Annotated in this window: 76 protein-coding genes, 1 pseudogene and 1 riboswitch; of the genes and pseudogenes, 33 read left to right on the top strand and 44 right to left on the bottom strand. The window is 57.0% G+C overall.

The window, feature by feature from the left end; genetic code table 11:
- Window positions 1-349: 349 nt before the first annotated feature.
- On the bottom strand, window positions 350-709 hold the full coding sequence (locus SPL01S_RS19390; RefSeq protein ID WP_063202318.1) for a hypothetical protein: 360 nt from the start codon (window positions 707-709) through the stop codon (window positions 350-352).
- Between the two features lie 189 nt (window positions 710-898).
- Window positions 899-1183 (bottom strand): DUF3892 domain-containing protein, encoded by a 285-nt coding sequence (locus tag SPL01S_RS19385; RefSeq protein ID WP_063202317.1) that lies wholly within the window; start codon window positions 1181-1183, stop codon window positions 899-901.
- A 297-nt stretch (window positions 1184-1480) separates the two neighbouring features.
- Here SPL01S_RS19385 and SPL01S_RS19380 point away from each other — a divergent pair, with 297 nt between their 5' ends.
- Entirely contained in the window at window positions 1481-1981 is a 501-nt protein-coding gene (locus SPL01S_RS19380; RefSeq protein WP_063202315.1) for a hypothetical protein, read from the top strand.
- Between the two features lie 98 nt (window positions 1982-2079).
- Here SPL01S_RS19380 and SPL01S_RS19375 read toward each other — a convergent pair whose 3' ends face one another.
- Window positions 2080-3222: a Fic family protein gene (locus tag SPL01S_RS19375; RefSeq protein ID WP_063202313.1), complete on the bottom strand. Its 1143-nt coding sequence runs from the start codon at window positions 3220-3222 to the stop codon at window positions 2080-2082.
- A 541-nt stretch (window positions 3223-3763) separates the two neighbouring features.
- On the opposite strand from SPL01S_RS19375, the gene lpxP reads away from it, so the two are divergent.
- The 3 genes from lpxP (at window position 3764) to SPL01S_RS19360 (ending at window position 10105) form a co-directional block, all read left to right on the top strand.
- The gene (gene lpxP / locus SPL01S_RS19370) at window positions 3764-4684 is read left to right on the top strand and encodes a kdo(2)-lipid IV(A) palmitoleoyltransferase (RefSeq protein WP_063202311.1); all 921 of its coding nucleotides are present in this window, start codon (window positions 3764-3766) and stop codon (window positions 4682-4684) included.
- A gap of 127 nt (window positions 4685-4811) precedes the next feature.
- The gene (locus tag SPL01S_RS19365) at window positions 4812-5507 is read left to right on the top strand and encodes a CTP synthase C-terminal region-related (seleno)protein (RefSeq protein ID WP_063202309.1); all 696 of its coding nucleotides are present in this window, start codon (window positions 4812-4814) and stop codon (window positions 5505-5507) included.
- A gap of 656 nt (window positions 5508-6163) precedes the next feature.
- Window positions 6164-10105 carry a non-ribosomal peptide synthetase gene (locus SPL01S_RS19360; protein ID WP_063202307.1) on the top strand — a complete coding sequence of 1314 codons (3942 nt, stop codon included), beginning with the start codon at window positions 6164-6166 and terminating at the stop codon, window positions 10103-10105.
- A gap of 47 nt (window positions 10106-10152) precedes the next feature.
- On the opposite strand, the gene SPL01S_RS19355 is transcribed toward SPL01S_RS19360, so the two are convergent.
- A complete protein-coding gene (locus SPL01S_RS19355) occupies window positions 10153-10842 on the bottom strand; it encodes an LrgB family protein (RefSeq protein ID WP_004948704.1) in 690 nt (229 codons plus the stop codon).
- Window positions 10835-11257, bottom strand: coding sequence for a CidA/LrgA family protein (locus tag SPL01S_RS19350; protein ID WP_063202305.1), 423 nt, complete (start codon window positions 11255-11257; stop codon window positions 10835-10837). Before SPL01S_RS19350 ends, SPL01S_RS19355 begins: the two co-directional genes overlap by 8 nt.
- 135 nt (window positions 11258-11392) lie before the next feature.
- On the opposite strand from SPL01S_RS19350, the gene SPL01S_RS19345 reads away from it, so the two are divergent.
- Window positions 11393-12280 carry a LysR family transcriptional regulator gene (locus SPL01S_RS19345; protein ID WP_062791602.1) on the top strand — a complete coding sequence of 296 codons (888 nt, stop codon included), beginning with the start codon at window positions 11393-11395 and terminating at the stop codon, window positions 12278-12280.
- Between the two features lie 29 nt (window positions 12281-12309).
- Here SPL01S_RS19345 and SPL01S_RS19340 read toward each other — a convergent pair whose 3' ends face one another.
- The 4 genes from SPL01S_RS19340 to SPL01S_RS19325 all read right to left on the bottom strand — a co-directional run bounded on the left by SPL01S_RS19340 (window position 12310) and on the right by SPL01S_RS19325 (window position 16984).
- On the bottom strand, window positions 12310-13959 hold the full coding sequence (locus SPL01S_RS19340; RefSeq protein WP_063202303.1) for a Na+/H+ antiporter: 1650 nt from the start codon (window positions 13957-13959) through the stop codon (window positions 12310-12312).
- A 184-nt stretch (window positions 13960-14143) separates the two neighbouring features.
- A complete protein-coding gene (locus SPL01S_RS19335) occupies window positions 14144-15505 on the bottom strand; it encodes an NCS2 family permease (RefSeq protein ID WP_004948711.1) in 1362 nt (453 codons plus the stop codon).
- 355 nt (window positions 15506-15860) lie between these two features.
- The gene (locus SPL01S_RS19330) at window positions 15861-16268 is read right to left on the bottom strand and encodes a VOC family protein (RefSeq protein WP_063202301.1); all 408 of its coding nucleotides are present in this window, start codon (window positions 16266-16268) and stop codon (window positions 15861-15863) included.
- A 47-nt stretch (window positions 16269-16315) separates the two neighbouring features.
- Window positions 16316-16984: a glutathione S-transferase family protein gene (locus SPL01S_RS19325; protein ID WP_004948715.1), complete on the bottom strand. Its 669-nt coding sequence runs from the start codon at window positions 16982-16984 to the stop codon at window positions 16316-16318.
- 316 nt (window positions 16985-17300) lie between these two features.
- Between SPL01S_RS19325 and bhsA the strand changes: the two genes are divergently transcribed.
- Window positions 17301-17561, top strand: a complete 261-nt coding sequence (bhsA, locus tag SPL01S_RS19320) for a multiple stress resistance protein BhsA (protein WP_062868861.1) — start codon at window positions 17301-17303, stop codon at window positions 17559-17561.
- 56 nt (window positions 17562-17617) lie between these two features.
- On the opposite strand, the gene SPL01S_RS19315 is transcribed toward bhsA, so the two are convergent.
- The gene (locus SPL01S_RS19315; protein WP_063202299.1) at window positions 17618-18535 is read right to left on the bottom strand and encodes a LysR family transcriptional regulator; all 918 of its coding nucleotides are present in this window, start codon (window positions 18533-18535) and stop codon (window positions 17618-17620) included.
- Between the two features lie 129 nt (window positions 18536-18664).
- On the opposite strand from SPL01S_RS19315, the gene SPL01S_RS19310 reads away from it, so the two are divergent.
- Window positions 18665-19414, top strand: coding sequence for a 3-oxoacyl-ACP reductase family protein (locus tag SPL01S_RS19310; protein WP_063202297.1), 750 nt, complete (start codon window positions 18665-18667; stop codon window positions 19412-19414).
- 63 nt (window positions 19415-19477) lie between these two features.
- On the opposite strand, the gene ssb1 is transcribed toward SPL01S_RS19310, so the two are convergent.
- Window positions 19478-20014, bottom strand: coding sequence for a single-stranded DNA-binding protein SSB1 (gene ssb1, locus SPL01S_RS19305; protein WP_006317814.1), 537 nt, complete (start codon window positions 20012-20014; stop codon window positions 19478-19480).
- A 277-nt stretch (window positions 20015-20291) separates the two neighbouring features.
- Between ssb1 and uvrA the strand changes: the two genes are divergently transcribed.
- On the top strand, window positions 20292-23126 hold the full coding sequence (gene uvrA, locus SPL01S_RS19300; protein WP_063202295.1) for an excinuclease ABC subunit UvrA: 2835 nt from the start codon (window positions 20292-20294) through the stop codon (window positions 23124-23126).
- A 223-nt stretch (window positions 23127-23349) separates the two neighbouring features.
- On the top strand, window positions 23350-24402 hold the full coding sequence (locus tag SPL01S_RS19295; protein WP_062868864.1) for an NAD(P)-dependent alcohol dehydrogenase: 1053 nt from the start codon (window positions 23350-23352) through the stop codon (window positions 24400-24402).
- Between the two features lie 34 nt (window positions 24403-24436).
- Here the strand turns inward: SPL01S_RS19295 and maa are convergent, their stop codons facing one another.
- The 6 genes from maa to SPL01S_RS19265 form a co-directional block, all read right to left on the bottom strand.
- Window positions 24437-24994 carry a maltose O-acetyltransferase gene (gene maa / locus SPL01S_RS19290; protein WP_063202322.1) on the bottom strand — a complete coding sequence of 186 codons (558 nt, stop codon included), beginning with the start codon at window positions 24992-24994 and terminating at the stop codon, window positions 24437-24439.
- 164 nt (window positions 24995-25158) lie between these two features.
- Window positions 25159-25512, bottom strand: a complete 354-nt coding sequence (locus SPL01S_RS19285; RefSeq protein WP_006317810.1) for an MmcQ/YjbR family DNA-binding protein — start codon at window positions 25510-25512, stop codon at window positions 25159-25161.
- Between the two features lie 4 nt (window positions 25513-25516).
- On the bottom strand, window positions 25517-25933 hold the full coding sequence (locus SPL01S_RS19280) for a secondary thiamine-phosphate synthase enzyme YjbQ (protein ID WP_004948741.1): 417 nt from the start codon (window positions 25931-25933) through the stop codon (window positions 25517-25519).
- A 279-nt stretch (window positions 25934-26212) separates the two neighbouring features.
- Window positions 26213-27406 carry an amino acid aminotransferase gene (locus SPL01S_RS19275; protein WP_006328339.1) on the bottom strand — a complete coding sequence of 398 codons (1194 nt, stop codon included), beginning with the start codon at window positions 27404-27406 and terminating at the stop codon, window positions 26213-26215.
- A 41-nt stretch (window positions 27407-27447) separates the two neighbouring features.
- A complete protein-coding gene (locus SPL01S_RS19270) occupies window positions 27448-28065 on the bottom strand; it encodes a YitT family protein (RefSeq protein ID WP_006317804.1) in 618 nt (205 codons plus the stop codon).
- A 313-nt stretch (window positions 28066-28378) separates the two neighbouring features.
- The gene (locus SPL01S_RS19265) at window positions 28379-28846 is read right to left on the bottom strand and encodes an Lrp/AsnC family transcriptional regulator (protein WP_004948752.1); all 468 of its coding nucleotides are present in this window, start codon (window positions 28844-28846) and stop codon (window positions 28379-28381) included.
- A gap of 354 nt (window positions 28847-29200) precedes the next feature.
- On the opposite strand from SPL01S_RS19265, the gene SPL01S_RS19260 reads away from it, so the two are divergent.
- The gene (locus SPL01S_RS19260; protein ID WP_062791596.1) at window positions 29201-30589 is read left to right on the top strand and encodes an amino acid permease; all 1389 of its coding nucleotides are present in this window, start codon (window positions 29201-29203) and stop codon (window positions 30587-30589) included.
- Between the two features lie 13 nt (window positions 30590-30602).
- Window positions 30603-31370, top strand: coding sequence for a transporter substrate-binding domain-containing protein (locus SPL01S_RS19255; RefSeq protein ID WP_006328341.1), 768 nt, complete (start codon window positions 30603-30605; stop codon window positions 31368-31370).
- A 43-nt stretch (window positions 31371-31413) separates the two neighbouring features.
- On the opposite strand, the gene alr is transcribed toward SPL01S_RS19255, so the two are convergent.
- Window positions 31414-32493, bottom strand: a complete 1080-nt coding sequence (gene alr / locus SPL01S_RS19250; protein ID WP_062868871.1) for an alanine racemase — start codon at window positions 32491-32493, stop codon at window positions 31414-31416.
- Window positions 32494-32510: 17 nt separating this feature from the next.
- Window positions 32511-33935, bottom strand: a complete 1425-nt coding sequence (gene dnaB, locus SPL01S_RS19245) for a replicative DNA helicase (protein ID WP_004948763.1) — start codon at window positions 33933-33935, stop codon at window positions 32511-32513.
- Window positions 33936-34115: 180 nt separating this feature from the next.
- On the opposite strand from dnaB, the gene SPL01S_RS19240 reads away from it, so the two are divergent.
- Window positions 34116-35099 carry a quinone oxidoreductase gene (locus tag SPL01S_RS19240; protein ID WP_004948766.1) on the top strand — a complete coding sequence of 328 codons (984 nt, stop codon included), beginning with the start codon at window positions 34116-34118 and terminating at the stop codon, window positions 35097-35099.
- A gap of 306 nt (window positions 35100-35405) precedes the next feature.
- Here SPL01S_RS19240 and pspG read toward each other — a convergent pair whose 3' ends face one another.
- Both pspG and dusA read right to left on the bottom strand, forming a co-directional pair.
- On the bottom strand, window positions 35406-35624 hold the full coding sequence (pspG, locus tag SPL01S_RS19235) for an envelope stress response protein PspG (RefSeq protein WP_004948769.1): 219 nt from the start codon (window positions 35622-35624) through the stop codon (window positions 35406-35408).
- 156 nt (window positions 35625-35780) lie between these two features.
- Window positions 35781-36791 (bottom strand): tRNA dihydrouridine(20/20a) synthase DusA, encoded by a 1011-nt coding sequence (dusA, locus tag SPL01S_RS19230; RefSeq protein WP_004948772.1) that lies wholly within the window; start codon window positions 36789-36791, stop codon window positions 35781-35783.
- 203 nt (window positions 36792-36994) lie between these two features.
- Between dusA and SPL01S_RS19225 the strand changes: the two genes are divergently transcribed.
- The 4 genes from SPL01S_RS19225 to zur all read left to right on the top strand — a co-directional run bounded on the left by SPL01S_RS19225 (window position 36995) and on the right by zur (window position 39520).
- The gene (locus SPL01S_RS19225; RefSeq protein ID WP_004948775.1) at window positions 36995-37528 is read left to right on the top strand and encodes a tetratricopeptide repeat protein; all 534 of its coding nucleotides are present in this window, start codon (window positions 36995-36997) and stop codon (window positions 37526-37528) included.
- 50 nt (window positions 37529-37578) lie between these two features.
- Window positions 37579-38067, top strand: coding sequence for an RNA polymerase sigma factor (locus SPL01S_RS19220; RefSeq protein WP_073972080.1), 489 nt, complete (start codon window positions 37579-37581; stop codon window positions 38065-38067).
- Entirely contained in the window at window positions 38064-38822 is a 759-nt protein-coding gene (locus SPL01S_RS19215) for an anti-sigma factor family protein (protein WP_063202291.1), read from the top strand. Before SPL01S_RS19220 ends, SPL01S_RS19215 begins: the two co-directional genes overlap by 4 nt.
- Before the next feature lie 185 nt (window positions 38823-39007).
- Complete coding sequence (zur, locus tag SPL01S_RS19210) at window positions 39008-39520, top strand: zinc uptake transcriptional repressor Zur (protein WP_004948787.1); 513 nt, start codon at window positions 39008-39010, stop codon at window positions 39518-39520.
- Window positions 39521-39634: 114 nt separating this feature from the next.
- On the opposite strand, the gene SPL01S_RS19205 is transcribed toward zur, so the two are convergent.
- The 4 genes from SPL01S_RS19205 to SPL01S_RS19190 form a co-directional block, all read right to left on the bottom strand.
- Window positions 39635-39844 carry a CsbD family protein gene (locus SPL01S_RS19205; RefSeq protein ID WP_004948789.1) on the bottom strand — a complete coding sequence of 70 codons (210 nt, stop codon included), beginning with the start codon at window positions 39842-39844 and terminating at the stop codon, window positions 39635-39637.
- 318 nt (window positions 39845-40162) lie between these two features.
- Window positions 40163-41500 (bottom strand): MATE family efflux transporter DinF, encoded by a 1338-nt coding sequence (gene dinF, locus SPL01S_RS19200; RefSeq protein WP_063202289.1) that lies wholly within the window; start codon window positions 41498-41500, stop codon window positions 40163-40165.
- Between the two features lie 101 nt (window positions 41501-41601).
- Window positions 41602-42210 carry a transcriptional repressor LexA gene (lexA, locus tag SPL01S_RS19195; protein ID WP_063202286.1) on the bottom strand — a complete coding sequence of 203 codons (609 nt, stop codon included), beginning with the start codon at window positions 42208-42210 and terminating at the stop codon, window positions 41602-41604.
- Between the two features lie 118 nt (window positions 42211-42328).
- Window positions 42329-42697: a diacylglycerol kinase gene (locus SPL01S_RS19190; protein ID WP_004948796.1), complete on the bottom strand. Its 369-nt coding sequence runs from the start codon at window positions 42695-42697 to the stop codon at window positions 42329-42331.
- A 149-nt stretch (window positions 42698-42846) separates the two neighbouring features.
- On the opposite strand from SPL01S_RS19190, the gene plsB reads away from it, so the two are divergent.
- The gene (gene plsB, locus SPL01S_RS19185; RefSeq protein WP_063202284.1) at window positions 42847-45312 is read left to right on the top strand and encodes a glycerol-3-phosphate 1-O-acyltransferase PlsB; all 2466 of its coding nucleotides are present in this window, start codon (window positions 42847-42849) and stop codon (window positions 45310-45312) included.
- Between the two features lie 62 nt (window positions 45313-45374).
- Here the strand turns inward: plsB and ubiA are convergent, their stop codons facing one another.
- A complete protein-coding gene (gene ubiA, locus SPL01S_RS19180; RefSeq protein WP_041416446.1) occupies window positions 45375-46268 on the bottom strand; it encodes a 4-hydroxybenzoate octaprenyltransferase in 894 nt (297 codons plus the stop codon).
- Complete coding sequence (gene ubiC / locus SPL01S_RS19175) at window positions 46265-46789, bottom strand: chorismate lyase (protein WP_006328360.1); 525 nt, start codon at window positions 46787-46789, stop codon at window positions 46265-46267. The genes ubiA and ubiC overlap by 4 nt, the downstream gene beginning before the upstream one ends.
- 178 nt (window positions 46790-46967) lie before the next feature.
- Here ubiC and SPL01S_RS24820 point away from each other — a divergent pair.
- Window positions 46968-47267, top strand: a pseudogene (locus SPL01S_RS24820) (nucleoside hydrolase); the annotation flags it as partial.
- 55 nt (window positions 47268-47322) lie between these two features.
- Here SPL01S_RS24820 and malM read toward each other — a convergent pair.
- From malM to SPL01S_RS25795, 4 genes are all read right to left on the bottom strand, one after another.
- The gene (gene malM, locus SPL01S_RS19165) at window positions 47323-48225 is read right to left on the bottom strand and encodes a maltose operon protein MalM (RefSeq protein ID WP_062791587.1); all 903 of its coding nucleotides are present in this window, start codon (window positions 48223-48225) and stop codon (window positions 47323-47325) included.
- A 97-nt stretch (window positions 48226-48322) separates the two neighbouring features.
- Window positions 48323-49618 carry a maltoporin gene (locus SPL01S_RS19160; RefSeq protein ID WP_147424919.1) on the bottom strand — a complete coding sequence of 432 codons (1296 nt, stop codon included), beginning with the start codon at window positions 49616-49618 and terminating at the stop codon, window positions 48323-48325.
- 29 nt (window positions 49619-49647) lie between these two features.
- Complete coding sequence (malK, locus tag SPL01S_RS19155; RefSeq protein ID WP_063202280.1) at window positions 49648-50757, bottom strand: maltose/maltodextrin ABC transporter ATP-binding protein MalK; 1110 nt, start codon at window positions 50755-50757, stop codon at window positions 49648-49650.
- Window positions 50750-51721 (bottom strand): alpha-amylase family glycosyl hydrolase, encoded by a 972-nt coding sequence (locus SPL01S_RS25795; protein WP_063202278.1) that lies wholly within the window; start codon window positions 51719-51721, stop codon window positions 50750-50752. Before SPL01S_RS25795 ends, malK begins: the two co-directional genes overlap by 8 nt.
- Before the next feature lie 360 nt (window positions 51722-52081).
- On the opposite strand from SPL01S_RS25795, the gene malE reads away from it, so the two are divergent.
- The 3 genes from malE (at window position 52082) to malG (ending at window position 55818) form a co-directional block, all read left to right on the top strand.
- Window positions 52082-53275, top strand: coding sequence for a maltose/maltodextrin ABC transporter substrate-binding protein MalE (malE, locus tag SPL01S_RS19145; protein WP_063202276.1), 1194 nt, complete (start codon window positions 52082-52084; stop codon window positions 53273-53275).
- A 63-nt stretch (window positions 53276-53338) separates the two neighbouring features.
- On the top strand, window positions 53339-54916 hold the full coding sequence (gene malF / locus SPL01S_RS19140; protein ID WP_063202274.1) for a maltose ABC transporter permease MalF: 1578 nt from the start codon (window positions 53339-53341) through the stop codon (window positions 54914-54916).
- Window positions 54917-54927: 11 nt separating this feature from the next.
- The gene (malG, locus tag SPL01S_RS19135; RefSeq protein WP_004948829.1) at window positions 54928-55818 is read left to right on the top strand and encodes a maltose ABC transporter permease MalG; all 891 of its coding nucleotides are present in this window, start codon (window positions 54928-54930) and stop codon (window positions 55816-55818) included.
- Window positions 55819-55913: 95 nt separating this feature from the next.
- On the opposite strand, the gene psiE is transcribed toward malG, so the two are convergent.
- Complete coding sequence (psiE, locus tag SPL01S_RS19130) at window positions 55914-56321, bottom strand: phosphate-starvation-inducible protein PsiE (RefSeq protein ID WP_062868883.1); 408 nt, start codon at window positions 56319-56321, stop codon at window positions 55914-55916.
- Window positions 56322-56545: 224 nt separating this feature from the next.
- Between psiE and SPL01S_RS19125 the strand changes: the two genes are divergently transcribed.
- Window positions 56546-57979 carry a capsule assembly Wzi family protein gene (locus tag SPL01S_RS19125; protein WP_063202272.1) on the top strand — a complete coding sequence of 478 codons (1434 nt, stop codon included), beginning with the start codon at window positions 56546-56548 and terminating at the stop codon, window positions 57977-57979.
- Window positions 57980-58042: 63 nt separating this feature from the next.
- Here SPL01S_RS19125 and pgi read toward each other — a convergent pair whose 3' ends face one another.
- Window positions 58043-59689 (bottom strand): glucose-6-phosphate isomerase, encoded by a 1647-nt coding sequence (gene pgi / locus SPL01S_RS19120; RefSeq protein ID WP_037433725.1) that lies wholly within the window; start codon window positions 59687-59689, stop codon window positions 58043-58045.
- A 228-nt stretch (window positions 59690-59917) separates the two neighbouring features.
- On the opposite strand from pgi, the gene SPL01S_RS19115 reads away from it, so the two are divergent.
- The 5 genes from SPL01S_RS19115 to SPL01S_RS19095 all read left to right on the top strand — a co-directional run bounded on the left by SPL01S_RS19115 (window position 59918) and on the right by SPL01S_RS19095 (window position 71473).
- Window positions 59918-61726, top strand: coding sequence for a cation:proton antiporter (locus SPL01S_RS19115; RefSeq protein WP_063202269.1), 1809 nt, complete (start codon window positions 59918-59920; stop codon window positions 61724-61726).
- Between the two features lie 52 nt (window positions 61727-61778).
- Window positions 61779-61973: riboswitch (Lysine riboswitch) on the top strand.
- Between the two features lie 109 nt (window positions 61974-62082).
- On the top strand, window positions 62083-63450 hold the full coding sequence (gene lysC, locus SPL01S_RS19110; RefSeq protein WP_062868886.1) for a lysine-sensitive aspartokinase 3: 1368 nt from the start codon (window positions 62083-62085) through the stop codon (window positions 63448-63450).
- 147 nt (window positions 63451-63597) lie between these two features.
- On the top strand, window positions 63598-64515 hold the full coding sequence (panS, locus tag SPL01S_RS19105; protein WP_063202268.1) for a ketopantoate/pantoate/pantothenate transporter PanS: 918 nt from the start codon (window positions 63598-63600) through the stop codon (window positions 64513-64515).
- A 412-nt stretch (window positions 64516-64927) separates the two neighbouring features.
- The gene (locus SPL01S_RS19100) at window positions 64928-66604 is read left to right on the top strand and encodes a ShlB/FhaC/HecB family hemolysin secretion/activation protein (RefSeq protein WP_063202266.1); all 1677 of its coding nucleotides are present in this window, start codon (window positions 64928-64930) and stop codon (window positions 66602-66604) included.
- 45 nt (window positions 66605-66649) lie between these two features.
- Window positions 66650-71473 (top strand): hemagglutinin repeat-containing protein, encoded by a 4824-nt coding sequence (locus SPL01S_RS19095; protein WP_063202264.1) that lies wholly within the window; start codon window positions 66650-66652, stop codon window positions 71471-71473.
- A 52-nt stretch (window positions 71474-71525) separates the two neighbouring features.
- Here the strand turns inward: SPL01S_RS19095 and SPL01S_RS19090 are convergent, their stop codons facing one another.
- The 6 genes from SPL01S_RS19090 to SPL01S_RS19065 form a co-directional block, all read right to left on the bottom strand.
- Entirely contained in the window at window positions 71526-73175 is a 1650-nt protein-coding gene (locus SPL01S_RS19090) for a Na/Pi cotransporter family protein (RefSeq protein ID WP_063202262.1), read from the bottom strand.
- Between the two features lie 295 nt (window positions 73176-73470).
- A complete protein-coding gene (locus SPL01S_RS19085; protein ID WP_062868889.1) occupies window positions 73471-74463 on the bottom strand; it encodes an ABC transporter ATP-binding protein in 993 nt (330 codons plus the stop codon).
- 3 nt (window positions 74464-74466) lie between these two features.
- A complete protein-coding gene (locus tag SPL01S_RS19080) occupies window positions 74467-75252 on the bottom strand; it encodes an ABC transporter permease (RefSeq protein WP_006328385.1) in 786 nt (261 codons plus the stop codon).
- A gap of 17 nt (window positions 75253-75269) precedes the next feature.
- Window positions 75270-76109: an ABC transporter permease gene (locus SPL01S_RS19075; RefSeq protein WP_013814769.1), complete on the bottom strand. Its 840-nt coding sequence runs from the start codon at window positions 76107-76109 to the stop codon at window positions 75270-75272.
- Window positions 76110-76118: 9 nt separating this feature from the next.
- Window positions 76119-76916 (bottom strand): alkaline phosphatase family protein, encoded by a 798-nt coding sequence (locus SPL01S_RS19070; RefSeq protein WP_013814770.1) that lies wholly within the window; start codon window positions 76914-76916, stop codon window positions 76119-76121.
- An 11-nt stretch (window positions 76917-76927) separates the two neighbouring features.
- On the bottom strand, window positions 76928-77989 hold the full coding sequence (locus SPL01S_RS19065) for an ABC transporter substrate-binding protein (RefSeq protein ID WP_004948876.1): 1062 nt from the start codon (window positions 77987-77989) through the stop codon (window positions 76928-76930).
- Window positions 77990-78309: 320 nt separating this feature from the next.
- Here SPL01S_RS19065 and SPL01S_RS19060 point away from each other — a divergent pair, with 320 nt between their 5' ends.
- Entirely contained in the window at window positions 78310-79035 is a 726-nt protein-coding gene (locus tag SPL01S_RS19060) for a UTRA domain-containing protein (protein WP_062791568.1), read from the top strand.
- Between the two features lie 77 nt (window positions 79036-79112).
- Here SPL01S_RS19060 and metH read toward each other — a convergent pair whose 3' ends face one another.
- On the bottom strand, window positions 79113-82823 hold the full coding sequence (gene metH / locus SPL01S_RS19055) for a methionine synthase (RefSeq protein WP_120978340.1): 3711 nt from the start codon (window positions 82821-82823) through the stop codon (window positions 79113-79115).
- A gap of 182 nt (window positions 82824-83005) precedes the next feature.
- Here metH and iclR point away from each other — a divergent pair, with 182 nt between their 5' ends.
- The 5 genes from iclR (at window position 83006) to SPL01S_RS19030 (ending at window position 88557) form a co-directional block, all read left to right on the top strand.
- Window positions 83006-83836 carry a glyoxylate bypass operon transcriptional repressor IclR gene (iclR, locus tag SPL01S_RS19050; protein ID WP_004948889.1) on the top strand — a complete coding sequence of 277 codons (831 nt, stop codon included), beginning with the start codon at window positions 83006-83008 and terminating at the stop codon, window positions 83834-83836.
- A gap of 237 nt (window positions 83837-84073) precedes the next feature.
- The gene (gene gntK, locus SPL01S_RS19045; RefSeq protein WP_062791567.1) at window positions 84074-84613 is read left to right on the top strand and encodes a gluconokinase; all 540 of its coding nucleotides are present in this window, start codon (window positions 84074-84076) and stop codon (window positions 84611-84613) included.
- Window positions 84610-85947 (top strand): gluconate transporter, encoded by a 1338-nt coding sequence (gntU, locus tag SPL01S_RS19040; RefSeq protein WP_063202260.1) that lies wholly within the window; start codon window positions 84610-84612, stop codon window positions 85945-85947. Before gntK ends, gntU begins: the two co-directional genes overlap by 4 nt.
- 110 nt (window positions 85948-86057) lie before the next feature.
- A complete protein-coding gene (edd, locus tag SPL01S_RS19035; protein ID WP_063202258.1) occupies window positions 86058-87872 on the top strand; it encodes a phosphogluconate dehydratase in 1815 nt (604 codons plus the stop codon).
- A 43-nt stretch (window positions 87873-87915) separates the two neighbouring features.
- The gene (locus SPL01S_RS19030; RefSeq protein ID WP_062868896.1) at window positions 87916-88557 is read left to right on the top strand and encodes a bifunctional 4-hydroxy-2-oxoglutarate aldolase/2-dehydro-3-deoxy-phosphogluconate aldolase; all 642 of its coding nucleotides are present in this window, start codon (window positions 87916-87918) and stop codon (window positions 88555-88557) included.
- Between the two features lie 27 nt (window positions 88558-88584).
- Here the strand turns inward: SPL01S_RS19030 and aceK are convergent, their stop codons facing one another.
- The 4 genes from aceK to metA form a co-directional block, all read right to left on the bottom strand.
- Window positions 88585-90339 (bottom strand): bifunctional isocitrate dehydrogenase kinase/phosphatase, encoded by a 1755-nt coding sequence (aceK, locus tag SPL01S_RS19025; RefSeq protein WP_062868897.1) that lies wholly within the window; start codon window positions 90337-90339, stop codon window positions 88585-88587.
- A gap of 70 nt (window positions 90340-90409) precedes the next feature.
- On the bottom strand, window positions 90410-91717 hold the full coding sequence (aceA, locus tag SPL01S_RS19020; protein WP_063202256.1) for an isocitrate lyase: 1308 nt from the start codon (window positions 91715-91717) through the stop codon (window positions 90410-90412).
- 47 nt (window positions 91718-91764) lie between these two features.
- Window positions 91765-93363 (bottom strand): malate synthase A, encoded by a 1599-nt coding sequence (aceB, locus tag SPL01S_RS19015; protein WP_004948910.1) that lies wholly within the window; start codon window positions 93361-93363, stop codon window positions 91765-91767.
- Window positions 93364-93751: 388 nt separating this feature from the next.
- Window positions 93752-94681, bottom strand: a complete 930-nt coding sequence (metA, locus tag SPL01S_RS19010) for a homoserine O-acetyltransferase MetA (protein WP_004948912.1) — start codon at window positions 94679-94681, stop codon at window positions 93752-93754.
- Between the last annotated feature and the right edge of the window lie 386 nt (window positions 94682-95067).

Here is a 95067-nt window from a genome sequence, read left to right as displayed (position 1 = left end):
GGTCATTCTTTGTTAACTTCCTTCGTTATGGGTCAAAAAACACACCAGCAAGCCATACAGGCGCAAAGAGAGCCTATCTACAGCTTATGACGAGTGACGTTGCGCTCGCTCATGCCCAATACCGCTGCAATAACCGCAAAGGAAGTCATTGCTCAGATGGTCGAAGAGTTCAGACGGCTTGATATCCAGTCCAGCAATAAAATGACTATTGCTAAGCTAAACGAATTGGGGTTGCAGCCTGCTCGCGGTGGGATATGGGCCACCAGTACGGTGGACAATATGAAGTGCAGGATGAAACGAATGACAAATTAGCAAGAAAAGGCCACCCACAGGCAGCCTGTCATGTTACTTATGCGTGGTTTTCACAGCCAGGCAGGCTTTTATCGATTATCAAATTACCTTCAGCCCGAACACCGATCTTACCGAATAAGAACGAGTGATTAAGCTGAGTGATAACCACATTGCTCAAACCGACAGCGCACTTATCTTTCTCAATAGCTTTATCGATAGCCGTTTTCATGTTAGGGAAACCTGTAGGGAAGATAATTACCGGGTAAGAATCTTCGGCTGTAACGCGCTGTCCAGTAACGAATTTATTACCATTGATGTTGTAGTTCTTAGTGCTACCTACAGTCAGGTCAGCAACGCGCATCGAACACCCAGAGAGAAGCACTGCAGACACTACTGCCAAAATTGCTATTTTTTTCATTTTAATTCCAATAATTTACTTTAGAAAGCATACCTAAAAATCAGGCATTGGAATTCTAGCAAGCACCCTACACAATTTATACATTTCAATACACATGACTTATAACAAACCTGATGGCTAGGTTAGGGGCTGCTAACCCTTACCTATAACAAGCGGACATAAATCCTTCAATCAGCAGTTACTCAGTGGTTACGGGCACTCTGGCAAACTCAGTAAATTATTAGGCTGCTCGCCATCATTTTGAGTTTTGATATACTTATTACCTGCAGCACTGGTAGCAACAATCACCTTAACTTTATGAATTCCCGTTCCTACGTAAAAACTCCATTTGCCAGACTCGATTCCTTCTATAGCGGCTTCTTGAGTGATCTTCCAACGCTCAGTAGGCGAGTTAAGTCCTCCAATATGAGTAATTCTCTCATGTGCGCTTTGTCTGTTACTTTTATTGATGCAAAGAATCTGATGTTCAGACATATCAATTTCCTCTTTAACTATTTAAATAATATAAAAAAGTCTTTTATGCTGCATATCTACGAACACGGCAATAGTCATGAGTTAATTTTTCGGAATACCAAAGAACAATAGCAATGAAATAATTACAATTAAAACAATATGTGGCCATATGAAAATCGCATTAACTCAGCACATCCAGTATGCATAACTTACATTTCATTTCCATATGCAAGAATATTATTATATCTATGAAAACGATAGTTATGCTGTTTGGCACGAAACAATTAAAGTAAAATCAAATAATAACGAGATGATACTATGAAAAAACTAATTAAATACACATTACTCTCTTCGGTGTTGTTCACATCCTTTGCACACGCACAATGGCTTACTCAAGTAGATGACGATCTTTTTACTGGTGGCAAAAAAGCGACCTTGGTAGGAGACTTGCAGGGTGCTGATGCTGCATTAATTTTTGACTGTACGAAGCAAAAATTAACCATCTCCTATGCTGAAAGATACGGGGAGCAAGAAGCAGTATCCGCTACCCCATTCAATCTAATTGTGAAAGTAGATGCTGGCGATGCTCACAAAATGGATGCCCAATCAAAGAGGCGCAACAGTAAATATCTTGAAATTTCATCTGATGACAGAGAACAGATAGAGCCAATACTTAAAAGCCTGCTACAGGCTAAGAGCAAGGTTCTCGTTGGGTTGGAAACCAAGGACGGAGGTAATCAATTCTCAGCATCGGGTAGTGTCGCTGGCTCAACAAAAGCTGCTGACCAGTTTATTAAGGCATGTGAATTAAAAATTTAAGCGGTTCATAGCTGGATGGTTCATTATAGTAAAAAAGTCACCACATCCAGCTATAAAACCCAATTTCACCACAATTCCAATATTTTTTCTAAAAACCATCACAACTCAGGAATGAACCCCTCGTCCTTCAGTGAATTTATTACCCCGCGAATAAGGTAAGAGTTTGAAAATTTTGCCGTATATGTTCTAGCTCCAGGCTCCACAGGTTGCAGAAGGCCACGATCAACCAATTTACCTATTTGATAGGTGATCTGAGGGGATTTCATGCCAGGTAACGCTTCTCTTAAATCACCAGCTCTGACAGTCCCCATATCTACGGTTCGTTTTAAAACTCGAGTCTCCGTTTCATTGATGAGACCCCGACCTTGGGAAAAATCGATAGCGGGGTATAAAATTTTTGAGCTCAAAAAATGATGGTTAGTCAGTTGGTCAACCTTCTTCAACTCAGATGAAATACCAGCCAGAACATACAAGCACCAGTTCTCCAGGCCTTGCCCCGCTCCCGTATCTGCTTCTGCAAGCATCGCATAATACCTTTCCCTATCATTACAAAACACGGCTGTTGGGTTCAGTACACGTCCACCAGCCTGGACGTTAAAACCATACTTGATCAGCAGAGCATAGGTGAGTAGCCGAACGGTCCTACCATTCCCATTACCAAATGGGTGCACCCAACCAAATCGGTGATGCGCCAGCGCTATCTTCATCAGATCATACTTTGGTCGGTCTTGGCGATTGATGAATTCAGTCAGCTCCTGCATGTAGCCAGCAACATGGATAAAATCTGGAGGCAGATGCTCTGATTGCGCAATACTCACACTATGCTGCCGATAAGCTCCGGGAGTTCTATCCCCTTCCCGCTCCAGTCCAACAACAGCAATCGCATGCAGCTCACGAACAAAATGCTCGGTAATATCGTCACCAGACTTAAGGTGCTCATCAATGAAGTTCATCGCATTTTCAATGTTGCCGATCTCTTTGAGCTGATCGTTGGAAGATTCCGTACCATCGACCTTACTTTCCACATAATCTGCCAAGGTCGTGTGGTTTCCCTCAATGCGGGCGGATCCCAGACTCTCCAGCATGTGGAAAACGGCCTTAAGCTGTACAAAAAGCAACGGGTGAACATCGGTTTCAAGGCGTAGATGACGTAAAAGCTCAAGCTCAGTTAAGACATCGACCAAGGGAGAATCAAAACTAGGGTTGAGCAAGTTGAGGTCAAAGTGTGTGAATTGCGGCATTGAAGTTAACCTATCTTAACTGGTAGTTAAATATTATCTCAAAAAAAATCAAAAAAGGCATGTTATAACAGCCACATTGTCATATCCATCACCGTACCACATCTCAAAAATTACCAGTTAGGTAACTCAAATATGGTTACTAACAAACCCAATAGCTGGACAGATAAACAGCACAATAGCTCTCATCTCAAATTTAACACTAATGAAACAATTATCTTTTCAAACGTAAGCGCCTTTTTCTTTGTCTTTACACCGCATCAGCCCCGGCGTAATGCGAATGAGAATATTCGTATGCCCCTCTTCCTTCGTAACCCGTATTGTGTGATACAATACACATTCCTTGAGCCGCCTTCGCTGGCCTACAGCCATCCTTCCGAAGCCTGATAGCAGCGCGAATCGCCCCTTCGAGTGTAAAGATTTAGTCAATTATGGAATCTGGCTAAACCATAATGATGTCTGGGTGTCTTAGTAGTCGTATCGCAATCGAGTGGATCCTTTATGCGTTACAGGTTACTGCCCCCTACTGCATAAATGAGTTGATATGAAGCGTCCACAAGAATTCCGTTCGGCCCTGCTGCACCCGCGCTACTGGTTTACCTGGTTCGGCCTGGCCATTTTGTTCCTGCTGGTTCAACTGCCTTACCCGCTGCTGCACAAGCTCGGCATATGGATGGGCCGCACCTCGATGCGTTTCCTGAAACGCCGCGTCGCCATTACCCGCCGTAACCTGGAGCTGTGCTTCCCGGATATGGACGAGGCGCAACGCGAGCGCAAAGTGATCGGCAATTTCGAATCCCTCGGCATGGGTCTGCTGGAAACCGGTATGGCCTGGTTCTGGTCAGATAAACGCGTCAAACGCTGGTTCAACGTCTCCGGCATCAATCACCTGAAAATGGCGCAGCAGAATGAACGCGGCGTGCTGGTGATTGGCGTGCATTTTATGTCGTTGGAGCTGGGCGGCCGTGCTATGGGGCTGTGCCAACCCATGATGGCGATGTACCGCCCGCACAACAATAAAGCGATGGAATGGGCGCAGACCAAAGGTCGCATGCGCTCCAACAAGGCGATGCTCGATCGCAAAGACCTGCGCGGCATGGTGCATGCACTGAAGCGCGGTGAAGCCGTGTGGTTCGCTCCGGATCAAGACTACGGCCCACGTGGCAGCGTATTCGCGCCGTTATTCGCCGTCGATCAGGCCGCCACCACCAGCGGCACCTTTATGCTGGCGCGTATGGCCAAGCCGGCGCTGGTTCCGGTGGTATTAATACGCCGCGAGAAAGGCCGCGGCTATGACCTGTTGATCCAGCCTGCCCTGGAAGATTACCCGATAGGCGATGAGCTCGCGGCGGCGGCCTATATGAACAAAGTGGTCGAGAAAGAGATCATGCGGGCACCGGAGCAGTACATGTGGCTGCATCGCCGCTTCAAAACCCGGCCGATCGGCGCTCCCTCGCTGTACTGAGCCCAGATTCTGTTTCCCAGCCCGGCCAAAACGCCGGGCTTTTTTGTGCGTTGCGTTTAAAAAACCTGCTGTCGGCCCTTCGGCTTTGCTGTAACCTCTTTTTTTACCCGCACAGGAAAAGGAAACGATGAAAACTCACGTCCGCATTGCTCTGGTCGGTGACTACAAACCCCAGGCCGTATCTCACCAGGCCATCCCCGTCGCTCTCCAGCTCACCGCCGCACACCTTAACGTCGATATTCAATCCCACTGGCTGCCCACAGAAACCCTCACCGACACCTCGGTATTGCAGGATTATGATGCTATCTGGGTGGTACCCGGCAGCCCATACAACCATGACGATGGCGTCTTTATGACCATTCGCCATGCTCGCGAACAGAATATCCCCTTCCTCGGCTCCTGCGGTGGCTTCCAGTATGCGATTGTGGAATACGCTCGTAACGTTATGGGCTGGCACGATGCCGGACATGCGGAAACCGATACCGGCGGCCGGCTGGTTATCGCTCCGTTGAGCTGTTCGCTGGTGGAAAAAAGCGGGGACATTATTTTCCAGCCAGACACGCTGGTCGCCCGCGCTTACGGCAAGCTGGAAACGCATGAAGGCTACCACTGCAATTTCGGCGTTAACCCGGAGTTCGTTGCCGATCTGCAGCAACACCCGCTGATTATCAGTAGCCATGACCACGCAGGTGACGTACGTTCGATAGAGCTGCCGGGACACCGTTTTTACGCCGCTACGCTGTTCCAGTCCGAACGTGCCGCGTTGCGCGATGAGCTGTCGCCGCTGCTGGTCGAGCTGATTAAGACCGCTGCACAAATCTGACAACCCTCACGGCCCTCAGAAAATGAGGGCCACTCATAGCCATAGCCCAACGCGTTGCCGCGAGAAAAGGTACCCACCAATAATTAAATGGTTAACAACCCCCGCTAATATCATTTCCATATTATTAAAGTTAACTAAAACCTGTCTGATAACGGATTATTCATCTCAACTTAATTTTACCGTCATATAAAAGATCATTAATAGCGCCCCGCCGCCCCCCTGTTTATCATTGCATTCATAAGAATATTGCATAAATAATTCTTTATTATTTTTTAAGTTCAACACGTTGCGATCTGCCGAAGGTATCCAGGGAGGATAATCACAAGGATAAACTCACTGTATAAGTCTAACATCAATATAAAAAAATAAAGAAAAAAGACAATATAAACAAACAGATGAAACAAACAAGTGAGAGTTGACTGTCATTATAATAATGATCATTCAAATATATTCTACCTGACGAACTGATTGCAAAAAAAATAAAAATGAAATAATTAGAATTAAAATAAAAACATTTTACATTATTACAAAAAACCATTAAAAAAAATTAATGCAAACCCAGGCCAATTCAATTTTCACCTTTTATAATATTCGGGTGCTTAACGACTGCTAACTCTATTTAAGTCGATTGATTCCTAATTTATGGAGGTGGTTCCGTGTCCGCTTATTCTCTGACAACCGTGCAACAGGCTGTGTGGCTCGACCAATCTTTGAATCCCGAGATCCCATTGTATAACGTAGGGTGTTTATGGCATGTGGAACGGGAAATCTCACTCCCGTTGTTTAAAGAAGCTATCCGCCAAATCCAGCAACAACACGATGCTCTGCAAACCACCCTGAAAGAAGCACCTCAAGGTGTCATTCAGGAGCCGCTGTTCAAAAAACAAATTGAGTTACATTACCATGATTTCTCAAAGGAAAATGATGCATTCAACCAGGCGAAAACACATTTGCGAAGCAAATTTATTCAGCCTTATCAGCTCTACGAAGATTTGCTTTGGCGTTGTCATGTCGCCAGGGTGAACGACACCACGACGCTGTGGTTACTGGCGTCCCATCATCTGATTGCGGATGGCACCTCAATCTCTTTGTTAAGCCGCATGATCATGGATCGTTATAAGCAATTAAAAGCCGGAGAAGAAGGCCAGATCGGCGCCTCTTGTTACCAAAACTTCGTCGTCAGCGACCAGGCCTATCAGCAATCATCACGTTATGAACGCGACCGCGACTGGTGGCTGCAACGCTTTGCCGCGGCCCCGTCTCCAATATTGGAGCGCCGTCAGAATTACTGCGAGCAGCAAACCTACCCTAGCAGCCAAGTTATCAAACGTCTGCCGCACGAGCGTTTTCTTCAACTGGAGCGCTATGCGGCCGAACGGGGTAGCTCGGCGATGCATTTCTTCACCGCCTTGATTGCCCTTTGGTTCGCCCGGATTTGGCAGATGGAACACGTCATTTTGGGCGTTCCGGTTCACAACCGCAGCACCGCAGATCATAAACAAACGCTGGGGATGTTCTCTTCCATGATCCCACTGCGCATCAACGTCGATCTGCAGCACTCCTTCGCAGATCTGTTGCGGCAAATTGGCGGCGAATTGCGGCAATGCTATCGCCATCAACGCTTCCCCATTGCCGAGCTTAACCGTCACTTAAATCTGCACCAACAAGGAAGGCGTCAGCTGTTTGATATCAGTTTTTCGCTGGAAGTTTTCCCTACCGACATCGAGCTGGAAGGCAGCCAGTTTAAGGTTGAGAATATGCACCATGGCCATGAACAATTGCCGCTGGGCATTTACCTGCGCCACTATCTTCCTGGCGAGGATCCCCTGCTGGAATTTAACCTCAATCAGGCTTGGTTCAGCCACGAGGATGGCGAGCGCATCGCCGCCCGCATCATAAGGTTACTCGACGAAGTGCTGGACGGAGATCCGGCACTGCCTGTGGGGAAACTGCCGCTGCTGCTGCCAAACGAACAGCAGCAGATTTTCCACCAATGGAATAATACGCATCAAGTCTGGGCAGACATGCCGCAAAGTTTGCATCAGTTTTTGGAACGGCAGGCTGAGTGCACACCGGACGCTCCGGCCCTCTGCTACGAACACCATTCGATCAGCTATCGTCAATTGAATCTGCAGGCCAACCGGTTTGCCGCGTTCCTGCGGCAGCAAGGTTTGCAACCGGATGATCGTATTGCACTTTGCGTTGACCGTGGACCGGAAATGGTGATCGCCCTGTACGCCATTTTAAAAGCGGGCGCAGCTTATGTACCGCTCGATCCCGATTACCCACAGGATCGCTTGCGCCATATGTTGCAAGATTGCGGCGCTAAGTATGTGCTGATCGACGACGGCGGCGAACACGCATTGCGCCCGCTCCGCGACATCACAGTCCCGCGTTTGCATCTGCAGCGCGACAGCCACCTTTGGCGGCACACGTCGGCGGACAACCTTGCGCCACTGGCTTCTGATCCGCAGCGCAGCCTGGCCTATGTCATTTATACTTCCGGTTCGACGGGGAAACCCAAAGGGGTGATGAATGAACACCGTGGGGTCATCAATCGCCTGTTATGGATGCAACAAGCTTATCCGCTGACGTCGGAGGATGTGGTGTTGCAAAAAACGCCGTTCAGCTTCGACGTGTCAGTTTGGGAATTCTTCTGGCCGCTGATGGTTGGAGCCCGGCTGGCCCTCGCCAAACCGGGCGGCCATCAGGATCCGGAGTATCTGAGCGCCTGCATCGCAAAATACGGCGTCACCACGCTGCACTTTGTTCCCTCAATGCTGCAACTGTTTTTACGGCATGGCGACATGGCGCAGTGCAACGCCTTGCGGCGCATCATGTGCAGCGGCGAAGCTCTGCCGCTCGCCACGGTGCAGCGCTGCCTGCGGCAATTGCCGCAAGCGGAACTGCACAACCTCTATGGCCCGACGGAGGCGGCTGTGGATGTTTCCAGCTGGCATTGTCGTCCCGATGACGAACGGGCACTGGTGCCGATCGGCAAGCCTATCGCCAATACTCAGCTCTATATTCTGGACAATCAGTTGCAGCCACTGCCGCCCGGCGTCGCCGGTGAACTGCATATCGGCGGTATTCAGGTTGCCCGCGGCTACCTGAATCGACCGGAATTAAGCACAGAACGTTTCATTGCCGATCCTTTCAGCCACGATCCTCAGGCGCGCCTGTATAAAACAGGTGACCTTGCGCGCTGGCTGGCGGATGGCAATATCGAATATCTGGGCAGGAACGATTTCCAGGTCAAGATCCATGGCGTACGCATTGAGTTGGGGGAGATTGAGCAGCAATTGAGACTATGCGCCGGCGTGGAAGACGCCGCGATCCTGGCAAAAGAAGACGCCCATGGCGGGAAACGCCTGGTGGCGTATGTCATCGCGCCGGATAAAGACGCGCACCCCACCGACTGGCGCCGTCAGTTGCAGCAACATTTGCCGGATTATATGGTGCCATCCAGTTTTATCCGGCTGGAGGCATTCCCACTCTCCCCTAACGGCAAGCTGGATCGCAAAGCCCTGCCGGCCCCTACCCCGTTGCAGGATACAGTGCCTTATGTACCGCCGCAGACTCCGCAGGAACGGCAGCTTGCCACATTTTGGGGGGAGTTGCTTGGCACAGAACGCATCGGCCTGGATGACGACTTTTTCGCGCTCGGCGGCCATTCGCTGCACGCCATTCAGTTGCTGATCAAGCTGAAACGCAGCGGATATTCGCTGAGTATTAAAACGCTGTTTGCGCACCCCACCCTGCGCCGGCAAGCGCGCATCCTCACCGAGGGTGTTACCCCCGACACAACGCTGGCGGCTCCCGCGCCGCTGCAACAACTGCTGACGAACTTGAACCAGGCCAGCTTTAATTTCAAGCAGATTAAACGTCTGAACCGCTCGTCCGGCACCGACAACGTCTGGATGATTCATCCGGCCGTCACCGGCTGCGATGTTTATCGCGATCTGGCGAACTCTCTGGAGAAGGATTTCAATGTCTTCGGGGTCAACAATTACAACCTGTTCCAGCAACCGCACATCACTTCACTGCGCGAACTGGCATCGTACTATCTCGGCCATATGCGGCTGTCGCCCTCTCATCCCGTACGCTTGCTAGGTTGGTCACTGGGAGGGTTGATTGCGCTGGAAATGGCCGCCCAGCTTGAGAGCCAAGGCTACCGTGATATTCAGCTGTTCTTGCTCGATACGTTTTACCGAACGCAGTTCCAAATCCGCAGTGAACCCGGCATGTTGGCACCGATGCTGGCAATGTTGGGCATCGATGGCGAGGCAGCCGACAGAGCGCTGAAGGCGGAACCGACGGAGCTGGCGCTGGCGAAACAAACGCTCAGCGCACCGCTGCAGCATGCGCGGATCACCCTGTTCAAGGCCACCGAGGATACAAACCTGAACCTCGCAGGTATCGGCGATGAGCGGGAATTACTGGCGATCGCCGACAACGGCCTTTCGGCGATTAGTCGGCATCTGCACGTGCATCCCCTGGCCTGCAACCATAACTCCATTATCTCCAGCCATGATGAGATCGGCCGTGCCTTGCGCGAATCTACTCGTTCACCGGTGATACTCGACGATATTCATTGATATAACAGGTCTGCGGCGCTCGTCGCCGCAGACCTCCATCGACAGACTCACCACATTAACTGGCCAATCAGCGGGGCGGCGATCACCGTGATAACCCCCGCCAACATCATCACCAGGCTGGAAACCACGCCTTCTTCCTGTCCCATTTCATAGGCTTTCGCCGTGCCGGCACCGTGCGACGACGCCCCCAGCCCGGCGCCCTTGGCCAGGCTGCTGCGCACCGCCAGCCGCAGGAACAGAATGTCCCCCACCGCCATGCCGAATACTCCGGTAATCACCACGAACAACGCCACTAAATCCGGCTGGCCCCCCATCTGTTTGGCGGCCTCCAGCGCAAACGGCGTGGTGATGGAACGCACCGCCAGGCTGCGCTGTACCTCTTCAGGCAGCGTTAGCAGCCGCGCCAGCCACACCGAGCTGTAAACCGCCACCAAAACCGCCGTCAATACCCCGGCGGTGAGCGACAGCCAGTGGCGGCGGATAATATGCAGATTTTCATAGACCGGCACTGCAAACGCGATAGTCGCCGGCCCCAACAACCACAGCAGCCAGTGCGTTTCACCGATGTAATCCTGATACGAGATATGCGTCACCACCAGCAACAGCACCAGGATCATGGGGGTCAGCACCAACGGCATCAGCAGCAAAGTGCGATGGCGGCGATAGAGCTTCTTATTGGCGAAGTACAACGCCAGCGTTGCCAGAAAGCAGGCCAGACTAAGGATAAAATCATTCATCGCGCTGTTTCCGTCTCTGCAGCCAAACCTCTAGACGGTATACCCGATCGACCACCAGCCCGGTTGCGCCGAGTGTCAGCATGGTACTGATCGCAATCACCAGGAAAATCTTCCAGCCCTCCACCATCAGCAACTGGGCATAGTTGACCAGCGCCACCACCGCCGGGACAAAAAACAGCAGCATTTCTGCCAGCAGCCAGCGTGAACCGGCCCTGACCCAGCTCAACGGTAAAACCCTCAGCAGGATCAGCGCCAGCAGCATCAGCATGCCGACAATGTTGGCGGGCAGCGGCAGATGAAATTGCTTTACCAACCGGTCGGCAATCAGAAACAGCACCGCATACAAAACAACCTGAACCGGCACCTGCAGGCGGGTCAACAAAGAGGGGGCTGCGCGGCGTAACGCCAATGACATGGAAGATAACCTCAAAAAAATTCAAGGTTTGCAGTATACGCGGCCAGGAAACCTTGCCTGAAATGAATTAAAATCATCAATATCATGCCATCAGGGAATAGTTTCCCGCCGGTATTGCCCTGAGGAGAGCCCAACGTGGATGTCCGTACCCTGCGTTACTTCGTGGAAGTCGTGCGCCAGCAAAGCTTCACCCGCGCGGCGGAGAAACTGTTCGTCACCCAGCCGACCATCAGCAAGATGCTGCGGCATCTGGAAGAAGAGTTGGAGTGTACGCTGCTGATCCGCGAAGGACGCAAGCTGCACCTGACCGACAGCGGCCAGGCAGTGTACCAGCGTGGGTTGGCGATCCTTGATGAGTTCCGCCAACTGGAGGCCGAACTGGAAGACATCAGTTCGGTGAAAAAAGGCGTGTTGCGGCTGGGTATCCCGCCAATGGTCGGTCGGCAGATAGCAGATTTGATCCGCCGGTTTCGCCAGACCTATCCTGGCATTGAACTGAAAATTTCCGAGCTGGGCGGGTTGTCGGTCGAGCAGGCGGTGATGTCCGGCGAACTGGATCTGGCGATGACGATATTGCCCGTCGACCTGGATCAACCGCTGACTTTCTTGCCGCTGCTGAGCCATCCGATGTGCGTGGTTGCGCCGCGTACGCCGCACTGGCTTAACCGCACCAGCATCGATATCGCCGAATTGGCCAACTGGCCGATCCTGATTTATAACGAGGATTTCTCGCTGTACAAAATGCTGATGAAGGCGTTCCGCCTGGCCGGTTTTGAACCGCAGATTGCCGTACGCAGCGGGCAGTGGGATTTCCTGGCATCGATGGTGCAGGCCGGGGTCGGCATCGCTACCCTGCCGGAGCCAGTTTGCCAGTGGCTGGATAAAGAAAACCTGATCTGGCTGCCGCTTGAGCCGCGGATGGAATGGCGTGTAGGGCTCATCTGGCGCCAGGGCAGCTACCTGTCGCACGGCGCCCAGGCCTGGATCGCCTGCTGCCGCGACTACTGGCCGCCGGTCAAATAACTGGGGCCGCGTCTGCGGCCCCGTTGGCATTACCCTTCGCGCTCTATCAGCAGCGCTTCCAGCAGGTCGAGATCGTGCAACAGCTTTTGCAGCGTCTCGTTGCTGATTTTCTGCGTTGCGCGCAGGTGATACAGCTCCCCGCGCTCGGCGCGCAGCGCGGTCAGGCGGAAGCGTCGCTCGAGGTTCTCCAGCATCAGCGCATTTTCGATATCGTCTTTGGTGGTGATGCGCCGCCGCAACGTGCCCACGACCCGTGAACTGATCTCTTTCAGCACCTGCGGGTCGATGTTTTCTTCCACGTCGACGGCCAGGCGTTCTTCCATCTTGTTGATGCTTTCGATCGCCACTTCCGCCGCCATGGCAATCGCCATCCGCTCCTCGCTCTTGCTGGCGCTCTTGTCCGCCACCACTACGCCGCGCAGCAGCAACGGCAATGCCATCACGCCGACGATCAGTGAAAGCAGGATCACGCCGGCGGCGATGAACACCAACTGATAGCGCGCCGGGAAGGCGGTGCCGTCACTTAACAGCAGCGGGATCGACAGCACGCCGGCCAGCGTGATTGCCCCGCGCACCCCAGCGAACGACGCTATCCACAGCTCACGCGTACTGTAATCGCCAAACTGCAATGGCCGTTTTTTCATAAAACGCCGGCTGGCGTTTTTCATCAGCCACAGCCAGGTAAAGCGCAACAACAACAACGCTGCGTAGATAATCGCCACGTCGGCGAACAGGTACCAGGTCTGAATGGTCGGATCCAGCTCTGCCTGCAGGATTGAGGTTTCCAGAATCCCCGGCAGTTGCAGCCCCAACATGATAAACACCATGCCGTTAAACACGAACTCCAGCATCGCCCAGACGCTGTTGGCGCGCAGGCGCATCGCCAGTGGCGCATTGCGGATCACGCCGGACTGGCTGATGGTCATCCCCGCGGCAACCGCAGCCAGAATGCCGGAGACGCCGATATGTTCGGCAATCAAATAGGAAGCGAACGGCAACAGCAGCAGGAACACGATCTGCGTGGCCGGATCATCGCCGCTCCAGCGGCTCATCATCCGCAGCGATTTGCTGTAGCACCAGGTGACAGCCACACCGGCCAGCAGGCCGCCGATAGCGACCTTCAGGAACTCCAGGGTAGCGCCGCCCACGGTAAACACCATGGTACCCATCGCCACCGCGATGGCGAATTTGAGCGAAACCAGGCCGGACGCGTCGTTCATCAGCGCCTCGCCTTCCAGCACGCCCATGATCGGTTTCGGAATACGCCCTTTACCGACGATGCCGCCCAGCGCCACGGCGTCCGTTGGCGACAGCACTGCCGCCAGCGCAAACGCCGCCACCAGCGGGATACCCGGCACCATGGCGTAAATCAGGTAACCGACACCGACCACGGTAAGCAACACCAGCACCAGCGCCAGCCCCAGGATTTCACGGCCGTGATGCAGAAATTTACGCGTTGGGGTTTTCCAACCGTCGGCAAACAGCAGCGGCGGGATAAACAGCACCAGGAACAGTTCGGGGTCAAAGTCGACATGCAGCCCAAAATGCGGCCAGGCCAGCAGAGCCCCGATGGCAATTTGCATTAACGGCAGCGGTATCTGGAACGGCAACATACGTGTCACCACCCCGGACAGGGAAACCACCAGGATCAAAATGAGGATTGTAAAAAATATTTCCATGCTTTCCTTAGACTCTCGGGTTCAGACTACATCTCTGATATATACCCCGATAGTAGATCACTTTTTTTACAGCGATTAAAGCTTGTTGTGCCTTTCAAAACGCAGCACAGAAAGAAGAAGACTTTTCTGAAGGGGAAGAAGGTCAGACTTTCCCCCACCCAACGGGTGGGGGAAACACAGCGGATTAAATCGCCCAACCGCCGGCATAGAACACCACCAGCGCCACCGCGATCAGCACGGTGCCGATATTCAGCTTGCGCCATTCACCGGAGCAAATACGGCCAATCACCAGCGAGCTGAAGCCCAGCATGATACCGGTGACGATATTGCAGGTCAGCACGATAAACACCGCGCACAGCAGGCCGGACATGGCGTCGACAAAGTCGTTGAAGTCCAGCTTGGTGACGTTGCTCAACATCAGCAGGCCGACGTACATCAGCGCCGGTGCAGTAGCGTAAATCGGCACCAGATAAGACAGCGGCGACAAGAACAGGATCAGCAGGAACAGCAGGCCGACCACGGTTGCGGTCAGGCCGGTTTTACCGCCCGCCGCGGTGCCCGCTGCGGATTCGATATAGACCGCCGCCGGGGCCGCGCCCACCAGGCCGGAGAAAATGCTGCTCAGGGAATCCGAGGTCAGCGCCTTGCCGCCGTTGATGATCTGCCCGTCCTTATCCAGCAGGTTGGCCTGCCCCGCCACCGCACGAATGGTGCCGGTAGCGTCAAACACTGCGGTCATCACCAGTGCCAGCACGCTCGGCAACACCACCGGTTGCAACGCACCCATAATATCCAGGCTGAAGATCAACGAATTGCCATTGGCGTCCGCCAGGCTTGGCATGGCGAACAGCCCCTGATATTTCACTGCGGGGTCAAACAGCAGGCCAATCACCGAAATGGCGATGATCACCAGCAGAATACCGCCGGGGACACGCAGTTTTTCCAACCCGAAAATCACCGCCAGGCCGAGCAACGTCATCACCACCGGGAAAGAGGTGAATGCGCCCAGCGCCACCGGCAGGCCATCCAGCGGATTCTTCACTACCAGACCCACGCCGTTGGCGGCGATCAGCAGCAGGAAAAGACCGATGCCGATACCGGTACCGTGCGCCACGCCCATCGGCAAATTGCGCAAGATCCAGGAACGGATGCCGGTTATCGAGATGATGGTGAACAGCACGCCCATCAGGAAGACCGCGCCCAGCGCCACCGGAATGCTGATGTGCTGGCCCAGCACCAGGCTGAAAGCGGTAAAGGCGGTCAGGGAAATCGCACAACCGATGGCCATCGGCAGGTTAGCCCATAGCCCCATCAGCAATGAGCCGAGGCCTGCGACCAGGCAGGTGGCAACAAACACCGCCGTTGGCGGGAAGCCCGCTTTGCCCAACATGCTCGGCACCACGATCACCGAGTAAACCATCGCCAGGAAAGTGGTTAATCCCGCCACCACTTCCTGACGCACGGAGCTGCCGCGTGCGGAAATATTAAAATAGCCATCAAGCCCGCCTTTTGGTTTAACGGCGTTGTTCGCTTGAGAATTCGACATGTTGCTGTCCCCTGTATTTCATTGCCAGCCCGTTTCACAAGGCTTGTTGCTTGTTATTCCGCCCACGCATGTTCATTACGGAATCGTTTCCATCACGTCAGCTTCCCTGCCCTTCGGCCGCTCCGCCCATCGGCGTGGCGTTAAAAGGCAAACGTTTAACTCTCATCGCGTGATACGGGTGATTTATGGTGGTTTATTCAAGGCAAACGATTATCCGGCCTTCCATACCCTCTGATCAACCAAGATCGCGGCAATTCATGCAGAAAAGCGCCGGGATCAATCATTATCGAAATGGCGAGATTTGTCACATAGGTAAATCCGATGGGGCGCCCCCGGCTCAGGGGGCAAAAACCGGCTACTGAGCCTGTGCGGCTTTTTCATCCATGTACATCAGTTCCCAGATATGGCCGTCCAAATCCTGAAAACCGTGGCCGTACATAGAACCGTAATCCTGCGGCTGATTATAGGTATTGCCGCCGGCGGCAATCGCCTTGCGCACCAGGCTATCCACCGCCGCTCGGCTGGGCTGCGACAGGCAAACCAGCACTTCGGTCGCCCTCCTGGCATCGCCAATCGGGTTCGGGGTGAACATTTTGAATTTATCGTGAGTCAGCAACATCACATAAATGGTCTCGCTGACCACCATGCAGGCGGCGGTATCATCGGTAAACTGCTGATTAAAGCTGAAACCCAACTGGGTGAAAAACTCGATGGATGCGGGCAAATTGTCCACCGGCAGGTTAACAAAAATTTGCGTAGGCATAGGCTATCTCCGAACAGACGTTAACCCGTCAAGTATAGTTCATGCCCTCAGCTCAGCAGTTCATAAGGACCGCCCTGCTCCAGTGCCCGCTGGTAGGCTGGCCGGGTATGGATACGCTGCAGATAGCCGCGCAGCTTCGGGCAATTGTCCAGCGAACCGCGCGCCGCCATCGCTTCCAGCGGAAAGCTCATCTGGATATCCGCCGCGCTGAATTCATTGCCGACAAACCAGGTGCTTTTGCTCAGGTGCTGCTCAAGATAATCGCGATGCGTGGCGATCTGTTTGTCCAGATATTCCCGCTGAACCCCTTTGCCAATCGCCCCCGCTAGCGGCCGCAACAACCAGGGGACCGGCGATTGACCCAGGCGGCTGAATACCAGCTTCATGACCTGCAGCGGCATCAGCGATCCTTCCGCATAATGCAGCCAGTAACGGTATTGTTGGCGAGCATGATGGTCAGTCGGGATAAACAGCCCCTGGGCATCGTAGGCTTCTTGCAAATATTCGATAATGGCGCCGGATTCCGCCAGGGTCAGATCGCCATCGACAATCACCGGGGATTTGCCCAACGGGTGGATCTTTTTCAGCTCCGGCGGCGCCAGCAGGGTTTGCGGATCGCGTTGGTAACGCTGTACCTGATAAGGCACACCCAGTTCTTCCAGAAACCACAAGATACGCTGCGAGCGTGAATTATTCAGATGGTGCACGATAACCATAAAGTTTCTCCAGTCCGTTGCCAACCCAGTTCGCCAGTCTGCACGCCGTTACCGATTTGCAGTGGCACGGTGCGCAACGTCAGTCGATCGTCAGTGAAGCGGTAAAAGCGGCTCAGATGCCATTGCGCTCCCCTTTAAGAATCACCTTTAAAGGGTAGTGGCGATTATTCCAGCACGCCAGCCTTCAAAATTAAGTCAATTTATTTGAATTAAATACTCAAAACTCTCCGATTTTCTCTTTGGATATGCAGGTCTATTATTCAACGCATCGAGAGGATACAACCTCTCACCTGACAAACACCCTGAGGATTGAATCATGAAGAACATCAAAATTTTTGCTACCGCTCTGTTGCTGACTACCGCTTCTTTCGCTTCCGTTGCCGCTGAGCAGCCTTCCAGCCAACCTGCGGCCGACGCTCAGAAAATCGGTGTCGTCTCCGTTGCCGGTGCCTCTAACCTGAGCGCACTGGAAGCCGAACTGGCTAACAAGGCCGCTGCATCAGGCGCCAGCTCTTACCGCATCATCGCCGCCGGTGGCCAGAACAAACTGCACGGCACCGCTGAAATCTTCAACTGATCGTCAGACAGCCCACTGACGGAAGAAAGAAGCCCCGCGAGGGGCTTTTCTCGTTTCTAGCGCGCATCAAAACGCGTCGCCAGCTTCTGCAGGCGAAATTGCTCGGTGATGTAATCGACAAACACCCGGGTTTTGCTGGGCAGAAATTTGGTAGTGGGAAAGTAAAGATAGACGCTACCGCGATCGACATACCAGGCTGGCAGCACCCGCAATAAGCGCCCACTTTCCAGATAAGGCAAGGCGCTTGGCATGGCGATCAACGCAATGCCCAGCCCCATTTCCGCCGCTCGCGCCGCCGCCTCCGGCTCATTCACCGTCATGTTAACGGTCATCAAGGGCGCCCGCTGTTCGTTATCCGCATTGCGCAGCGGCAGGTTGCGAATCCGCCCGGTTTGCGGCGAACGGATAAAAATCCCCGCGTGGTTCGCCAACTGTTCCGGTTGGCTCAAAAGCGGATGACGCCGCAGATAATCCGCCGAGGCCACCAATACCCCGTGGGCCGGCGCCAATTCACGCGCAATCATTCCCTGCGCCAATTCAATACCGCCGCCAATTGCGGCGTCGAAGTGTTCGCCAATCATATCCACTTTGCGATTGTCAAAATGCCAGTCTGGCACGATCGCCGGGTAACGTGACAAAAACGCCGGCAACAGGGGCATCACGAAATGCAGACCGAAAGCGGTACCCATGCTGACCTTTAGCGTACCTGCCGCGACAGAGCCACTGCTGTTCACCCTTTTCAGCGCGCACTGGATCGACTGCAAACCGCCGCTCACTTCCTGAAGAAAACGTTCGCCCTCTTCGGTCAGGATCAGCTTGCGCGTATTGCGCTGGAATAGCCGTACCCCCACCAGCGTCTCCAGCTTGGTGACATTTTTCCCCACCGCCGCAGAGCTGATGCCCAGCTTGCGGCCGGCAGCGGAAAAACTGCCGTTTTCCGCGCTGCTGACAAAACATTCCAGATGGCCGAGCATGGCTTTCCTCTGTTGATTTCAAACCTATGGTTTAAGCTGATTATAGCGCTTTGGGGCTAGTGGCCGCGTTGCGTTTCTCCGATACTGGTCCGGTAGATTTTTTAACCTTACCCACTCTGGAGAAACATCATGTCAGCAACCCTCTCTCTGCAAGGCAAAGTCGCATTCGTTCAGGGCGGCTCACGCGGTATCGGCGCCGCCATCGTCAAACGGCTGGCGCGCGATGGTGCCGCGGTGGCATTCACCTACGCAGCTTCCGCCGGCCGGGCCGATGCCGTGGTGAGTGAAATCGCCGCCGCCGGCGGCAAGGCTATCGCCATCAAAGCCGACAGCGTCGACGCCGCCGCAGTACAGCAGGCGGTACGCCAGGCGGTGAACAGCTTCGGCAATCTGGACATTCTGGTGAACAACGCCGGGGTGTTTACCTTGGGCAGCACCGAAGAACTGGCGCTGGAAGATCTGGACCGTATGCTCGCGGTGAACGTACGCAGCGTCTTTGTTGCCAGCCAGGAAGCTGCACGCCATATGAACGACGGTGGCCGCATCATTCACATCGGCAGCACCAACGCCGAGCGAGTGCCCTTTGGCGGCGCCGCCGTTTACGCGATGAGCAAATCCGCGCTGGTCGGCCTGACCAAGGGCATGGCGCGCGATCTCGGCCCGCGCGGTATCACCGTCAACAACGTGCAGCCCGGCCCGGTGGATACCGAGATGAACCCGGACGACGGCGATTTCGCCGAGCAGTTGAAACAGCTGATGGCCATCGGCCGCTACGGTAAAGACGAAGAGATCGCCAGCTTTGTCGCCTATCTGGCCGGCCCGCAAGCGGGCTACATCACCGGAGCCAGTCTGAGCATCGACGGCGGCTTCTCGGCTTAAGGTTGGCAGAAAAGCAAAAAGCCCCGAAAAGGGGCTTTTTTATTGGCTTCAGACAGCCCGATATCAGAAAGGAATATCGTCGTCGAAGTCCATTGGCGGTTCGTTGCTGCTGGCTGCCGGCGCGTTGTTCTGCGCTGGGCGCGCCTGCTGGCCGCCGCTGAACTGGTTGCCACCCTGTGGTTGCTGAGGCTGGCCCCAACCGCCCTGGCCGCCTGCTGCCTGACCACCGCCTGCAGGTGCGCCGCCGCCTTGACGGCCGCCCAGCATCTGCATGGTGCCGCCAACGTTAACCACAACTTCGGTGGTGTATTTTTCTACGCCAGCCTGATCGGTCCATTTACGGGTCTGCAGGGCACCTTCGATATACACCTGGGAACCTTTACGCAGATATTCGCCCGCAACTTCGGCCAGCTTGCCGAACAACACAACGCGGTGCCACTCGGTTTTTTCTTTCTGCTCGCCAGTCGCCTTGTCACGCCAGCTTTCGGAGGTCGCCAGGGTAATGTTGGCCACTGCGCCGCCATTCGGCATGTAACGGACTTCCGGGTCTTGGCCCAGATTCCCGACCAGAATTACTTTGTTTACGCCTCTGCTGGCCATGAGAACTCTCCTGATGATTGATTTTTACACAGTATAAACGAGTAAGTTTAACACGCTCAGCCTGAAACGACACCCGTGTTGATAACTGCGTATTGTATTCCAGAATTGTCCTTTCGAACGACCTTGTTGCATTCGTATACTGGATATTCATTCAGGTTTTTTTGTGTCATAATTATGCGTTTCGTACTGGCTGTGCCGGTTTTTTGCGCGGTTGATCACAAAATCACCCGCACTAAACCCAGACAGGCGCGGTGTATCATCAAGACGGGAAGTGTAAATGGACAATATCGAAGTTCGTGGTGCTCGAACCCATAATCTCAAAAACATCAACCTGATTATCCCGCGTGACAAGCTGATCGTCGTCACCGGTTTGTCCGGTTCAGGCAAGTCCTCGCTGGCTTTTGATACCCTGTATGCCGAAGGGCAGCGCCGCTACGTCGAGTCGCTCTCCGCCTATGCACGCCAGTTTCTTTCGCTGATGGAAAAACCGGACGTCGACCATATTGAAGGTCTATCGCCGGCAATTTCCATCGAGCAGAAATCCACCTCGCATAACCCGCGATCCACGGTCGGCACCATCACCGAGATCCACGATTACCTGCGCCTGCTGTTCGCTCGCGTCGGCGAACCGCGCTGCCCGGATCACCATGTGGAACTGGCGGCGCAAACCGTCAGCCAGATGGTGGACAACGTACTCAGCCAGCCGGAAGGCAAACGCCTGATGCTGCTGGCGCCGGTGGTGAAAGACCGCAAGGGCGAGCACACCAAAACGCTGGAAAACCTGGCGACCCAGGGCTATATCCGCGCGCGCATCGACGGCGAAGTGTGTGACCTCTCGGATCCGCCGAAGCTTGAGCTGCAGAAAAAGCACACCATTGAAGTGGTGGTCGATCGCTTCAAGGTGCGTGAAGATCTGGCGCAGCGCCTGGCGGAATCGTTCGAAACCGCGCTGGAGCTGTCCGGCGGCACGGCGGTAGTGGCCGACATGGACGACGAAAAAGCGGACGAGCTGCTGTTCTCCGCCAACTTCGCCTGCCCGATCTGCGGCTACAGCATGCGCGAGCTGGAACCGCGCCTGTTCTCGTTCAACAACCCGGCCGGCGCCTGCCCGACCTGTGATGGCCTGGGCGTGCAGCAGTTCTTCGATCCGGAACGCGTTGTGCAGAACCCCGAGCTTTCTCTGGCCGGCGGTGCAATCCGCGGTTGGGATCGCCGCAACTTCTATTATTTCCAGATGCTGCGTTCGCTGTCGGAACATTATGCCTTCGACGTCGAAGCGCCGTTCAACTCCCTGGATGCCAACGTGCAGAAAGCGGTGCTCAGCGGTTCCGGCAAAGAGTCGATCGAGTTCAAATACATTAACGATCGCGGTGACACCACCGTGCGCCGCCACCCGTTCGAAGGCGTGCTGCACAACATGGAACGCCGCTATAAAGAGACGGAATCCAGCGCGGTGCGCGAAGAGCTGGCGAAGTTTATCAGCAACCGCCCTTGCGCCTCGTGTCACGGCACTCGCCTGCGCGAAGAAGCGCGCAACGTGTTTGTCGAAGACACCACGCTGCCGGAAATCTCCGATCTGAGCATCGGCCACGCCATGACCTTCTTCCAGAACATGAAGCTTAGCGGCCAGCGCGCCCAGATCGCCGAAAAAGTCCTGAAAGAGATTGGCGACCGCCTGAAATTCCTGGTGAACGTCGGGCTTAACTACCTGTCGCTGTCGCGCTCGGCGGAAACCCTGTCCGGCGGCGAGGCGCAGCGTATTCGTCTGGCCAGCCAGATCGGCGCCGGCCTGGTGGGCGTAATGTACGTTCTTGATGAGCCGTCGATCGGCCTGCACCAGCGTGACAACGAACGCCTGCTGGAAACCCTGATCCACCTGCGTAACCTGGGCAACACGGTGATCGTGGTGGAGCATGACGAAGACGCCATCCGCGCCGCCGATCACGTGATCGATATCGGCCCCGGCGCCGGTGTGCATGGCGGCCAGGTGGTGGCGGAAGGTACCGTCGAGGACATCATGGCGCAGCCCGAATCGCTGACCGGCCAGTTCCTCAGCGGCAAACGCGAGATTTCCATCCCTGAGCAGCGCGTACCTGCCGATCCGACCAAGGTGTTGAAGCTGAGCGGCGCGCGCGGCAACAACCTGAAAGACGTGACGCTGACGCTGCCGGTGGGGCTGTTTACCTGCATTACCGGGGTCTCCGGCTCAGGCAAATCCACGCTGATCAACGACACGCTGTTCCCGATCGCCCAACGCCAGCTCAACGGCGCCACCATTGCCGAACCTGCGCCGTTCCGCGAAGTGACCGGCCTCGAACATTTCGACAAAGTGATCGACATCGATCAGAGCCCGATCGGCCGCACCCCGCGCTCCAACCCGGCCACCTACACCGGCATCTTCACCCCGGTGCGCGAGCTGTTCGCCGGCGTGCCGGAGTCGCGCAGCCGCGGCTATAACCCAGGCCGCTTCAGCTTCAACGTCAAGGGCGGGCGCTGCGAGGCCTGTCAGGGCGATGGCGTGATCAAGGTGGAAATGCACTTCCTGCCGGATATCTACGTACCTTGCGACCAGTGCAAAGGCAAGCGCTATAACCGTGAGACGCTGGAAGTGAAGTACAAAGGCAAAAGCATCCACGAAGTGCTGGAGATGACCATCGAAGAAGCGCGCGATTTCTTCGACGTGGTGCCGGCACTGGCGCGCAAGCTGCAAACGCTGATGGACGTCGGCCTGTCCTACATTCGCCTCGGCCAGTCGGCGACCACGCTGTCCGGCGGTGAGGCGCAACGCGTCAAGCTGGCGCGCGAGCTGTCTAAACGCGGTACCGGCCAGACGCTGTATATCCTTGATGAGCCGACCACCGGTCTGCACTTCGCCGATATCCAGCAACTGCTGGCGGTGCTGCATCAGCTGCGCGATCAGGGCAACACCATCGTGGTGATTGAGCACAACCTGGACGTGATTAAAACGGCGGACTGGATTGTCGACCTGGGGCCGGAAGGCGGCAGCGGCGGCGGTGAAATCCTGGTCTCCGGCACGCCGGAAACCGTGGCCAACTGCGAAGCTTCGCATACCGCGCGCTTCCTCAAGCCGTTACTGAAAATGAAGAAATAACCTTTTTTGCCGGCGGGCCCTTTTGCGGCCCGCCATTTTATCCGTTCTGCCCAAATTAAAGAGAAACAGGCAAGATTTAGACATTTTCAGGCATTTCCCTCCCTGCTCGCCCCTTTTATCATCAATGTTCCCTCTGCGCCGCCCGTATGACCTGGGCCGCGTCTCACCGGCACTCTGCCGCCGGAAAGCATTCTCCCCCCATTCACTGATGACTGGAGTTACCATGAACATTACGCATGCCTATGCCGCGCATGACGCGAAGTCAGCGCTCGTACCTTTCGATTACACACCGCGCGCCCTGCGCGATCACGATGTGCAAATCGAAGTTCTGTTCTGTGGCGTTTGCCATTCGGATCTGCACCAGGCCCGCAACGAATGGAACAACTCGATTTTCCCGGTGGTGCCCGGCCATGAAATTGTTGGCCGCGTGACCGCCGTCGGCAACCACGTATCCCGCCATCAGGTTGGCGATCTGGTCGGCGTCGGCTGCATGGTCGATTCCTGTCGCAGCTGCCCTAGCTGTGACGAAGGGCTGGAGCAATACTGTGAAAACGGCTTTACCGGCACCTATAACGGCCAGGATCGGCAAACCGGCGCCATCACCTACGGCGGCTACTCAACCGCTATGGTGGTGGATCAGGACTTTGTGCTGCGGGTGCCGGCAAACCTCGATCCGGCCGGCGTCGCGCCGCTGCTTTGCGCCGGCATCACCACCTATTCGCCGCTGCGCCAATGGGGTGCCGGGCCGGGCAAGAAAGTCGGTATCGTCGGCCTCGGCGGCCTGGGGCATATGGGGGTCAAGCTGGCGCGGGCAATGGGCGCTCATGTGGTGCTGTTCACCACGTCGGCTTCCAAAGTTGAAGACGCCAAACGCCTCGGCGCTCATGAGGTAGTGATCTCGCGCAACCCGGAAGAAATGGCGCAGCACACCAACAGCTTCGATTTTATTCTCAACACGGTGGCGGCTCAGCACGATCTGAACCCGTTCCTCAACCTGCTGCGGCGTGATGGTACCTTGACGCTGGTCGGTGCGCCGGAACATGACCACCCGTCACCGCAGGTGTTTAACCTGATCATGAAACGCCGCCGCCTCGCCGGTTCGCTGATCGGTGGCATTGCAGAAACCCAGGAGATGCTGGATTTCTGCGGCCAGCACGGCATTACTTCGGATATCGAACTGATCCCGATGCAGCAAATCAACGAAGCCTATGAGCGCATGCTGAAAAGCGACGTGAAATACCGTTTCGTGGTGGATATCAACTCTCTGCGAGCATAATGCTACGGGCGCCCACTGCGGCGCCCGTTTTTTGTTATAGCTGTTTAATCACCCGCGCCGGATTGCCGCCGACCACGCAGTTGGCCGGTACGTCTTTGGTGACGACCGCCCCAGACGCCACCACCACGTTATCTCCCAGAGTAACGCCGGGGTTAATGACCGCCCTGCCGCCGATCCAGACATTGTTGCCAATGCTTACCGGTTTGCCGAACTCCGCACCGCCGACGCGGGTTTGCGCCTCCAGCGGATGGGTAGCGGTGTAAATATGCACCCCCGGCGCCAACAGGCAGTTATCGCCAATATGCACTTCGCACACATCCAGGATTACGCAGTCAAAATTGGCGTAAAAATTCTTCCCCAGATAGATGTTATAACCGTAATCGCAGCGGAACGTCGGTTCGATGGTTCCCCCCTGATACTGGCCCAACAGCGCCGTCAGCCACTGTTTACGCAGATCGCCCTCGTCCGGGGATGAATGGTTGTAATGGTGCACCAGTTGGCGCGCACGCTTGCGTTCGCTGCGCAGCAGCTCGTCACCGGCATCGTACAGTTCGCCGGCAATCATCTTGCGTTTTTCTTCACTCATGGCCATCTCACGGCATCCTTTGGTCTCGCGGCTCATCGATTAAAAAGCCTAGTCGTTCCTGGTGCGCAATGAAACGGGAACGTTCCCATTCTCGAATCGCGATCACAATTTAAAGAGAAAAAAGGAGACAATGGAACGGAAAAGGCAGGCGGCTACGCCTGCCCTGCCGGTTAAGCGCGCAGTTCCTGTCGCACGTGGTCGGGTAACCCTTCCAGCACCAGCTGATATGAACTGTCGATCAGGGTGTAAAATTGCGAGTTCGGCAGGTTGCCGTCGAGAAACACCGTATTCCAGTGCGCCTTGTTCATGCCAGCGCAGGCGACGATCTCCGGGTGATGCTCGCGCAGACTTTCCGCCAGCTCCGGGCTTGATTTCACCGCCAGGGCCGGCCGGCCCTGTACCTCGCACACCATGGCGAACATCACGTCGCCGACCTTGATCTGGCTGGCCTGCCACTGGTTCTGGTCGCTTTGTTCCGCGCCCGGCTTCGCCATGCAGTATTCCAGCAGTGCTGTGTTATTCATTGGGTTACTCCCCCTGTAAAGTGGCCACAATACGGCGTGAACCGCCGTGGATGCGGTGCTCCCCCAGCCAAATTCCCTGCCATGTGCCCAACATCAGCCGCCCATGGCCGACGGGCAGCATCAAAGATGCGCCCAGCAGCGAGGATTTGATGTGTGCCGGCATGTCGTCCAGCCCTTCGTAGTCGTGCTGATAGGGTGCGTTCTCGGGTACCTGACGCAGGAAATGCTGTTCCATGTCGGCTCGCACCGTGGGATCGCAGTTCTCGTTGAGCGTCAGCGAGGCCGAGGTATGCTGCAACAACAGATGCAGCAGGCCGGTTTGCAGGCGGTGTAAGTGGGTTAACTGGTCAGTAATCTCTTCGGTAACCAGATGAAAACCACGCGCTTTTGCGCTGAGGATAAGCGTTTGCTGATGCCACATGAGTGAGCGCCCCTCAATCAGTATATTCTCTATCCGGTTTGCGGCAACTTTGGCGGCAAACCGACAACAAAAAAGGAGCGATATCGCTATCGCTCCTCAGACTGCTGACAAAGCCCGTTATTAGGGAGAGCGTGCCGAAGGGGTCGTAGCGGCTTGCCCGCCGGAGCGCCCCTCGGTGCGCTAGGCCCGGGTATCTCGGGTTCAAAGACAACTTTGTCATCAAACTCAGGAGCGATATCGCTATCGCTCCTTTGCGAACGTCAGTTCACCCTAACAACATTACTGCACCGCGGCAAACGCCTCGGCCACCTGATGCACGTTGTTGTGGTTCAGGCCGGCCATGCAAACGCGCCCGCTGTGGATCAGGTAGACGCCGAACTCTTCACGCAGGCGATCAACCTGCGCCGCGCTGAAACCGGTGTAGCTGAACATGCCGCGCTGCTGCAGCAGGTAATCGAAGTTACGCTGCGGCAACGCGATTTTCAGCGCCTCTACCAGCGTTTTACGCATCTCAAGAATACGGGTGCGCATGCTTTCCACTTCCGCCAGCCACTGGGCCTTCAACTGCGTATCGTTCAGCACCTTCGCCACCACCTGCGCACCGAAGTTCGGCGGGCTGGAGTAGTTGCGACGTACGGTGGCCTTCAATTGCCCCAGCACGCGTCCGGCGGCTTCTTCGCTTTCGCACACTACCGACAGGCCGCCGACGCGTTCGCCATACAGCGAGAAGATTTTCGAGAATGAGTTACTCACCAGGCACGGCAGGCCGGCGGCGGCGATAGTGCGGATAGCGTAAGCATCTTCGGTGATACCGCCGCCAAAACCCTGATAGGCGATATCGAGGAACGGGATCAGCTCACGCTCGGCGATCACCTTGACCACCTCGTCCCACTGGGCATTGGTCAGATCAGAGCCAGTCGGGTTGTGGCAGCACGGATGCAGCAGCGCGATGCTGTGTTTCGGCAGTTGTTTCAACGCGCTCAACATGGCGTCGAACTTCACGCCCAGGCTTTCGCCATCAAAGTACGGATAGGTATTCACTTTGAAACCGGCGCCGCCGAAGATGGCGATATGGTTTTCCCAGGTAGGATCGCTGACCCACACCTGCGAATCCGGGAAGTAGCTTTTCAGGAAGTCGGCACCCACTTTCAGCGCGCCGGAACCGCCGACGGTCTGAATGGTGGCGATGCGCCCCTGCTGCAGCATCGGGTGCTCGGCACCGAACAGCAGATGCTGAATGGCAGTACGGTAAGGCAGCAGCCCTTCCATCGGCAGGTACACCGACGCGCCCTGATCCACGCTGTTCAACTGCGCTTCCGCTGCGGCAACCGCCTTCATCTGCGGGATAATACCCCGCTCGTCATAGTAAAGGCCGATACTCAGGTTAACCTTGTGCGCACGTGTGTCTTTTTTGAATTTTTCCATCAGCGACAGGATAGGATCGCCTGCATAGGCATCAACGTTCTGGAACACGGGGTCGTTCTCCTAGATTGGGTTATTCAGAGGGTACAGATTCAAACGCTGTAACGACCAGGGCGATGGTTCATCGCGATAATCAGATTCAGCACCATTGCACCTAATATAGACGCAATTAGCAGGGAAATATTCACCACAAACAGTGAGGCTAACACGATAGAAATATCGACCGCCATTTGCAATTTGCCGGCGCGCAAACCGTATTTATCCTGCAGATACAGCGCGAGAATATTGACGCCGCCCAGGCTGGCCTTATGGCGAAATAACACAATAAACCCTAACCCCATGATCATGCTACCGAACACCGTTGCATAAAAAGGCTGCAGGCGGTCAAAATGGATGAAATAGGGGTGCAAATCGGAAAATATCGACACCAGCGCCACCGAGCAGAAGGTTTTGACGGTGAACGCCCACCCCATACGGCGGATCGCCAGATAATAGAACGGCAGGTTAAGCAAAAAGAACGCTACGCCGAACGACAGCGGTGTCAGGTAATTGATTAAAAAAGCCAATCCGGCGGTGCCACCGGTCAGTGCGCCGGCCTGCCGCAGCAAGATCACGCCGAACGACACCATCAGCGTGCCGATCAGGATCGCCAGCACGTCTTCCAGCAGAGTATGGGAAATATTGTCTTCAGGGCTGATGCAGTTATCCATGGTGTTATTACTCAAAGTAGGTTGCCATCACCGCCCGGTGAACCGGGTTTGTACGCTGAATAATGCAAAAGCCACACCATAAGATAAGTAAAACAGCCGTCATCATGCGATTTCGCAGGATGTTCGGCATTTACGCACAATAAGCCGCTGTTTTTATTTAAAATAAAAAATGCACAAAATGCGCATAGAAAACAAAATAACCGCAAATATCACGCATCAAATGCAAATTTATCGACCACTTACCGCATTAAATGCCCATTAATGGTGCAGGTCGCCCCTAAATGGTTCATTAAATGGAGGCGGCAATGTCCGATCAGCGCGCTACCGGCAGCAGCCCGTTTTCTTTCAGCCGATTCAGTACCACCGCGGTTTTCACGTGCGCTACGCTCTTGTGCATCGACAGAGTCTTGCTGATAAAGTCGCTCAGCGCTGCCAGATCGGCCACGGCCACCTTTAACAGATAGTCAGCGTCGCCGGTGGTTTTATAGGCATCGAGAATAGCGTCAACCTCTTCCAGCATGCGATGAAAGCTGTCCACATGCTCTTGGGCATGGTTGGTCAGGCTCACTTCGATTAACCCCACCATCCCCAACCCAACGGCCTCCGGCGCCAGCCGCGCATGGTAGCCGCGGATCAACTGAGCCTGTTCCAGGCTGATGCGCCGCCGTGAGCACTGGGAAGCGGACAACCCCACCAGCTCGCTCAATTCCTGATTGGTCAGACGGCCATTGGCCTGTAACAGCGTCAGGATTTTCATATCAAAATCGTCAATGTTGTACATAGCCACCTGTAAACCCGTTAAGAAATGTTGACGTTACAGACTATCAGTTTTTTTGCCCCTGTAATCCCCCCGTTTTAATTCCCCGGCGACGCCTCACAATTTCATTGCACCACCCTGGCCCATTTCCGGTCATCACAGGCACCCAATACGGGCATTGCGTGCGATAAATAAGGTTAAAACGCCATAAATTCTGCAATAAACACAGTTTAATGCACGGTTCGTGAGTTAAAGTGAAAAAATAATTAAATAACGTTTTCAGCAGGTTATTAGCGATATGTCCCCATCCCCCATACTCACTGGCCCGATAGTTGCTAAATCCCCAGCGACACGCATTTACCTTTTTGGGGAACACAGATGGACAATCATCAGTCAGAAAACCAGTTGAAAAGAGGGTTAAAAAACCGTCATATCCAGCTGATCGCTCTCGGCGGCGCCATCGGCACCGGTCTATTTCTCGGCATTGCCCAGACCATAAAAATGGCTGGCCCCTCGGTGCTGCTCGGTTACGCCATCGCCGGGGTTATCGCCTTCTTTATCATGCGCCAACTGGGTGAAATGGTGGTAGAAGAGCCGGTGGCCGGTTCCTTCAGCCATTTTGCCAATAAATACTGGAGCGGCTTTGCCGGCTTTATGTCCGGCTGGAACTATTGGGTGCTGTACGTATTGGTGAGCATGGCGGAACTGACCGCCGTGGGCATTTACGTACAGTACTGGTGGCCGGAAATTCCGACCTGGGTCTCCGCAGCGGTATTCTTTGTGGCGATCAACGCCATCAACCTTACCAGCGTCAAAGTGTACGGCGAGATGGAGTTCTGGTTTTCCATCATCAAAGTGGCGGCGATCATCAGCATGATCGCATTTGGCGCCTGGCTGTTGGCCAGCGGGCACGGCGGGCCGGACGCCAGCGTGGCCAACCTGTGGCAATACGGCGGTTTCTTCCCTAACGGCATCAGCGGTCTGGTGATGGCAATGGCGGTGATCATGTTCTCGTTCGGCGGTCTGGAGCTGGTCGGCATTACCGCCGCCGAAGCGGATAACCCGGAGAAAAGCATCCCACAAGCCACCAATCAGGTGATTTACCGTATTCTGCTGTTTTATGTCGGCGCGCTGGCGGTGCTGCTGTCACTGTATCCGTGGCAGAAGGTGGTGGAAGGCGGCAGCCCGTTCGTCCTGATCTTCCATGCGCTGGACAGCAATCTGGTGGCGACGCTACTGAACATGGTGGTGCTGTCCGCCGCCCTGTCGGTGTACAACAGCTGCGTGTATTGCAACAGCCGCATGCTGTTTGGGCTGGCGAAACAAGGCAACGCACCGCGCGCACTGCTGAAGACCAACCGGCGCGGCATTCCGCTGGCGGCGCTGAGCGTGTCGGCGCTGGTGACCGCACTGTGCGTGCTGCTCAATTACCTGATGCCGGGCAAGGCGTTTGAATTGCTGATGGCGTTGGTGGTGTCCGCATTGGTGATCAACTGGGCAATGATCTGCATTACTCACCTGAAGTTTCGGCGCGCCAAGCGGCTGGCCGGGCAGCAAACGCGTTTCCAAAGTTGGGGTTACCCGTTCACCAATCTGATTTGTCTGCTGTTTTTAGCCGGGATTTTGGTCATTATGTTTATGACGCCAGGCATCCGGATTTCGGTATGGTTGATTCCGGTTTGGCTATTGGTGCTGGCGGCAAGCTATCTGCTGAAGAAAAAGAACGCCGCCGCACCGGGCGCCATTGCTGAATCCAATAACGTATAAGCAAGGGAAACAGATGAAAAAGCTATTACCTCTCGCACTGCTGGTCGCCGCAGGGAGCGCCAGCGCCCAATCCCATCTGGATAAGGTGACACAACAGGGCACGCTGGAAGTGTGCACCACCGGCGATTACAAGCCCTACACCTTTTTGAAGGAAGACGGCAGCTACGAAGGCATTGATATCGCCATGGCGGAATCGTTGGCCAAGAGCCTGGGCGCCAAAGTGAAGTGGGTGAAAACCAGTTGGAAAACCCTGACGCCGGACTTTGTCGCCGGCAAATGCGACATCGCCATGGGCGGCATTTCCGTCACGCTACAGCGGCAAAAACAGGTGTTCTTCGCCGATAAGCTGGATACCGACGGCAAAATCCCGCTGGTGCGCTGCACCGACGTGAAGAAATACCGGACGGTCGAGCAGATCAACAAGGCGTCCGTGCGCCTGCTGGAACCGGCTGGCGGCACCAACGAAGCGTTCGTACATGCTTACCTGCCCGACGCCAAGCTGACGTTGACCCATGATAACGTGGGTATTTTTCAGCAGTTAGTGGACAAGAAAGCCGATGTGATGATTACCGACGCTTCCGAGGCGCTGTATCAGCAAAAACACTATCCGAAACTGTGCGCGGTCAATCCGGACAAACCGCTGCAATACGGCGAGAAGGCCTATATGTTGCCGCGTGATGATCTGAGCTGGAAGCTGTATGTGGATCAGTGGCTGCACCTGGCCAAAGCGACCGGCGAGTATCAGAGCATTATCGATCAGTGGCTGGCGGTAAAGAAGTAACGCGTTGAAGATTAGGGCCGGCACCTTGCCGGCCCACGACAGGTTATTCGCCGATATATTCCATCGCCACGCGCTGCGTCAGCTTGGTAATCAGCTCATAGGCGCTGATGCCGGTACAGGCAGCAATGCGCTCAACCGGCAACGCCTTGCCCCATAGCACCACTTCATCACCGACCTTATCGGTAGCGTTTGGCCCGAGATCGACCGAAATCATGTCCATAGATACCCGGCCGACCACCGGCACTTCGCGGCCATTAAGCCATACCGGGGTACCGGAGGGCGCACTGCGCGGGTAACCATCACCGTAACCCATCGCCACCACGCCCAGCCGGGTGTCGCCTTCGCTCACCCAGGTGCCGCCGTAACCCACCGACTCGCCGGCCTTGTGGTCGCGCACCGCAATCAGGTTGGACTTCAGCGTCATCGCCGGCTGCAGATCAAACTGGCTGCCGCAGGCATCCTCCATCGGAGAAACGCCGTACAGGATAATGCCCGGCCGCACCCAGTCATTGTGCGCATCCGGCCACAGCAAGGTGCCGCCCGAAGCGGCGATAGAGCGCTGGCCCGGCTTGCCACGGACAAAACTTTCGAAACACTGCATTTGCTTGAGCGTAGCGTCAGAGTCCGGTTCATCGGCGCGGCTGAAGTGGCTCATGATATTGACCGGCTGCGCCACGTTACGGCAGGCGCTCAGACGCTGATAAAACGCCTCAGCCTGTTCCGGACGCACGCCCAGGCGGTGCATGCCGGTATCGAGCTTCATCCATACCGGCACCGGGCGCGCCAGCTCGGCCTGCTCCAGCGCTTCAAGCTGTTCGATGCTGTGCACTGCGGTTTCGATGTTATTCGCCACCAGCACCGGCAGATCTTCAGCGCAGAAAAAGCCTTCCAGCAGCAGGATCGGTTTCACGATGCCGCCGGAGCGCAACATCAGCGCCTCGCCAATGCGCGCCACGCCGTAGCAGTCGGCGTCTTGCAGAGTGTGGGCTGTTTCCAGCAGGCCATGTCCATAAGCGTTTGCTTTCACAACGGCAATCAGGCGGCTTTGCGGCGCCTGGCGGCGCACCTGTTGCAGATTATGTCGCAGAGCGCGGCGGTCGATTACAGCGGTTGCCGCTTTCATTTCAGTTCCTTAGCTGATTATTCATCATCATATTGTGGCCCCGCGTAGTTATCGAAACGCGACCACTGGCCGTTAAAGGTAAGGCGCACGGTACCGATCGGGCCGTTACGCTGTTTACCCAGAATAATTTCGGCAATCCCTTTCATGTCGCTGTTCTCGTGATAAACCTCATCACGGTAGATGAACATGATCAGGTCGGCATCCTGCTCGATGGAACCGGACTCACGCAGGTCTGAGTTGACCGGGCGTTTGTCGGCGCGCTGCTCCAGGCTTCGGTTCAGCTGCGACAGCGCCACCACCGGCACCTGCAGCTCTTTCGCCAGCGCCTTCAGCGAACGGGAGATTTCGGCGATTTCCAGCGTACGGTTGTCGGACAGGGCCGGCACACGCATCAGCTGCAGGTAGTCGATCATGATCAGGCTGAGGCCGTCATGTTCGCGGAAAATACGGCGCGCGCGGGAGCGCACTTCGGTTGGCGTCAAGCCAGAGGAGTCGTCAATGTACATATTGCGCTTCTCCAGCAGGATGCCCATGGTGCTGGAAATGCGCGCCCAGTCCTCGTCGTCGAGCTGGCCGGTACGGATGCGCGTCTGGTCGACGCGCGACAGCGACGCCAGCATACGCATCATGATCTGGTTGCCGGGCATCTCCAGGCTGAAGATCAGCACCGGCTTTTCCTGCGTCATCGCGGCGTGTTCGCACAGGTTCATGGCGAAAGTGGTTTTACCCATCGAAGGACGGGCGGCGACGATGATCAGGTCCGATTTTTGCAAACCGGCGGTTTTCTTGTTGAGATCCTGATAGCCGGTGTCTACCCCGGTAACGCCGTCGTGCGGCTGCTGATACAGCTGCTCGATACGCGAAACGGTGTCTTCCAGAATACGCTCGATGCCTTTCGGGCCTTCATCTTTACTGGCGCGATTTTCCGCGATCTGGAATACCCGCGATTCGGCCAGGTCGAGCAGATCTTCGCTGCTGCGGCCCTGCGGATCATAACCGGCGTCGGCGATCTCGTTGGCTACCGAGATCATTTCGCGCACGACCGCTCGTTCACGCACGATGTCGGCATAAGCACCGATGTTGGCGGCACTTGGGGTGTTTTTCGACAGCTCGGCCAGATAGGCGAAACCGCCCACCGAATCCAGTTCGCCGCGCTGCTCGAGCGATTCGGACAGGGTGATCAGATCGATAGGCCGGCTCATTTCCAACAGCCGCTGCATCTCGGTAAAGATCAGGCGGTGCGGGCGGCTGAAGAAATCGTTGGAGACCACGCGTTCCGATACGTTATCCCAGCGTTCGTTATCCAGCATCAAACCGCCCAACACGGACTGTTCCGCCTCCAGCGAATGTGGCGGCATCTTCAGCCCTTCCATCTGGCGATCTCGAGGGCGATCTCTGGCTTCGTCCGCGTAAGTTTTGTTGGTTGGTTTTTTTCCTGCCATGAAGCGTATTCTTTATCCGGTTGCGAATGGAGAATCCTGACGCGAGAGTATACGTGATTTTTATCTGTGATTCCCGCGGCATAACCGATGCAAAAAAGGTATCAATCCGCACCCGGCTAAACTGGATCGTCGATACTAAAACGCGTAGGGTGAAATCAAACACCCCAACGAGGTAATGAAATGGCAAAGCGCATTCAATTCTCCGCCACCGGCGGCCCGGAAGTGTTGCAATACGTTGATTTTACACCTATCGATCCGGCAGCCGGTGAGGTACAGGTTGAGAATAAGGCGATCGGCATCAACTACATCGATACCTATATTCGCAGCGGCCTCTATGCACCCGCCAGCCTGCCAAGCGGGTTGGGCACCGAAGCGGCCGGCGTGGTGATCAAGGTAGGCGCCGGCGTCAGCGCGGTGAAACCGGGCGACCGCGTGGTTTACGCCCAATCGTCACTCGGCGCCTACAGCGACGTTCACAATGTTTCGGTAGAGAAAGTGGCGATCCTGCCGCACAACCTGAGCTTTGAGCAGGGTGCCGCCTCGTTTTTGAAAGGGCTGACGGTACATTATCTGCTGCGCCAAACCCATGAAGTGCAGCCGGGCGAAGTGTTCCTGTTCCATGCCGCCGCAGGCGGCGTCGGGTTGATTGCCTGCCAGTGGGCCAAGGCGCTCGGCGCAAAGCTTATCGGCAGCGTCGGTTCTGACGAAAAAGCTGAACTGGCTAAACGCGCCGGCGCCTGGGCGACCATCAATTACCATCAAGAAGATATCGCCCAGCGCGTGTCTGAACTGACGCAGGGCGAAAAAGTCGGCGTGGTGTACGATTCGGTGGGCCAAAGCACCTGGCAGGCCTCACTCAATAGCCTGAAGCGCCGTGGGCTGATGGTCAGCTTCGGCAACGCCTCTGGCCCGGTAACCGGCGTCGATCTGGCATTGCTGAACCAGAAAGGTTCGCTGTACGTCACCCGCCCTTCGCTCAACGGTTACGTCACTAACCGCGCGGAGTTGCAGTTCGCCAGCAATGAACTGTTCTCGTTGATCGGCAGTGGCGCCATCAAGGTCGACGTAAAAGAAGAGCAAAAATTTGCGCTGGCCGATGCGCAACGTGCGCATGAGGTGCTGGAAAGCCGCAATACCAGCGGTTCAAGCCTGCTGATCCCTTGATCCCCAGGCAAAAGAAAAGGGCTCCGTAAGGAGCCCTTTCTATTTACTGCATTTGTAGGGGTAGAGCAGAGTCCGCCAGAGACAGGGGGTTGCTTCAGCAACGCTCGTATTGGGTATTATTGTCTCTTGCGGTGATGAAATAGGTCGCATCGCTGCATCGACAAATATCCTACCAGCCCCTAAACGCAAAAAACACGCTTAATGTGCCGCATTCGCATTTAAAACACCAAGGTGTGATCGTCGCCGCATTCACGATGCATTCGTTACGCAAATTTCAGCGTGACTGCCTGATTACTCGACAAAAAATCAGTAACGACGTATTTGCGGCTTCTGCATCGAACGGTATATCCAAACGCCCACCACCGCCAAAATCAACCAGGGCAGCAGCTTGATCACTATCGCCAGCAGGCCGCCCAGCAGCATAAACGCCGCCGCGACCAGTAACGCGGCGAAGACGCCCAGCAGCGAAATTCCGGTCACCATCAGCATCACTACAAAGCCAATGAGAAAGAAGAGTTCTAACATGATTGCTCCTTCGCAAAACAAAGTCTCTGCAGGAGTATTACAAGATGCGTGCCAGAACGGCGGAAAAGATAAGTAGTTGAAATATAAAAACAGGCAAACAGCAGAGCGCTGAATGCCTGATGAAAAAGACTAACTGTTAGTCAAATTCTTTGCGTATTACGCCACTTCGGTACGCGGCAGACGAACCAGATCCAGCGCAGCTTCCACCACGCGCGCATCGGCGCCCGGTTTGTGGGCGTTCTCGCTCAGATGGCGACGCCACTGGCGCGCCCCCGGCACGCCCTGGAACAGGCCGAGGATATGGCGGGTGATGTGCCCCAAATAGGTACCGTTCGACAGCTCACGTTCAATATACGGATACAGCGATTCGATAATCGCCACGCTGTCCATGACCTCGGTCTGGCGACCAAACAGCTCGCTGTCGACCCGCGCCAAAATGCCCGGATTCTGATAAGCCTCGCGCCCCATCATCACGCCATCCAGATGCTCCAGATGCTGCTTTGCTTCTTCCAGCGTTTTCACACCGCCGTTGATGGCGAGAGTCAACTGCGGGAAATCCCGTTTCAGTTGGTACACGCGCGGATAGTCCAGCGGCGGCACTTCACGGTTTTCTTTCGGGCTGAGGCCGGACAACCAGGCCTTGCGCGCATGGATAGTAAACATATCGCACTCGCCGCGCCCGGCGACGGTGGCGATAAAATCGCACAGAAACTCGTAGCTGTCCTGGTCGTCGATGCCGATGCGGGTCTTGACCGTCACCGGGATCGACACCACGTCGCGCATCGCCTTGATACAGTCGGCAACCAGCGTTGCCTGCCCCATCAGACAGGCGCCGAACATGCCGTTTTGTACGCGATCGGACGGGCAACCGACGTTGAGGTTAATCTCGTCGTAACCGCGCTGTTCGGCCAGTTTGGCGCAGTGCGCCAGCGCAGCCGGATCGCTGCCGCCCAGTTGCAACGCCACCGGGTGCTCTTCTTCGCTGTAGGCCAGATAGTCGCCCTTGCCGTGAATAATCGCGCCGGTGGTCACCATTTCGGTGTACAGCAGCGTTTCTTTGGTCAGCAGGCGGTGGAAGTATCGGCAATGACGATCGGTCCAGTCGAGCATCGGCGCAATGGAGAAACGATTGGCGGCATATTTTGAGGCGTGGTTGTCTGTCGTCATGCTGAGTTACTGGCTACCTGATCTGTCTGGGATTCAACGAACGGCATGCTGCCGCAAACGGCTATTATAACGACAATCGACGGCATTGGGAAAACCGCCGTGCCATCAGGCCAAAAAGAAAAAGAAAAAACGAATAAAAACGCGCCTTCAGGTGTTCTCTCACCAAGGGGGCAACTCGCCTCCCTTCCAATGAGGAAAAAACCATGAACAGTTTCGTTAAACGCCTGTTGCTGCCCGTGATTGCCGGCTCTGTGCTGTTTTCCGGCGCGGCCCTGGCGATGGGGGGTGACGGCAGCGGCCAAACCACGCCAACCTGCCCGAAAGGCCAGATATACGACACAAAAACCAAGACCTGCATGGTGGATAAAAGCAGCATGATCGGCGACAACGATCGGGCGAACTACGCCTATGCGCTGGCGAAAAGCGGCCGCTATCAGGATGCCCTCGACGTGCTGAACACTCTGAAAAACCCCAACACCGCCGTGGCATTGAACTACCGGGGTTACGCCACCCGCAAGCTCGGACGCACGGATGAAGGCATCGGCTACTATTTAAAATCAGTAGCGCTCGATCCCAACTACCCAAAAGTCCGCGAATACTTGGGTGAAGCCTATATGGTGAAAGGTCGCCCGGACCTGGCGAAAGAGCAGCTCAAGGTGATCCAGTCGCTGTGCGGCACCGGTTGCGAAGAGTACCGCGACCTGGCGGCAGCCATAGATCACCATCCCGAATCATAAGGTAGCCAGGCCCGGAGGCGAGCATCAGCAACGACGCAATCCGCAACGAAATCGGCCAGTATCTTTCCCGCCTGTGGCGCTATGGTTTAGTGCTCTCTCACCGGCGGGATATCGCCGACGATCTGGTACAAGCCACCTGTGTGCGGGCGCTGGAGCGCGCCGCACAGTTTACTTTGGGCTCGCGCATGGATCGCTGGCTGTTTTCGATTCTGCATTCCATTTGGCTGAACGAAGTCCGTGCCCGGCATATCCGTCAGGGGCAGGGTTTTGTCGATGCCGACGATCTGGCCGGCGAGGAAAACGGTGAAGATACGATATGGGCCAATGAAGTGATGCAGCGGGTCAATCGCCTGCCGGAAGCACAGCGCAATGCGCTGTTCCTGGTGTACGTGGAGGAGCTTTCTTACCGGGAAGCGGCCGAGGTGCTGGGCGTCCCTATCGGCACCATCATGAGCCGCCTGGCAGCGGCACGTCTACAGCTTGCGAACGACAGTGTGCTGCAACCCCATATCCCGCAGTCAAAAGGAGAACGATCATGAGCTCATACTATACTGCGGATGAACTGCTGGTCGCCTATCTGGACAATCAACTGGATCCCCAGCAGCGCCGCAGCCTGGAACAGCGCCTGGTCGACGAACCGGCATTGGCCGACCGTTTGTCGCTGCTGGAACGCAGCAATCTGCCGTTCAAACAGGCGTTCGCCCCTTTGCTGGATGAAGCACCGGTGCAACAACTGCAGGACAGGTGGCCACTTGCCATGCCGGCCCCACAACGCGGCGTCAGCCGCCGTGCCCTGATTGCCGCTGCCGTCGGTTTTCTGGCGCTGGGTGTCGCAGGCGATCGCGCCTGGCTGCAAGCGAGTCAGCCAGAAGACAACTGGCGCGGCCTGGTGGCCCAATATATGGCGCTTTACACCCCGGAAACGCTGGCGGGCTTCGATAGCGCCCCTGCGTTACTCGCCAGTCAATTGCAGCACACCGGCGAACGGCTCGGCATTGCCCTCCCCGCTCCCAAACTGGCATTGAACGGCGCTGAGCTGAAAAATGCCCGCGTGTTGGCTTACGACGATCGCCGCATTGCTCAGTTGACCTGGCTGGACGCGCAGTTTGGCCCGCTGGCGCTGTGCATCATTCAGCAACCGGGCAAGCCGGAGTCCACACAAAGCGAACGCCGCCAGGGGATGAACGTGGTGTATTGGGCCGATGGCAGCCACAGCTTTATGCTGATTGGCCATAATCCTGCGGCGGAGATGACCAGGCTGGCGGAGCGCTTGCAGCGTTCACTGTCCACCTGAGAAGAAATCACGGCGCTTGCCCACCGCTCAGATGCCGGCATAGCGCGTGAAGGGTCACTCATTTTTCATCGCACCAGCCGTATCTCCGCATCAGGTTGCTCCTTCTCAGCGGAAAAGGGGGCGACTCTCGGCGATTGCGCTTAATCATGATAAAATCGGTTTTTTTACGTACCGGGATATTTGCCATGAACTCAAGCACCCAGGAAAAACTGCTGGCGCAGGCTGAACAACTCTGCCTGCAACGCAATGTGCGGCTGACACCGCAGCGGCTGGAAGTGTTACGCCTGATGGCACAACAACCCGGTGCCATCAGCGCTTATGACCTGCTGGATCTGCTGCGCGTGGCTGAACCGCAGGCGAAACCGCCAACGGTCTATCGCGCGCTGGATTTCTTGTTGGAACAAGGGTTTATTCATCGTGTGGAGTCGGCCAACAGCTACGTGCTGTGCCATCATTTCGAACAACCGATGCATACCTCCGCGCTGTTTATCTGCGATCGCTGTGCTCAGGTGACTGAACGCACCACCGAAGGGGTGGAGGAAACGCTGCAAAAACTGGCGAAAGAGTCGGGTTTTGTGCTGCGCCACAGCGTGGTGGAAGCGCATGGCCTGTGTTCGGGCTGTGTTGAAGTGGAAGCCTGCGACAGCAAGCATGATTGCGGTGAGCACGATCACAGCATTGCCATCAAGAAGAAATAAATTAAGCGGGATTGGTCAGGCACTTCCCTGTACCTGTGGCCGTGGCGTTAAGGGGATCAAAACACCCGGCCGGCTACAGTCGATTACGGCCACCGTATGCTGTGGCCCTGCTCGCTACCAGCGATACTTGCTGTGGTCTTCCCAGGATTTCACTTCTTTCTCGGCCGCCTCTTTCTGGTAGCCATAGCGTTCCTGGATTTTACCGACAAGCTGTTCGCGTTTCCCTTCAATGACCGCCAAATCGTCATCGGTCAGCTTGCCCCATTGTTCCTTCACTTTCCCTTTAAACTGTTTCCAGTTACCGTCGGCTTGATCTTTGTTCATAGTCTCTCCGTTAACCTGTCGTAAATCAGTTTGATACTGTGCTGACCGGGCGTATAACCAAGCAATTTTTATGGTCTATTACCGCCAACCAAAGGGTTGCCACTCCCCCATTCATTTCGCCAGCCACATGATTAATTGTAGACGCAGATAACGACAACCAAACAAAAACCAGAATAAAAAGCCATAAAAAACAATTAAACAGAAAAAGACACTAACAAACAAGGTGCTACCCGACTGGAATGGCTCTTGGGAACATGTAAGCAAATATAAATAAAAAACATAAGAAAAATTACTCAATTATCTATAAAGCTCCCTGTCTTATTGCACCCTAAACCAGGTACCGCGCAGCCGGTGACGGTGCCAGAACCAGCCCAGCGCAATGCCCCTCAGCGACAGAAACACCGCCAGCGCCAGCCATAATCCGTGGTTGCCTAATACAGGTACGGTAAACAACGTCAGGCCGAAGCCGACGGCCGCCACCGCCATGCTGTTGCGCATTTCGGCACCGCGGGTCGCACCAATAAACATGCCGTCCAGCAGATAACACCACACACCGACCAACGGCAGCACCACCTGCCACGGCAGATAATGGCTCGCCAGCGTACGCAACTCGGGTAAAGAGGTTAATGCCGAGATGATTTGCTGCCCGGCAACGGCATACACCACCCCAAAAGCCAGTGCCACCAAACAAGCCTGGCGACAGGCGGCGCGCCATACCTTGCGCAGTTGGCTGTCGTCGCGAGCGCCATAGGCATGGCCGGAATGCGCCTCTACCGCGTAGGCAAAGCCGTCGAGCGCGTAGGCCGTGAAGGTCAGCAAATTCATCAGTACCGCGTTTACCGCCACCACGTCGCCGCCAAGCCGGGCACCGAAAATGGTCAGTGAGGCAAAACACGCTTGCAGCAGCAGTGAACGCAACATGATGTCGCGATTCAGCGCCAGCAGGCGCCGCAGATTACCGCGCCAGGCCTGGCGCAGCATCGGCGCGGAAATGCCTCGTATGCGCATCACCCGCCAGGCAAGCCATAGCCCCAGCAGCAGGGTGGCATATTCAGAGATGACGGTCGCCGTCGCCGCCCCTTGCACGTTCCAACCCAGCCCCATCACTAACCAGATATCCAGTACGATATTCAGCAGGTTACCGATAATCAGCAAGATCACCGGTGCACGCACGTATTGCACGCCAAGCAGCCAGCCCAGGATCACCATGTTGGCCAACGCCGCCGGCGCACTTAGCCAGCGGATTTCGAGGAATAGCCGCGCTTGCTCCAGCACCGCGCCATCGCCGCCCACGATCTGCAACGCCATATCGATCAACGGGTGGCGCAGCAGCACAATCGCCACACCGGCCAACACCGCCAGCCACAACGGCTGCATAAAAGCGCGCGCCAACCCCTGAGGATCCTGTGCACCGAGCGCCTGTGCCGCCAGCCCGGTAGTGCTCATGCGAAGGAACAGCAGCAACATAAACAGGAAGCTGGTAGCCATGGCACCAATAGCAACGCCACCCAGATAGGCGGGGCTATCCAGGTGGCCAATCACCGCAGTATCCACCAGCCCGAGCAGCGGAACGGTAATATTGGAAAAGATCATGGGTAACGCAAGGCGCCATAGGGCTTTATCAGTATCGCTGGTGAAGGCAGAAAGCAGGCGCATAGTGAAATGTTCCCGTGGCGGTAGGGTTTGAATGAATCAGAAATGACATCGCCCCAGAGCTGGGGCGATTTAAATCAGAGGACAACGTTCAGGCGCAGCGATTAAATCCAGTCGCCGTTGCGGATCACGCCGACCGCCAGACCTTCAATGGTGAAATTTTGCTGACGCAGGTCGACCACGATAGGCTGGAACTCGCTGTTTTCTGGCAGCAGTTCAACCACATTGCCGTGTTTTTTCAGGCGTTTGACCGTAACTTCATCTTCAATACGCGCTACCACTACCTGGCCGTTCCGCACGTCCTGGGTTTTATGCACCGCCAGCAGATCGCCGTCGAGGATGCCGATATCACGCATCGACATGCCGTTGACCCGCAGCAGGAAATCCGCGCTCGGTTTGAACAAAGAAGGATCCACCTTATAGTGCCCTTCGATATGCTGCTGCGCCAGCAGCGGTTCACCGGCGGCCACGCGGCCAATCAGCGGTAAACCTTCTTCATCTTCCATCAGCAGGCGAATGCCGCGTGAAGCGCCGGAGACGATCTCGATCACGCCCTTGCGCGCCAGCGCTTTCAGATGTTCTTCTGCAGCATTTGGCGAACGGAACCCCAGACGCATGGCGATCTCGGCGCGCGTTGGCGGCATGCCAGTTGACGAAATATGATCGCGAATCAGTTCATAGACTTCTTGTTGTCTGGTAGTTAATGCTTTCATTCCGCCCCCTGTTTGTTTATACAGTCTTGCTGTGAGTATATACAGGTAAGCGCGGCTTGGGAACCGAAGAATGAATAAAAATCAGGGATTAGCGCCCCGCCGCAACGGAGCGTTCCACTCAGGCAAAGTGCTGCCACAGTACCGAACCCCAGACAAACAGCGCCAGTATGATCGTCAGCGTTACCGCCGCCGACCCCATATCTTTCGCCCGCCCGGAAAGCTCGTGGTGTTCCGTACCCACCCTATCGACAATGGCTTCAATCGCGCTGTTCAGCATCTCGACGATCACGACCAACAGCACCGATCCGATCAGTAAAATGCGCGCTATCGCACCCACATCCAGCCAGATCGCCAGTATGATAGCCAGCACGGTCGCCACCAGCTCCTGGCGGAATGCGGCTTCGTGCTGCCAGGCAGCAGAAAAGCCTTTATATGAGTAGCCGGCGGCTTTAATAATACGGGTCAGGCCGGTTGCTTGGTTTGCCATGTTTTTTAGTGCCTTTCACAGAGGTAAGTCATAATTATAGAGCTTGGGTCAGGAAACTCTCCCGGCTCACGGTTTTCCAACACCACAGATCTGCTACCCGGTTTCTGGTATGCTTGCGGCGCATTGCTAACAAGAGGCTTCACGTTGTTATGTCAGGTTGGCGTAAAATTTATTATAAATTATTGAATTTACCACTTAAATTGTTGGTAAGAAGTAAGGTTATCCCTTCAGATCCGGTCACGGAGTTAGGGTTGGATCCCTCACGGCCGATTTTGTATGTTTTACCTTATAATTCCAAGGCAGATTTACTGACGCTGCGCACCCAGTGCCTGGCGCAGGATTTGCCCGACCCCCTCAATCCGCTGGAGATAGACGGCACCGTACTGCCAAGCCACGTGTTTATTCACGACGGCCCGCGCGTGTTCCGCTACTACACACCGAAAGAAGAGTCGGTAAAACTGTTTCACGACTATCTGGATCTGCACCGCAGCAACCCGGATCTCGATATTCAGATGCTGCCGGTGTCGGTGATGTTTGGCCGTTCCCCAGGCCGCGAAGGCCACGGCACGCCGCATCTGCGCTTGCTGAACGGCGTCCAGAAATTCTTCGCCGTCCTGTGGCTGGGCCGCGACAGCTTCGTGCGTTTCTCCAACACCGTTTCGCTGCGCCGAATGGCGACCGAACACGGCACGGACAAAACTATCGCACAAAAACTGGCGCGCGTGGCGCGCATGCATTTCTCGCGTCAACGTCTGGCCGCCGTCGGCCCAAGCCTGCCGGCTCGTCAGGATCTGTTCAATAAGCTGCTGGCGTCCAAAGCGATCGAAAAAGCGGTCGAGGACGAAGCGCGCAGCAAGAAAATTTCCCATGAAAAGGCCCAGCAGAACGCCATTGCGCTGATGGAAGAGATCGCCGCCGACTTCTCGTACGAGACGGTGCGCCTTTCCGATCGCGTGCTGAGCTGGACCTGGAACCGGCTGTATCAGGGCATCAACGTCACCAATGCCGAGCGCGTGCGCCAGTTGGCGCAGGACGGCCACGAGATCGTTTATGTGCCGTGCCACCGCAGCCATATGGACTACCTGCTGCTGTCCTACGTACTGTATCACCAGGGGCTGGTGCCGCCGCACATCGCCGCCGGCATCAACCTCAACTTCTGGCCGGCCGGGCCGATCTTCCGTCGCCTGGGCGCGTTCTTTATCCGCCGCACCTTCAAAGGCAACAAGCTGTATTCAACGGTGTTCCGCGAATACCTCGGCGAGCTGTTTACCCGTGGCTACTCGGTGGAATACTTCGTTGAAGGCGGCCGTTCCCGCACAGGGCGCCTGCTGGAACCGAAGACCGGCACCCTGTCGATGACCATCCAGGCAATGTTGCGCGGTGGCACTCGTCCTATCACGCTGGTCCCGATCTACATCGGTTACGAACACGTGATGGAAGTAGGTACTTACGCCAAAGAGCTGCGCGGAGCGACCAAGGAAAAAGAGAGCCTGTTGCAGATGCTGCGCGGCCTGCGCAAGCTGCGTAATCTCGGCCAGGGTTACGTCAACTTCGGTGATCCGCTGCCGTTGACCCCCTACCTGAACCAGAACGTGCCGCAGTGGCGCGAATCGATTGACCCGATCGAAGCCCAACGTCCAAGCTGGCTGACGCCAACGGTCAACGACCTGGCGGCCAAGATCATGGTACGCATCAACAACGCTGCCGCCGCCAATGCCATGAACCTGTGTTCTACGGCGCTGCTGGCCTCACGCCAGCGCTCGCTGACCCGCGAACAGCTGCTTGAGCAGTTGGAGTGTTATCTGCAACTGATGCGCAACGTGCCTTACGCCGGCGACGTCACAGTGCCGACCCAAACGCCGGACGAGTTGCTGGATCACGCGCTGAACATGAACAAGTTCGAGGTGGAGAAGGATAACATCGGCGATATCATCATCCTGCCGCGCGAGCAGGCGGTGCTGATGACCTATTACCGCAACAATATCCACCATCTGTTGGTGCTGCCTTCGTTGATCGCCACCATAGTGATGCATCACCGCCGGGTGTCCCGCGCTGAACTGCTGCGGCAGATCGGCCTGATTTACCCGATGCTGAAGGCCGAACTGTTCCTGCACAACGACAAGGAACAACTGCCGGAAGTGCTGCGGCCGCTGATCGAGGAAATGATCCGCCAGCAGCTCATCTGCGACAAAGGCGAGGATCTGGTGCTTAACCCGGCGCGCATTCGCCCTCTGCAGTTGCTGGCAGCCGGCGTGCGCGAAACGTTGCAGCGCTATGCCATCACCATGTCTATCCTCAGCGCCAACCCGAGCATCAACCGCGGCGCGCTGGAGAAAGAGAGCCGCATCATGGCCCAGCGTCTTTCGGTACTGCATGGTATCAATGCGCCAGAGTTCTTCGACAAGGCCGTGTTCTCTACCCTGGTGGCGACGCTGCGTGAAGAAGGCTACATCAACGATGTCGGCGATGCAGTTCGTGAGCACACCCTGGAGGTGTACAGCATGCTGAGCGATTTGATTACCCCGGAAATCAAGCTGACTATCGAGAGCGTCAGCATGCCGGCGGAAACCGACGTGCAGCCGGAAACGGCGGCGACGGAAGAGAAAGCCGAATAATTGATTGATAAATCAAAAACGAAAAGGCACCGTCAGGTGCCTTTTTTATTGCCGAAATACCCTTAGCCCCGCCAATAACTCAATGCGATACCGATAAACAACACCAGCCCGACATAGTTATTATCCAGGAACGCCTTGAAGCAGGCGTCGCGATCGCGGGTAGCGATTTGCTTTTGCTGATGAATAAACAAGGCACCCGCCAATAGCAACGACCAATAAAACGCCCCGCTCAGTTGGGCCAGATAGCCCACCCACAGCAGCAGCAGCAGCGTCGCGAACTGCAGCAGACCGACGATCAGCTTGTCGTAACGGCCGAACAGAATAGCGGTGGATTTGACGCCAATCTTCAGGTCATCGTCACGGTCCACCATCGCATACAGCGTATCGTAAGCCACCGTCCAGCAGATATTGGCCAGCAGCAGCAACCAGCAGCTCAACGGCAGTGCCTCGCTGACGGCGGCGTAGCCCATGGGGATGCCCCAACCAAACGCCGCTCCCAGCACGAACTGCGGCAGATTGGTGACCCGCTTCATGAACGGATAGATCCACGCCAGCGCCAGCGCCGCCAGCGACAGCCAGATGGTCATGGCGTTCAGCGTCAACACCAGCCCAAACGAGACCAGCACCAACACCACGAACAGGATCTTGGCCTCTTTCTCGCTCACCCGGCCGCTCGGCATTGGACGCCCCGCTGTTCGCTTCACGTGGCCGTCAACGGCGCGATCGGCATAGTCATTCACCACACAGCCGGCAGCACGCATCAGGAACACCCCAATGACGAACACCAGCAGGATAGACAGTGGCGGCACACCCTGCCCCGCAATCCACAGCGCCCACAGCGTTGGCCACAGCAGCAGCAGGCTGCCGATCGGTTTATCGAGGCGCATCAGATGGCCGTAAGCCCGCCATTTGCTTTGAGTCACGCTTCCCTCCAAGGTATTTCCTCTCCTCATCATGCGATTTCCGCGCTGCCCGCAGCGTACAACGGCGAAGCCGGTAAAAACAGTTCTGTCAGCAATAAGGGCTTGCCCGCCAGCCGTAAACGGGAGCGGCGCGCCCATAACGCATCCTGCCGCCCCATATGAATGTAATCGCGAGTCAATTCACCGCTGCTGAATAGATAGCGCCCCAGCGGGAGCGTGCCCAAATCCACCAGCGCCTGATCCGGTCCGGTCAAGGTCTCTTGCGGGATCACCGTGCGCCCCAGCAGCCAAGGCTGGTTATCGCCCAACAATATTATCTCTCGCAGCCAGTAACGCGGGCTATCCGGCAGGTGTTCGGCCTCTTCCCCCAACTGGTCGCGGGTGACGAAACATTCGCGCTGCGGTTCAACGTGCACGCGCCCACAGTGGCGTTCAAAACGGCGGGTCATGGATCCTGGCTCCATCAGCCAGTCGCTGACGGCAGCGGGTACCGGGGGGTGTTGCGCAGATAACCACTCAAGCGGCGGCAGGATGGAATCCCTATTGCCAGACATTGTTCTACTCCAGGCCTGACGCCGCACCCTGCGGTCGCACCAGACCATACAAACTGTTAACAGGAATTCATTGTAACGCAGAAATCCAAAAGCGGCAGGCTGATTCGTGGCGCGGCGGGCAGCAAAATCGCCGCGGTAAAAACGCCGCAATGTCATCTTTCTGCCATCTGTTTTCTTTACCTTCACTCCCAGGATCGAATACTCGCGCCAGACCCGCCACCTGCCGGGTTGCTGGATCCACGATGCGTTGGTGATTGCCTGGCTGCTTGAGCCGCAGTTGGTGACCACCGAGGAGTATTATGTGGATGTGGCATTGGAAGGTGCCATGACGCGCGGCAGCTCTCGCCGCTGGCGACCGGACGGCCTGCGGTTGACGGTCGGCATGCCGGAACCGCAGGGCAAACCGATACGGGTGATGGAGCAGGTAGATAACGCCCGTCTGCTGGCGCTGATTGGCGAAACGCTGGCCCGCGCATGAAAAAAGGTGCGCCGAGGCGCACCAATCATCGAGCCAGCATCGGCAGCGTCGGGTACTACCCCTTGCCTTTCACGCTGCCAATAAACGTTTCACGCGCTGTGGTGGAACCCAGTCTTTCAGCCTCATTCATCAGTTTCAGCGCTTTATCGATATCGCCCGCCTTCACCGCCTGCCTGATGCTGTTATTGAAGTAGCTTTCGGTGTCGTTCAGCATCGGCTCCGAAGGCTTGGCCGGTACTGCGGCAGGTGCCACCGTGGCCGGCGCGGTTGACCCCACCACCACCGGCGCAGCGGCCGGTGCCGGTTGCAGCATACCGATCATCACGTTGCCGGAACCCTGTTCAGCGGTAACCTTCAGCTTGAGCGTCCCACTGGTGCTGTGGCTGGCGATCGGGTCCGGGATATCCGGCACCGCGTTACCCACGCCGGCGGCATAGGCCTTGGCCGGGTTGGTCAACTGGGTGGTTTTGGCCAGATCCTGGCGGGTGGTGTACACCAACATATAAATCTGTTTTTGACCGAGCGCCGGGGTCAGCTTCAGCGTGCCCTCGAGGCGATCGGAGGACATCGCCCCCGGCGGCTGATACGGGAAGTAGCTGCTCGGGTAATAAGCCGCCGGGCGCAGATGCTCATCCAGCACCAACACGCTTGGCGCGTAAATCGAATTATTCTTGCTGATGCTGCTTAGCGTGACTTCCAGCGAACCGCGATCGGCCGGCAGCGTATAGGCGGCAATGGCGCCCTGAATATCGCCCTGATTGATTTGCGGGCTGACGTTATCCAGTTTCACTTCCTGGCTGACCGGCGGCACCAGCGGTTGCCATGGCAGGCTTTGCAGCGTGGCGGCGCTGATGGCCGGGGCAACAGAAACATTGGCCGGCGTATCGGCATTGGCCGCCAATGGCGCACCAAGGCTCAGCGCCAGTGACAAGCAGAGTGACAGCAGATTCTTTTTCATTGTTATACCCTCTATCAGCGCCGATGCAGGTCAGGCAAGAGAGCCGGCGTCGGCGAATACATGTTGGGGAGAGCACAAGGCCCTCCCCGTCCTGTCATTACCACCAGATTTCCATCTGGGCGCCGAAGGTGACTTCATCGTCATTGCCGCGGCTGAAGGTGTGTACGCTGGTGTCGTTATAAGCGGTACCCGAGGTGTAAGCGGCGCCGGAATCGCTGTTGGCGTAGCCCCATTTCTCATCCCACTTGGCGTAGGTGGCGAATACGCGGATAGCCGGACGTGACCAAATGCTGTTGCCCGCCTGCCACTGCTGCGCCAGGGTGACTTTGTATTGGCCGTTGCGATCGCCGGTGCGCTGGGATTTCACGTTGTCGTAACCGGCTTCCAGCAAGGTGCTCATGATTGGCGTCCATTTGTACATCGGGCGTACGCCCACGGTGTACCAGGTCGTGCCGTTGTTGTTGTCGCGATCGATATCCTGGAACATACCGACGTACATCAGCGCCCATTGATCGTTGAAGTCGATAGCGCCGTGATCCAACACGCGGATCATCTTGCCGTCGTTATTAATGGTCGCGCCCTGGCTGCGGCCGTTGTTTTGCGAGGTCATAGAGTCGGTGGCGTACTGCAGCACGAACTTGTTGTAACCGCTCAGGATGCTCTGGGTATGCTCAGCAGTTAACAGCCAGCCGTCTTTGCTGGCACCGTCGGCCAGGCGGAAATTATCCTGCGCGTTGGCGCGACCGTAGTCCACGCCGAGCTCCAGCGTACCGCCCGGGTTCAGTTCCAGACCGGCCAGGCGCACGTCGAAGGTGTCGTTGACGGTTGGGCGTTCTTTCCACTCATTGTCCAGGTAGCCGTAGGAGCCGCCGGATTCGGAGTTACGGGTCACGGCGGCAGACAACTTGCCGAAGCCCAGATCGATGTTTTCCAGACCCGCGCCCGGGCCGGAGATATCCCAGTAGTAGAAGTCGATCATATGGACGTCATGACGCTGATAGAAGCGCTTACCTGCCCACATGTTGGCGCCCGGCAGCCAATCGATCAGGTTCTTACCCTGCACGTTTACTTCACGGAAGCCTGGCGTCACGTCTTCCCAGTCGGAACGTTGTGAAACGGAATACGCCAGATTGGTATCGAAGTAGAAGCTTTTATCGCCTTCTTTCCACACTTCCTGACCCAGCTTTAATTCAGCGTAGGTTTCACATTCGTTACCGAGACGGTATTTGCTGTCGGCGCCGGTGGCCTTGAAACATTGTTGTTCACCGCCGCTGCCGGTCCAGCCGATGCCGGAACGTGCATAGCCTTTAAAATCAACGGCCATTGCCTGGGTGGTCAGCACACCTGCGGCGATTGCCAGTGCCAGAGGAAGTTTGCGCAGAGTAGTCATCATTATTCTCCTGTTATACAGACTGTGATGCTTTAAACGCCCGGCTCCTGGTGCAGCCGTTTACATGCCGTACCGTCTTCACGGAACAGATGGCAGCGGTGAGGCGGCAGGCCTATAGCGAATGTTGCACCTTCTTCTACCAGCACCACGTCGTTCTGGCGGTAAACCAGGTTCTGACGAATTGCCGGGATTTGGATGTGGATTTGCGTCTCGTTACCGAGTTGCTCCACCACCTGTACGTCCCCTGAAAGCTGAACTTCAGAGGCATTGCTGGGCAGCAGATGTTCCGGGCGAATGCCCAGAGACATGTTCGCGCCGGCCTGAACCTGCGCACCTTCCACCGGCAGCCATACCAGCTGGCGGTTAGGCAGTTCGACCTGCACCTGTTGCGGCTCTGCGGCGGTCACTTTGACCGGCAGGAAATTCATTTTTGGCGAGCCGATAAAACCGGCGACAAAGCGGTTGGCCGGATAGTGATACAGCTCCAGCGGCTTGCCGACCTGGGCAACTCGCCCGGCGTCCAGCACCACGATCTTGTCGGCCAGCGTCATCGCTTCCACCTGATCGTGAGTGACGTAAATCATGGTGCGCTGCAGGCGTTTGTGCAGACGGGAAATCTCGATGCGCATCTGCACCCGCAGCGCGGCGTCGAGGTTCGACAGCGGCTCGTCGAGCAGGAACACGTCGGGTTCCGCCACCAGCGTACGGCCGATCGCTACCCGCTGACGCTGCCCGCCGGACAGCGCTTTGGGGCGCCTGTCGAGCAAGTGAGCCAGTTGCAACACTTCCGACACCTGATTCACCCGCTGGCTGATCTCCGCTTTCTTGGCGCCCGCCAGCTTCAGACCGAACGACATGTTGTCGGCGACGGACAGATGCGGGTAAAGGGCATAAGACTGGAACACCATGCCGATGCCGCGCTCAGACGGCGGCACTTCATTCATGCGTTTATCGCCGATCAGCAGGTCACCGGAGGTAATGTCCTCCAGCCCGGCGATCATGCGCAGCAGCGTCGATTTGCCGCAGCCCGATGGCCCGACAAACACCACAAACTCACCGTCATCGATGGTCAGATTGACGTCTTTGGAAATCACAGCTTCGCCGAAGGCCTTATAAACGCTGCGCAGTGTGACGCTAGCCATGCGTTACTCCCCTGCTTTCGCAGTTAATATTTCGTGTAAAAATGGCGGACGCAAAACCCGCCAAAACCCATTGATGACCCTCTTGCTGCGCGCCGTGCTGCCATGCCAGTGGCAAGGTCGCCTCAGACGGCGCGGCCGCCTGAGTATAAGGCTGCAGATTAATCAGCGCTTCAAGGCATTGATCCTGATGGGTAATAAGTAAACGAACCACACCGTTCTTTTGGCTGACTGCGCTCAGCTCACCGCGCTGGATCACCGGCAAGCGACGCAGCGCCAAAAGCGACTGGCAGTAACGTAAAGTGGATTGGCTGTCATGCTGTTGACGACTAATCGCCAGTGCGCGGTGCTCTATCGCCACCTGCTGATACCAATGGATCTCACCGGCAGTCACCTGTTCCGGCGCCTCGTGCCACGGCATCGGCGTTTGCGCGCCAAGCGGATCCTGCAAGCCGGCGGCGTGCGGCAGGCCAAGTTCCTCGCCCTGATACAAGCAGACAGGCGCAGGCAACATTGCCAGCAGCGTCAAAAACGCATCGGCGGAGCGTAAATTCCCCTGCCCCCAATGGCTGACCACCCGTGGCTGGTCGGCATCGCCGGTGCTCCACAGGCTGTCCGCCAGCGTGGCGCGGCGAGCATGCAATACCTCAACCAACCGCTCGATGCTGAAGGGCATGACCTCCAGCGCCAACGGGCTGCGGACGTACTGCTGCCGGGCGACAGAGTGCCGGACAGGGCTTTGCCCGTCGCAGTACCACAACCCCAGCCCCTGAGCGGCGACCGCAGCCGCGGCTTGCGCCGACAGCTCATACGGCAATACCAGCCCATCGATCGACAGCGTATTCAGATAAGGCAGCGCCGAAACCATGCCGTGTACGTCACCCACACCGTCCCCGTTTCCATCACGGAAACTGACCGGATGGATCCGGTACAAGGTGGGTTGAGTGACGGTAGGCATTAGCGACATAAATCCGGTTCCCTGCTGTACATGACGACGAAAAATCAATGTGGCCGATAGTGCGGGAATCCCCACAAGGGGTAATCATCCGTAACAAGATTTTTCATGGGGGAGGAGATGGGAGGATGAGAGAACGACCGTCGCGGTGAGAAGTTCAACGCTAAAAGCAAATCTGTGATCCGTATGGCAAAAATCGTCACCCTATTTTGTGTCTTCCCCCACAGAATAGGGCGCAACGTTAACTGGATCACACTCCGCAGGCGTGGGGCGTAGAGGGGGGGAGGATGAGAATATGTCGCTTTGTGACCCACTATTACTGCGAAACCTCTCTCCTTGATTTACGTGCCCACAAAAAAGAAGGATTGGATTATGACTCGCAGCTTTACCACCGCCCGTACGCTGGTGCTTTCCGCTCTGACCACCTTGGTGCTTTCCTCTTCCGCCTTCGCCAAGATCGAGGAAGGGAAATTGGTTATCTGGATCAACGGCGATAAAGGCTATAACGGCCTGGCCGAAGTCGGCAAAAAGTTTGAGAAAGACACCGGCATCAAAGTCACCATTGAGCACCCGGACAAGCTGGAAGAAAAATATCCGCAGGTAGCCGCCACCGGCGACGGCCCGGATATCATCTTCTGGGCTCATGACCGCTTTGGCGGCTACGCGCAGTCCGGCCTGTTGGCCGAGATCCACCCTTCCAAGGCCTTCCAGGACAAGCTGTTCCCATTCACCTGGGACGCGGTGCGTTATGACGGCAAGCTGATTGGCTACCCGATCGCGGTAGAAGCGCTGTCGCTGATTTATAACAAAGACCTGATCAAAGCCGCGCCCAAAACCTGGGAAGAGATCCCGGCGCTGGACAAAGAGCTGCGCGCCAAAGGCAAGAGCGCCATCATGTGGAACCTGCAAGAACCCTACTTCACCTGGCCGATTATTGCCGCCGACGGCGGTTATGCCTTCAAGTATGAGAACGGCAAGTACAACATCAAGGACGTCGGCGTCGCCAACGCCGGTTCGCAGGCCGGCCTGCAGTTCATCGTCGATCTGGTGAAAAACAAACACATCAATGCCGATACCGATTACTCGATTGCCGAAGCGGCGTTCAACAAAGGCCAGACCGCGATGACCATTAACGGTCCTTGGGCGTGGGCAAACATCGAGCAAAGCAAAATCAATTACGGCGTGACCCTGCTGCCGACCTTCAAAGGCAAGGCGTCCAAACCCTTCGTCGGCGTGCTGACCGCCGGGATCAACGCCGCCAGCCCGAACAAAGAGCTGGCGACCGAATTCCTGGAAAACTACCTGCTGACCAACGAAGGCTTGGCGGACGTCAACAAGGACAAACCGCTGGGCGCCGTGGCGCTGAAGTCATATCAGGAACAACTGGCGAAAGATCCGAAGATTGCCGCCACCATGGCAAACTCGCAGACCGGCGAAATCATGCCGAATATCCCGCAGATGAGCGCCTTCTGGTACGCCGAACGCAGTGCGGTGATCAACGCCGTCAGCGGCCGCCAGACGGTGAAAGCCGCGCTGGACGACGTGCAAACCCGTATTACCAAGTAACAAACGACGCTGTGCGGGGCGCGGTAAAGCGCCTCGCTGTTGCTCCACAGAAAGGAACGCCCTATGCAATTAGCTCACGCCGGGTCGCCTGCGCGCAAGAAGTCGAAGTGGTGGCAGAGTGACGTACTGAAATGGCTGGTGATCGGCCTGTTCAGTCTGGTTACCTGCTACCTGATTGTGTTGATGTATGCACAGGGTGAATACCTGTTTGCCATTCTGACGCTGATTCTGGTCAGCGCCGGGCTTTACGTCTTCGCCAACCGCCGCGCTTACGCCTGGCGTTACGTCTATCCGGGCATCGCCGGCATGGGGCTGTTTGTCCTGTTTCCGCTGATTTGCACCATCGCCATCGCTTTTACCAACTACAGCAGCACCAACCAGCTCACCTTTGAGCGCGCCCAGTCGGTGCTGATGCAACGTCAGTTCCAGACCGGCAAGACCTTTACCTTCGGCCTGTACCCGGTGGAAAACCAACAATGGCGCCTGCAGTTAACCCACCCTGACAGCGGCCAACAGCTGATCTCCGGGCCGTTCAGCTTTGACGCCAACGCGCCGCAAACGCTGAAACTGACGGCGGAAAACGCCGAACCGGCAGGTGAACGCGCCACGTTGCGGGTGATTACTCAAAACCGCCAGGCACTGAGCCAACTGGTAGCGCAGTTACCGGAAGGCGGCGAGCTGCGCATGAGTTCACTGCGCCAATTTTCCGGCACCTCTCCGCTGTACCTGCTGGATAAAGACAGCAAGGTGCTGACCGACCAACAGACCCATATTCAATACCGGCCGAACCCGGACATTGGTTTCTATCAGGCACTGACTGCCGACGGCAACTGGGCCAAAGAAACCCTTAGCCCGGGATATACCGTCACCATCGGCTGGAAAAACTTCCTGCGCGTTTTGCAGGATGAAGGCATCAAAAAACCCTTTGTGTCGATCTTTATCTGGACCATCGTGTTCTCGGTGATGACCGTGATCCTCACCGTGGCCGTGGGCATGGTGCTGGCCTGCGTGGTGCAGTGGGAAGCGCTGAAAGGCAAAGCGGTGTACCGCGTCATGCTGATACTGCCCTACGCGGTGCCGTCGTTTATTTCGATTCTGATTTTCAAGGGGTTGTTTAACCAAAGCTTCGGTGAAATCAACATGATGCTCAGCCACCTGTTCGGCATCAAGCCGGCCTGGTTCAGCGATCCTATTACCGCCAAAAGCATGATTCTGATCGTCAACACCTGGCTGGGTTATCCGTACATGATGATTCTGTGCATGGGGCTGTTGAAAGCGATCCCCGACGATCTGTACGAAGCCTCGGCAATGGACGGCGCCACCCCGATGCAGAACTTTTTCCGCATCACTCTCCCGCTGTTGATCAAGCCGCTGACGCCGCTGATGATTGCCAGTTTCGCCTTTAACTTTAACAACTTCGTCTTGATTCAGCTGTTGACCAACGGCGGGCCGGACATGATCGGCACCACCACGCCGGCCGGTTATACCGACCTGCTGGTCAGCTACACCTACCGCATCGCCTTTGAAGGCGGCGGTGGGCAGGACTTTGGTCTGGCGGCCGCGATTGCCACGCTGATCTTCCTGCTGGTAGGCGCCCTGGCGATCCTGAACCTTAAAGCCAGCAAGATGAACTTCGACTAGGGAGAAAAATAATGGCTATGGTCCAACCCAAATCCCAGCGCCTGCGCCTGTGGATGACTCACACCCTGATGCTGTGCTTTATTGCCCTGATCATGTTCCCGCTGCTGATGGTGGTGACGATTTCACTGCGCTCCGGCAACTTTGCTACCGGCAGCCTGATACCGGAGCAGATTTCGTGGGATCACTGGCGTTTGGCGCTCGGCATGAGCGTGACGCACGCCGATGGCAGCGTCACCCCGCCACCGTTCCCGGTGCTGCTGTGGTTGTGGAACTCGATTAAGATCGCGGTGATCACCGCTATCGGCATCGTCACGCTGTCCACCACCTGCGCCTATGCCTTTGCCCGCATGCGCTTTCGCGGTAAAAGTACATTATTGAAAAGCATGCTGATTTTCCAGATGTTCCCGGCGGTACTGTCGCTGGTGGCGCTGTATGCGTTGTTCGATCGCCTGGGCCAGTACATTCCGTTTATCGGCCTGAACACCCACGGCGGGGTGATCTTCGCCTATATGGGCGGCATTGCGCTGCACGTCTGGACCATCAAGGGCTACTTCGAGACCATCGACAACTCGCTGGAGGAAGCGGCGGCGCTGGATGGCGCCAGCCCGTGGCAGGCCTTCCGCCTGGTGCTGCTGCCGCTGTCGGTGCCGATTTTGGCGGTGGTGTTTATTCTGTCGTTTATCGCCGCGATTACCGAGGTGCCGGTAGCGTCTTTGCTGCTGCGCGACGTCAACAGCTACACGCTGGCGGTAGGGATGCAGCAATATCTGAACCCGCAAAACTATTTATGGGGTGACTTTGCCGCTGCGGCGGTGTTGTCGGCCATTCCAATTACCGCCGTATTCCTGCTGGCTCAGCGCTGGTTGGTGGGTGGCCTGACGGCCGGCGGGGTGAAAGGTTAAGGTTTTTGCCACTGCAATGCGCTTGATGTACTTCAGTTCTTTCCGATCAATACCTGTGTCTTCGGCGGCCCTGTGGGCCGCCATTTTTATGTCGGTTATTCGCGTTTCAAGCGGTCGGTATTGGCCAAATAGAGAGTCACTACCAGCAGCAATATCGCTCCGGCATAAATCAAGGTATCAAATGGATTTTTATGATCCACTATGATCAAACGAATAATCGCGGTAATGCCGATATAGATGAAATAACGCAGCGGAAAATGATATCCCGATTCAAAATACTTGACGATCAAGGCGATAAACTCAAAATACAGGAAGTAAATCACGATGCCTTCGATCAACAAGTAGGACGATGATTCCTCACTGTTTACAAACAATACTTTCGCCAAGTGAATAGTTTCTTTCACCAAAAAAACGATCAGGATCGCCGCCAGCAGCAGCAGCCCGACGTTCAGTACCCGCTGCAACCCCTTCGCAACCATTATCGAACGCGATGTTTTCGCCATAAGAACCCCCCTTAAATACCGCTAAAATTATCCGCGCATCCTAACATAGGCATTATCTTAAAATTTATTGCTCCTGATGAAATCACTTTAAACCCAATTTAATTCAATTAGTTACATTAGGATATTTCTGGTTGATATATTTGTAGCAAATTGAAATGTCAACTATGATGGGACATAGATCTTTACATAAAACTAATAACCTCGAATTAACAAGGGAATTCTTTATGCGCGCTAAACTTAACGGACTGGTCGCGGCGGGCCTGTTTACCTGTGCATTAACCGGCCACGCCGCCGGCCTGGTCACTCCTGATAACGATCTGCGTAACGATCTTGCCTGGTTGTCCGATCGCGGCGTGATTAACGTCAGCTTGTCCACCTGGCCGCTGAGCCAGGAAGAAATCAGCTCGGTTATTTCACAAGCCAAGCCGGTAACCAGCACCGAGAAAAGCGTCATTGACCGTGTTCAGCGCCGTGTCGATTCCCTGAAAGCCAATATTCGCGTCAGCGGCTACGCCTCTACCGACAAACCCGGCACCCCACAGGGCTTCGGCCAGAATGAATATGCTGATGACCGCCTGACTATCGGCGCAGGTGCCAACGGCGAGTTCTGGGACGTGCGCGTCCAGGGTTCTGTCGAGGGCGATCAACGCGTCAGCGACGGTTCAAAATTCAACCTGAATGGCTCCTACGGTGCAGTAAAAATCTGGAACCAATGGCTGTCCTTCGGTGAAGTCTCCCAATGGTGGGGCCCGGGTTACGACGGCAGCCTGATTCGTTCCGACGCCGCTCGCCCGGTGGCCGGCTTTATGCTGCAACGCGCCGACCAGTCTCCGTTTGAAACGCCTTGGCTGTCGTGGATTGGCCGCTGGCAGTACCAGCTGACCGCAGGCCAGCTGTCGCAATACTCTTCCGTACCCGATACCAAGCTGATTGGCGGTCGTTTTACCATGATGCCAACCGACTTCCTGGAGTTGGGCGCCTCACGCATCATGATGTGGGGTGGCGATGGCCGTCCGCATTCCTGGAGCTCATTCTGGGATGGTGTAACCGGTAACGACAACACCGGCGATGCTAAAAACGATCCGGGTAACCAGTTGGGCGGGTTCGACTTCAAGCTGAAACTGCAGCCGCTGATCGGTATTCCAGCCAGTTTCTACGGCCAAATCACCGGTGAAGATGAAGCAGGCATGTTGCCATCCCACAATGCTTACTTGTTAGGGTTGGAAGGCCATCCAGAGTGGGGCCCAACCACCATCAACTGGCATATTGAAGGGACAGACACTCGCTCTAATGGCAACGCAGACAACGTAATGTACCGCCACTATATTTACAAAGGCGGCTACTACCAGCAGGGTTACCCGCTGGGCCATGCGATGGGCGGCGATGGCCAAATGCTGTCCGGCCGTGTAGAGCTGGTGCTGGATGACAGCCAACGCTGGAGCACCCGTTTGGTGTATGCCAAAGTGAATCCGAACAACCAGACCGTAAACCAGGCGTTCCCGAAATCCGACACGCTGAAAGGCATTCAGCTCGGCTGGGGTTACACCCTGGATTCCCAGGTCAAGTTTGATACCAGCCTGTGGTATACCGATAACAATGCCAGCACCGCCGATGACGTGGGCGCAGGCATCAGTTTCGAAGTGCCTATCAATCTGTAATCATCCAGATGTAAAAAAACCCGCCGTGGCGGGTTTTTTATTGGCATCAATCGGATACAGCTATTAACGCCATTCTTTAAAGCGGTTGATCAGCGCGTTGGTTGAGCTGTCGTGGCTGCTGACTTTCTCGTTACCCGCCAGCTCCGGCAGGATACGGTTAGCCAGCTGTTTGCCCAGCTCCACGCCCCACTGGTCGAAAGTGAAGATGTTCAGGATCGCGCCCTGGGTGAAAATTTTGTGTTCATACAGCGCAATCAGGCTACCCAGGCTGAACGGCGTGATCTCACGCAGCAGGATGGAGTTGGTCGGACGGTTGCCTTCAAACACCTTGAACGGCGCCACGTGTTTGACTTCTTCCGCAGTCTTGCCCTGAGCGGCGAACTCTTCTTCCACCACTTCCAACGACTTGCCGAACGCCAGCGCCTCAGTCTGCGCGAAGAAGTTCGACAGCAATTTAGCGTGGTGGTCGCTCAGCGGGTTGTGGCTGATGGCCGGCGCGATAAAGTCGCAAGGAATCAGCTTGGTGCCCTGGTGAATCAGCTGGTAGAACGCGTGCTGGCCATTGGTGCCTGGCTCGCCCCAGATGATTGGGCCCGTCTGGTAATCCACCGGATTGCCGTTACGGTCTACGTATTTACCGTTCGATTCCATATTGCCTTGCTGGAAGTAAGCGGCAAAACGGTGCATGTACTGGTCGTACGGCAAAATCGCTTCAGTCTCTGCGCCGAAGAAATTGTTGTACCAGATGCCGATCAGCGCCAGCAGTACCGGCAGATTTTGCTCCGCCGGCGTTTGCGCGAAGTGTTTGTCCATCTCGTGCGCGCCGCTCAGCAGCTGTTCGAAATTCTCATAGCCCAGCGACAGCGCGATAGACAGACCAATCGCCGACCACAGCGAGTAACGACCGCCGACCCAGTCCCAGAACTCGAACATATTGGCTGTATCAATACCAAACTCACCTACCGCCTTGCCGTTGGTGGACAGCGCCGCAAAGTGTTTCGCCACGTGCTTTTGATCGCCGGCGGTGTTCAGGAACCAGTCGCGCGCGCTGTGGGCGTTGGTCATGGTTTCCTGAGTGGTGAAGGTTTTGGACGCCACCAGGAACAGTGTGGTTTCCGGGTTCAGCGGTTTGAGCGTTTCGGCGATATGGGTGCCGTCAACGTTGGAGACAAAATGCATATTCAGGTGATTTTTGTAAGGACGCAGCGCTTCGGTCGCCATATAAGGGCCGAGATCCGAACCGCCGATACCGATATTCACCACGTCGGTAATCGCTTTGCCGGTGTAGCCTTTCCAGTCGCCGCCAATCACGCGGTCGCAGAACTGTTTCATCTTGGCCAGCACCGCGTTCACTTCCGGCATCACGTCTTTGCCGTCAACGATAATCGGGCTGTTGCTGCGGTTGCGCAGGGCAACATGCAACACCGCACGGTCTTCGGTACGGTTGATTTTCTCGCCGGCAAACATCGATTTGATCGCGCTTTGCAGATCGGTCTCTTTCGCCAGTGCCTGCAGCTTCTCCAGCGTTTCTGCGGTAATGCGGTTTTTAGAGTAGTCCACCAGCATCTGATCGTTGAAGGTGGCCGAGAAGCGGGAGAAACGCTCTTTGTCCTGAGCGAACAGATCGCTGATCCGGACGTCTTTCATCTGTTCAAAATGTTGCTGCAGGGCTTGCCAAGCAGCGGTTTGACTAGGATTGATATTTTTCATAGCAACACTCTTAGGCTTGAGAATAAATGTGACGTGATTGTCCGATTGTAGCCTGTTCGCCTGTGATTATGATCTCTTTTCTTGCGATAGGCGCTAACTGTCAAACGTCTCCTGCATCGTTTCAGCCATTCCCCTATACTTTTGGATAACAGCCTGTTATCGGGGTTGCCGAACTGTCACTGAAATGTGCCATTGTTGCTGATAGCCAATTAGAGAAGGACCTCCGCCATGGAATTATCTGCCCCACTGATGTTGGTGATCATCGGGTTAAGTTCACTGCTGGCGCAATGGCTGGCCTGGCTGCTGCGCTTACCTGCCATTCTGCCGCTGCTGCTGTTTGGCATCGTGCTGGGGCCGGCGGTGCATCTGGTCCAGCCGGACGCGCTGTTCGGCGATCTGCTGTTCCCGCTGGTGTCGCTGTCGGTGGCGATCATTTTATTTGAAGGTGCGCTGACGCTGCGGATAGAGGAGATACGCGGCCTCGGCGGCGTGGTGCGTAACCTGGTGACCATCGGCATGCTGATGACCTTCCTGGTGATCGGCGTCGCCTGCTGGTGGCTACTGGACTTTCCGCCCGAGCTGGCAGCTCTGATCGGCGCGGTGACGGTGGTGACCGGGCCTACGGTGATAGCCCCGCTGATGCGCGTGGTGCGGCCCAATGCCAATATCAACCAGGTGCTGCGCTGGGAAGGGATAGTGATCGACCCGGTTGGCGCTATCTTCACCCTGTTGGTATTTGAATTTATCGTGCTGAAGCAGCATTCGGAGTCCTATACCCACCTGTTCTGGACGCTGGGCATCACCGTCGCCGTCGGCCTGGCGATCGGCGCGCTGTTCGGTTATCTGCTGGGGCTGGCGCTGCGCCGCGTCTGGCTGCCGCGCTACCTGCAAAACCTGGCGGTACTGGCGATCATGTTGACCGCCTTTGGCGTGTCCAACGCCATTGCCGACGAATCAGGCCTGTTGACCGTGACGGTGATGGGCATTTGGCTGGCCAATATGCGCGATGTGGATACCAGCGACATTCTGGCATTCAAGGAAGAGCTGTCGGCTATCCTGATTTCTGCGCTGTTTATCATTCTGGCGGCGCGGCTGGATATTCATGCGTTGTGGAATATGGGCTGGCCGCTGTTGGGCCTGCTGCTGGCGGTACAGTTTATCGCCCGGCCGCTGTGCATTGCGGTGTCGACCTGGCGTTCTTCCCTGCATTGGCGCGATCGCCTGCTGCTGTGCTGGATCGCCCCACGCGGCATCGTCGCCGCAGCGGTCAGCTCGTTGTTCGCTCTGACATTGCAACGCAGCGGTTATCAGGGCGCCGATCGGTTGGTGACCGTGGTGTTCGCCGTCATCATCGGCACCGTGGTGTTGCAAAGCCTGACCAGCGGCATGATGGCCCGCTGGCTGCGAGTACAGCAGCAAAAACCGCGTGGCGTGCTGATCGTCGGTGCCAACAGCGTGGCGCGTATGCTGGCGCAGGCGTTGATCAAAATGAATATCCCGGTGCTCGTCACCGACAGCAGCTGGGAATATTACCGCCAGGCGCGTATGGAGGGTATTCCCGCCTATTATGGGCATGCTTACTCCGAACATGCCGAGAACTATCTCGATCTGAGCGATACCGCGCAAGTGTTGGCGCTCTCGCCCAACCGCCATCAGAATGCGTTGGCGGTGTACCACTTCGGCCATCTCTTTGGTGACGAACAGGTCTTCGCCATCCGCTCCGGCGCACCGCTGAAAGGGCGCGGCAACAGCGCGGAAAGCTCGCGCTTCCGCCGGCACGAAATCCTGTTCAATCAAGAGGCTACCTACGGCCGGTTAAGCAGCCTGATCGCCAAAGGCGCCACCATCAAAGCCACCAAGCTGAACGAAAACTTTGGCTGGCTGGAGTATCTGGAAAAACATCAGGGCGTTATTCCGCTGTTGTGCCAACGCGAGGACGGCAAGCTGCAACCGATAGGCACCGGTTTCGTTCCCGCCATGCCCTGCACGCTGATAGCGTTAGTGCAAATTGAAAATACCTCAACGTCTGACCGTTGACACAAGCGCAATAACCGGCTATTCCTATCAGCCTACTTGCGCACCCGGTGCGCAAGCCAGAAGAGGCGCGTCGCCCAGGTAGAGTGTCAGAGGAGCCGTTTTCCCATGACGGCACTTGAGGGGGAGCGACGCCGAGGTAGGGTGATGTACGGCATTCATCGTATCGGCTACAGGGGCTGAATCCCCTGGGTTGTCACCAAAGTTTGCCCCGCGGGGGCAATCAGCAAGGTGGGGCGCTTCTGGGTGTATCGTAGTTTCAACCTCTACGTCTGCCCCCTGTTTATCGCTCTCCCCTTGTGCCAAGGCTATGGAAAAAAGTGCTCTCAAAATAGGGCAACCCTGACACGAGGTTTTACATGAACCAAGCAGCACCCCAAAATTCTACCGTTGTGGCTAAATTCGGTGGCACCAGCGTTGCCGACTATGAAGCCATGAACCGCAGCGCCGACGTCGTGCTCGCCAATCCGCAAGTACGCCTGGTGGTCTTGTCCGCTTCGGCGGGCGTCACCAATCTGCTGGTCGCGCTGGCTGAAGGCTGCGATGGCGACAAACGCAGCGCCCGGCTCGATGAAATCCGCCGCATCCAGTACGCCATTCTCGACAGCCTCGACAAGCCGGCGGTGATCCGCGACGAAATCGACCGCATGCTGGAAAACATCGCCATGCTGTCCGAAGCGGCAGCGCTGGCGACCTCTACGGCGCTGACCGACGAGCTGGTCAGCCACGGCGAACTGATGTCCACCCTGCTTTTCGTTGAGATCCTGCGGAGCCGCAACGTGCAGGCTGAGTGGTTTGACGTGCGCAAAGTGATGCACACCGACGATCATTTCGGCCGCGCCACGCCAGACAGCGCCGCATTGCACGAACTCACCCAAACCCTGCTCAAGCCGCGCCTGCAAGAAGCGCTGGTGGTCACTCAAGGCTTTATCGGCAGTGAGCCGAAGGGCCGCACCACCACGCTGGGCCGCGGCGGCAGCGATTACACGGCCGCCCTGTTGGGCGAAGCGCTGAACGTCAGCCGGGTAGATATCTGGACCGACGTGCCGGGCATCTACACCACCGACCCGCGCGTTGTCCCTACGGCGAAGCGCATCGACAGAATCACCTTTGAAGAAGCGGCTGAAATGGCCACCTTCGGCGCGAAAGTGCTGCACCCGGCGACCCTGCTGCCGGCAGTACGCAGCGATATTCCGGTGTTTGTCGGTTCCAGCAAAGATCCGTCCGCCGGCGGCACCCTGGTGTGCAATACCACCAAAAACCCGCCGCTGTTCCGTGCATTGGCGTTGCGCCGCAAACAAACCCTGCTAACGCTGCACAGCCTCAATATGCTGCACGCACGCGGTTTTCTGGCCGAAGTGTTCAGCATTCTGGCGCGCCACAATATTTCGGTGGATTTGATCACCACCTCCGAAGTCAGCGTGGCACTGACCATGGACACCACCGGCTCCACCTCCACCGGCGGCAGCCTGCTGACCACCTCGCTACTGACCGAGTTGTCGTCGCTGTGTCGGGTAGAAGTGGAGGAGAACCTGGCGCTGGTGGCGATAATCGGCAACAAGCTTTCCCAGGCCTGCGGCGTGGGCAAAGAGGTGTTCGGCGTGCTTGACCCGTTCAATATCCGCATGATCTGCTACGGTGCCAGCAGCTACAACCTGTGCTTCCTGGTACCGGGCGATGACGCCGAACAGGTAGTACGTACTCTGCACCACAATCTGTTCGAATAACCGGATCTCATCCCATTGCGGGCGCAGCAGGCTGCGCCCCTACTTCTAAAAAAGGCCGTTAATCATTCGTAGGGGTCCTGCACGCTGAACCCGCAAAAAACACAACTCCACCCCACAGTTCCCTTTTGGCTAAGGAAAACCACATTCATGCTGGCATTACTAACCCGATTATTCCCCCTGTGGGCGGTGCTGCTCGCCGTCGCCGCCTACGCTACGCCCACCACCTTCACCGGTATTGGCCCGTACGTCAGCCCGCTGCTGATGCTGATCATGTTCGCCATGGGCGTCACGCTGCGGCTGGATGACTTCAAGCGCGTGCTGTCGCGCCCCGCGCCGGTGGCCGCCGGCATCTTTCTGCATTACCTGATCATGCCGCTGGCGGCCTGGTTGCTGGCGATGCTGTTCCATATGCCACCGGATCTTTCCGCCGGTATGGTGCTGGTCGGCAGCGTCGCCAGCGGTACCGCTTCCAACGTGATGATCTATCTGGCAAAAGGAGACGTTGCGCTGTCGGTGACCATTTCGGCGGTCTCCACGCTGGTGGGCGTATTCGCCACGCCGTTGCTGACCCGCCTGTATGTCGATACCGAAATCAGCGTCGATGTCATGGGTATGCTGCTGAGCATCCTGCAGATCGTCGTGATCCCGATTGGCCTCGGCCTGATCGTGCATCACACCTTTACCAAAACCGTCAAACGCATTGAGCCGTTCCTGCCGGCGCTGTCGATGGTCTGCATCCTGGCGATCATCAGCGCGGTGGTCGCAGGCAGCCAGAGCCACATCGCCTCCGTCGGGCTGGTGGTGATCATCGCGGTGATCCTGCATAACGGCATCGGGCTACTGAGCGGCTACTGGGGCGGCAAGCTGTTCGGCTTCGACGAATCCACCTGTCGCACGCTGGCCATTGAAGTCGGCATGCAGAACTCCGGGCTGGCGGCGACGCTGGGCAAGATTTACTTCTCACCGCTGGCCGCGCTGCCGGGTGCCCTGTTCTCCGTGTGGCATAATCTCTCCGGCTCTCTGCTGGCAGGTTACTGGCCCGGGCGGCCAATCAAGAAAAAATAATCTCACGCCGGGGCGCAGCCATTTGCGCCCCGCTCCACTTCTGCGAAATTTCGTATTTCCTCCCGGTTGGATTGTCATAATTATCCCCATCCCTTATTATCCCCCGACAAAATAAAATTCAGATTCTTCTTAATCCTGCCGATAACCGGGAGTAAGAGCGAAAAAGAAAAAACCCAATAAGTGGGTCTTATTACCTCCTTTGGGGTAATTAACGGGCATGCATTGAAAAATAAAAACAAGCAGCCTAATTATTATTGGAAAGAATAAAAACCCACCTTCTTATTTGCCCTGAGCAATAAAAGAACCCCGCAATGTGATTGTCGCTCGCTGTTTCGGGCCGGCCGCCGGCCGTCCGTTATTGACCTCATGGATTGAGCAGGCTGCCCCCGGCGGCTTCTCATAATGGATTACAATGATTAAAAAAACTGCCGCCCTGGCGCTGCTGTTCAGCACCGCACTCCCCGCCGCTACCCTGCCCGAAATGGGTGATTTTTCACCGATGAGCGAATCACGTCGCGCCCTGCAAGACAGTACGCGTGAAGTGAATCAGCAGATAGAACAGCGCCGTTATCAGCAGCTCAAGCAGCAACAATTGTTGGCGGAACCAGCGCCTGCAGCCCCGACGCTACCGCATTCTGCGCAGTGCCTGCCGATCGCCGGCGTGTATTTACAGGGGATCACCCTGCTGTCTGCGAAGGATTTGGCGGCGCTAAGCGCACTGCCGCAACGCTGTATCAGCAGCAATGACATTAACCGACTGACGCGTGAATTAACCCGCTTATACGTTGATAAAGGCTACATCACCGCGCGCGTGCAATTTATTCGCCCTAATGCCGAAGGCGAATTAGGGCTGCGGGTCACCGAAGGGTTTATCGAAAAAATAGAGGGCGGCGACCGCTGGGTGAATAGCCAATTATTATTCCCCGGGCTCGAAGGCAAGCCCTTGAAATTAACTCAGCTCGATCAGGGATTGGATCAGGCCAATCGTTTGCAATCAAACAAAACCCGGCTGGATATATTGCCCGGCACCCAAACGGGCGGTTCTATTATTCGCCTGAATAACCAGCACGCCAAGCCCTGGCAACTGACCGCCACGGCGGACAATTATGGCCAAAAAACGACCGGTCAGTGGCTGGCGCGCACGACCGCCACGTTAGACAGCCCATTCGGCCTGTCGGATTTCATCAGCCTGAACGCCACCAGCACGCTGACAAACCCGGCGCAGCGCTATAACCGCGCCTACACCCTGCTCTATTCTCTGCCCTATGGCGCTTTCACCTTCAGCGGATTCGCCAGCTATTCGGAATACGTGAACCATCAACAGCTGACGTTCAACCGCTATAAGCTGCACGGCCAGACTCAGCAATACGGCCTGCGCGGCGACTATGTGTTTTACCGCGATCGCGATCAGATCAACACCTTCAACGGCCAGCTCACCCATAAACGCATCGATAACTATTTCGACACCGTGCGCATCGGCCTCAATAGCCCAACGCTCAGCCTGTTTGAACTGGGGATCAACCACCTGCAGATCCTGCCCACCGGCCTGATCAGCGCCAACCTCAGCGTGGAGCAGGGATTACCCTGGTTTGGCGCGGATCGCCACGCCGCTGCCGGGCTACCCGACGCTCAATTCACCAAGGGCAAACTGTTTGCCAACCTCAGCCAACGTGTGCAGCTTGCCGGTTCAACTTATCAGCTCAGCAACCTGCTGTATGGGCAATACAGCCGCGACAGCCTGCCTGGCGTGGAATGGCTCAGCCTGACCGACCGCAGTGCGATCCGCGGGTTCAGCCGCAGCACGCTGTCCGGCGACAACGGTTGGTATCTGCAAAATACCCTGTCGCGCAGCTTCAACCTGGGCCAGAGCACCCTCACCCCGCGCGTCGGCGCCGACGTCGGCCGGGTCCTGCCGCGCGACAACCGGCCATCAGGCTGGCAAAGCAGCGCCGGTCTGAGTACCGGTGCCACTCTGCGTTACCAGCGGGCAATTCTCGACATAGAAGCCAGCCGTGGCTGGATCCTCTCCGGGCACCCGATGCCCGATGATCCGATCCAGCTACTGGCACGCTTCTCATACACCTTTTAGTCAGCGCTTTTTTGCACTACCACAGCGATATAGGGAGATACATGGATGAAAAATAATAACTTCAGGCTTTCCGCAGCGGGCAAGCTGGCCGCGTCACTGGCGATTATTCTCGCCTCGTACGGCGCCGGCTACGCGGGGGAGATCGTGGCGGCCAACGGGGCTAATGGCCCCGGCGTTTCAACCGCCGCCAACGGCGCGCAGGTAGTCAACATCGTGACGCCCAACGATCACGGACTGTCGCATAACCAGTATCAGGACTTTAACGTCAACCAGCCTGGCGCCGTGCTGAATAACTCGCGCGACGCCGGGCTGTCGCAGCTGGCCGGCCAACTGGGCGCCAACCCAAACCTGAATGGCCAGGCAGCCAGCGTGATCCTCAATGAAGTGATCAGCCGCAACCCGTCACTGTTGCACGGCCAACAAGAAATCTTCGGTATGGCGGCCGACTACGTGCTGGCGAATCCGAACGGTATCAGCTGCGATGGCTGCGGCTTTATCAATACCAGCCGTTCATCGCTGGTGGTGGGTAACCCGTTGGTCGAAAACGGCATGCTGCAAGGCTACAGTACGCTGGGCAACCGCAATGTCTTGAGCCTGGAAGGCAAGCTGAACGCCGGCGGCGTGCTGGATCTGATCGCGCCGAAAATCGACAGCCGTGGCGAGGTGAGCATCGCACCGGCATTCGATAAAAAAACCGGAAAAATGCTGTCGGATATTAATGCCATCAGCGGCAATAACCGCCTATCGCGCGATGCGCGAGTGCTCAGCAGCGAGCAGCCGCTGAGCGCGCTGGACAGCTACTACCTCGGCAGCATGCAGGCCGGGCGCATCAACATCATCAACACCGCGGCGGGCAGCGGCGTGAAGCTGGCAGGCAGCCTGCGGGGCAGCGACAACATCAGCGTGAAAGCCTATGACATTCGCGCCGAGAGCCAGATCAGCAACGCAAGCACCCAGCATGACAGCAATGAGAACTACCAAAACTATCGCGGCGGCATCTACATCAACGACCGCAGCACCAACCAGAAACTGACCCGTACCGAGCTGGCGGGCAAAAATATCAGCCTGCTGGCCGATAATAACAACCACCTGACCGCTACCGATATTCGTGGCGATGAGATAAAGCTGCAAGGCGCCAGCCTGACGTTAGACGGCCAACAACTGAAGCAAACTCAGGGTCAGACCAACGACCGATGGTTCTATTCCTCGCAGTACGACGTTACGCGTGAAAATGAGCAGCTCCAGCAGATTGGCAGCACCATTACCGCGACCAAAAACGCCACGCTGACTGCCAGGGTGCAAGATGTGAAGTTGCTCGGCGCCACGGTTGCAGCAGGCGACGCGCTAAAAATCGAAGCCAGGCGCGATGTGCAGATCGCCGGGCTGGTCGAGCGGGACAAAACCAGCGAACGCGGTTACCAGCGCAACCACACTTCCAGCCTGCGCACCGGCAATTGGAGCAACGGCAACGAAACCGAAAGCCTGAAGGCCAGCGATTTGCACGCCGGCGGTGAGCTGGATCTGACGGCCGGCAATAACCTGGTCACTCAGGGAGCCAAGGTCCATACGAAGGGCAACCTCACGGTAAACGCCAAAGAACGGATCAACATCGACGTACAAAAGACCGTCAATACGAAAACGGTTAGCGACAATACAACCTCATGGGGCGGGATCGGCGGCGGCAATAATCAAGACAACAGCAACCGCCGCGAGATCAGCAACGCCTCCGAACTGACCGCCGATGGCGTGTTGAGGCTCAACGGCAAACAGGGCGTGACCATTACCGGCAGCAAAGCGAGAGGCAAACAGGGCGGTTTCGTCGAAGCCACCGCCGGTGGCCTGCGTATTGATAACGCCCTCAGCACCACCGTGGACAAGATTGATGCCCGCACGGGCACCGTTTTCAACATCACCAGCAGCTCGCAGAAATCCAACAACAGCCACCAGCAGACTACCGGCAGTGAGCTGGTTTCCGATACCAATCTGCAGTTGGTCAGCCATAAAGATACCGACGTGGTAGGCAGCCAGGTGAGCAGCGTCGGCAAACTGGACGTCCGCTCCGGCGGCAATATCAACGTCAAGGCCGCCGAACAGCAGCAAAGCATCGACGAACAGAAAACAGCGCTCGCCATCAACGGCTATGCCAACGAGAAAGGCGATAAGCAATACCGTGCAGGTCTGCGCATCGAACATACCCGCGACAGCGAGAAAACCACCCGCACCGAGAACCAGGCCGCCATGCTGAGCGGCGGCAGCGTGGCGCTGAACGCAGATAAAGACGTGACCTTCAGCGGTTCCAAACTGGTCGCCACCCAGGGCGATGCCAGCATCAGCGGCGATAATGTCGCTTTTCTGGCGGCCGATAACAAAACCGCCTCTGACACCGAACAAACCAACATCGGCGGCGGCGTCTATTACACCGGCGGCATCGACAAACTCGGTTCCGGCATCGAGGGGGGCTATGAGAACAGCAAAACCCATGCAGAAAGCAGCAAGGCCGTCACCTCCGGTACCCATGTCGCAGGCAACCTGACCATTACCGCTAAAAATCGGCTCACCCAGCAGGGCGCGCAGCATCAGGTAGGTGGGAAATATCAGGAAAACGTCGCCAACGTCTCCCATATTGAGGCCACTAACAGCGAAAGCAGCACCACCCGCAAAACAGACGTCGGCGTGGATATCGGCGCTAACGTCGATTACAGCGCGGTCACCCGCCCGGTGGAACGCGCGGTGGGCAAAGTTGCCCAGTTGGATGCCAACGGCGTAATTAACGAAATCGGCGGTATCGGCGCGCCGAATATCGGGCTGGATATCGGCGCCAAAGGCGGCAGCAGTGAAACACGCACCGGCGATTCAAAGGCGGTAGTCAGCAAAATTACCGCCGGGGAGATAGAAGTGACCGCCACCGGCGAGGTCCACGATCGCGGTACCCAATATCAGGCGACTCAAGGTGCAGTCACGCTGACGGCGGACAGCCATCGCAGTGAGGCGGCGGAAAACCGCCAACAGGAAAACCACAGCGAAACTCACGGCAGCGCCGGCTTACGCGTCTATACCACCACCGGCAGCGATTTGACTGTGGACGCCAAAGGCGAAGGCGGCAGCAAACGCAGTGAAAGTTCGGCCAGCCAGGCGGTCACCGGCAGCATCAGTGCCGCCAAGGGTATCGACATCCGGGTTAAAAAGGACGCCGTTTATCAGGGCACCGCGCTGGACGCCGGTGACGGCAAGGTGCGGGTGAAAGCCGAAGAGGGCAACATCCGTTTTGATCAGGCCACCGATACCCACCATGAGAGCCACAGTGGCTTCACGGTCAAGGCCTCGGCCAAAGGCGGCTCCACGCCAGAAACCAAAAACGTTGGCGTCGGGTTAGGCGGTGGTCGCAGCCAGGGTGAAAGCGACGGCAGTAGCGCACACGTCAGCAACATCGGCGGCAAACAGGGCGTGGAACTGGACGCTGGCCGCGATCTGTCGCTGCAAGGCAGCGTGCTGACCAGCGACGGTGACGTTACGCTCAAGGCGGGCAATCAGGTTGCACTGACGGCAGCGGACGCCCACCAGAGGCGTAAAGATGACAGCCTGTCGGGCAATGTCGATCTCGGTGGCAACAGCACCGACTCCGCCAAAAAGAGCGGTGGCGGCATCTCCCTTGGCGGCGCATTTGATATCGCCAAGGTGGATGAATCCTCCACCACCCATCAGGGCGGCAAGATCACCAGCGGCGGTACCGTGAAGATTACCGCCGGCGGCACGGGGAGTAACGCGTTGCATTTACAGGGGGCTGAAGTCACCGGTAAGAGCGCTACGCTCGAAGCGAAAAACGGCGGTATCGTGCTGGAGTCGGTGCAGAACCAGGAGCAGAAAAACAATCTGAACCTGGGGCTGAAGGCCAACGCCAAAGGCGGTCAATCCTTCAACAAGGATGCCAACGGCCAGGTTGACGCCACCAGCGGCAGCGACACTCACACCCTGGGCGCCGGCGTGCAGGTCGGCGTGGATAAACTGGAGAAAACCACTCAGGGCAATACCCTGATTAACGCCGGGAAAGTGACGCTCAACAGCGGTAAAGATACCCGACTGGCCGGCGCCAGGGTGGACGCCGATCAGGTACAGGGCAAGATCGATGGCGATCTGCACGTCGAAAGCCGCAAAGACAGCGAAAGCAGCGTGAAGGTCAATGTGGATGTCGGCCTGAGCCACACCAACGATCCCGCCAGCAGCATCACCTCCAAGTTGTCGAAAGTGGGCACCCCGCGCTATGCGGGTAACGTGAAAGAGAAGCTGGAAGGCGGCATCAATAAAGTGGCCGCAGCGACCACCGATAAGTACAACAGCGTAGCGCGTCGCCTCGATCCTAAGCAGGACACCGCCGGTGCGGTCGGTTTCAGCAAGGACGATGGTAAGGTGACGCTGCCGGAAACGCTGGCCGGGGAAAAAGAGAAAGGCCCCTTGTGGGATCGCGGCGCTCGCTTCCTGGGCAACAAGTCCAAAGAAGCCCTGACCGGCCCTGCCGGGCTGCAAGGGCAGTTCAAGGTGAACGCCGATGTGGTCGATAACGATGCGGTTGGCGTGCAGTCCGCCATCAGCGGGAAAAATGGCGTTGCGCTGAACGTGCAAGGCGAAACCCACCTGACCGGCGGCGAGATCCGCAGCCGGCAGGGCCAGGTAGCGCTGGGTAACGGCAAGGTAGAACAGCAGGACGTGGCGGGCAACCGCTATCAGGGCGGCGGGCATCTTGATGCAGCGGCGTCTGCCGGCGCGCTGCTCGGTATTGCAGCAAAAAGCGCGGTCAAACTGGAAACGCCGGTTGGCGGCTACATCAATAATCAGGCCGCCGATGCCAAAGCGGGAGTCTTTTCGGGTAAATAACCCGCGGTAAATAAAACTGGCAATGCCCCCGGCCTAACCGGGGGCATTTTTTTTACAGCGTGCTCGGCGTATCGTCCCACTCACGCTCATCATCGCGCTCATCCTGATCCAGCACGTTATACGCCACCGCGCAGAACAGCGAGTTCAGGCGTTTCATATCCCCCAACAGCCCCAGATGCAGCGAACTGGTTTCGATGCTTTGCACGTTTTGCTGATGCAGACGATCGACGTGCGCATGCGCGTAACGGCGATCCAGAATGCGAAAACGGTGTTTGGAGCGTCGCAGCCGTTTGGCGCTGGTAAGATCGCCGGACAGGAACACCGACAGGCTCAGGCGCAGGTTGCCGACCAGCCGCTCATGCAGCGTATCCAGCTCCGCCAACCCTTCCGCCGAGAACGCCCGCCGCGCCGCGTGCGATTTCGCCGCCACATCGCCGGTCATGCGCTCAATGATGTCCCCGGCTTGCTCCAGGTTCAGCGCCATTTCGATGATTTCCGCCCAACGGCGCGAATCCTCTTCGCCCAAATCCTCTTTCTGGATCTGCGCCAAATACAGCTTGATGGCGGTATACAACACGTCGACATCGTCGTCCAACCGCCGCACCTCTTTATCCTGCCCATTCTTGCCGTGCAGCACTTCGCGCAGCAGGATCATCATGTGTTCCACCACGTCGCCCATACGCAGGGTTTCACGCGCCGCATTGGCCAGCGCCAGCGTCGGCGTATCCAGCGCGCTGGCGTCCAGATGCCGCGGCCGCAGGTGGGGATCGTCGGCCGCCACGTCGGCGATCAGGGTTTCGCATAAACGCGCCATCGGCCCGGCCAGCGGGATCAGTATCAGGCAGCGGATCAGGTTGTAGAAGACGTGAAAATAGATCACCAGTTCTTCGTTTTCGCCCGGCAATCGGGTCATTACCTCTGCCAGATAAGAGACAAACGGCAGCACCAGCACGCAGCCTATCAGCTTGAACAGCAGGCTGCCGAGCGCCACCCGACGGCCGGCGGCGTTCTGGCCGCTGGTATTGATGGCCGCCAACAGGCCACTGCCGAGATTGGCGCCAATCACCAGACACAGCGCCACTTTCAGCGAGATCACACCGGATGCGGTCAGGGTGGCGGTCAGCAACACTGCCGCCAGGCTGGAATAGCTGACGATGGCGAACAGCGCGCCGGTAAGGGCATCCAGCATCACGTCGCCGGTCAGCGACGAGAACAGCACTTTCACACCCGCCGCCTGGGTAATGGGCGTCGCGGCGGCCACGATCAGCTCCAGCGCCAGTACGATCAACCCGAGGCCGATGCACACACGCCCCATTTGGCCAACCCGGGTTTGCTTGCGGCTGAGGAACAAGAAAACGCCGACCAGAATCAGCAGCGGTGACAGCCAGGAAAGATCGAAAGTCAGCACTCGCGCCATCAAGGCGGTGCCGACGTCGGCGCCCAGCATGATCACCAGCGCAGGCGCCAGCCCCACCAGCCCTTGCGCGACGAAAGAGGTGACCAGCAGCGCGGTGGCGTTGCTGCTTTGTACCAGCGCGGTTACGCCGATACCGGAGACGAACGCCAGCGGTTTTTTCTCGACGCTGTCGCTCAATACCCGGCGCAGGTTAGCGCCGTAGACCCGCATAATCCCGGTGCGCACGATGTGGGTACCCCACACTAACAACGCCACGGAGGAAAGCAGGTGGAGAAGGGTCAACACGGAAAATACGCTCCATTAACGCCCGGCAGGAAAAATCAAATCCATACCCTATGAATTTCGGGCTGCAGGACGGCGGTAAGCGGGTGAATCCCCAGGAGCTTACCCAAGTAAGTGACTGGGGTGAGACCGCGCGGCCAACACACCTGCAGCTTGAAAGGTGACGGGTATAGCAGGCTATCCTGCCTGCCGGGCGGTAGTCGGGCAGGACAGCGGTAACAGGCTGCAGACCGCATATTGGAGGGTTAACGCAACGGCAGGCATTACCCTGGAGTTATCATTGATTGCCGCAGCGAAGTCATGCAACTTCCCGTAATGTAACAGTTTCCAAGTGTAGCCCAATTTCGCTGCCGTCGGGCCGCAAATCCTCGACCGACCGGTTGAGCGCGTCAACCAGCAGCTCAACGCCACGAACCTGGACGCGGTAGCGTACCACATTCCCCAGCAGGCTATGGCTGAGGATCACCCCCTCGATCCCCTGCCCGGCCGGCAGCAGCGCGATGGATTCAGGGCGTATCGCCACCTTGCCGGCGTAGCGGCGGCCGGTGAGTGCGCTCGCCTGTTCGGCGCTCAGCAGGTTGTAGTTGCCGATAAACCCGGCGGCGAAGACGTTAGCCGGCTGGGTGTACAGGGTTTCCGCATCGCCGCTCTGCACGATTTGGCCCTTGTTCATCAGCACGATGCGATCCGACAACGTCAGCGCCTCTTCCTGATCGTGGGTAACGAAGATTGCCGTCAGGTTCAGTTCACGCTGGATACGGCGGATCTGCTCGCGCAGATGCTTGCGGATACGTGCGTCCAGCGCCGACAGCGGCTCGTCGAGCAGCAGCAGACGCGGGCGGGTCACCAGCGATCGCGCCAACGCTACCCGCTGACACTGCCCGCCGGACAGTTGATGCGGATAACGCTTCGCCAGTTCGGTCAACTCCACCAGCGCCAGCACTTCCTCTACCCGATGCTGGATCTGCCCGGCCGCCAGTTTCTGCATTTTCAGGCCAAACGCCACGTTGCCTTCAACGGTCATGTTCGGGAACAGCGCATAACTCTGGAACACCATACCTATGCCGCGCTTTTGCGGCGGCACCGGCACCAGATCCTGGCCCTGCAGCAAGATTTGCCCGCTGTCGACCGATGTCAGCCCCGCCAGGCAACGCAGCAGCGTGGATTTACCGCAGCCGCTCGGCCCGAGCAGCGTGACGAACTCGCCCTCCTCGGCGGTAAAATCGATATCCTGAAACACCTGGGTCTGGCCATAGCGTTTATTGAGGCGGGTGACAGTGAGATATGCCATGCGTTAACCCTTATTTTTATTCAGCAAATTCGCCAGCCAGGTGACAATCAGCACCACGGCGAAATAAGAAATGACCAGTGCGCTGGTGAAGTGGCCGCTGCCGTTGCGCATGTTATAGAGGTAAACCTGCAGCGTTTCATACTGGCTGCCTACCAGCAGGTTGGCGAAGACGAATTCGCCAATCAGGAACGAGAACGACAGCAGCACCGCAATCATTCCGCCCTTGCGCAGGTTCGGCAGCACCACCAGCAGCGCCGCCTGCCAGGTGCTGGCACCCAACAGGTGTGCCGCGTCCATCAGATCGCGCAGGTTGATCGCCTGCATGTTGTTGCTGATGGCGCGGTAAATAAACGGCAGGGCAATCGAGAAGTAGCAGCCGATCAGGATCCAGGGCGTACCGAGCAGCGGCAGCGGATCGGCGGCGAACAGCTGCATCAACCCGACCGCCGACACCACCGGCGGTACGGCGAACGGCAACAGGATCAGCACGTTCATCACCGCGTCCAGTTTGGGAAAATAGTACGCAATCACGAACATCATCGGCAAAATCACCACCACCGCCAGCACCAGGGTGCCGAAACAGATCAGCAACGAGTGCCACAGAGCCAGCAGGAAACGGGGATCGCTCCACAACGCCGTCACCCACTTCAGGGTAAAACCGTCCGGCAGGATGGTGGCGCCCCACTGAGTGGCCAGCGCGTAAATCAGCGTCGCCGCCAGCGGTAACAGCAGGATCAGCAACAGCAGACTGGTCACCACGCGGTGGTAGCCGGTTTCAAAACGGGACATGGCCGCCCTCCGCAACATTATGAGCGCGCATTCAGGTAACTCCTGCGCAACAGCCATTGGTGGATCAGGGTAATGAACGCCATCATCGCCACCAACAGCATCGCCAGCGCGCTGGCCAGGTTCGGGTCGAGGGAAATATCCCCCGCCACCAGCGACGAAATACGTATCGGTATCACGTTGAAATTGCCGGTGGTCAGCGCATATACCGTGGCATAGGCGCCCAGCGCGTTAGCCAGCAGGATGACAAAGGTGCCCATCAGCGCCGGCGCCAGCACCGGCAGGCCGATATGCCGCCAGTAGCGCCATGGGCTGGCGCCAAGCAACGATGCCGACTCGCGCCAGTCCTCACGCAGCGCGTCGAACGCCGGGTACAACAGCAATACGCCCAGCGGGATTTGGAAGTAGGTGTAAAGCACGATCAGCCCGGTTTTGGAGTAAAGGTTAAAGCTCTCCATCAGGCCGTATTTGCGCAGCAGCAACGTCAGGCAGCCGTTCAACCCCAACAGGATGACAAAGGCGAAGGCCAGCGGCACCCCGGCAAAGTTGCTGGTCATATTGGTAAACGACATCACAAAATCGTGGAACCGCGTCTGACCCAATTGACGCAGTGAGTAACTGCCGACCAGGGCAATCAGCAGCCCGTAAACGCTCGACCAGAGGGAAATCTCCAGCGAGAACTGAAACGCCTGCAGATAGAACGGCGAGGTCAGGACGTCAACGTAATTGCCCAGCCCCCAACCGCTGGTCTGGCTGAAAAAACTGCTGACCGCAATCCACACCAGCGGCGCGATTTGAAACGCACCGAACAGCAGGATAAACGGCAGCAGGCACAGCGCGGCAATCCACTTAGCTTTCATTATTCACCCTTATGCCAACAGCGCACGGCAACGCGGTTTGTCGTGTGCTACCTGCAGCACCTCGCACAGCGTGCCGCACAGGTCGGTTTGCTGCGGGTTGGCGTCGTTCTGGCTGAAAGCCGCACCGAACACGAACAGCGGTACCTGTCGCTCCTCCGGCAATACACCGCCGTGGCTGCGGTCGTCATTCATGCCGTGATCGGCCGTCACCATCACCTGATATCCGGCACTTAGCCAGTCGCCCAGATAGCGCGACAGCACGCCATCGGCATTGCGAGCCGCGTTACGGTACTGCGGTGAAGACAGGCCGAAGCGGTGTCCGGCATCGTCGATGTTCATCGGGTGGATCAACAGAAAATCGGGCTGATGACGGCGGCGCAGGCTTTCGGCGTCATCAAACAGATGGGAGTCAGGGTAACGGTCGTCGTAATAAAAATGGCCGTGCTGAATGGGCAGCCCGGCATCGTCGGTATGGCGATCGCGCGCGGCGTCGAACGGGGTACGGTTATACAGCTCACTGAACCAATGGTAGGCGGCCGCAGCGGTAGTCAGCCCTGCGGCGCGCGCATAGTGAAACACGCTTTGCTGATGCGAGAGGCGCGATACCTGGTTATGCACCACGCCGCTTTCCACCGGCGGCACGCCGGTGAGAATGCATTCATACAGAGGCCGAGAGAGCGAAGGCAGCTCGCTCTCCAGCTGATACAACCGTCCGCGCCCTGCCGCACACTCGGCCTGCAGATACCCCATGGCGTCATGCGCCACCTGATAGTTCAGACCGTCCAGCAGTACGAGGATCGTTTTCATGATGGCTTAACTCACTGCTGCATAAACATAATGACGTTTTCCTGCCACTGGCGCGGCAGCGTTTTGGCGCTTTGTTCCCAGGCCGCCGGATCGGCGATCGGGTGGGCGTTTTTATACTGTTCGGCCGGCAACAGCTTGGCTTTTACGTCGTCCGGCAGCGTCAGGTGTTCCGCACGGATCGGGCGAGCATAGCCGCGTGCCAGGTTGATCTGACCGGCGTCGGAGAAGATGTATTCACGCGCCAGCTTGGCGGCGTTCGGGTGTTTGGCGAATTTGTTGATGATGGTGGTATAGCCCGACGTGATTGAGCCGTCGGACGGGATCAACACTTCAAAACGGGTTTTGTCGATCTGGTCACGGTAGTTCAGGCCGTTAAAGTCCCACACCACGCCGACCTGCACTTCGCCTTTTTCCAGCGAGGCGATCACCGGGTTGCTAAGGCTCAGGCGCCCTGCCTTGGCCAACTTGCCGAAGAACTCCAGACCCGGCTTCAGGTTTTTCTCGTTGCCGCCCATGGCGTAGGTGGCCGCCAGCACGCCGCTTGCCGCCTGCGAGGCGGTGCCGACGTCACCGATGGTGACCTGATAAGTGCCTTTCAGCAGATCGGCCCAGCTGTGCGGGATCTCTTTCACCTGCTGTTTGTTGATAATGAAGGCGATGGTGCCGGTATAGGCCAGCGCCCAATGGCCATCCTTGTCTTTCGCCCAGCCAGGCACCTGCTCCCAGGTGGACGGCTTATAAGGTTGGGTTACCCCTTTTTGCACCGCGATGGGGCCGAATGCCGCACCCACATCACCGATATCCGCCGTGGCATTGCCTTTTTCCGCGTCGAACTTGGCGATTTCCTGCGCCGAGCTCATGTCGGTATCGAGATGCTTCAAGCCGTACTTGCTCTGCAGATCCTGCCAGGTGTCTTTCCAGTTGGCCCAGCTGTCCGGCATGCCGACGCTGTTGACTTCACCTTCCTTCTTGGCAGCCTGCTCCAGCGCAGCCAAATCGGGATCCGCGGCCCAGCTCATCTGGCTGGTCAGTACAATGGCACTGGTTAACACAGAAGCGCACAAACGTTTCATAACAGATGCTCCAGGTGGTAGTGTGGGAAGTGGCTGGACTAGTCCAGCAAGAACCAAGCCAATCTAACGGACGAATGTGATAATTATATGTCAGCCCAAAAAAGCAGCAGTTTTATCTCATTTACGCCTCGAGGGGCCGCCCGCTGGTCTACCTTAACTACAGAGTTATACCCTATGAATTTCAAGTTGCAGCTAGGCGCCCAGCTCGCTCATCCCTGGGCGCTTACTTAAGTAAGTAACCTGGGTGAGCGAGTGCAGGTAACAACGCTGCAACTTGAAAGGCGACGGGTATAAACGCACTGAAATGGGGCATTTGTGGCATGAGTGAAGTATCGACTACCGTGTCGACCATCTGTCAGGCGTTGAACGCCCGTATTGTCGCGGGGGAATTTAATACTGGCGGCAAGCTGCCTTCCGAACGCGCCCTGAGCGAGCAGTTTTCCACCACCCGCATTACGCTGCAGGAAGCGCTCGGCCAGTTGGAGGCGCAAGGGGTGATTTACCGTCAGGTGAGGCGCGGCTGGTTTATCTCACCGCCGCGGTTGGTGTACAACCCGTTGCAGCGCAGCCACTTCCACGCCATGGCCCAGCAGCAGGGGCGTGACGCCCACACCCAGGTGATCGACAGTGGCCACGTGCAGGCCGACGCCGCCCTGGCGCGGCGGCTGGAGCTGCCGGAGGGCGCAGAGGTTTACCGCATCCGCCGGCTACGCTTTATCGACGGGCGTGCAGTGCTGTATTGCGAGCACTACCTCAACCCGGCCTACTTCGCCGGCATCCTGGATGCCGATTTGACGCAGTCGCTGACCGCGCTGTACGCAGAGCGCTACGGTATCCGTTATGGCCGGGTACGCTTCGATATGCTGCCGACCCTGTTACCGCAGGAGGCAGCCACGATGCTGAAGGTCACCTACGGCAGCCCGTCGCTGTTTATTACCCGGGTGAACCGGGATCAGCACGATCGGGTGATTGATTGCGATTTGGAGTATTGGCGCTACGACGCGCTGCACATTGATGTCGAGGCGGTGGCGAACGACGAGGGATAAGAAAGCGGGGCCAACATGTGGGCCCCTTACGAGAGGAACTGGCTGACAGGGGCGCCGCGTGCAGCGCCCCTGCGTCATCAGTCGGCGTCGTAGCCCAGGTTAGGCGCCAGCCAGCGTTCAACTTCGCTGATGCTCATGCCTTTGCGCGCCGCATAGTCTTCCACCTGATCGCGCTGGATCTGCGCCACCGCAAAGTACTTGCTCTCCGGATGGCTGAAGTACCAACCCGACACCGCCGCTCCCGGCCACATGGCGAAGGATTCGGTCAGCTCCATGCCGGTGTGGCGGTTAACGTCCAGCAGGCGCCAGATCTCCGCTTTCTCGGTATGCTCCGGGCAGGCCGGGTAGCCCGGTGCCGGGCGGATGCCCTGGTAATTCTCGCGTATCAGCTCTTCGTTGCTCAGGTTCTCGTCAGCGGCAAAGCCCCAGTGCAATTTACGCACCTGCTCATGCAGGTACTCGGCGAAAGCTTCCGCCAGGCGATCGGACAACGCCTTGATCATGATTTTATTGTAATCATCATGCTGCGCATCATAGGCCGCCGCCAGCTCATCCTCTTCCAGACCGCCGGTCACGGCGAAAGCGCCGAAATAGTCGGCCTTGCCGCTGCTTTTCGGCGCGACGAAGTCCGCCAGGCAGTAGTTCGGGAAGTCGGTTTTCTCGGTCTGCTGGCGCAGGTGACGGCTGACCACCAGCACCTCGTCGCGGTTTTCGTCGCGATACACCTCGATGTCGTCGCCGACGCGGTTGGCCGGGAACAGGCCGTAGACGCCGCGCGGGTTGAGGCTGCCGTTGGCGGCCAGCATATCCAGCATCTGGTTGGCATCGGCGAACAGGCGCTTGGCCTCCTCACCCACCACCTCGTCCTCCAGAATCCGTGGGTATTTACCTGCCAGCGACCAGGTCATGAAGAAGGGTGTCCAGTCGATGTACTGGCGCAATGTCTCGATGCCGGCCTCCACCGCATGTACCCCAAGCTGCTGCGGCACCGGCGGCCGGTAGTTTTCCCAATCCAGCGCCATGGCGTTATCGCGCGCTTTCTGCAGGCTGACCGGCGGGGTGCGCGGTTTTTTACGCGCATGCTGGATACGCACGGTTTCGTATTCTTTGCGGGTACGCGCCACAAAATCGTCGCGCTGGGTAGCGGACAGCAACGCCGACACTACGCCCACGGTGCGGGAGGCATTTTGCACGTAGGTGGTCGAGCCGCTGTAGTTCTGTTCAATCTTCACCGCGGTATGCGCTTTGGAAGTGGTCGCGCCGCCAATCAGCAGCGGCAGGGTAAAGCCCTGGCGCTCCATCTCTTTCGCCACGTTGACCATTTCATCCAGCGACGGGGTGATCAGCCCCGACAAGCCGATGATGTCCACGTTCTGTTCGCGGGCGGTTTTCAGGATTTTCTCCGTCGGCACCATCACGCCCAGATCGACGATTTCGTAGTTGTTGCACTGCAACACCACGCCGACGATGTTTTTGCCGATGTCATGCACGTCGCCCTTCACCGTCGCCAGCAGGATTTTGCCCGCCGTGGTGCCTTTCTGCTTGCTGGCCTCGATGTAGGGTTCCAGATAGGCCACCGCCTGCTTCATCACGCGGGCGGACTTCACCACCTGCGGCAGGAACATCTTGCCTTCGCCGAACAGGTCGCCGACCACGTTCATCCCCGCCATCAGCGGCCCTTCGATCACTTCGATCGGGCGATCCGCCCGCTGCCGGGCCTCTTCGGTATCCAGCTCGATAAACTCGGTAATGCCTTTCACCAGCGAGTATTCCAGCCGCTTTTCCACCGGCCAGCCGCGCCATTCCGCCTGCTGCACCGCCACTTCGTTGTCTTTGCTGCCGCGATATTTTTCCGCCAGATCCAACAGGCGTTCGGTGCCGTCGTCACGGCGGTTGAGGATCACATCCTCCACCGCGTTACGCAGTTCGTCACTCAGATCGTCGTAGATCGCCAGTTGCCCGGCGTTGACGATGCCCATGTCCATGCCGTTGCGGATCGCGTGGTACAGGAAGACCGCGTGGATCGCTTCGCGCACCGGATCGTTGCCGCGGAACGAGAACGACACATTGGACACCCCGCCGGAGATCATCGCGTGCGGCAAGTGGGTTTTGATGTCGGCGCAAGCCTCGATAAAGTCGACGGCATAGTTGTTATGCTCTTCGATACCGGTGGCGACGGCAAAGATGTTCGGGTCAAAAATAATGTCTTCCGGCGGGAAGCCAACGCGTTCGGTCAGAATTTTATAGGCGCGGCGACAGATCTCGAACTTGCGCTCGCGGGTATCGGCCTGGCCAACCTCGTCAAACGCCATGACCACCACCGCCGCGCCGTAGCGGCGCACCAGTTTGGCGTGGTGAATAAAGGCCTCTTCGCCTTCTTTCATCGAGATGGAGTTAACGATGCCTTTGCCCTGAATGCACTTCAGGCCTTTTTCGATCACCGACCATTTGGAGGAGTCGAACATGATCGGTACCCGGGCGATGTCCGGCTCGCCGGCAATCAGGCTGAGGAAACGCACCATCGCCGCTTCGGCGTCCAGCATCCCCTCATCCATGTTGATATCTATTATCTGTGCGCCACTTTCCACCTGTTGGCGCGCCACGGCCAAAGCTTCGTTATATTTTTCTTCTTTAATCAGCCGTTTGAAGCGTGCAGAGCCGGTGACGTTGGTCCGTTCACCGACGTTGACGAACAGCGTTTTGGCGTCGATATTCAGCGGTTCAAGGCCGGCCAAACGACAGGCTACCGGGATATCCGGCAAGGGGCGCGGCGGTACGCCCGCCACCGCATCGACCATTGCGGCGATATGCTCCGGCGTGGTGCCGCAACAACCGCCGATAATATTGAGGAAACCGGCATGCGCCCACTCGCCCACCTGTTTCGCCATCTCTTGTGCGTCCAGATCGTACTCGCCGAAAGCGTTGGGCAAACCGGCGTTAGGGTGTGCGGTGACGTAGGTTTCCGAGATGCGCGACAGCTCGGCAACGTATTGACGCAGCTCGTCCGGCCCCAACGCACAGTTCAGGCCAAAACTCAGCGGCTTGACGTGGCGCATCGAGTTATAGAAGGCTTCGGTGGTTTGGCCGGACAGGGTACGGCCGGAGGCGTCGGTGATGGTGCCGGAGATCATGATCGGCAACTCCACGCCCAACGCTTCGAATTCGGTTTCCACCGCAAAGGCGGCGGCTTTGGCGTTCAGGGTATCGAAAATGGTTTCGATCATGATCAGATCGACGCCGCCTTCCACCAGCGCGCGCGTTGATTCGCGGTAGGCTTCCACCAGTTCGTCGAAGGAGACATTACGGAATGCCGGATCGTTGACGTTCGGCGAAATGGAAGCGGTGCGGTTGGTCGGGCCAAGCACCCCGGCCACGTAGCGCGGTTTATCCGGGGTGCGCGCGGTCCATTCGTCGGCGCAGGCGCGCGCCAGGCAGGCGGCCTGATAGTTAATCTCGGCTGACAGCGACTCCATGTGGTAGTCGGCCATGGCGATGGTGGTGGAGTTGAAGGTGTTGGTTTCAAGAATATCGGCGCCCGCTTCCAGATAACCGTAGTGGATCGCGGTAATCACTTCCGGCTTGGTCAGCACCAGCAGGTCGTTATTGCCTTTCAGATCGCTCTGCCAGTCGGCAAAACGTTCGCCGCGAAAATCGCTCTCTTCCAGCCGGTAGCTCTGGATCATGGTGCCCATGCCGCCGTCCAACACTAAAATGCGCTGTGCTAACTGCCGGCGCAGCTGTTCTACTCGATTTGTCACTGTAACCCCTTCAATTACCATCCAGCCCATCGCTTAACTGCCGCAAAAACCAACGAGTCATCCTAGCACAGCTTGTGGGGCCAAAGTGGCGCGCGGCAATTGAGAGTTTTTCAGGTTGCCCGACAACACATCCGATGAGATGACAGACGGCTTGCAATTCATCTGCAAAAAACGAAAATGAATTCCATCATACGGAAAGAGGAATGCGAATTATGGTCACCCCCGCTCCCGCCAAACGCGGCAAAAAGCCCCGCGCCGCCTCGCCGGCCGCCAGCGCGGCGACCGGTCAGGTTCAATCGCTGACCCGTGGCCTGAAACTGCTGGAATACATTGCCGAAGCCCAGGGAAACGTGGCGCTGACTGATCTGGCCCAGCAGGCCGGGCTGCCGAATTCCACCACTCACCGCCTGCTCACCACCATGCAACAGCAGGGATTCGTGCGGCAGGTGGGCGATCTGGGCCTGTGGACCATTGGCTCACACGCCTTTGTGGTCGGCAGCAGCTTTCTGCAAAGCCGTAATCTGCTGGCGATGGTGCACCCGACGCTGCGCCGTCTGATGGAAGAATCCGGCGAGACGGTCAATCTGGCCGTACTGGATACCAGCGAGTATCAGGCCATCATTATCGATCAAGTGCAATGCACCGCGCTGATGCGCATGTCGGCGCCGATCGGCGGTAAACTGCCGATGCACGCCTCCGGCGCGGGGAAGGCTTTTCTCTCTACCCTGTCGGATGAGCAAGTCACCAAACTGCTGCATAAAAAGGGCATGCAGACCTACACCCAGCATACGATGACGCCGCATAACCTGAAGGAAGGGCTGGCGCAGATCCGCAAACAGGGCTTTTCCTTCGACGACGAAGAGCATGCCCTCGGCCTGCGCTGCGTGGCGGCCTGCATCTTCGACGAGCACCGGGAAGCCTTCGCCGCCATTTCCATCTCCGGCCCGGTGTCGCGCATCACCGACAACCGCGTAATTGAGCTGGGCGCGCTGGTGATCCACGCCGCGAAAGAGATCAGTCTGGAGTACGGCGGCGTACGCTGAAGTGACCCCGTGGCGCCGCCAGCGGCGCCCCGTATCCCATGCTGTTGTCAGCATGTAAAACTCTGTAGGCAGAGTGTTTCCAGCCCCGAAAAAACCTTGAAGCCGATCACAGTTAACGATCCTCACCGCTAAAGCCCATTGCAACCGGCCAAACTTCCTTCGACAATGTTACCGATAACATGTTACCGGTAACAACGCCTGTCAATTAACCCTGTTTGCCGTTTTTGGAGCTAAGCCATGACCAACAATCAAAACCGAATCTACGTCATCATGGGCGTTTCCGGCAGCGGCAAATCCGCCGTGGCCGCGGCGACCGCCCGCCAACTGTCCGCCGGGTTCCTCGACGGCGATTTCCTGCACCCGCGCAGCAATATCCTGAAAATGGCCGCCGGTGAGCCGCTCAACGATGATGACCGCGCCCCGTGGCTGGCCGCGCTCAACGACGCCGCCTTCGCCATGCAGCGCACCCATAGCGTGTCGATCATCGTCTGCTCTGCGCTGAAAAAGCATTACCGCGATCGCCTGCGCGCCGGTAACGGCAACCTGTCATTCATCTATCTGCACGGTGATTTCCCGGTGATCGAAGCCCGCCTGGCGGCGCGCAACGGCCACTTCTTCAAACCGCAAATGCTGGTCACCCAGTTCGCCGCGCTGGAACAACCGGGCGTCGATGAAAGCGACGTGATGGCCGTCGACATCAACCAGCCGCTGGAAGGCGTAATTGCCGATACGGTGCGCCATATCCAAAGCTTCCTGCCACAGGACGTGTGCGCGTGAGTACGATAACGCTGGTCGGTACCGCAGTCGGCTCGGTTTTACTGCTGTTATTCCTGGTGATGAAGGCGCGCATGCACGCCTTCGTCGCGTTAATGCTGGTGTCTATCGCCGCCGGTATTTTCTCCGGCATGCCGCTCGGCCACATTGCCGACACCATGCAAAAAGGCATGGGCGATACGCTGGGCTTTCTGGCGATTGTGGTGGCGCTGGGTGCCATGTTCGGCAAGATCCTGCATGAGGTCGGCGCGCTGGACCAAATTGCGGCGCATTTACTGAAACGTTTCGGTCAGAGCAAGGCGCATTATGCCCTCGGCATCGCCGGTTTGATCTGCGCCCTGCCGCTGTTCTTTGACGTGGCGGTGGTGCTGCTGATCGGCATCGTATTTGCCGTAGCGCGCCGCACCGACGGCAACATCGTCAAGCTGGCTATTCCGCTGTTTGCCGGCGTCGCGGCAGCCGCTTCGTTCCTGCTGCCGGGGCCGGTGCCGATGCTGCTGGCTTCGCAGATGAAGGCCGATTTCGGCTGGATGATCGCCATCGGGCTGGTCGCCGCCATTCTCGGCATGCTGATTGCAGGTCCGTTGTACGGCAGCTTTATCAGCCGCTTCGTTAACTGGCCAATGCCGGCGGAGGAAAACGAACCTACGCTCAATAAAGGCAATTTGCCGTCATTTGGCTTTAGCCTGGCGCTGGTACTCTGCCCGCTGGTGCTGGTCGGCATGAAAACCATTGGCGCACGGCTGGTCACGCCCGGCTCACAATTGCAGCAGTGGCTGGAGTTTATCGGCCACCCGTTCACCGCCATTCTGATCGCCTGCCTGATCGTGATTTACGGCCTGGCTAAACCGCGCGGCATGACCAATGAACAAACGCTGGCCATCTGCTCTGCGGCGGTGCAACCCGCCGGGATTATTCTGCTGATGACCGGTGCGGGCGGCGTGTTCAAACAGATCCTGGTGGATTCCGGCGTTGGCCCGGCGCTGGGTGATGCCATGATCGGCGCCGGCCTGCCGATCGCCGCAGCCTGTTTCGCGCTGTCCGCCGTAGTGCGGGTGATTCAGGGGTCTGCGACCGTCGCCTGCCTGACTACCGTCGGCCTGGTGCTGCCGGTCACCAGCCAACTGGGGCTGGGCGGCGGACAACTGGCCGCGCTGGCTATCTGCATCGCCGGCGGCTCGATCGTACTTAGCCACGTGAACGACGCCGGTTTTTGGCTGTTCGGTAAATTTACCGGCGCCAACGAACTGCAAACGCTGAAAACCTGGACGGTGATGGAAACCATTCTGGGCAGCGTGGGTGGGATCATCGGCATGGTCGCCTTCACCCTGTTTTAAAAAAATATAACGACATAACCCGCCCCCGGCCATTGCACATCAGGGCTGCAATCAACCACCGGGGGCAGCGCCACTGGCGACGTCAATAACAACAGCAATGTGAGGAAGGTATGCTTAATCCAACCCTATCTCGTGTCACACAGCGCATCATCGAACGTTCCAAAGAGAGCCGAACCGCCTATCTGGCGCGCATCGAAGCCGCCCGCTCCCAAACCGTGCACCGCGCGCAACTGGCCTGCGGCAACCTGGCGCACGGCTTTGCCGCCTGCCAACCGGATGACAAGACCGCGCTGAAAAATATGGTGCGCAGCGATATCGCCATCATCACCGCCTATAACGACATGCTTTCCGCCCACCAGCCGTATGAGAACTACCCACAGCGGCTGAAACAGGCGCTGCACGCGGTAGGCGCAGTCGGCCAGGTGGCCGGCGGCGTACCGGCGATGTGCGACGGCGTGACCCAGGGGCAGGACGGCATGGAGCTGTCGCTGATGAGCCGCGACGTAATCGCTATGTCTTCAGCCATCGGGCTGTCGCACAACATGTTCGACGGCGCGCTGTTCCTCGGCATCTGCGACAAAATCGTACCGGGTCTGGTGATGTCCGCCCTGTCCTTCGGCCATTTGCCGGCGCTGTTTGTGCCCGCCGGCCCGATGAGCAGCGGTCTGCCGAACAAAGAGAAAGTGCGCGTGCGCCAGCTGTACGCCGAAGGCAAGGCTGACCGCCTGGCGCTGCTGGAAGCGGAAGCCGCCTCTTATCACGGCATCGGCACCTGTACCTTCTACGGCACCGCCAACACCAACCAGATGGTGATGGAAGTGATGGGCCTGCACCTGCCGGGCGCGTCCTTTGTTCACCCCGCCACGCCGCTGCGCGACGCCCTGACCGACGCCGCCGCGCGCCAGGTCACCCGCCTGACCGAAACCGCCGGCAATTATCTGCCTGTCGGCCAACTGGTGGATGAGAAAGTGGTGGTGAACGGCATTGTTTCACTGCTGGCCACCGGCGGCTCCACCAACCTGACCATGCACATGGTGGCGATGGCGCGCGCTGCCGGCATCATCATCAACTGGGACGATTTCTCAGAACTGTCGGATGCGGTGCCGCTGTTGTGCCGCATCTACCCGAACGGCCCGGCGGACATCAATCAGTTCCAGGCTGCGGGCGGCGTAGCCTTGGTGGTACGCGAGCTTTTGAAGCATGGCCTGCTGCACGAGGACGTGCACACCGTGGCCGGCTTTGGCCTGGCGCGTTACACCCAGGAGCCGTGGTTGGATAACGGCCAGTTGGCCTGGCGTGAAGGGGTGGAAAGTTCGCTCGACGCCAAGGTTATCGCCAGCCTTGCCCAACCGTTCGAACATCACGGTGGCACCAAGGTGCTTTCCGGCAACCTCGGCCGGGCGGTGATGAAAACCTCGGCGGTGCCGACAGACAATCAGATTATCGAAGCGCCGGCGGTAGTCTTCGAAAGCCAGCACGATATCGTACCGGCGTTCGAAGCCGGCAAACTGGATCGCGACTGCGTGGTGGTCGTGCGCTTCCAGGGGCCACAGGCCAACGGCATGCCAGAGCTGCACAAGCTGATGCCGCCGCTGGGCGTGTTGATGGACCGCGGTTTTAAAGTGGCGCTGGTGACCGACGGCCGCTTGTCCGGCGCTTCCGGCAAAGTGCCCTCCGCAATTCACGTTACCCCGGAAGCCTACACCGGCGGCATGCTGGCGAAGGTGCAAAACGGCGACCCGATCCGCGTTAACGGCCGCACCGGCGAGCTGGAGTTGTTGGTCGATGCCGATGAGCTGGCGCAGCGCGCGCCCTCTCAACCGGACCTGAGCGCGGAACACGTCGGTTGCGGCCGCGAACTGTTCGGCGCCTTGCGCAGCCAGCTTTCCGGCGCTGAACAAGGCGCCTGCTGCATTAAATTTTAATCGTTAGCATGGCCACCGCGGCCATCACTGGAGAACATCGTTAATGAACAATTGGAAGACAAGCGCAGAGCAAATCCTGATGGCCGGGCCGGTCGTACCGGTGATCGTCATCAACAAGCTCGAACATGCGGTTCCGCTGGCAAAAGCCCTGGTCGCCGGCGGCGTGCGGGTACTGGAGGTGACGCTGCGCACCGCCTGCGCGATGGACGCGATCCGCGCCATTGCCCAGGAAGTGCCGGACGCGATTATCGGTGCAGGCACCGTGATTAACCCGCAGCAGTTGCAGCAGGTGGCCGACGCCGGCGCACAGTTCGCCATCAGTCCGGGCCTGACCGACGAGTTACTGAAAGCGGCCACCGCCGGTTCGATCCCGCTAATTCCCGGTATCAGCACCGTGTCTGAACTGATGCTGGGTATGGATTATGGCCTGCGCGAGTTCAAGTTCTTCCCGGCGGAAGCCAACGGCGGCGTGAAAGCGCTGCAGGCGATCGGCGGCCCGTTCCCGCAGGTGCGCTTCTGCCCCACCGGCGGCATTTCTCCGGGCAACTACCGCGACTATTTGGCGCTGAAAAGCGTGCTGTGCATCGGTGGCTCCTGGCTGGTGCCGGCGGATGCACTGGAAAACGGCGACTACGCGCGCATCACCGAATTGGCGCGCGCAGCCGTTGCGGGTGCCGCGGCTTAATCGTATCGGGCGCGGCATGCCGCGCCCCTACGCGGTGGCTGATGTCGCGGGCAACTCCGTGCCGCTACGCTGGCTGAAACGCCGTTTCTTGCGGTAAGCGAACACATCTTCCACATGCCCATCGCGGATTCGCTGTTGCAACCCGCGCCAGTAGTCGGCCTCGAACAGGTCACTGTGCATCTCTTCAAACACCTGGCGGATGCGTCGATCGCCGCACAGGAAATGCCTGAACTCCTCCGGAAACACGTCGTTCGGTGACACGCTGTACCAGGGCTCGCTGGCCAGTTCGTCCTCCGGATAGCGCGGCGGCGGAATATCGCGGAAATTCACCTCGGTCATGTAGCAAATTTCATCGTAATCGTAGAACACCACCCGCCCGTGACGGGTCACGCCGAAGTTCTTGAACAACATATCGCCGGGGAAAATATTGGCCGCCGCCAGTTGCTTGATGGCGTTGCCGTACTCCTCAATCGCATCGCGTATCTGCTGCTCACTGGCCTGCTCCAGATACAGGTTCAGCGGCGTCATGCGCCTTTCCATATACAGATGCTTGATCACGACGCGATCGCCCAGATCCTCCAGCTTGCCCGGCACTTCGCGCTGCAACTCCGCCAACAGCTCCGGGCTGAGACGCGCCTTGTCGACGACAAAATTCTCGTATTCCTGGGTATCCGCCATACGCCCGACGCGATCGTGCTCTTTCACCAGTTGGTAGCAGGCCATCACCTGCGCCTGCGTCACCTCTTTTTGCGGTGCGAACTGATCTTTGATCACTTTGAACACCCGATCGAACGACGGCAGAGTAAACACCAGCATCACCATGCCCTTAACCCCTGGCGCGATGATGAACTGCTCCTGCGAGCGGGCCATGAACCTAAGGTATTCGCGGTAACATTCTGTTTTACCGTGCTTCTGGCAGCCAATCGCCATGTACAACTCGGCGGTGGTTTTACCCGGCAGGATCTCACGCAGCCACTCGACCATGGCCGCCGGCAAGGGTGCATAAACCATGAAGTACGAGCGGGCGAAGCCGAACACGATGCTCGCCTCGGCCTTGCTGGTCAGGCAGGTATCGATAAACAGCGCGCCGGAATCGCTGTGATGAATAGGCAGCAGGAAAGGATAAACGCCCTCCGCCAATCGCAGTTTGCCGACCAGCCAGGCGGCCTTGTTGCGATAAAACAGCTCATTGGCGATCTGGAACGTCGCCCCCGCCAGTTGCTGTGCGCTAAAGCTTTGCTGCAATGCCAGGGTGATGTAATGAATATCGCGCGGCAAGTTTTCCCACGGCAGGCGCAGGGGTAAATCGGTCAGCAGGGTATGCAGCATCGCCGGGACGTCGCCGCCGGCGGTAAAATTGCGCGACAGCGGGCGCGGGATATCGCGAAAACGCCCTTCCGGCTGTGAACTGAAAACAAACAGCTTTTCCGGCGTCAGATCGCGGTGCCGGAACAGGCGGCAGTAGACCGAATTAAAGAAGCTCTCGGCAATCTCAAAACGCGGGTACTCCGGCAACAAATCGGTATAGACCGCCTTCACCCGGCAAGGGAAATCTGCATCAAAATATTTTTGCCCGGTGATGCACTTGAGTTGCTCCACCACCAGACCGACATGATGATCATACAGATGGATACGCTTTTTCATCGCCTGTTGTACGGCGGGCCAATCCGCCCGCTCAAAGCGCTGCTGCGCGCCGGCGGTCACCTCGAGGAAACGGCCGTATTGCGCATCAAAGCCCTGCAGGATCGTCTGTGCGATCAACAACTCCAGTTTTGCCGCCATCCTTACCTCCCGCCAGAAAACAGAGCCTGCATAAGCAGGCTCCGGAATACCCGTTATCAGCGCAGTTCCATCAGAACTGTTGCTCTTCCGTCGAACCGATCAGCGCGGTCACCGAGGATGCGCCACCCTGAATGATGGTGGTGACTTTATCGAAGTAGCCGGTGCCCACTTCCTGCTGGTGTGAGGCAAAGGTGTAGCCACGTGCAACGGCGGCGAATTCCGGCTCTTGCACCTTCTCGACGTAGTGTTTCATGCCTTCACCCTGCGCATAAGCGTGTGCCAGATCGAACATGTTGAACCACATGCTGTGGATGCCGGCCAGGGTAATGAACTGGTATTTGTAGCCCATCGCGGACAGCTCTTCCTGGAAGCGAGCGATAGTCTGATCGTCCAGGTTCTTTTTCCAGTTGAACGACGGCGAGCAGTTGTAGGCCAGCAGCTTGCCCGGGAACTTGGCATGGATCGCGTCGGCGAAACGCTTGGCCGCTTGCAGATCCGGGGTTGAGGTTTCACACCACACCATGTCCGCATAAGGGGAGTAGGCCAGCCCGCGGCTGATCGCCTGTTCGATGCCGGCATGGGTGCGGAAAAAGCCCTCGGCGGTGCGTTCACCGGAAACGAACTCGCTGTCGTAAGGATCGCAATCGGACGTCAGCAAATCAGCCGCATCGGCATCCGTACGCGCAATCACCAGCGTCGGCACGCCGAGTACGTCGGCTGCCAGACGCGCGGCAACCAGCTTCTGAATCGCTTCCTGGGTTGGCACCAGCACTTTGCCGCCCATATGGCCGCATTTTTTTACCGCCGCCAGTTGGTCTTCGAAATGCACCCCGGCAGCACCGGCTTCAATCATCGCTTTCATCAGTTCGTAGGCGTTCAATACGCCGCCAAAGCCGGCTTCCGCATCGGCGACGATCGGCAGGAAGAAATCGGTGTAGCCTTTGCTGCCCGGTTCAATCTTGTTGGACCACTGGATCTGATCGGCGCGGCGGAAAGTGTTGTTGATGCGCTCAACCACCGTCGGCACCGAGTCCACCGGGTACAGCGACTGGTCCGGGTACATCGCGGTCGCGGTGTTGGCATCCGCCGCCACCTGCCAGCCAGACAGGTAAATCGCCTCGACGCCCGCTTTGGCCTGCTGCAACGCCTGGCCGCCAGTCAGCGCCCCCAGGCAGTTAACGTAGCCTTTGCGTGATTTGCCATTCAGCAGATCCCAAAGTTTGGCAGCGCCGTTCTGCGCCAGAGTGCAAACCGGGTTGACTGAGCCACGCAGGTTGATCACGTCTTCGGCGCTGTACGGGCGAGTGATGCCTTTCCAGCGGGCCGATTTCCATTCCTGTTCCAGCTGTTGAATCTGTTGGGTACGTGAGGTAGACATAATTTTTATCCTTTTCAATAATGTAGGGTTAATGTTCAGGAATGTTTTCAGGCCAGTAATTCGTAGCCGGGCAATGTCAGGAAATCGATCAGCTCATCTGAAACGGTGATTTTCTCCATCAGGCGCGCGGCCTCGGTAAAACGCCCGTGGCTGAAACGTTGCTCGCCGAGTTCTTCTTGAATAACGAGAACTTCTTCGGCAAGCATCTTACGAAACAGCGCTTTGGTGACCAGTTGGCCGTCGCTGAGGGATTTTTCATGGTGGATCCACTGCCAGATCGAGGTACGGGAAATTTCTGCCGTCGCCGCATCCTCCATCAGCCCGTAAATCGGTACGCAGCCGTTGCCGGAGATCCAGGCCTCGATGTATTGCACCGCCACGCGAATGTTGGCACGCATACCGGCTTCGGTCCGCTCGCCGTCGCAAGGCTCCAGCAGCTGCGCGGCACTGATGGGCGCATCGCTTTCACGCAGCACTTCCAGCTGGTTGCGGCGCTCGCCGAGTACCCGGCTGAACACTTCCATCACGGTGTCCGCCAGCCCTGGGTGCGCCACCCAGGTGCCGTCGTGGCCGTTATTGGCCTCCAGCTCTTTATCCGCCCGCACCTTGTTCAGCACCCAGGCATTTTTCTCGGCGTCTTTGCTCGGGATAAACGCCGCCATGCCGCCCATCGCGAAGGCGCCACGTTTATGGCAGGTTTTGATCAGCAAGCGGGAATAGGCGCTGAGGAACGATTTGTCCATCGTGACCGACTGACGATCCGGCAACACTCGGTCAGCATGGTTTTTCAGCGTTTTTATGTAGCTGAAGATGTAATCCCAACGACCGCAGTTCAACCCGACGATATGGTCGCGCAGGTGATACAGGATCTCATCCATCTGGAAGACCGCCGGCAGCGTTTCAATCAGTACCGTGGCTTTGATGGTGCCGCGTGGCAGATCAAAGCGATCCTCGGTAAAGCTGAATACCTCACTCCACCAGGCCGCTTCCTGCCAGGACTGGGTTTTCGGCAGATAGAAGTAAGGGCCGCTGCCTTTTTCCAGCAGTTGGCGGTAGTTATGAAAGAAATACAGTGCGAAATCAAACAGGCCGCCGGGGATCGCTTCCCCCTGCCACTGCACGTGTTTCTCCGGCAGATGCAGGCCGCGTACACGGGCGATCAATACCGCCGGGTTCGGCTTCAACTGATAAATCTTTCCGGCTTCGTTGGTATAGGAGATGGTGCCGTTCACCGCATCATGCAGGTTGATTTGCCCCTCGATCACTTTGTCCCAGCTAGGTGCAAGCGAGTCTTCGAAATCGGCCATGAACACCTTCACATTGGCGTTCAAGGCATTGATCACCATCTTGCGTTCAACCGGCCCGGTGATTTCTACCCTGCGGTCGCGCAGATCATCGGGAATACCCAGGATCTTCCACTCACTCTCACGAATGGAAGTGGTTTCCGAAATAAATCCTGGAAGATCGCCTTGATCGATCTTCTGCTGCCAGCAGGCGCGCGCAGCCAATAGCTTGTTGCGCTGTGGAGTAAATTTACTCACCAGTTCCGCCAGGAATTCGACCGCGTCATCCGTTAACACCTGTCGCTCAGCAGCGGTAAAACCCTGCGTAAACGTTAACTCCGTGCCTACTATCTGTTGCGTCATTGTCTTACTCCTTCCCATTGTTGCGCACCCGCCGTCGCCAGAAGACAGGTGCTTCTTCATCAGAAATCAATGTGGATCAGGGTATGCAAAACGATCTCGGCTGGTCAGATCTCAACCCCATTGGATCTAAGAATACTCAACTAAAAATAAAAATCAAAAACGATTTCCATTTTAATATTAAATATTTTATTAACCTATTATTATCAACAAGTTAATTTGAATAACGAATTTAACCGACAAGGAAACCGGTTCCATTAAATATCAGAATATAAAATAAGTGTTTGTTAATGAATGGATTTTATTGAGAATTCGGAGTGGAAAATGGGTTCTTGCCAGGAGGGAAGTACATCGGCGGCCTCGATTCAGCCGCCGGTAAAGGTAAAAAACGTTACTCGAGAGTGGGGTTCATATGGCGCAGATCGTACGGCGTGATCTGGTAGACATAGTAGTTCAGCCAGTTGGCAAACAGCAGATGGCCATGGCTGCGCCAGGAGGCTTTTGGAGTGAGTTCGGGGTTATCATCGGGGAAGTAGTTTAGCGGAACGACAGGGTTAAGGCCGGCCTCGTTATCGCGACAATACTCACCCGCTAACGTCAACGCATCATATTCAGGGTGGCCTGTCACAAATGCCAGTCGCTTGTCTTTGCTGGCGAATAAATAAGCCCCGGTTTGCTCCGACTCGGCCAGAATGTCCAGATCCGTATATTGACGAATAATCTCTGTAGGGAAGTCCGCATAGCGTGAATGCGGTGCCAGGAAGGTCTCATCAAAACCACGAGTCAGCAATGCATGCTGCTGCAATGTCTGATGCTGATAAACGCCCGAGAGCTTCTCCTCACGCGTCATCTTCGGGATGCCGTAGAGGATATTCAGCGCAGCCTGGACCGCCCAGCACACGAACAGCGTGGAGGTGACGTGGTTCTTCGCCCAGTCGATAACGCGTTCTATCTGCGGCCAGTAGGCAACATCACAGAAATCAACCAACCCCAACGGGGCGCCGGTTACGATCAGGCCATCGAAGTTCTGATCCTGAATGTCTTCAAAATCACAGTAAAAGTTGTTCAGATGCTCCGCCGGCGTGTTCTTCGACTCACGGCTGTCGATGCGCAGCAGCTGGATGTCAATTTGCAGCGAAGAGTTGGAAAGTAGACGCAAAAACTGGTTTTCCGTCTCGATCTTCTTTGGCATCAGGTTGAGGATCAGTACTTTCAACGGCCTGATTTCCTGTGTTTTTGCCCGAGAGGATGTCATCACAAAGACATTCTCATTGCGCAAGAAACTGACTGCAGGTAACTCATCAGGAACACGAATCGGCATTGCTTAATCCTCACACATCCGTTTATACGTTTAGACTTCTAGATGCCCGAAGATAGCGTTTTTTTGGCTCAATGTCGAGTGTTCAACGGTAAGGTGAAAATGTTTCATTGCTGAGAACCTAAGGGGATGAAGCACCGTTATCGGGCAAATGCTGAAAAGCAAAAAGGCCACCCTTTCGGATGGCCTCTCGGCTTAATTGATACTTGGCAGTGTCCTACAATACTCGTCTCATCCTGAGACTCACCCCTTCGGGGCCGCCGCAAGCGGCGTTTAAGCCCGTTCCCGACGGGCTTTTCGCATTCCCATGCTCGAGTAGAACACCCCAAAATAAATAAAACAAAAAGCCCTATGCTTTCGCATAGGGCTTGTTGCTTTAATTGATGCTT

Origin of the sequence: Serratia plymuthica NBRC 102599 (assembly GCF_001590925.1) — a bacterium.
GTDB lineage: Bacteria > Pseudomonadota > Gammaproteobacteria > Enterobacterales > Enterobacteriaceae > Serratia > Serratia plymuthica.
Note: the sequence above shows the minus strand (reverse complement) of the source record. Positions and strands in the feature narration are given on the sequence as shown.

Excerpts from the sequence above, each read along its gene's own strand:
- SPL01S_RS19390 (WP_063202318.1), bottom strand. The coding sequence starts at position 709 with ATGAAAAAAATAGCAATTTTGGCAGTAGTGTCTGCAGTGCTTCTCTCT.
- SPL01S_RS19385 (WP_063202317.1), bottom strand. The coding sequence starts at position 1,183 with ATGTCTGAACATCAGATTCTTTGCATCAATAAAAGTAACAGACAAAGC.
- SPL01S_RS19380 (WP_063202315.1), top strand. The coding sequence starts at position 1,481 with ATGAAAAAACTAATTAAATACACATTACTCTCTTCGGTGTTGTTCACA.
- SPL01S_RS19375 (WP_063202313.1), bottom strand. The coding sequence starts at position 3,222 with ATGCCGCAATTCACACACTTTGACCTCAACTTGCTCAACCCTAGTTTT.
- lpxP (WP_063202311.1), top strand. The coding sequence starts at position 3,764 with ATGAAGCGTCCACAAGAATTCCGTTCGGCCCTGCTGCACCCGCGCTAC.
- SPL01S_RS19365 (WP_063202309.1), top strand. The coding sequence starts at position 4,812 with ATGAAAACTCACGTCCGCATTGCTCTGGTCGGTGACTACAAACCCCAG.
- SPL01S_RS19355 (WP_004948704.1), bottom strand. The coding sequence starts at position 10,842 with ATGAATGATTTTATCCTTAGTCTGGCCTGCTTTCTGGCAACGCTGGCG.
- SPL01S_RS19350 (WP_063202305.1), bottom strand. The coding sequence starts at position 11,257 with ATGTCATTGGCGTTACGCCGCGCAGCCCCCTCTTTGTTGACCCGCCTG.
- SPL01S_RS19340 (WP_063202303.1), bottom strand. The coding sequence starts at position 13,959 with ATGGAAATATTTTTTACAATCCTCATTTTGATCCTGGTGGTTTCCCTG.
- SPL01S_RS19335 (WP_004948711.1), bottom strand. The coding sequence starts at position 15,505 with ATGTCGAATTCTCAAGCGAACAACGCCGTTAAACCAAAAGGCGGGCTT.
- SPL01S_RS19330 (WP_063202301.1), bottom strand. The coding sequence starts at position 16,268 with ATGCCTACGCAAATTTTTGTTAACCTGCCGGTGGACAATTTGCCCGCA.
- SPL01S_RS19325 (WP_004948715.1), bottom strand. The coding sequence starts at position 16,984 with ATGGTTATCGTGCACCATCTGAATAATTCACGCTCGCAGCGTATCTTG.
- bhsA (WP_062868861.1), top strand. The coding sequence starts at position 17,301 with ATGAAGAACATCAAAATTTTTGCTACCGCTCTGTTGCTGACTACCGCT.
- SPL01S_RS19315 (WP_063202299.1), bottom strand. The coding sequence starts at position 18,535 with ATGCTCGGCCATCTGGAATGTTTTGTCAGCAGCGCGGAAAACGGCAGT.
- SPL01S_RS19310 (WP_063202297.1), top strand. The coding sequence starts at position 18,665 with ATGTCAGCAACCCTCTCTCTGCAAGGCAAAGTCGCATTCGTTCAGGGC.
- ssb1 (WP_006317814.1), bottom strand. The coding sequence starts at position 20,014 with ATGGCCAGCAGAGGCGTAAACAAAGTAATTCTGGTCGGGAATCTGGGC.
- uvrA (WP_063202295.1), top strand. The coding sequence starts at position 20,292 with ATGGACAATATCGAAGTTCGTGGTGCTCGAACCCATAATCTCAAAAAC.
- SPL01S_RS19295 (WP_062868864.1), top strand. The coding sequence starts at position 23,350 with ATGAACATTACGCATGCCTATGCCGCGCATGACGCGAAGTCAGCGCTC.
- maa (WP_063202322.1), bottom strand. The coding sequence starts at position 24,994 with ATGGCCATGAGTGAAGAAAAACGCAAGATGATTGCCGGCGAACTGTAC.
- SPL01S_RS19285 (WP_006317810.1), bottom strand. The coding sequence starts at position 25,512 with ATGAATAACACAGCACTGCTGGAATACTGCATGGCGAAGCCGGGCGCG.
- SPL01S_RS19280 (WP_004948741.1), bottom strand. The coding sequence starts at position 25,933 with ATGTGGCATCAGCAAACGCTTATCCTCAGCGCAAAAGCGCGTGGTTTT.
- SPL01S_RS19270 (WP_006317804.1), bottom strand. The coding sequence starts at position 28,065 with ATGGATAACTGCATCAGCCCTGAAGACAATATTTCCCATACTCTGCTG.
- SPL01S_RS19265 (WP_004948752.1), bottom strand. The coding sequence starts at position 28,846 with ATGTACAACATTGACGATTTTGATATGAAAATCCTGACGCTGTTACAG.
- SPL01S_RS19260 (WP_062791596.1), top strand. The coding sequence starts at position 29,201 with ATGGACAATCATCAGTCAGAAAACCAGTTGAAAAGAGGGTTAAAAAAC.
- SPL01S_RS19255 (WP_006328341.1), top strand. The coding sequence starts at position 30,603 with ATGAAAAAGCTATTACCTCTCGCACTGCTGGTCGCCGCAGGGAGCGCC.
- alr (WP_062868871.1), bottom strand. The coding sequence starts at position 32,493 with ATGAAAGCGGCAACCGCTGTAATCGACCGCCGCGCTCTGCGACATAAT.
- dnaB (WP_004948763.1), bottom strand. The coding sequence starts at position 33,935 with ATGGCAGGAAAAAAACCAACCAACAAAACTTACGCGGACGAAGCCAGA.
- SPL01S_RS19240 (WP_004948766.1), top strand. The coding sequence starts at position 34,116 with ATGGCAAAGCGCATTCAATTCTCCGCCACCGGCGGCCCGGAAGTGTTG.
- pspG (WP_004948769.1), bottom strand. The coding sequence starts at position 35,624 with ATGTTAGAACTCTTCTTTCTCATTGGCTTTGTAGTGATGCTGATGGTG.
- dusA (WP_004948772.1), bottom strand. The coding sequence starts at position 36,791 with ATGACGACAGACAACCACGCCTCAAAATATGCCGCCAATCGTTTCTCC.
- SPL01S_RS19225 (WP_004948775.1), top strand. The coding sequence starts at position 36,995 with ATGAACAGTTTCGTTAAACGCCTGTTGCTGCCCGTGATTGCCGGCTCT.
- SPL01S_RS19215 (WP_063202291.1), top strand. The coding sequence starts at position 38,064 with ATGAGCTCATACTATACTGCGGATGAACTGCTGGTCGCCTATCTGGAC.
- zur (WP_004948787.1), top strand. The coding sequence starts at position 39,008 with ATGAACTCAAGCACCCAGGAAAAACTGCTGGCGCAGGCTGAACAACTC.
- SPL01S_RS19205 (WP_004948789.1), bottom strand. The coding sequence starts at position 39,844 with ATGAACAAAGATCAAGCCGACGGTAACTGGAAACAGTTTAAAGGGAAA.
- dinF (WP_063202289.1), bottom strand. The coding sequence starts at position 41,500 with ATGCGCCTGCTTTCTGCCTTCACCAGCGATACTGATAAAGCCCTATGG.
- lexA (WP_063202286.1), bottom strand. The coding sequence starts at position 42,210 with ATGAAAGCATTAACTACCAGACAACAAGAAGTCTATGAACTGATTCGC.
- SPL01S_RS19190 (WP_004948796.1), bottom strand. The coding sequence starts at position 42,697 with ATGGCAAACCAAGCAACCGGCCTGACCCGTATTATTAAAGCCGCCGGC.
- plsB (WP_063202284.1), top strand. The coding sequence starts at position 42,847 with ATGTCAGGTTGGCGTAAAATTTATTATAAATTATTGAATTTACCACTT.
- ubiA (WP_041416446.1), bottom strand. The coding sequence starts at position 46,268 with ATGATGAGGAGAGGAAATACCTTGGAGGGAAGCGTGACTCAAAGCAAA.
- ubiC (WP_006328360.1), bottom strand. The coding sequence starts at position 46,789 with ATGTCTGGCAATAGGGATTCCATCCTGCCGCCGCTTGAGTGGTTATCT.
- malM (WP_062791587.1), bottom strand. The coding sequence starts at position 48,225 with ATGAAAAAGAATCTGCTGTCACTCTGCTTGTCACTGGCGCTGAGCCTT.
- SPL01S_RS19160 (WP_147424919.1), bottom strand. The coding sequence starts at position 49,618 with ATGATGACTACTCTGCGCAAACTTCCTCTGGCACTGGCAATCGCCGCA.
- malK (WP_063202280.1), bottom strand. The coding sequence starts at position 50,757 with ATGGCTAGCGTCACACTGCGCAGCGTTTATAAGGCCTTCGGCGAAGCT.
- SPL01S_RS25795 (WP_063202278.1), bottom strand. The coding sequence starts at position 51,721 with ATGTCGCTAATGCCTACCGTCACTCAACCCACCTTGTACCGGATCCAT.
- malE (WP_063202276.1), top strand. The coding sequence starts at position 52,082 with ATGACTCGCAGCTTTACCACCGCCCGTACGCTGGTGCTTTCCGCTCTG.
- malF (WP_063202274.1), top strand. The coding sequence starts at position 53,339 with ATGCAATTAGCTCACGCCGGGTCGCCTGCGCGCAAGAAGTCGAAGTGG.
- malG (WP_004948829.1), top strand. The coding sequence starts at position 54,928 with ATGGCTATGGTCCAACCCAAATCCCAGCGCCTGCGCCTGTGGATGACT.
- psiE (WP_062868883.1), bottom strand. The coding sequence starts at position 56,321 with ATGGCGAAAACATCGCGTTCGATAATGGTTGCGAAGGGGTTGCAGCGG.
- SPL01S_RS19125 (WP_063202272.1), top strand. The coding sequence starts at position 56,546 with ATGCGCGCTAAACTTAACGGACTGGTCGCGGCGGGCCTGTTTACCTGT.
- pgi (WP_037433725.1), bottom strand. The coding sequence starts at position 59,689 with ATGAAAAATATCAATCCTAGTCAAACCGCTGCTTGGCAAGCCCTGCAG.
- SPL01S_RS19115 (WP_063202269.1), top strand. The coding sequence starts at position 59,918 with ATGGAATTATCTGCCCCACTGATGTTGGTGATCATCGGGTTAAGTTCA.
- lysC (WP_062868886.1), top strand. The coding sequence starts at position 62,083 with ATGAACCAAGCAGCACCCCAAAATTCTACCGTTGTGGCTAAATTCGGT.
- panS (WP_063202268.1), top strand. The coding sequence starts at position 63,598 with ATGCTGGCATTACTAACCCGATTATTCCCCCTGTGGGCGGTGCTGCTC.
- SPL01S_RS19100 (WP_063202266.1), top strand. The coding sequence starts at position 64,928 with ATGATTAAAAAAACTGCCGCCCTGGCGCTGCTGTTCAGCACCGCACTC.
- SPL01S_RS19095 (WP_063202264.1), top strand. The coding sequence starts at position 66,650 with ATGAAAAATAATAACTTCAGGCTTTCCGCAGCGGGCAAGCTGGCCGCG.
- SPL01S_RS19085 (WP_062868889.1), bottom strand. The coding sequence starts at position 74,463 with ATGGCATATCTCACTGTCACCCGCCTCAATAAACGCTATGGCCAGACC.
- SPL01S_RS19080 (WP_006328385.1), bottom strand. The coding sequence starts at position 75,252 with ATGTCCCGTTTTGAAACCGGCTACCACCGCGTGGTGACCAGTCTGCTG.
- SPL01S_RS19075 (WP_013814769.1), bottom strand. The coding sequence starts at position 76,109 with ATGAAAGCTAAGTGGATTGCCGCGCTGTGCCTGCTGCCGTTTATCCTG.
- SPL01S_RS19070 (WP_013814770.1), bottom strand. The coding sequence starts at position 76,916 with ATGAAAACGATCCTCGTACTGCTGGACGGTCTGAACTATCAGGTGGCG.
- SPL01S_RS19065 (WP_004948876.1), bottom strand. The coding sequence starts at position 77,989 with ATGAAACGTTTGTGCGCTTCTGTGTTAACCAGTGCCATTGTACTGACC.
- SPL01S_RS19060 (WP_062791568.1), top strand. The coding sequence starts at position 78,310 with ATGAGTGAAGTATCGACTACCGTGTCGACCATCTGTCAGGCGTTGAAC.
- metH (WP_120978340.1), bottom strand. The coding sequence starts at position 82,823 with ATGGGCTGGATGGTAATTGAAGGGGTTACAGTGACAAATCGAGTAGAA.
- iclR (WP_004948889.1), top strand. The coding sequence starts at position 83,006 with ATGGTCACCCCCGCTCCCGCCAAACGCGGCAAAAAGCCCCGCGCCGCC.
- gntK (WP_062791567.1), top strand. The coding sequence starts at position 84,074 with ATGACCAACAATCAAAACCGAATCTACGTCATCATGGGCGTTTCCGGC.
- edd (WP_063202258.1), top strand. The coding sequence starts at position 86,058 with ATGCTTAATCCAACCCTATCTCGTGTCACACAGCGCATCATCGAACGT.
- SPL01S_RS19030 (WP_062868896.1), top strand. The coding sequence starts at position 87,916 with ATGAACAATTGGAAGACAAGCGCAGAGCAAATCCTGATGGCCGGGCCG.
- aceK (WP_062868897.1), bottom strand. The coding sequence starts at position 90,339 with ATGGCGGCAAAACTGGAGTTGTTGATCGCACAGACGATCCTGCAGGGC.
- aceA (WP_063202256.1), bottom strand. The coding sequence starts at position 91,717 with ATGTCTACCTCACGTACCCAACAGATTCAACAGCTGGAACAGGAATGG.
- aceB (WP_004948910.1), bottom strand. The coding sequence starts at position 93,363 with ATGACGCAACAGATAGTAGGCACGGAGTTAACGTTTACGCAGGGTTTT.
- metA (WP_004948912.1), bottom strand. The coding sequence starts at position 94,681 with ATGCCGATTCGTGTTCCTGATGAGTTACCTGCAGTCAGTTTCTTGCGC.